General features: G+C 34.9%; 117 protein-coding genes and 1 other RNA gene (1 of these 118 running past the window's edge). 49 read left to right on the top strand and 69 right to left on the bottom strand.

The window, feature by feature from the left end:
• Window positions 1–262: 262 nt before the first annotated feature.
• The 6 genes from rplS to B2Z27_RS03895 form a co-directional block, all read right to left on the bottom strand.
• Window positions 263–613: a 50S ribosomal protein L19 gene (gene rplS / locus B2Z27_RS03920; protein WP_058102993.1), complete on the bottom strand. Its 351-nt coding sequence runs from the start codon at window positions 611–613 to the stop codon at window positions 263–265.
• A 138-nt stretch (window positions 614–751) separates the two neighbouring features.
• A complete protein-coding gene (gene trmD, locus B2Z27_RS03915; protein WP_071339573.1) occupies window positions 752–1,426 on the bottom strand; it encodes a tRNA (guanosine(37)-N1)-methyltransferase TrmD in 675 nt (224 codons plus the stop codon).
• Window positions 1,427–1,442: 16 nt separating this feature from the next.
• A complete protein-coding gene (locus B2Z27_RS03910) occupies window positions 1,443–1,904 on the bottom strand; it encodes a GNAT family N-acetyltransferase (protein ID WP_286812657.1) in 462 nt (153 codons plus the stop codon).
• 17 nt (window positions 1,905–1,921) lie between these two features.
• Window positions 1,922–2,545 carry a tRNA (guanine-N1)-methyltransferase gene (locus B2Z27_RS03905; protein WP_286812656.1) on the bottom strand — a complete coding sequence of 208 codons (624 nt, stop codon included), beginning with the start codon at window positions 2,543–2,545 and terminating at the stop codon, window positions 1,922–1,924.
• 144 nt (window positions 2,546–2,689) lie between these two features.
• Window positions 2,690–4,138, bottom strand: a complete 1,449-nt coding sequence (locus B2Z27_RS03900) for a glyceraldehyde-3-phosphate dehydrogenase (RefSeq protein ID WP_286812655.1) — start codon at window positions 4,136–4,138, stop codon at window positions 2,690–2,692.
• Window positions 4,139–4,253: 115 nt separating this feature from the next.
• Window positions 4,254–5,645 (bottom strand): S1C family serine protease, encoded by a 1,392-nt coding sequence (locus B2Z27_RS03895; protein WP_286812654.1) that lies wholly within the window; start codon window positions 5,643–5,645, stop codon window positions 4,254–4,256.
• 127 nt (window positions 5,646–5,772) lie between these two features.
• On the opposite strand from B2Z27_RS03895, the gene dapF reads away from it, so the two are divergent.
• From dapF to B2Z27_RS03875, 4 genes are all read left to right on the top strand, one after another.
• Window positions 5,773–6,549, top strand: coding sequence for a diaminopimelate epimerase (dapF, locus tag B2Z27_RS03890; RefSeq protein ID WP_286812653.1), 777 nt, complete (start codon window positions 5,773–5,775; stop codon window positions 6,547–6,549).
• Window positions 6,543–7,067: a GNAT family N-acetyltransferase gene (locus tag B2Z27_RS03885; RefSeq protein WP_286812652.1), complete on the top strand. Its 525-nt coding sequence runs from the start codon at window positions 6,543–6,545 to the stop codon at window positions 7,065–7,067. The genes dapF and B2Z27_RS03885 overlap by 7 nt, the downstream gene beginning before the upstream one ends.
• Window positions 7,067–8,110: an endolytic transglycosylase MltG gene (gene mltG, locus B2Z27_RS03880; RefSeq protein ID WP_286812651.1), complete on the top strand. Its 1,044-nt coding sequence runs from the start codon at window positions 7,067–7,069 to the stop codon at window positions 8,108–8,110. The genes B2Z27_RS03885 and mltG overlap by 1 nt, the downstream gene beginning before the upstream one ends.
• A 147-nt stretch (window positions 8,111–8,257) precedes the next feature.
• Window positions 8,258–8,887, top strand: a complete 630-nt coding sequence (locus B2Z27_RS03875; RefSeq protein ID WP_286812650.1) for a hypothetical protein — start codon at window positions 8,258–8,260, stop codon at window positions 8,885–8,887.
• Between the two features lie 56 nt (window positions 8,888–8,943).
• On the opposite strand, the gene B2Z27_RS03870 is transcribed toward B2Z27_RS03875, so the two are convergent.
• Genes B2Z27_RS03870 through dnaA form a run of 3 tightly spaced genes read right to left on the bottom strand, consistent with a single transcriptional unit; the run spans window position 8,944 to window position 11,556 of the window.
• Window positions 8,944–9,666 (bottom strand): SAM-dependent methyltransferase, encoded by a 723-nt coding sequence (locus tag B2Z27_RS03870; protein WP_058102984.1) that lies wholly within the window; start codon window positions 9,664–9,666, stop codon window positions 8,944–8,946.
• Window positions 9,667–9,669: 3 nt separating this feature from the next.
• Window positions 9,670–10,119, bottom strand: coding sequence for a low molecular weight protein-tyrosine-phosphatase (locus tag B2Z27_RS03865; RefSeq protein ID WP_286812649.1), 450 nt, complete (start codon window positions 10,117–10,119; stop codon window positions 9,670–9,672).
• Between the two features lie 12 nt (window positions 10,120–10,131).
• The gene (gene dnaA, locus B2Z27_RS03860; protein ID WP_058102982.1) at window positions 10,132–11,556 is read right to left on the bottom strand and encodes a chromosomal replication initiator protein DnaA; all 1,425 of its coding nucleotides are present in this window, start codon (window positions 11,554–11,556) and stop codon (window positions 10,132–10,134) included.
• Between the two features lie 202 nt (window positions 11,557–11,758).
• Between dnaA and B2Z27_RS03855 the strand changes: the two genes are divergently transcribed.
• The gene (locus tag B2Z27_RS03855) at window positions 11,759–12,157 is read left to right on the top strand and encodes an acyl-CoA thioesterase (protein ID WP_058102981.1); all 399 of its coding nucleotides are present in this window, start codon (window positions 11,759–11,761) and stop codon (window positions 12,155–12,157) included.
• Between the two features lie 3 nt (window positions 12,158–12,160).
• Here the strand turns inward: B2Z27_RS03855 and B2Z27_RS03850 are convergent, their stop codons facing one another.
• The 4 genes from B2Z27_RS03850 to ribD are packed head-to-tail and all read right to left on the bottom strand — an operon-like array spanning window position 12,161 to window position 15,371.
• Window positions 12,161–12,763 (bottom strand): IMPACT family protein, encoded by a 603-nt coding sequence (locus B2Z27_RS03850; RefSeq protein ID WP_286812648.1) that lies wholly within the window; start codon window positions 12,761–12,763, stop codon window positions 12,161–12,163.
• Window positions 12,764–12,784: 21 nt separating this feature from the next.
• Window positions 12,785–13,666, bottom strand: a complete 882-nt coding sequence (locus B2Z27_RS03845; protein WP_286812647.1) for an EamA family transporter — start codon at window positions 13,664–13,666, stop codon at window positions 12,785–12,787.
• Window positions 13,667–14,272 carry an HAD-IA family hydrolase gene (locus B2Z27_RS03840; RefSeq protein WP_286812646.1) on the bottom strand — a complete coding sequence of 202 codons (606 nt, stop codon included), beginning with the start codon at window positions 14,270–14,272 and terminating at the stop codon, window positions 13,667–13,669.
• Window positions 14,265–15,371 carry a bifunctional diaminohydroxyphosphoribosylaminopyrimidine deaminase/5-amino-6-(5-phosphoribosylamino)uracil reductase RibD gene (gene ribD / locus B2Z27_RS03835; RefSeq protein WP_286812645.1) on the bottom strand — a complete coding sequence of 369 codons (1,107 nt, stop codon included), beginning with the start codon at window positions 15,369–15,371 and terminating at the stop codon, window positions 14,265–14,267. The genes B2Z27_RS03840 and ribD overlap by 8 nt, the downstream gene beginning before the upstream one ends.
• Window positions 15,372–15,448: 77 nt before the next feature.
• On the opposite strand from ribD, the gene B2Z27_RS03830 reads away from it, so the two are divergent.
• The 6 genes from B2Z27_RS03830 to B2Z27_RS03805 are packed head-to-tail and all read left to right on the top strand — an operon-like array spanning window position 15,449 to window position 20,922.
• A complete protein-coding gene (locus B2Z27_RS03830; protein ID WP_286812644.1) occupies window positions 15,449–15,934 on the top strand; it encodes a GNAT family N-acetyltransferase in 486 nt (161 codons plus the stop codon).
• A gap of 2 nt (window positions 15,935–15,936) precedes the next feature.
• Window positions 15,937–16,806: a peptide chain release factor N(5)-glutamine methyltransferase gene (gene prmC / locus B2Z27_RS03825; RefSeq protein ID WP_286812643.1), complete on the top strand. Its 870-nt coding sequence runs from the start codon at window positions 15,937–15,939 to the stop codon at window positions 16,804–16,806.
• Window positions 16,803–17,384 carry a TIGR00730 family Rossman fold protein gene (locus tag B2Z27_RS03820; RefSeq protein WP_286812642.1) on the top strand — a complete coding sequence of 194 codons (582 nt, stop codon included), beginning with the start codon at window positions 16,803–16,805 and terminating at the stop codon, window positions 17,382–17,384. The genes prmC and B2Z27_RS03820 overlap by 4 nt, the downstream gene beginning before the upstream one ends.
• A gap of 5 nt (window positions 17,385–17,389) precedes the next feature.
• Window positions 17,390–19,381 carry an NAD-dependent DNA ligase LigA gene (ligA, locus tag B2Z27_RS03815; protein WP_286812641.1) on the top strand — a complete coding sequence of 664 codons (1,992 nt, stop codon included), beginning with the start codon at window positions 17,390–17,392 and terminating at the stop codon, window positions 19,379–19,381.
• A 6-nt stretch (window positions 19,382–19,387) separates the two neighbouring features.
• Window positions 19,388–20,626 carry a cation:proton antiporter gene (locus tag B2Z27_RS03810; protein ID WP_286812640.1) on the top strand — a complete coding sequence of 413 codons (1,239 nt, stop codon included), beginning with the start codon at window positions 19,388–19,390 and terminating at the stop codon, window positions 20,624–20,626.
• The gene (locus B2Z27_RS03805; protein WP_286812639.1) at window positions 20,623–20,922 is read left to right on the top strand and encodes a hypothetical protein; all 300 of its coding nucleotides are present in this window, start codon (window positions 20,623–20,625) and stop codon (window positions 20,920–20,922) included. The genes B2Z27_RS03810 and B2Z27_RS03805 overlap by 4 nt, the downstream gene beginning before the upstream one ends.
• A gap of 8 nt (window positions 20,923–20,930) precedes the next feature.
• Here the strand turns inward: B2Z27_RS03805 and B2Z27_RS03800 are convergent, their stop codons facing one another.
• Complete coding sequence (locus tag B2Z27_RS03800; protein WP_157681161.1) at window positions 20,931–21,356, bottom strand: hypothetical protein; 426 nt, start codon at window positions 21,354–21,356, stop codon at window positions 20,931–20,933.
• A gap of 204 nt (window positions 21,357–21,560) precedes the next feature.
• Here B2Z27_RS03800 and B2Z27_RS03795 point away from each other — a divergent pair, with 204 nt between their 5' ends.
• Together B2Z27_RS03795 and B2Z27_RS03790 are read left to right on the top strand one after the other, a co-directional pair.
• Window positions 21,561–22,703, top strand: a complete 1,143-nt coding sequence (locus tag B2Z27_RS03795; RefSeq protein ID WP_286812638.1) for an MFS transporter — start codon at window positions 21,561–21,563, stop codon at window positions 22,701–22,703.
• A gap of 59 nt (window positions 22,704–22,762) precedes the next feature.
• Window positions 22,763–23,515, top strand: a complete 753-nt coding sequence (locus B2Z27_RS03790; RefSeq protein WP_286812637.1) for a helix-turn-helix domain-containing protein — start codon at window positions 22,763–22,765, stop codon at window positions 23,513–23,515.
• A gap of 70 nt (window positions 23,516–23,585) precedes the next feature.
• Here the strand turns inward: B2Z27_RS03790 and B2Z27_RS03785 are convergent, their stop codons facing one another.
• The 4 genes from B2Z27_RS03785 to B2Z27_RS03770 all read right to left on the bottom strand — a co-directional run bounded on the left by B2Z27_RS03785 (window position 23,586) and on the right by B2Z27_RS03770 (window position 26,239).
• A complete protein-coding gene (locus B2Z27_RS03785) occupies window positions 23,586–24,200 on the bottom strand; it encodes a fumarylacetoacetate hydrolase family protein (protein ID WP_210706346.1) in 615 nt (204 codons plus the stop codon).
• A 121-nt stretch (window positions 24,201–24,321) separates the two neighbouring features.
• Window positions 24,322–25,164 carry a class D beta-lactamase gene (blaOXA, locus tag B2Z27_RS03780; protein WP_286812636.1) on the bottom strand — a complete coding sequence of 281 codons (843 nt, stop codon included), beginning with the start codon at window positions 25,162–25,164 and terminating at the stop codon, window positions 24,322–24,324.
• 164 nt (window positions 25,165–25,328) lie between these two features.
• A complete protein-coding gene (locus B2Z27_RS03775; protein ID WP_286812635.1) occupies window positions 25,329–25,517 on the bottom strand; it encodes a hypothetical protein in 189 nt (62 codons plus the stop codon).
• A gap of 371 nt (window positions 25,518–25,888) precedes the next feature.
• Window positions 25,889–26,239 (bottom strand): hypothetical protein, encoded by a 351-nt coding sequence (locus tag B2Z27_RS03770; protein WP_286812634.1) that lies wholly within the window; start codon window positions 26,237–26,239, stop codon window positions 25,889–25,891.
• 229 nt (window positions 26,240–26,468) lie between these two features.
• Between B2Z27_RS03770 and B2Z27_RS03765 the strand changes: the two genes are divergently transcribed.
• Window positions 26,469–27,113, top strand: coding sequence for a hypothetical protein (locus tag B2Z27_RS03765; protein WP_286812633.1), 645 nt, complete (start codon window positions 26,469–26,471; stop codon window positions 27,111–27,113).
• A 175-nt stretch (window positions 27,114–27,288) separates the two neighbouring features.
• Here B2Z27_RS03765 and B2Z27_RS03760 read toward each other — a convergent pair whose 3' ends face one another.
• From B2Z27_RS03760 to B2Z27_RS03750, 3 genes are read right to left on the bottom strand one after another with little or no spacing between them, the layout of a single operon-like run.
• A complete protein-coding gene (locus tag B2Z27_RS03760) occupies window positions 27,289–27,738 on the bottom strand; it encodes a GNAT family N-acetyltransferase (protein ID WP_286812632.1) in 450 nt (149 codons plus the stop codon).
• A gap of 14 nt (window positions 27,739–27,752) precedes the next feature.
• Entirely contained in the window at window positions 27,753–28,658 is a 906-nt protein-coding gene (locus B2Z27_RS03755) for a bifunctional metallophosphatase/5'-nucleotidase (protein WP_286812631.1), read from the bottom strand.
• A 1-nt stretch (window position 28,659) separates the two neighbouring features.
• Window positions 28,660–29,445: a 5'-nucleotidase C-terminal domain-containing protein gene (locus B2Z27_RS03750; RefSeq protein WP_286812630.1), complete on the bottom strand. Its 786-nt coding sequence runs from the start codon at window positions 29,443–29,445 to the stop codon at window positions 28,660–28,662.
• Window positions 29,446–29,490: 45 nt separating this feature from the next.
• Between B2Z27_RS03750 and B2Z27_RS03745 the strand changes: the two genes are divergently transcribed.
• From B2Z27_RS03745 to B2Z27_RS03685, 13 genes are all read left to right on the top strand, one after another.
• A complete protein-coding gene (locus B2Z27_RS03745) occupies window positions 29,491–30,024 on the top strand; it encodes a DUF6913 domain-containing protein (protein WP_058102964.1) in 534 nt (177 codons plus the stop codon).
• Between the two features lie 2 nt (window positions 30,025–30,026).
• The gene (gene dapA / locus B2Z27_RS03740; RefSeq protein WP_286812629.1) at window positions 30,027–30,917 is read left to right on the top strand and encodes a 4-hydroxy-tetrahydrodipicolinate synthase; all 891 of its coding nucleotides are present in this window, start codon (window positions 30,027–30,029) and stop codon (window positions 30,915–30,917) included.
• Between the two features lie 108 nt (window positions 30,918–31,025).
• Window positions 31,026–31,856 (top strand): outer membrane protein assembly factor BamD, encoded by an 831-nt coding sequence (locus B2Z27_RS03735; protein WP_232231245.1) that lies wholly within the window; start codon window positions 31,026–31,028, stop codon window positions 31,854–31,856.
• Between the two features lie 17 nt (window positions 31,857–31,873).
• Entirely contained in the window at window positions 31,874–32,200 is a 327-nt protein-coding gene (locus B2Z27_RS03730; protein ID WP_058104250.1) for a DNA-directed RNA polymerase subunit omega, read from the top strand.
• Between the two features lie 5 nt (window positions 32,201–32,205).
• Window positions 32,206–33,411 (top strand): bifunctional phosphopantothenoylcysteine decarboxylase/phosphopantothenate--cysteine ligase CoaBC, encoded by a 1,206-nt coding sequence (gene coaBC / locus B2Z27_RS03725; RefSeq protein WP_286812627.1) that lies wholly within the window; start codon window positions 32,206–32,208, stop codon window positions 33,409–33,411.
• Entirely contained in the window at window positions 33,404–34,297 is an 894-nt protein-coding gene (locus B2Z27_RS03720) for a DUF4835 family protein (RefSeq protein WP_286812807.1), read from the top strand. Before coaBC ends, B2Z27_RS03720 begins: the two co-directional genes overlap by 8 nt.
• 55 nt (window positions 34,298–34,352) lie before the next feature.
• Window positions 34,353–36,005, top strand: coding sequence for a DNA repair protein RecN (gene recN / locus B2Z27_RS03715; RefSeq protein WP_286812626.1), 1,653 nt, complete (start codon window positions 34,353–34,355; stop codon window positions 36,003–36,005).
• An 83-nt stretch (window positions 36,006–36,088) separates the two neighbouring features.
• Window positions 36,089–36,895 carry an enoyl-ACP reductase FabI gene (locus B2Z27_RS03710; protein ID WP_058102959.1) on the top strand — a complete coding sequence of 269 codons (807 nt, stop codon included), beginning with the start codon at window positions 36,089–36,091 and terminating at the stop codon, window positions 36,893–36,895.
• A 55-nt stretch (window positions 36,896–36,950) separates the two neighbouring features.
• Window positions 36,951–37,958, top strand: a complete 1,008-nt coding sequence (locus tag B2Z27_RS03705) for a glycosyltransferase (protein WP_286812625.1) — start codon at window positions 36,951–36,953, stop codon at window positions 37,956–37,958.
• The gene (locus B2Z27_RS03700) at window positions 37,958–38,923 is read left to right on the top strand and encodes a hypothetical protein (RefSeq protein WP_286812624.1); all 966 of its coding nucleotides are present in this window, start codon (window positions 37,958–37,960) and stop codon (window positions 38,921–38,923) included. The genes B2Z27_RS03705 and B2Z27_RS03700 overlap by 1 nt, the downstream gene beginning before the upstream one ends.
• The gene (gene coaE / locus B2Z27_RS03695; protein WP_286812623.1) at window positions 38,920–39,504 is read left to right on the top strand and encodes a dephospho-CoA kinase; all 585 of its coding nucleotides are present in this window, start codon (window positions 38,920–38,922) and stop codon (window positions 39,502–39,504) included. Before B2Z27_RS03700 ends, coaE begins: the two co-directional genes overlap by 4 nt.
• An 83-nt stretch (window positions 39,505–39,587) precedes the next feature.
• Window positions 39,588–41,171 (top strand): sensor histidine kinase, encoded by a 1,584-nt coding sequence (locus tag B2Z27_RS03690; RefSeq protein ID WP_286812622.1) that lies wholly within the window; start codon window positions 39,588–39,590, stop codon window positions 41,169–41,171.
• Window positions 41,172–41,177: 6 nt separating this feature from the next.
• Window positions 41,178–41,891 carry a response regulator transcription factor gene (locus B2Z27_RS03685; protein WP_027067244.1) on the top strand — a complete coding sequence of 238 codons (714 nt, stop codon included), beginning with the start codon at window positions 41,178–41,180 and terminating at the stop codon, window positions 41,889–41,891.
• A 53-nt stretch (window positions 41,892–41,944) separates the two neighbouring features.
• Here the strand turns inward: B2Z27_RS03685 and B2Z27_RS03680 are convergent, their stop codons facing one another.
• The 7 genes from B2Z27_RS03680 to B2Z27_RS03650 are packed head-to-tail and all read right to left on the bottom strand — an operon-like array spanning window position 41,945 to window position 48,140.
• Window positions 41,945–42,433, bottom strand: a complete 489-nt coding sequence (locus B2Z27_RS03680; protein ID WP_286812621.1) for a gluconokinase — start codon at window positions 42,431–42,433, stop codon at window positions 41,945–41,947.
• Entirely contained in the window at window positions 42,426–43,346 is a 921-nt protein-coding gene (gene miaA / locus B2Z27_RS03675) for a tRNA (adenosine(37)-N6)-dimethylallyltransferase MiaA (RefSeq protein ID WP_286812620.1), read from the bottom strand. The genes B2Z27_RS03680 and miaA overlap by 8 nt, the downstream gene beginning before the upstream one ends.
• Window positions 43,339–44,196, bottom strand: coding sequence for an ion transporter (locus tag B2Z27_RS03670; RefSeq protein WP_058102952.1), 858 nt, complete (start codon window positions 44,194–44,196; stop codon window positions 43,339–43,341). The genes miaA and B2Z27_RS03670 overlap by 8 nt, the downstream gene beginning before the upstream one ends.
• A 1-nt stretch (window position 44,197) precedes the next feature.
• Window positions 44,198–45,565: an exonuclease domain-containing protein gene (locus tag B2Z27_RS03665; RefSeq protein WP_286812619.1), complete on the bottom strand. Its 1,368-nt coding sequence runs from the start codon at window positions 45,563–45,565 to the stop codon at window positions 44,198–44,200.
• A 38-nt stretch (window positions 45,566–45,603) separates the two neighbouring features.
• A complete protein-coding gene (locus tag B2Z27_RS03660) occupies window positions 45,604–46,257 on the bottom strand; it encodes a YggS family pyridoxal phosphate-dependent enzyme (protein WP_286812618.1) in 654 nt (217 codons plus the stop codon).
• A 21-nt stretch (window positions 46,258–46,278) separates the two neighbouring features.
• Window positions 46,279–47,169 carry a 3-hydroxyacyl-CoA dehydrogenase family protein gene (locus B2Z27_RS03655; protein ID WP_286812617.1) on the bottom strand — a complete coding sequence of 297 codons (891 nt, stop codon included), beginning with the start codon at window positions 47,167–47,169 and terminating at the stop codon, window positions 46,279–46,281.
• Window positions 47,166–48,140: a Gfo/Idh/MocA family protein gene (locus tag B2Z27_RS03650; RefSeq protein WP_286812616.1), complete on the bottom strand. Its 975-nt coding sequence runs from the start codon at window positions 48,138–48,140 to the stop codon at window positions 47,166–47,168. Before B2Z27_RS03650 ends, B2Z27_RS03655 begins: the two co-directional genes overlap by 4 nt.
• 147 nt (window positions 48,141–48,287) lie before the next feature.
• On the opposite strand from B2Z27_RS03650, the gene B2Z27_RS03645 reads away from it, so the two are divergent.
• Window positions 48,288–48,929, top strand: a complete 642-nt coding sequence (locus tag B2Z27_RS03645; RefSeq protein ID WP_058102947.1) for a protein-L-isoaspartate(D-aspartate) O-methyltransferase — start codon at window positions 48,288–48,290, stop codon at window positions 48,927–48,929.
• On the opposite strand, the gene smpB is transcribed toward B2Z27_RS03645, so the two are convergent.
• Together smpB and B2Z27_RS03635 are read right to left on the bottom strand one after the other, a co-directional pair.
• On the bottom strand, window positions 48,926–49,387 hold the full coding sequence (gene smpB, locus B2Z27_RS03640; RefSeq protein ID WP_058102946.1) for an SsrA-binding protein SmpB: 462 nt from the start codon (window positions 49,385–49,387) through the stop codon (window positions 48,926–48,928). The genes B2Z27_RS03645 and smpB overlap by 4 nt on opposite strands.
• Window positions 49,388–49,467: 80 nt before the next feature.
• The gene (locus tag B2Z27_RS03635; RefSeq protein WP_286812615.1) at window positions 49,468–50,010 is read right to left on the bottom strand and encodes a SixA phosphatase family protein; all 543 of its coding nucleotides are present in this window, start codon (window positions 50,008–50,010) and stop codon (window positions 49,468–49,470) included.
• Between the two features lie 84 nt (window positions 50,011–50,094).
• On the opposite strand from B2Z27_RS03635, the gene B2Z27_RS03630 reads away from it, so the two are divergent.
• The gene (locus B2Z27_RS03630; RefSeq protein ID WP_286812614.1) at window positions 50,095–51,729 is read left to right on the top strand and encodes a PorP/SprF family type IX secretion system membrane protein; all 1,635 of its coding nucleotides are present in this window, start codon (window positions 50,095–50,097) and stop codon (window positions 51,727–51,729) included.
• Between the two features lie 55 nt (window positions 51,730–51,784).
• Here B2Z27_RS03630 and B2Z27_RS03625 read toward each other — a convergent pair whose 3' ends face one another.
• Window positions 51,785–52,378 carry a TetR/AcrR family transcriptional regulator gene (locus B2Z27_RS03625; RefSeq protein ID WP_286812613.1) on the bottom strand — a complete coding sequence of 198 codons (594 nt, stop codon included), beginning with the start codon at window positions 52,376–52,378 and terminating at the stop codon, window positions 51,785–51,787.
• Window positions 52,379–52,488: 110 nt separating this feature from the next.
• Window positions 52,489–55,089: an ATP-dependent chaperone ClpB gene (clpB, locus tag B2Z27_RS03620; RefSeq protein ID WP_286812612.1), complete on the bottom strand. Its 2,601-nt coding sequence runs from the start codon at window positions 55,087–55,089 to the stop codon at window positions 52,489–52,491.
• Window positions 55,090–55,246: 157 nt separating this feature from the next.
• On the opposite strand from clpB, the gene ytxJ reads away from it, so the two are divergent.
• A complete protein-coding gene (gene ytxJ, locus B2Z27_RS03615; protein ID WP_286812610.1) occupies window positions 55,247–55,642 on the top strand; it encodes a bacillithiol system redox-active protein YtxJ in 396 nt (131 codons plus the stop codon).
• 28 nt (window positions 55,643–55,670) lie between these two features.
• Here ytxJ and B2Z27_RS03610 read toward each other — a convergent pair whose 3' ends face one another.
• The gene (locus B2Z27_RS03610; RefSeq protein WP_286812609.1) at window positions 55,671–56,855 is read right to left on the bottom strand and encodes a hypothetical protein; all 1,185 of its coding nucleotides are present in this window, start codon (window positions 56,853–56,855) and stop codon (window positions 55,671–55,673) included.
• A 247-nt stretch (window positions 56,856–57,102) separates the two neighbouring features.
• On the opposite strand from B2Z27_RS03610, the gene glyA reads away from it, so the two are divergent.
• The gene (gene glyA, locus B2Z27_RS03605; protein ID WP_286812608.1) at window positions 57,103–58,377 is read left to right on the top strand and encodes a serine hydroxymethyltransferase; all 1,275 of its coding nucleotides are present in this window, start codon (window positions 57,103–57,105) and stop codon (window positions 58,375–58,377) included.
• 26 nt (window positions 58,378–58,403) lie between these two features.
• Here the strand turns inward: glyA and B2Z27_RS03600 are convergent, their stop codons facing one another.
• The 8 genes from B2Z27_RS03600 to B2Z27_RS03565 all read right to left on the bottom strand — a co-directional run bounded on the left by B2Z27_RS03600 (window position 58,404) and on the right by B2Z27_RS03565 (window position 66,260).
• Window positions 58,404–59,042, bottom strand: a complete 639-nt coding sequence (locus tag B2Z27_RS03600) for a hypothetical protein (RefSeq protein ID WP_286812607.1) — start codon at window positions 59,040–59,042, stop codon at window positions 58,404–58,406.
• Between the two features lie 155 nt (window positions 59,043–59,197).
• A complete protein-coding gene (locus tag B2Z27_RS03595) occupies window positions 59,198–59,866 on the bottom strand; it encodes a response regulator transcription factor (RefSeq protein ID WP_058102938.1) in 669 nt (222 codons plus the stop codon).
• Between the two features lie 76 nt (window positions 59,867–59,942).
• The gene (locus tag B2Z27_RS03590; protein WP_286812606.1) at window positions 59,943–61,979 is read right to left on the bottom strand and encodes a tetratricopeptide repeat-containing sensor histidine kinase; all 2,037 of its coding nucleotides are present in this window, start codon (window positions 61,977–61,979) and stop codon (window positions 59,943–59,945) included.
• Between the two features lie 92 nt (window positions 61,980–62,071).
• On the bottom strand, window positions 62,072–62,248 hold the full coding sequence (locus tag B2Z27_RS03585; RefSeq protein ID WP_215998131.1) for a hypothetical protein: 177 nt from the start codon (window positions 62,246–62,248) through the stop codon (window positions 62,072–62,074).
• A gap of 136 nt (window positions 62,249–62,384) precedes the next feature.
• The gene (locus B2Z27_RS03580) at window positions 62,385–63,116 is read right to left on the bottom strand and encodes a LytR/AlgR family response regulator transcription factor (RefSeq protein WP_286812605.1); all 732 of its coding nucleotides are present in this window, start codon (window positions 63,114–63,116) and stop codon (window positions 62,385–62,387) included.
• Between the two features lie 144 nt (window positions 63,117–63,260).
• Entirely contained in the window at window positions 63,261–64,787 is a 1,527-nt protein-coding gene (locus tag B2Z27_RS03575) for a hypothetical protein (RefSeq protein ID WP_286812604.1), read from the bottom strand.
• A 26-nt stretch (window positions 64,788–64,813) separates the two neighbouring features.
• Window positions 64,814–65,230, bottom strand: coding sequence for a thioesterase family protein (locus B2Z27_RS03570; protein ID WP_339632319.1), 417 nt, complete (start codon window positions 65,228–65,230; stop codon window positions 64,814–64,816).
• Window positions 65,205–66,260, bottom strand: coding sequence for a glutaminyl-peptide cyclotransferase (locus B2Z27_RS03565; RefSeq protein WP_286812603.1), 1,056 nt, complete (start codon window positions 66,258–66,260; stop codon window positions 65,205–65,207). The genes B2Z27_RS03570 and B2Z27_RS03565 overlap by 26 nt, the downstream gene beginning before the upstream one ends.
• A gap of 134 nt (window positions 66,261–66,394) precedes the next feature.
• Here B2Z27_RS03565 and ffs point away from each other — a divergent pair.
• Both ffs and B2Z27_RS03555 read left to right on the top strand, forming a co-directional pair.
• An RNA gene (gene ffs, locus B2Z27_RS03560) (signal recognition particle sRNA small type) lies at window positions 66,395–66,493 on the top strand.
• Window positions 66,494–66,582: 89 nt separating this feature from the next.
• A complete protein-coding gene (locus B2Z27_RS03555) occupies window positions 66,583–67,392 on the top strand; it encodes an SDR family oxidoreductase (protein WP_286812602.1) in 810 nt (269 codons plus the stop codon).
• Here B2Z27_RS03555 and B2Z27_RS03550 read toward each other — a convergent pair.
• On the bottom strand, window positions 67,389–68,771 hold the full coding sequence (locus tag B2Z27_RS03550) for a transaldolase (protein WP_286812600.1): 1,383 nt from the start codon (window positions 68,769–68,771) through the stop codon (window positions 67,389–67,391). The two genes, B2Z27_RS03555 and B2Z27_RS03550, sit on opposite strands and share 4 nt — an antisense overlap.
• A gap of 179 nt (window positions 68,772–68,950) precedes the next feature.
• Here B2Z27_RS03550 and B2Z27_RS03545 point away from each other — a divergent pair, with 179 nt between their 5' ends.
• Window positions 68,951–70,573, top strand: a complete 1,623-nt coding sequence (locus B2Z27_RS03545; protein ID WP_058102930.1) for an ABC-F family ATP-binding cassette domain-containing protein — start codon at window positions 68,951–68,953, stop codon at window positions 70,571–70,573.
• A gap of 35 nt (window positions 70,574–70,608) precedes the next feature.
• Complete coding sequence (locus tag B2Z27_RS03540; RefSeq protein ID WP_286812599.1) at window positions 70,609–71,730, top strand: hypothetical protein; 1,122 nt, start codon at window positions 70,609–70,611, stop codon at window positions 71,728–71,730.
• A 12-nt stretch (window positions 71,731–71,742) separates the two neighbouring features.
• On the opposite strand, the gene B2Z27_RS03535 is transcribed toward B2Z27_RS03540, so the two are convergent.
• The gene (locus B2Z27_RS03535) at window positions 71,743–72,465 is read right to left on the bottom strand and encodes a hypothetical protein (RefSeq protein WP_286812598.1); all 723 of its coding nucleotides are present in this window, start codon (window positions 72,463–72,465) and stop codon (window positions 71,743–71,745) included.
• A 207-nt stretch (window positions 72,466–72,672) separates the two neighbouring features.
• On the opposite strand from B2Z27_RS03535, the gene B2Z27_RS03530 reads away from it, so the two are divergent.
• Window positions 72,673–73,245 (top strand): fasciclin domain-containing protein, encoded by a 573-nt coding sequence (locus B2Z27_RS03530; protein ID WP_286812597.1) that lies wholly within the window; start codon window positions 72,673–72,675, stop codon window positions 73,243–73,245.
• Here the strand turns inward: B2Z27_RS03530 and pheT are convergent, their stop codons facing one another.
• On the bottom strand, window positions 73,246–75,675 hold the full coding sequence (gene pheT, locus B2Z27_RS03525; RefSeq protein WP_286812596.1) for a phenylalanine--tRNA ligase subunit beta: 2,430 nt from the start codon (window positions 75,673–75,675) through the stop codon (window positions 73,246–73,248).
• A 127-nt stretch (window positions 75,676–75,802) separates the two neighbouring features.
• On the opposite strand from pheT, the gene B2Z27_RS03520 reads away from it, so the two are divergent.
• Window positions 75,803–77,026, top strand: a complete 1,224-nt coding sequence (locus B2Z27_RS03520) for a TlpA family protein disulfide reductase (protein WP_286812595.1) — start codon at window positions 75,803–75,805, stop codon at window positions 77,024–77,026.
• A gap of 1 nt (window position 77,027) precedes the next feature.
• Here B2Z27_RS03520 and leuB read toward each other — a convergent pair whose 3' ends face one another.
• Window positions 77,028–78,146 (bottom strand): 3-isopropylmalate dehydrogenase, encoded by a 1,119-nt coding sequence (gene leuB, locus B2Z27_RS03515; RefSeq protein ID WP_286812594.1) that lies wholly within the window; start codon window positions 78,144–78,146, stop codon window positions 77,028–77,030.
• Between the two features lie 2 nt (window positions 78,147–78,148).
• Window positions 78,149–79,321, bottom strand: coding sequence for a 2-isopropylmalate synthase (locus B2Z27_RS03510; RefSeq protein WP_074674129.1), 1,173 nt, complete (start codon window positions 79,319–79,321; stop codon window positions 78,149–78,151).
• A gap of 145 nt (window positions 79,322–79,466) precedes the next feature.
• Here B2Z27_RS03510 and B2Z27_RS03505 point away from each other — a divergent pair, with 145 nt between their 5' ends.
• On the top strand, window positions 79,467–81,011 hold the full coding sequence (locus B2Z27_RS03505) for a hypothetical protein (protein WP_286812593.1): 1,545 nt from the start codon (window positions 79,467–79,469) through the stop codon (window positions 81,009–81,011).
• A gap of 15 nt (window positions 81,012–81,026) precedes the next feature.
• Window positions 81,027–81,887 (top strand): DMT family transporter, encoded by an 861-nt coding sequence (locus B2Z27_RS03500; RefSeq protein ID WP_286812592.1) that lies wholly within the window; start codon window positions 81,027–81,029, stop codon window positions 81,885–81,887.
• Between the two features lie 5 nt (window positions 81,888–81,892).
• Here the strand turns inward: B2Z27_RS03500 and B2Z27_RS03495 are convergent, their stop codons facing one another.
• Genes B2Z27_RS03495 through panB form a run of 3 tightly spaced genes read right to left on the bottom strand, consistent with a single transcriptional unit; the run spans window position 81,893 to window position 83,993 of the window.
• Window positions 81,893–82,426: a DUF4252 domain-containing protein gene (locus B2Z27_RS03495; RefSeq protein WP_286812591.1), complete on the bottom strand. Its 534-nt coding sequence runs from the start codon at window positions 82,424–82,426 to the stop codon at window positions 81,893–81,895.
• Between the two features lie 31 nt (window positions 82,427–82,457).
• Window positions 82,458–83,156, bottom strand: a complete 699-nt coding sequence (locus B2Z27_RS03490; protein WP_210707211.1) for an RluA family pseudouridine synthase — start codon at window positions 83,154–83,156, stop codon at window positions 82,458–82,460.
• Between the two features lie 18 nt (window positions 83,157–83,174).
• Window positions 83,175–83,993 carry a 3-methyl-2-oxobutanoate hydroxymethyltransferase gene (gene panB, locus B2Z27_RS03485; RefSeq protein ID WP_058102919.1) on the bottom strand — a complete coding sequence of 273 codons (819 nt, stop codon included), beginning with the start codon at window positions 83,991–83,993 and terminating at the stop codon, window positions 83,175–83,177.
• A gap of 136 nt (window positions 83,994–84,129) precedes the next feature.
• Between panB and B2Z27_RS03480 the strand changes: the two genes are divergently transcribed.
• Window positions 84,130–84,597 carry a nuclear transport factor 2 family protein gene (locus tag B2Z27_RS03480; RefSeq protein WP_210707210.1) on the top strand — a complete coding sequence of 156 codons (468 nt, stop codon included), beginning with the start codon at window positions 84,130–84,132 and terminating at the stop codon, window positions 84,595–84,597.
• A gap of 11 nt (window positions 84,598–84,608) precedes the next feature.
• Here B2Z27_RS03480 and B2Z27_RS03475 read toward each other — a convergent pair whose 3' ends face one another.
• Window positions 84,609–85,652 (bottom strand): ThuA domain-containing protein, encoded by a 1,044-nt coding sequence (locus B2Z27_RS03475; RefSeq protein ID WP_286812590.1) that lies wholly within the window; start codon window positions 85,650–85,652, stop codon window positions 84,609–84,611.
• Between the two features lie 161 nt (window positions 85,653–85,813).
• Between B2Z27_RS03475 and B2Z27_RS03470 the strand changes: the two genes are divergently transcribed.
• Window positions 85,814–86,344 (top strand): hypothetical protein, encoded by a 531-nt coding sequence (locus tag B2Z27_RS03470; RefSeq protein WP_286812589.1) that lies wholly within the window; start codon window positions 85,814–85,816, stop codon window positions 86,342–86,344.
• Between the two features lie 19 nt (window positions 86,345–86,363).
• On the opposite strand, the gene B2Z27_RS03465 is transcribed toward B2Z27_RS03470, so the two are convergent.
• The gene (locus tag B2Z27_RS03465; protein WP_286812588.1) at window positions 86,364–87,404 is read right to left on the bottom strand and encodes an alpha/beta hydrolase; all 1,041 of its coding nucleotides are present in this window, start codon (window positions 87,402–87,404) and stop codon (window positions 86,364–86,366) included.
• A gap of 119 nt (window positions 87,405–87,523) precedes the next feature.
• Window positions 87,524–88,165 (bottom strand): GyrI-like domain-containing protein, encoded by a 642-nt coding sequence (locus B2Z27_RS03460; RefSeq protein WP_286812587.1) that lies wholly within the window; start codon window positions 88,163–88,165, stop codon window positions 87,524–87,526.
• 182 nt (window positions 88,166–88,347) lie between these two features.
• On the opposite strand from B2Z27_RS03460, the gene B2Z27_RS03455 reads away from it, so the two are divergent.
• Window positions 88,348–89,352, top strand: a complete 1,005-nt coding sequence (locus tag B2Z27_RS03455; RefSeq protein WP_286812586.1) for a sugar kinase — start codon at window positions 88,348–88,350, stop codon at window positions 89,350–89,352.
• 61 nt (window positions 89,353–89,413) lie between these two features.
• On the opposite strand, the gene B2Z27_RS03450 is transcribed toward B2Z27_RS03455, so the two are convergent.
• The 4 genes from B2Z27_RS03450 to B2Z27_RS03435 all read right to left on the bottom strand — a co-directional run bounded on the left by B2Z27_RS03450 (window position 89,414) and on the right by B2Z27_RS03435 (window position 92,723).
• Window positions 89,414–89,821 carry an OsmC family protein gene (locus B2Z27_RS03450; RefSeq protein ID WP_286812585.1) on the bottom strand — a complete coding sequence of 136 codons (408 nt, stop codon included), beginning with the start codon at window positions 89,819–89,821 and terminating at the stop codon, window positions 89,414–89,416.
• 133 nt (window positions 89,822–89,954) lie between these two features.
• Window positions 89,955–90,416: a DUF3291 domain-containing protein gene (locus B2Z27_RS03445; RefSeq protein ID WP_286812584.1), complete on the bottom strand. Its 462-nt coding sequence runs from the start codon at window positions 90,414–90,416 to the stop codon at window positions 89,955–89,957.
• Between the two features lie 62 nt (window positions 90,417–90,478).
• Window positions 90,479–91,255: a TIGR03915 family putative DNA repair protein gene (locus tag B2Z27_RS03440; protein WP_286812583.1), complete on the bottom strand. Its 777-nt coding sequence runs from the start codon at window positions 91,253–91,255 to the stop codon at window positions 90,479–90,481.
• Window positions 91,256–91,463: 208 nt separating this feature from the next.
• Entirely contained in the window at window positions 91,464–92,723 is a 1,260-nt protein-coding gene (locus B2Z27_RS03435; protein WP_286812582.1) for a putative DNA modification/repair radical SAM protein, read from the bottom strand.
• A gap of 139 nt (window positions 92,724–92,862) precedes the next feature.
• On the opposite strand from B2Z27_RS03435, the gene B2Z27_RS03430 reads away from it, so the two are divergent.
• Entirely contained in the window at window positions 92,863–93,630 is a 768-nt protein-coding gene (locus B2Z27_RS03430; RefSeq protein ID WP_286812581.1) for an XRE family transcriptional regulator, read from the top strand.
• Here the strand turns inward: B2Z27_RS03430 and B2Z27_RS03425 are convergent.
• The 4 genes from B2Z27_RS03425 to B2Z27_RS03410 form a co-directional block, all read right to left on the bottom strand.
• Window positions 93,627–94,061 carry a GNAT family N-acetyltransferase gene (locus B2Z27_RS03425; RefSeq protein ID WP_286812580.1) on the bottom strand — a complete coding sequence of 145 codons (435 nt, stop codon included), beginning with the start codon at window positions 94,059–94,061 and terminating at the stop codon, window positions 93,627–93,629. The genes B2Z27_RS03430 and B2Z27_RS03425 overlap by 4 nt on opposite strands.
• A 14-nt stretch (window positions 94,062–94,075) precedes the next feature.
• Window positions 94,076–94,774, bottom strand: a complete 699-nt coding sequence (locus B2Z27_RS03420) for a hypothetical protein (protein WP_286812579.1) — start codon at window positions 94,772–94,774, stop codon at window positions 94,076–94,078.
• A 74-nt stretch (window positions 94,775–94,848) separates the two neighbouring features.
• On the bottom strand, window positions 94,849–96,540 hold the full coding sequence (gene ggt / locus B2Z27_RS03415; RefSeq protein ID WP_286812578.1) for a gamma-glutamyltransferase: 1,692 nt from the start codon (window positions 96,538–96,540) through the stop codon (window positions 94,849–94,851).
• A 64-nt stretch (window positions 96,541–96,604) separates the two neighbouring features.
• Window positions 96,605–97,198 (bottom strand): ACP phosphodiesterase, encoded by a 594-nt coding sequence (locus B2Z27_RS03410; RefSeq protein ID WP_286812577.1) that lies wholly within the window; start codon window positions 97,196–97,198, stop codon window positions 96,605–96,607.
• A gap of 94 nt (window positions 97,199–97,292) precedes the next feature.
• On the opposite strand from B2Z27_RS03410, the gene glmM reads away from it, so the two are divergent.
• On the top strand, window positions 97,293–98,681 hold the full coding sequence (gene glmM / locus B2Z27_RS03405; RefSeq protein WP_286812576.1) for a phosphoglucosamine mutase: 1,389 nt from the start codon (window positions 97,293–97,295) through the stop codon (window positions 98,679–98,681).
• Window positions 98,682–98,748: 67 nt separating this feature from the next.
• Here glmM and B2Z27_RS03400 read toward each other — a convergent pair whose 3' ends face one another.
• Window positions 98,749–99,645, bottom strand: a complete 897-nt coding sequence (locus tag B2Z27_RS03400) for a lysophospholipid acyltransferase family protein (protein WP_071342364.1) — start codon at window positions 99,643–99,645, stop codon at window positions 98,749–98,751.
• Window positions 99,646–99,701: 56 nt separating this feature from the next.
• On the opposite strand from B2Z27_RS03400, the gene B2Z27_RS03395 reads away from it, so the two are divergent.
• Window positions 99,702–100,352 (top strand): rhomboid family intramembrane serine protease, encoded by a 651-nt coding sequence (locus B2Z27_RS03395; protein WP_286812573.1) that lies wholly within the window; start codon window positions 99,702–99,704, stop codon window positions 100,350–100,352.
• Window positions 100,353–100,479: 127 nt separating this feature from the next.
• Entirely contained in the window at window positions 100,480–102,138 is a 1,659-nt protein-coding gene (locus tag B2Z27_RS03390) for a hypothetical protein (protein WP_286812572.1), read from the top strand.
• Window positions 102,139–102,209: 71 nt separating this feature from the next.
• On the opposite strand, the gene B2Z27_RS03385 is transcribed toward B2Z27_RS03390, so the two are convergent.
• Together B2Z27_RS03385 and B2Z27_RS03380 are read right to left on the bottom strand one after the other, a co-directional pair.
• Window positions 102,210–103,328 carry a TlpA disulfide reductase family protein gene (locus tag B2Z27_RS03385; protein WP_210707197.1) on the bottom strand — a complete coding sequence of 373 codons (1,119 nt, stop codon included), beginning with the start codon at window positions 103,326–103,328 and terminating at the stop codon, window positions 102,210–102,212.
• A gap of 102 nt (window positions 103,329–103,430) precedes the next feature.
• A complete protein-coding gene (locus B2Z27_RS03380) occupies window positions 103,431–103,925 on the bottom strand; it encodes a hypothetical protein (protein ID WP_286812570.1) in 495 nt (164 codons plus the stop codon).
• A gap of 90 nt (window positions 103,926–104,015) precedes the next feature.
• On the opposite strand from B2Z27_RS03380, the gene B2Z27_RS03375 reads away from it, so the two are divergent.
• Window positions 104,016–106,934 carry an FAD-binding and (Fe-S)-binding domain-containing protein gene (locus tag B2Z27_RS03375; protein WP_286812569.1) on the top strand — a complete coding sequence of 973 codons (2,919 nt, stop codon included), beginning with the start codon at window positions 104,016–104,018 and terminating at the stop codon, window positions 106,932–106,934.
• Here B2Z27_RS03375 and B2Z27_RS03370 read toward each other — a convergent pair.
• Window positions 106,931–107,797 (bottom strand): UDP-2,3-diacylglucosamine diphosphatase, encoded by an 867-nt coding sequence (locus tag B2Z27_RS03370; RefSeq protein WP_074674104.1) that lies wholly within the window; start codon window positions 107,795–107,797, stop codon window positions 106,931–106,933. The two genes, B2Z27_RS03375 and B2Z27_RS03370, sit on opposite strands and share 4 nt — an antisense overlap.
• Before the next feature lie 229 nt (window positions 107,798–108,026).
• Between B2Z27_RS03370 and aroC the strand changes: the two genes are divergently transcribed.
• Window positions 108,027–109,091 carry a chorismate synthase gene (aroC, locus tag B2Z27_RS03365; RefSeq protein WP_286812568.1) on the top strand — a complete coding sequence of 355 codons (1,065 nt, stop codon included), beginning with the start codon at window positions 108,027–108,029 and terminating at the stop codon, window positions 109,089–109,091.
• Window positions 109,092–109,151: 60 nt separating this feature from the next.
• Window positions 109,152–110,453: a dicarboxylate/amino acid:cation symporter gene (locus tag B2Z27_RS03360; RefSeq protein ID WP_286812567.1), complete on the top strand. Its 1,302-nt coding sequence runs from the start codon at window positions 109,152–109,154 to the stop codon at window positions 110,451–110,453.
• A gap of 5 nt (window positions 110,454–110,458) precedes the next feature.
• Here the strand turns inward: B2Z27_RS03360 and B2Z27_RS03355 are convergent, their stop codons facing one another.
• The 5 genes from B2Z27_RS03355 to B2Z27_RS03335 all read right to left on the bottom strand — a co-directional run.
• Window positions 110,459–111,250 (bottom strand): DUF1206 domain-containing protein, encoded by a 792-nt coding sequence (locus tag B2Z27_RS03355; protein WP_286812566.1) that lies wholly within the window; start codon window positions 111,248–111,250, stop codon window positions 110,459–110,461.
• A gap of 55 nt (window positions 111,251–111,305) precedes the next feature.
• Entirely contained in the window at window positions 111,306–112,415 is a 1,110-nt protein-coding gene (locus B2Z27_RS03350; RefSeq protein ID WP_286812565.1) for a DUF748 domain-containing protein, read from the bottom strand.
• Between the two features lie 131 nt (window positions 112,416–112,546).
• Complete coding sequence (locus B2Z27_RS03345) at window positions 112,547–112,966, bottom strand: thiol-disulfide oxidoreductase DCC family protein (protein ID WP_286812564.1); 420 nt, start codon at window positions 112,964–112,966, stop codon at window positions 112,547–112,549.
• 252 nt (window positions 112,967–113,218) lie between these two features.
• Window positions 113,219–114,136: a polysaccharide lyase family 7 protein gene (locus B2Z27_RS03340; RefSeq protein ID WP_286812563.1), complete on the bottom strand. Its 918-nt coding sequence runs from the start codon at window positions 114,134–114,136 to the stop codon at window positions 113,219–113,221.
• An 80-nt stretch (window positions 114,137–114,216) separates the two neighbouring features.
• A protein-coding gene (locus B2Z27_RS03335) for an endonuclease MutS2 (protein ID WP_286812562.1) crosses the window boundary here: on the bottom strand, window positions 114,217–115,343 show its 3' portion. Its footprint extends 1,045 nt past the window's final position; the window shows 1,127 of its 2,172 coding nt (coding positions 1,046–2,172); the start codon falls outside the window, past its right edge; it ends in the stop codon at window positions 114,217–114,219.

Below are 115,343 nucleotides of genomic sequence, written 5' to 3'. Positions count from 1 at the left end.
TTACCCCATTTAATAATCATTAAATGCTTTGGTCAAACAATAATACGATAGAACGCAAACTTCGTAATGATTTTAAAATAGACATTTTTCTAAATCTCTATTTCGTAACCATGTTCTAATTTACAAAAAATAATAATACAAAGCTTAAGAATGTAATCTTTTATTAATCAACATGTTATAAACAGGTGTTATTCACTTTTGTTCATAAAAAAAGCACTGTTCTAAAATAGAACAGTGCTTTATATTTATTTGGATATAAAATTTATCCTCTTACTTCTTTAATTCTAGCTTTCTTACCAGTTAATTCACGGAAGTAGTAAATTCTAGATCTACGTACTTTACCACGTTTATTAACTTCAATTTTTTGAAGTGCAGGTAAGTTAATTGGGAAGATACGCTCAACACCAACTGTTCCAGACATTTTACGAATAGTAAATGTTTCTGTAGAACCGGTACCTCTACGTTGTATTACAACACCTTTAAAGAACTGTGTTCTTGTTTTTTCACCTTCCTTAATTTCGTAGTAAACAGTGATTGTATCACCAGCAGAAAATTTTGGAAATTCTTTTTTCGTTACGAATTCGTCTTGTACAAATTTTATTAATGATTCCATTGTATAGTTAAAATTGGAATTAAATCAGAGCAACGTTCACGATTATCGTCAGAGGTTGTTCTAACAGGCTGCAAAATTAATATTTAAATTTAATCACGCAAGTATTTATTTGCTTTTTCTTTAATTCTCAAAATTATGTTACTCTAACAAATCTGGACGTAATTTTTCGGTACGTTCGTAAGCTTTGTTTTCTCTCCATTCTTCAATCTTGCCAAAGTTACCGCTTAATAGTACGTCTGGCACTGTCATTCCTTTATACTCCGCAGGTCTAGTGTATACGGGTGGGGCAAGCAGACCATCTTGAAAGGTGTCAGTTAGTGCTGATGTTTCATCATTAAGTACGCCTGGCAATAATCTAATGACTGCATCGCATAAAACTGCGGCACCCAATTCTCCACCTGAAAGTACATAGTCGCCAATGGATATTTCTTTGGTTATAAAAAGATCGCGTACACGTTGGTCAACGCCTTTATAATGACCGCAAAGAATTATTATATTTTTTGCCAATGAAAGTGTGTTGGCGGTTTTTTGATTTAGGGTTGCACCATCTGGAGTCATATAAATGATTTCATCGTATGCTCTTTCAGACTTTAAGCTGGAGATACATTTGTCAATGGGCTCTATCATAAGTACCATACCAGCTCCTCCTCCAAATTGATAATCATCTACATTTCTATATTTTGTATCGGTATAATCCCTGAGGTTATGAAAATGGACTTCAACCAAATCTTTTTCTATTGCTCTTTTTAAAATGGAAGCTTCAAATGGGCTAGTGAGTAGTTCGGGTAATACTGTAATTATGTCTATTCTCATTTTTTGATGTGCATCTTCATTTAACCTGCCAAAAGTAATGAAAACAGTGGGAATCTTTCTCCCAGTCAAGCTTTTCATATAATTTTTGAGCTGGGTTGTCAATAGCGGTCTCTAGGGCAAGGCCTTTATAACCATTTATTTTACAGAATTCTTGAGATTTTAGTAGTAATTGTTGTCCTACGGATTTACCTCTATGTTCGGCTGCAACATACAAATCGTTTAATATAATCGATTTCTCTAAGCTTACCGAGGAAAAGGTGAAATAGAGCTGAACAAAGCCAATGGCATTTTTTCTTTCATAAGCAGCGAATATTACGGATTCGTTATTTGTCACTCTATCTTGCAGAAATATTCTTGCGGCATCTAAATCAGATTTCATTTTATAAAAAACCCTATATCCATCAAAAAGAGGTATAATGTCGTTAATTTCTGATGTCGTTACTTGTTCTATTTTGACCATATCAAAAAAAAGCTCCAAAATGGAGCTTTAAAAATTTACTTAGTTTTTTTCTGTTTGTTAATCTCGTCTTGTAACTGTCTACTTATTTTTTGCTCACGCTCTAAAGCCCTTCTTCTGTGATCTTCGTATTCAACTTCTAATTCAGATAAGTTTTGTTTGGCTTCTTGAGTCAGTATATTACTATTTCTAAATTTATAAATAAATAAACCAAGGGTAAGAAACAATGCGCCTATAATAGTCCATAGTACAAAATTATATGTTCCCTTGGAAACCGGTAAGCCAAGAAAAGACATACTATCTTTTTCTTCGGTAACCAGACCCAAATTAGTGGTGGTCTCCTCCAATTTTTTATTTAAAGATGTAATTGTAGTTTCATGTTCTGCAATTGTAGCCTTTAACTCACCCGTTTTTTTATTCATGGCGGCAATAGAGTCAAGAACATTTTTTCTAATCTTAAATAAATTAGATTCTTTTACCACTTCATATCTAACACCATCTGCTCTATAGTTTCCTGATCGCTTGGCTATATAATCGAATTGATTACTGATCGGTCCTTTATCTAATGATAACTTATCTTCCTCTTCTTCGGCATTTTGTGCAAATTGTACATTACTAGCTAATAACAAGGCTAGTAATAATAGTATTCTATAGAAATTCATGTAATAGATTCTTAGGTTAATTTGAATAATTTAGAGTTGACTAAAGTACTTTATAAATATTGAATTATGAAAAAAATATAAAGCTTAAACATTCTTTATTTACCTACGTTCTTAATTAACAAATAGATCTTTTCTTTTTAAAAATTAATAATAGGTAAAACGTCTTACTTTGGCAATGTATTTGGCTAAACGAATTACTTGATGAGAATAACCATACTCATTGTCATACCATATATATAATATAACACTCTTTCCTGTACCGGAAACTATTGTAGCCATGCTATCGTAAATAGATGGGGCAGAGGTTCCTATAATATCGGAAGAAACCAATTCTTTATCAAGTGAGTATTTTATTTGTTCAACTAAATCTCCTTCTAATGCATATTTCTTGATCATGGAGTTTACACCTTCTAGTGATGTTTTTTGATTGATTTCCAAATTAAGAATAGCTAGTGATCCGTTGGGTACAGGAACTCTAATGGCATTAGAGGTAAGTTTGCCTTCCAAAGAAGGTAAGGCTTTTGTTACTGCTTTGCCTGCACCGGTTTCAGTAATAACCATGTTGAGTGCCGCAGCACGGCCTCTTCTGTATTTACCATGCATATTGTCTACCAAATTTTGATCATTGGTATAGGCATGTATGGTTTCTAAATGTCCCTTCTCAATACCAAAAGTTTCTTCTATTGCCTTTAAAATAGGAGTTATGGCGTTTGTGGTACATGATGCTGCAGAAAATATATCCGTGTCATCAGGTGAATATTCTAAATGGTTTACACCATGTACTATATTGGCAACTTCTTTGCCTGGAGCGGTTAATAAAACTTTGGCGGCTCCGTTGGCTTGTAAATGCCTTTCTAATTGTTCTTTAGTTCTAAAAGCTCCTGTATTGTCTATCACCAAAGCTTCGTTTATACCGTACTCCGTATAGTCGATTTCTTCTGGCATATTGGCATATATAACATGTACAGTTGTGCCATTGATGATCAATTTTAGGTTTGAGTAGTCTACTTTTACGGTGCCATTAAAAATACCGTGTACAGAATCTGTTCTAAGTAGGCTGGCTCTTTTTTCAAGATTTTCAATACTAGGCTTGCCTCTTACTACAATAGCTCTAAGTCTTAATTGATTGCCTTTTCCTGTTTTGGACATAAGCTCTCTTGCAACTAATCTACCTATTCTTCCAAAACCATATAGTACTACGTCTTTAGGTTCTATACTTTTGAAGTCTTGAGCAGATTGTAATTTATCTATTACAAAAGATTTTACAGTGTTAAGAATGTTGGTGTCAGAATGGTATTCATAGGTTAATTTACCAATATCTAACTTAGAAGGTGGCAACGCCATGTCTGAAATTGACCTTAGTATTTCTACAGAATCAAAAATAGAAATGGGTTTTTGTACAAATTCACCAGCATACTCATGCAAGTGCATTATATCGCTTACATTTTTGTCAATAACCTGATTTTTAAAAAGGACAATTTCAATGGATTTGTCATACCAAAGATCACTTACGATTTTGATAAATTCCGTTGTAGCTTTTCTACGATCCGCTTGAAATGCCAGCTCTTTTTCAAAAGTGGTTTGTGGAGCCATAATTAGTTGATTAATTTTATAATTCGCACAAAACTAGAAAAATTGAGCACTTTAAATAAATATTTTTCAAAAAAAAGCCTTCGTTTTTGCGAAGGCTGTATTTTATTGGGTTTTGTTATTGAAATATGAGGCGGTCTCTTTGGCCATTGGATCCTAACATGGTAATCACGGTTTTTCCATATTTTGAAATGCCGCCAAATGCTGTATATGCATCGTCAATATTTCCTATTTCTTGATCATCGATTTTGACGATTACTTTTTCTGATAGGCCGTAACCTCTATAACGTTCCGGTACTCCAATAATTTTTACGCCCGTTTTTGTTTTGTATACCTTTTTATCTTGTTCCGTTAGGTTTTTAACTTCTAAGCCCATCTCCGGAACCACTAAGGTTTGTCTCTCCTTAAGGGTTAATGGTAATATTAGCTGCTCGTCATTTCTGTCTATTACAATTTCTAAAGTGTCACCTGGTCTTTTTGTGGATAAGTATCCTGTTAGATCAGGGTATTTGTGCACATCGATTTCATCAACTTTTTTGATAATATCACCGACTACGATTCCGGCCTCCTGGGCTGCAGATTCTTCTTCAATAAATTCAATGTACACCCCATCAATATTGTTTATGCCTTTTTCTATAGCATCTCTTGTGTTTACAGGTGCAGGTCTAATGCCCATAAATCCCTTTTGAACATTGCCGTATTCTAAAATATCCTGAATTACTTTTTTTGCAATATTGCTGGGTACCGCAAATGAATAACCTACATAAGATCCGGTTTGCGAGGTTATTGCTGTGTTGATACCTACTAGGTCCCCATTAGTGTTTACCAATGCACCACCTGAGTTTCCGGGATTTACGGCGGCATCTGTCTGAATAAAAGATTGGTTTTTTCCAAGGTTTCTAGCTTTTGCACTGACAATACCCGCTGTAACGGTAGAAGTCAGGTTAAAAGGATTTCCTACAGCCAATACCCATTCGCCAATTTTGGTTTGATCGGAATCACCAAATGCCAAATACGGCAATTTTTCATTTGGGTCTATTTTTATAAGGGCAATATCAGAATTTGGATCCGTGCCTATCAACTCGGCATTGTATGTTCTATTATTGTTCAAAGTAACCTGTAGTTGATTTGCTCTACTGATTACATGATTATTGGTAACAATATATCCATCAGAAGAAATTATTACTCCAGATCCCGTACCTACTTGTGGTACTACTTTTCCGCTGGTGCCGTAAAAAAAGTCGAATATATTGGTAGGCGCCTTATTAATGGTAATGTTCTTTACGTGGACAACGGCATTCACGGTATTCTCGGCGGCATTAGTGAAATCAACCTCATTGATGCCCGCACCTCTAGCGGAAGTAGGTGTATAACTTGCGTTTACTATTCCGTTATTATTATCTTGGGTAATAATGGTAAAATTTTCCTTTTCGAAAAATAGTTTATAAGCACCCAATGTAATCGCACCTGCAAAAACGGATACAAATAGGAGACTAGCTATTCTTTTCATATTCATTAATATTTTAACTTATTCTACACAAAATTACTTGATTTTATGCTATTATATAAGCGTTTAACTACTTTTTAACTACACTTTAAAAAGTAATAATGTACTATCTTTGGAGCTTTGTTAAAGCATGGAAAATACATTTTATAAATATCAAGGTACAGGTAATGATTTTGTAATGGTAGATAATCGTAATGGACAGTTTCCAAAGGACGATTATCCATTGATTGCAAAAATCTGTAATAGACGATTTGGCGTAGGTGCAGACGGTTTAATTTTATTGGAAAATGATACCGAAACCGATTTTAGAATGGTCTATTACAATGCAGATGGCAAAGAAGGGAGTATGTGTGGTAATGGGGGTAGATGTATTGTTGCTTTTGCACATTTTTTAAAGGTTATTGAAAAGGAAACTGTATTTATAGCGGTTGATGGTTTACATGAAGCTACAATAACAGATGATGTAGTAAGTCTTAAAATGTTGGACGTTAAGGAAATAAAGGAAAAAACCAATGCTCTTTTTATGGATACGGGATCACCGCACCATGTACAATTGGTCAATGGGTTAAAATCGTTTAATGTTGTAAAAGAAGGTGCACGTCTGCGCTATGGCGTGTATGGTGAAAAGGGCAGTAATATTAATTTTGTTGAAAAGAATGACGAAGGTGGTTTTGATATTAGAACATATGAACGTGGGGTGGAAGATGAAACCTTGTCTTGTGGAACTGGGGTAACTGCGGTGGCTCTTGGAATGTATCACCTAGGGAATACAAAAGAGAATACGATCGGAATTAAAGCCCTTGGTGGTAATTTGGAAGTTTCATTCAAAGAACAGAACGGTTCTTATTCGGATATTTACTTAAAAGGTGAGGCTAAACAGGTTTTTAAAGGTGAATTAACGTGGTAACATTGAAAGGAAAACAGATTTATCTAAGGGCTTTGGAAAAAAAAGACCTTGATTTTCTGTATCTATTGGAGAATGATACCAGCGTATGGGAAGTTAGTGGAACGGTAACTCCATATTCAAAAGACGTGCTTAGATTTTATTTGGAGAATGCGCATAGGGATATCTTTGATGTTAAACAGTTACGTTTGGTCATTTGTACACATGAGCATAACACATTGGGGTTGATAGATGTCTTTGATTTTGAGCCAAATCACAAAAGAGCTGGTATTGGTATTGTGATTTTGAACCAGGCAGAAAGAAATAAGGGGATTGGGGCAGAAGCAATTACCTTACTTACGGAGTATTTGTTCGAAGCTTTAGGATTACGACAGGTATATGCCAATATATTAGAAGATAATTTGGCTAGCCTTCATTTGTTCCAAAAGTTAGGATTTCAACAAGTTGGTGTCAAGAAAGATTGGGTGCGCTTTAAAAATGCCTTCAAGAACGAAATATTATTACAAAAAATAAATAGTTAATGTATATCAAACGTATTTTATTGGGTGTGGTGCTTATAGGGTTGATAGGTGGTGGAATTTTTGCCTTTATGGTTTATGGTACGTTTTTTACCCCAAATACCAGCTTTAATAATGATGAGGCTATTGTATTTGTACCGACCGATGCTACTTTGATGGATTTGGAAGAACGTCTTTCTCCTGTTTTAGAAGACTTTAGTTCATTTGAATCTGCGGCCGATCGAAAAGGTTACTTGGGTAATATAAAGGCCGGTCGATATAAGATAAAGAAGGGTATGAATAATAATGAGATTGTAAACTCATTAAGAAGTGGCAATTTGCCTGTAAAGGTATCTTTCAATAATCAAGAAAATATTAATGATTTGGCAGGAAGAATTGCAGGGCAAATTGAGGCTGATAGCGTTTCTTTAGTTGCGGCATTTAACGATAAAGAGTTTTTAAAGGCGAACGGATTTGATGATGCCAATAAAATATCATTGTACATTCCTAATAGCTATGAATTTTTCTGGAATACATCGGCTGAAGGGTTTAGGAGTAGAATGTTAAAGGAGTATAATAGATTTTGGACGGATACACGTAAGGATAAAGCTAAAGCACTTGGCTTGAAACCAAATGAAGTTATTGCTTTGGCATCCATAGTACATAAGGAAACAGCAAAAGTTGATGAGCGTCCTACGGTTGCCGGGGTGTATTTGAATAGGTTGAGAAAAAGGATGTTGCTTCAGGCTGATCCTACCGTTATATATGCGATAAAGAAAGAAACGGGTAACTTTGATACCATTATTAAAAGGGTCTTGTATAAGGATTTGGAAATGGATTCACCTTATAATACCTATAAGTATGCAGGATTGCCGCCAGGGCCAATTGCAATGCCGGATATAACGGCGATTGATGCGGTTTTAAATCCTAAAAAACACAATTATTACTATTTTGTAGCCAACGTTGAAAAGTTCGGTTATCATATGTTTGCAGAGAATTTAACGCAACACAACCGAAATAAAGAGCAGTACATCCGATGGATTAATGCTCAGAAAATCAACAGGTAAGCTTTCATCCGACTTTTAGAACTTGTTAACTAATTCTGTATTCTTTTAACAGAACCTTCTAAAACTCTTAAAATTTCAGACCTACCTTTGCCTCAGAAATTTAAGCAGGCAAATAGTAGTCGCCATAAGTCTTAAGAAACTATATGTATGAGAAGATGGATATTAGCAAGTTGTCCTCTAATTGTTACGTTTATAATTTCTGGTTATGGGTTTAAACCCTTTAAGGTAGATGTGCCTAACCAGTTAAAAGTAAACAAGCCAGAGCTGGTTTCTTTTCCGGAAGATGAAGCTCTATTGTCAAATTATCAAATAGCTCCCCCTTTTCTTGGTCGCCAATTTATAGGTTTCAAAGAAGCTTTAGCTTTTAAGGAGTCTCAAGGAAACTATTTTGTAACCAATACTTTTGGTTACTTAGGTAAGTATCAATTTGGGTTGGGCACTTTAGAGTTGGTCGGTGTTTACAATGGAAATGAATTCTTGAATAATCCTGAATTACAGGAAAAAGTTTTTCATGTTAACACGTCACGTAACAAGTGGATTTTAAGAAGGGATATTAAACGCTATGTAGGTGTTCGCATGAACGGTATTGAAATTACCGAGTCGGGTATTTTGGCAGCAGCGCACCTTGCAGGACCGGGTAATGTGAAATTATATTTAAGGTCTCATGGCCGTATGGAAATCACCGACGGTTACGGTACAAGTATTTCTAATTATATGAAAAAGTTTGCGGGTTATGATGTCTCAATGATTGAAGCAAAACGTAACCCAAGAATCTAAGAATTTAAGTAGATATGAAAATGTGAAACCTTGGCACTAGTTTGTCAAGGTTTTTTTTATGCTTGGATTATAAATATAGCCGGTCTTTTGTGTAGATCTACATTTTCTTTTTTCCAGTTAATTGCTGTTTTGGTCTTAATGTATTCGGTAGGTAATGTAATATCGGCAGCAACACATATGCTTGTGCTTGGTGCAAGGGTTTTAATCAACTCTTCAAGCATTTTATTGTTTCTGTAAGGTGTCTCTATAAAAACTTGAGATTGGTTTTCTTCTTTTGATCTACGCTCTAAATTTTTAATATATTTTTTTCGGTCAGAACTATCAATAGGGAGGTACCCGTTGAATGCAAAATTTTGACCGTTCATGCCACTTGCCATTAAAGCTAATAAAATGGAAGAGGGGCCTACTAATGGAATAACTTGAATGTTTTTGCTGTGGGCTATTTTTACCACGGCGGCACCAGGATCGGCTATACCTGGGCAACCAGCTTCAGATAGTATGCCTACATCGTTACCTTCCAAGCAAGGGTTTAGAAAAGTGGGAATTTCTTCTGGTTCAGTGAACTTGTTAAGGACAAAAAGTTTTAAGCCAGGTTGGGATTTTCTGGGACTTATTTTTTTTATAAAATGTCGAGCGGTTTTTTCGTTCTCTACCACATAATGATCAAGTCTCTCTATGGTTTGTTTTATAGAAATGGGTAATACTTCTAACGGTGGCATATCGCCTAGCGTAGAAGGAATCAAATAAACTTTTCCAATTTTACCGTTTTGTGTACTCATTTTTTAATGGTCTAATCTGGCTGCAATTATATTACAAGCTTTATCTATCATTTGAAAAACGGTTTCAAATCCGTCGTCTGCATCATAATAGGGGTCTGGCACTTCTTGGTCCGTGGGGTCAATTTCATTTAACAAAAGCTTTACCTTTTCTGCATCCGCTCTATTTCTGGCCATACCAATTATATTGCCATAATTGCTTTTGTCCATGGCATATATCACATCAAAAGTGTCAAAATCAGATACCAAAAATTTTCTACAGACTTGTGAGCTAATGTCGATGTTATGGTTTTGTGCTACTTTTATAGATCTTGGGTCAGGTGCATTTCCAATGTGATATCCTGCTGTACCTGCTGAGTCTACGTATACTTTTGTTGTGTCAACTTTACTTTTAAGAATACCCTCTGCCAATGGAGACCTGCAAATATTACCTAGGCAAACCATCAACACCTTCATTTAGTATAGAATTTAAGAGAATTTCTTAGTTAGGTCATCAATATACTTGCGAAACTGCTTGTCCGTTTCGGCTAAGTTATCCACTGTTTTGCATGCATGAAGTACAGTAGCGTGATCACGCTTTCCAATTTGTGAACCAATACTTGCCAATGAGGCTTTAGTGAACTTCTTGGCAAAGAACATCGCTAATTGTCTAGCTTGTACAATATGTCTCTTTCTTGTTTTGGACTGTAATGTTGCAACATCCATCTCAAAGTAATCGGAAACAACTTTTTGTATGTAGTCAATAGAAACTTCACGTTTAGTGTTCTTTACGAATTTTTCAACTACTTGTTGTGCAAGCTCAATGGTAACCTCTCTTTTGTTTAGGGTTGACTGTGCAATAAGTGAAATTATGGCACCTTCAAGTTCTCTAATATTGGTTTTAATATGTTTGGCAACATATTCAATAATATCTTCTGGTATTTCTACACCATCTCTATATAACTTGTTTTTTAAGATAGAGATTCTTGTTTCGTAATCCGGACTTTGCAATTCTGCGGATAACCCCCATTTAAAACGAGATAACAATCGTTGCTCAATATCCTGCATGTCTACAGGAGCTTTGTCAGATGTAAGAATTACTTGTTTTCCGTTTTGATGTAAGTGGTTGAAAATATGGAAGAAAACATCTTGCGTACCAGATTTACCTGATAAGAATTGTACATCATCAATAATCAGAACATCTATTAACTGGTAGAAATGGATAAAATCATTTCTAGTGTTTTTCTTTACGGATTCAATATACTGTTGGGTAAATTTTTCTGCAGAAATATAAAGCACTGTGCGCTCAGGGTACTTGTCTTTTATTTCAACACCAATGGCGTGTGCCAAGTGTGTTTTTCCTAATCCGACACCACCAAAAACCAGTAATGGATTAAAAGATGTGCCTCCCGGTTTGTTGGCTACGGCCATACCGGCAGAACGTGCCAAACGGTTAGAATCTCCTTCAAGGAAATTATCAAAATTATAATTAGGGTTTAATTGAGATTCTATCTTTATGTTTCTAATCCCTGGAATAACAAACGGATTGCGTAGTTCAGGGTTTTTGGATTTAATGGGTACATCCATTTCCTGGGCGGCCATTGCACCTCTATTTGAACTAGGAATTTTTTCTGTAAAAGGTTCCTTGTTGCCATACGTATTTTCCATACGTATGATATATACTAATTTCGCAGTCTCTCCTAATTCTTTGGTTAAAGCAACCTTTAGCAGTTTAACGTAATGCTCTTCTAGCCACTCGTAAAAGAATTTACTTGGTACTTGAATGCTTAAGGCATTTTCTGTAAGCTTTATAGGTTTAATGGGTTCAAACCATGTTTTGAATGCCTGCGGTTGGATATTATCCTTAATAAACACCAAACAGTTTTTCCATACGGAATTAGCAGTAACATTCATAATAATCTATACTCTTTTAATGGTTAGCTTTTAGCTAAAAGAGATTGAATTTTTTCAATCTAAGTTCTCGTTCAACTTGGGCAAATATGTGAACAAATTATTTAAAAAAAAAATTGATTGTCATTGATTTTGACCTTTTTTTTTCTCATGTTCGTTTACCGCTTAGGGGAGCTTTTAAATATATACTTTTTACTTGAAATAAATGCGAACAAACGAAATTTCTTTTAGAATAAGATACAGTGAGACGGATCAAATGGGAGTTGTCTATCATGGAAACTATGCTCAGTATTTAGAATTAGCAAGAGTTGAATGGTTAAGGTCGTTAGGAATTTCTTACAAAAGTATGGAGGAGGGCGGAATTATGCTTCCGGTGATTAGTTTGTCCATTAAATATTTGAAATCTGCGAAGTATGATGATTTGGTAACCGTAAAGGTAATTTTGACGAAAAAACCTGCGGTTAGAATTGAATTTGATTATGAAATGACAAATGAAGCGGGAGAATTATTGGCGACCGCAAATACGGTTTTGGTATTTATGGATATGAAAAGAAACAGGCCCACTAAATGTCCGCAGATATTATTGGACAAATTGGAATATTAAAGATTAGACGTTTGCCTTGATTTCTAATTTGTGATGTGCTTTAAAAAGTTTCATTGTTTTTTTTAAATCACTTTTATTTACAGCTAAAATCATTTTGCATTTCAAATGCAAATCTTGTGATACTATGGTTAGTTGGTGTTTTTTGACCAAACGCATTACGATGTCCATTTCTGAATATTCAAAAGTAACGGTTAGTTCTTCTTGTAATACTTTGGTAATTATTGCCGCATTTTCCAATGCTAGCTTTGCAGTTTCCTTGTAAGCACTGATCAATCCACCAACACCTAGTTTGGTGCCGCCAAATATTCGTACTACGGCAACTAGAATGTTGGTTACATCAAAAGATTGTATTTGCCCATAAATTGGCATACCGGCAGAATTGTTGGGTTCTCCATCGTCATTGGCACGATAAGACTTGGATTCAACACCCAATTGCCATGCGTAGCACACATGGTTGGCGGTTGGGTATTCTTTTCTTAATGCCTCTATGTGTTCTTTTATACTGTCTTCGTCGGAAACCGGAAAGCAATACCCGTAAAATTTACTTTTTCGCTCTTTGAACAATAGGGGGTCAGAAGGTTTTGAAATGGTTTTATAGGTGTCCATATACGTAGTGCCAAGCAGAATTTAAAGGTACGTCATTATTTTAGGGCCAAAAGCCACTAGAATAATACTGAAAATTGCCAAACCTATACCAAACCAGTTTTTAATGCTTAATTTTTCTTTAAACAATAGTATGCCTAAAAGCGTGGAGAACATTACAATGGCCACATTGTTAATAGTAAACACAGATGCACTGTTCCAAGTTGGGTGCTGTAAAGCTTTTAATAAGAAATATATGGAGAAGTAATTGGGGACACCTAAACAAATTCCACCAATAATATTTTTGAAATTTATTTTTAATCGTTGTTGGGTGGATTTATATCCGATAAAAAATAAGCCGAATATTCCTGCCGATGCAAAAACCGTTGCGGAGAACAGTGCGTACTCTTCTTCGGGCATATGTGCATCTTGAAAGTATTTTATGCTTGTGTCTATTATGCCTGATCCTAGAAAAACTAAGACCGGTAGGGCAAATGCCCATTTTTCAGCTTTTATTTTGTTTTCCTTTAAAGAAGTGAAGTAAACGGCCAACAATGCGAGAATTATTCCTAAAATTTCTAATAAGCTTAAAACTTCCCTGTAGAAGAACACTCCAAACAATACCGGAATGGTGAGAGACATTTTAGTGGCAACGGAAGCTACGGATACACCTAGCTTTTGTGAAGTGGCTGCCATTAAATTAAATATTAGTATGAATAATAGACCAAGAAGTAGGCTTCCCCAAAACCAGCTCTTTTGGGGTATGTCATATACATTGATCGGTTCTTTATAATATAGTAAGCCGACAATGCAAGCAATGAAGTAGTTAGTGATAATGGCATAAATTGTTTGTACCTGATACTTGGCATATAATTTAAAAACCACAAAGATTAAGCTGGAGAAAAGAATACTGAACGCTAAATACATTTATACTATGCGGCTTAAAGTTTCTAAAACATCTTCTTTTCCTACTTGAAGATTCCAACACTGTATTCCTAGTTTAGACGCGCTATCTGTGTTTTCTTTGGTGTCATCAATGAAAAAAGTTTCTGATGCGTTCAAATTATTATCGCTTAGCACCTTTTCATAAATATTGGCATTGGGTTTTCGCATTTTCATTTCTTGTGATAGGTAGAACACCTCAAAACAATTTTTAAACCTTAAAAATCGCTCCATTCCCATAGACTCCTTAACCTTGTCAATGTGAAGATCGTTAGTATTGCTCAACAAGAACAGTCGGTATTGATTGTTGGCTTTCAACTTTTCAATAAACTTTAGGCGTTCTTCAGGAAAGTCCAGTATAATGGAATTCCAGGCATCTATAATCTGAGTTTTAGAAGCGTTGGTGAAAATGCCTTGCAGTTTTTCAACAAACACGTCAGACGTTATTAAGCCCATTTCATATGACTTGAAAATGGCATCTAAATCCGGAGTCAATTCGGTAAATCCAAATTTTGCCATTTCTATTAACGGCCCTTGTTTGTCAAGATTGATAAATATATCACCAAAATCGAAAATTATATTTTTAATCATTTCTAAGTATGGTTAGTTGGTCGGTCAAAATTTCCATTTGTTTTATTATTCGTCCTGTGGGTTTTGGAGCTTTTATTCCTTTTTGAAATTCGGATGCTCCTCTGAAGATTCGAGCTTCGTCCCATAAGTCAGCATCAATAAAACTTTGGAATGTTTGTGATCCGCCTTCAATAATGACACTTTGTAGCTGCTCTTCAAACATCAGATTACATAATTGCTGCGGTAATTGAGATTCAAAATTCAAAATTTTATAGGTAACTCCTTTAGTGTACTTTGTGGTATCTGCTATTTGTGTACATACTATCGTTTTTTGCTGTCCATCTAAAACATGAAAATCTGTAGAAATCCTTAAATTTCTATCAAGAACAATTCGTGTAGGTGCTTTTCCCGTCCACTGTCTAATATTCAATTGTGGGTTGTCAGCTAACACAGTGTTGGTGCCTACTAGTATACCTGGTTCTTCACTACGCCATTTATGTGCCAATTGACGAGATTTGGTGTTTGTAATCCAATAGGGCTTCTTTTCTTCTTCTCGTTTTATAGACTCTGGAGCAATAAATCCGTCAGATGTTTCCGCCCATTTTAAAATAATGTAGGGTCTCTTTTTTGTAAAAAAAGTTAAGAATCGTTTATGGTGTTCTGCGCAATCTTGTTCTAAAACACCAACATTTACTTCGCAACCCGCCGCTTTCAATTTTTTTATACCATTACCGGCTACTTTTTCATGAGGGTCCTTTAACCCAATGACAACCTTAGGTATTCCCATTCTTACGATTAAATCCGCACAAGGTGGAGTTTTGCCATAATGAGAGCAAGGTTCTAAGGTTACATAAATAGTAGCATTTTTGAGTAGCGTACTGTCTTTTACCGAGTTTATAGCATTCACCTCGGCATGCGAACCACCGTAAGCACTGGTAAACCCTTCACCAATAATTGTGTCATTATACACAATTACTGCACCTACCATGGGGTTGGGCGCTGTAGTACCCAATCCGTTTTTTGCAATTTCAATACACCGTTGCATATATTTCTCATCTGCAGAAAGTGCGTTTGATTGAGATGGTATTGAATTTGTAGAATCAAGATTATTAATGGACATCAAACTTTACCTTTATACGCATATCACGTATCTTCACACCTCAAAAATAGTACTTTAAAACCTATTGCATAGTTCATATGGAAAATGTCGTGATACGTGAAATTAAAAAGGAAGATAACCCGCAAGTTGCTAGGGTAATACGGCAGGTGTTGGAAGATTTGGGAGTGCCAAAAGTGGGCACGGCCTATGAAGACCCTTCATTGGATAACATGTATGAGCATTATAATAAACCCAAGGCCACTTATTTTGTGATCGAAGAAAATGGTTCAATTTTAGGCTGTGCCGGTGTTGCACAATTAGATAATTACAATGGTAATATTTGTGAGCTTCAGAAAATGTACTTTTTGCAAGAAGCCAGAGGCAAAGGGGCGGGTCATAAAATGATCAATGTATGTTTGGATAAAGCCAAGGAATACGGTTTTGATGCCTGTTATTTGGAGACAATGCCCTATATGGAAGCTGCCCAAAAATTGTATAAGAAAATGGGCTTTGAATATATAGATGCCCGTATGGGGGATACCGGTCATTATTCCTGTCCTGTATTTATGCTTAAAACATTGTAATTGTGCTGTTAAAAGAAGTAAAGAATATTTTTCATGCAGAATTAGACGCTATCTATGGTAAAGATGAAGTAAACAGCTTTTTCTATCTACTTATTGAGCACTATTTTGAATTAGAGCGTTTTGTTTTGGCGTTACAACCTAATCTTAATATAGAAAAAGAACAAGAGACTATCTTGTTTAAGGCGTTGTCCGAATTGAAGTTACATAAACCTATTCAACATATTACAGGTATAGCATATTTTATGGATTTGGACTTTGCCGTAAATGAACACGTATTAATACCTAGACCAGAAACCGAAGAATTGGTTCGTTGGGTGTTGGATGATGTCAAAGAAGTAAAACATTCCTTAAATATCTTAGATATGGGTACAGGTAGTGGTTGTATTCCTATTTCGTTAGATAAAAATCTGTTGGATGCTAAAGTGTACGCTTTAGATGTTTCGCCCCAAGCCTTAGTGGTTGCTGAAGAAAACAATAGAACGCTTGGTGCAAATGTTACGTTTGTTAAGGCGGATATGTTGTCCTTACATTCTAAAACGGCAGCAAAAGAATTAGATCAAAAATTTGATATTATTATTTCCAATCCGCCATATGTACGCGAATTGGAAAAAGCAGAAATGCAAAATAATGTAATAGACCATGAGCCAAGTTTGGCACTTTTTGTTCCAGATAAAGACCCGTTAAAGTTTTACAAGGCAGTAGTAAATTTTGCATCTGAACACTTGAATAAAAATGGTTGTCTGTATTTGGAAATCAATCAGTATTTAGGAGAAGAAACTAAGCAAATATTGCAACAATCTAATTTTAAGACTATTGATTTAAGACCAGATATGTTTGGTAATGACCGTATGATAAAAGGAATAAGAAAATGAAAAGTATTGTAGTGTTTTGCGGTAGTAGTGAAGGTATTGTTTCTGATTATGGCGTAAAGGCATATGAACTGGGAGAGACTTTTGCAAAGAAAGATATACAACTTGTATATGGTGGAGCCAAAATTGGCATTATGGGTAAAGTTGCAGAAGGTGTTTTAAATAATAAAGGAAAGGTAATAGGGGTAATTCCTGTATTTTTAAAGAAAAAAGAAGTAGTTCATAAGGGGTTGACAGAATTGATAGTCACCCAAAATATGCATGAACGCAAATTGAAAATGCATGAACTATCTGACGGAATAATAATGCTCCCTGGAGGATTTGGTACTTTAGAAGAGTTTTTTGAAATGTTGACTTGGTCGCAGCTTGGGTTGCATCAATACCCCATAGGAATTTTGAATACCAATGGTTTTTACGATTCCCTATTACAAATGATGCATGACATGGTCCAGAACGGATTTGTTAAAAAAGAACATTTAAATACTATATTGGTAGATGATACTATAGAAACCCTATTGGATAAAATGGAAAACTATATACCATTGCCTACACCAAAATGGATCAATAAAGAACAGCTTTAAAAATTATGAAGGCAAAGATTGAAGAACTAAGAAAAGAGTTGCGAGAGCATAATCACAATTATTATGTGTTAGATAACCCGACCATTTCAGATTATGAATTCGATATGAAATTGAAAGAATTACAGGATTTGGAAGCTAAACATCCTGAATTTTATGATGCCAGTTCGCCATCATTACGTGTAGGTGGTATGATCACCAAGAATTTTGCAACCGTAGTTCATGAACATAGAATGTACTCTTTAGATAATTCATACTCTAAAGAAGATCTAGAGGATTGGGAGAAACGTATTCAGCGTAATTTGGGAGACGTACCTGTTGAATTTACTTGCGAGTTAAAGTATGATGGCGCATCTATCAGTATAACTTATGAACAGGGTAAATTGGTAAGAGCGGTTACCCGTGGTGACGGAATTCAGGGAGATGATGTTACCAATAATATAAAAACCATTAAATCGGTTCCGCTCCAGTTAAAAGGAGATTATCCAGATAAGTTTGATATACGAGGAGAAATAGTATTACCGTTCGACGGATTTCAGAAAATGAACGAAGAACGCATTGCCAATGGAGAAGAGCCGTATATGAATCCGCGAAATACGGCATCGGGCAGTTTAAAACTTCAAGATAGCAGTGTGGTTGCACAGAGACCATTAGATTGTTTGCTGTACAGTATTGTAGGTAGAAACCTGAATATTGACTCTCAATTTCATATGTTGGAGAAAGCACGAGAATGGGGTTTTAAAGTACCAACTGTTGCCAAACTTTGTAAAACTACAGATGAGGTAATGGCATTTGTTGAGGAGTGGGATGTAAAACGCCATGAGTTGCCTTATGAAACCGATGGTGTGGTCATTAAAGTAAATAGCCTTCAAAACCAAGAAGAGCTCGGTTTTACCTCAAAAGCTCCGCGATGGGCAATGGCGTATAAATTTAAGGCAGAACAGGTTTTTACCACTTTAAATGAAATAACCTATCAGGTAGGGCGTACTGGCGCAATAACCCCGGTAGCCAATCTAGAACCGGTATTATTGGCAGGTACAACGGTAAAAAGAGCATCGTTACATAATGCCGACCAAATAGAAAAATTGGATATTAGGGTAGGCGATACCGTATTTGTAGAAAAAGGCGGAGAAATTATCCCTAAGATTATATCGGTAGATCTCACGAAAAGACCAGCAGATTCTCAACCAACGGAATATATTCATGAATGTCCAGAATGTGGTACCGAGCTTACCCGTACAGCGGGTGATGCCAAACATTATTGCCCAAATGAATACGGTTGTCCGCCACAAATAACCGGTAGAATTCAGCATTTCATTTCTAGAAAGGCAATGGATATTGAAGGTTTGGGTGGCGAGACGGTAGAATTACTGTTTAAAGAAGGGTTGATAGACGATTATGCCGATTTATATAAACTCACCAAAGAAGATGTTTTGCCCTTAGAACGAATGGCGGAGAAGTCTGCCGAGAATTTAGTAAACGGAGTAGCGGAATCTGTAAAAGTACCTTTTGAACGTGTGTTGTTTGCTTTAGGTATTCGTTTTGTAGGCGAGACCGTGGCTAAGAAGTTGGCAAAAGCATATAAAAACATAGATGCTTTAAAAGAAGCGACGCTAGAGCATTTAACTTCTGTAGATGAGATAGGGGAGCGCATAGCGCAAAGTGTCATCGACTTTTTTGCGAACGAGAAGAATATAGATGCCATAGAAAGATTGCGAAGCTTTGGCGTACAATTATCAATATCTGAAGAAAAGTTACAAAACCAGACCGATACCTTGGTGGGTAATACCTTTGTGGTTTCCGGGGTATTTGAGATTTTAAGTAGAGATGAGCTTAAAAAGAAAATAGAGGATAATGGTGGTAAAGTTGGGTCATCTATATCTTCTAAAACTAGTTATTTGGTTGCGGGAGATAAAATGGGACCTAGTAAGCTTGCAAAGGCGGAAAAACTGGGTATACCCATTATCAGTGAGCAAGATTTTATAAACATGTTAGCATAGATCATTATGGATATTTTTACAATAATTTCAGTACTTGTTTTTCTTTCGGCAATTTTTGGATATATAAATGCCCGCTTTTTAAAACTACCCAATAGTATTGGCTTAATGTTGATTACAATTGTGTTTACTTTGGCTGTGTTTGCTATTGGCTATATAGACGATACGTTAATAAACGCAGAGCGTTACATTATTACACAGATAGATTTCAAGTCTGTTCTGTTAGATATAATGTTGAGTTTCTTGTTATTTGCAGGGGCGCTGCATACCAATTTTGAACAGCTGAAAGTACAACGTTGGCCTATATTGGTGTTCTCTACACTAGGTGTTTTGGTGTCTACCTTTTTAGTGGGGACCAGTATGTATTATTTGTTGCAGTTGTTGGGTATGCAGATCAATTTCATTTACTGTTTGTTATTCGGATCTCTTATATCACCAACAGATCCTATTGCCGTTTTGGGAATTTTAAAAAAGGCTGGTGCACCAAAAAAGTTGGAAACCAAAATTGTGGGAGAATCATTGTTCAATGACGGAGTAGGAGTCGTTGTATTCTTAACGATATTTCAACTGGCATCTGCAACCGAGGTAGCTGTATCTCCATTAGATATTATAGAACTATTTGGAGTTGAGGTAATTGGCGGGTTGGCATTAGGTCTGGCCCTAGGTTGGGGAACGTATAAGTTAATGCGATCTATTGACGATTATGATATAGAGGTGATCATTACATTGGCAACGGTAATGGTGGGTACATTGATAGCACAGAAATTCCATTTATCGGCACCTTTGGCAATGGTAGCTGCAGGTTTGGTAGTTGGTAACGACACCGTTCGTAATTCTGCCATGTCAGAGACCACGGAGACCTATGTAGATAAATTTTGGGAGCTTTTGGATATTCTGTTGAATACCTTGTTATTTGTATTGATAGGGATGGAAATGCTGGTACTGACATTTAAAACAGAATATATTATTGCAGGTTTATTGGCAATTCCGCTAGTATTGATTTGTCGCTATCTTTCATTAATGCTTCCTATTAAATTCTTTGAAAAGAAGTTGGATTTTGTACCAAGGACCAATTTGGTCATGACATGGGGAGGATTGCGTGGTGGTATATCTATAGCATTGGCATTAGGTCTTTCAGATGACATGCATAGAGACGCTTTTTTAGTGATAACCTACATAGTTGTGGTGTTCTCGATAATAGGGCAAGGCTTAACCGTTGAAAAATTGATTAAAAGCGTAGTGAAATGATACCTAAGACCTATCTTGAATTTGAAAAGAGTTTGGAATTCACCAATGTGCCAAAAGACTGGTCAAACGGACTAAAAGCTGCTTGGTACGATGCCAAGGGCGATTGGGAAGCTTCTCATAATATTGCACAAGATATGCACAATGAACTTGGTAGTTGGTTGCATGGCTATTTACACAGAAAAGAAGGTGATCGGTTTAATGCGGGATACTGGTATAGATTAGCGAATAAAGAATATCCCACAATTACCTTAGACGAAGAGCTTAAGGTAATTGTGGAGTTTATTATTGAAAATTAAGTTTAGTACTAATTTGTTTCCTCCAGTTCTATTGCATGTGTTACCTCACCACTTCCTCTAGAGTCTTTGGCTTTTACTTTGAAAACGGCATTGCCATTAAAGTCTGAATTAAATCTTATAGTAGCAATAGATTTAGAAGTAGAACCGGTTGCACTTTCTTCGATATTAATAATTTCCATACTCCCAGACTCAATAGTCCATGTGAAAAGAGCAACTCGAGCGTTATATTCTGCGGCAAACGTTATGGTTTCGTTTGGCAAAGCATAGTCTGCACCATTCAAACAAACCTTAACTCCTGTAGGTGAAAAGTCTCCTAAATCGCATGTGGTAACACTTTTTGGGTTTAAACTTGAATCATCATTGTCATCATTTGAACATGAAAATTGAAATGTAGTTATGACGATTAGAAATAATAGTTTAATCGACTTTTTCATTGGTGCAGTTTTAAATTGGTTATAGTGGGAAATAATAACTCTAAAATAGGAAAAATAGTACATAGAATTATCTGTTCAACATTTTTTATATGTTATAATTCCTTTGTAGTTGTAGTTGTAGTTGTAGTTGAAAGTTTCCATTTTGGTCTATCATTTTAGAAAATCGGCAAAGTTCCTTGAACGAAGATGCAAGAACTTTGCAGTATGAAAAAAATATCAAATTTCGGAATATTTACACTGCTGTTCGTCAGTAGTTTAACGATAATGGTAGGTACGGTGATAGCACCTTCATTATCAGGAATAATGCAACATAAAGACCTAAGCTTTTCACCAAGTTGGTTAATTACCTTACCATCATTGGGTGTTGTGGTTTTTGCACCGATTATAGGACGCACCTTGAATAAACTGGGAGCATTAAAACTGTTGTTTTTTGGTTTAGTGCCTTATGCGTTTTTAGGAGTTATTGGCGCGTTTATAGATAACGATTATGTTTTAATTGTTGATCGGTTTTTATTGGGTGGGGCAACGGTTGCAGTTCAGGTTTCCGTAACAGCTTACATTGCAGAAAAATTTAGCGGTGAACATCGAATGAAAATGATAGCTTGGCAAGGAATGGCAATTGAGTTAGGTGGTGTCGTTTTCTTGGCAATTGGGGGTGTTCTGGGTGAACTAAATTGGCAGTATCCTTTCTATATTTATCTGGTTGCATTGATCTGTTTGATATTAGTTTTAAAGGCATTGCCCAAGGTAAATAAACATGTAGTTGATGAATCATTGAAAACGATAGTAACCAAAAAAGATAAGCAAGGAGTCAAAGTAATATTTATTGCGGCTCTTTTAGCAATGATGTTGTTTTTTATAGGATTTGTAACCCTACCATTATATTTACCATCTGCTTTTAATTTTAGTGAGTCGGAAACCGGCTATTTAATGTCCTTTATATCGCTGATTGCCATTATTACTGCGAGCCAAATGCCTAAAATGGTAAAATGGTTTGGAGACGGAAGAACGGTAGCGCTTGGTTTCTTATTCTTTATGCTTGGTTATTTGGTTCTGGCAACTACCATGAGTATACCGTTTTTAGGGTTAACAGCACTATTTATAGGAATTGGTTTTGGGTTTACGATCCCATTATTAAATCACATGATGATAGAGGTGAGCAATGCTCAAAATCAAGGTAAAAACTTAGGGTTGTTTTCAATGGGCGTTTTTGGAGGTCAATTTCTATCTACGTTTGTGGAATATATTTCTAACAACTACATGGCAATTTACGGGGTTTCAGCGGTATTTGCATTGTGTATAGGTGTTGTTATATTTTTTAGTTTTAGAAAATTGAGAAAAGATTAGGGTTACTGAATTCTTATTACTTTTATAGACTTCTATGAAAGTTTATGAATTTGAATACCTTGAAAACTAAAATTAAGATTGATTTAAATTTCGATACAAAGACGGTGTTGTTATCAGGTAATTCTATGGGTATTTACTTTGAGTTTTATTCGGTTAATAACATTATTGTACATTTTAAGCCTTTAAATGAATTGTTTAAAAATAGTGTTTACACCGGTAATAGCGGTGTGCTTTTAAATTTTGAGCGCGATTTAATAGATGAAGATGATGTAGAGTACGCATTAGATGTTATGTCGCTTTTTAATAAATACCCTCAATTAAATGTCAGATCTGAAAAAGAAGTAGCTCAGGTAAAGAAGTTGATTGAGATGTTGAAAGATGAGTATTTTGGAGAGAACGTATCTTACATAATGCTTAAAACATTATTGAAAGTACTCTTGTTACATTTAATTCGGTTTCAGAACAATGAATTGTTGCCACAAGACATTCATCAAAAAAGAGTGTTTCAGTTTTTAGAACTGATGGAAATTAATTTTTTGAATGAAACCAATGCAGAATATTATGCAAATCAATTAGGGATAAGTAAAAAGCGATTAAATCAGGTGCTTCAAGAAAAGTTGAACCTTACCGCAAAACAAGTGATACAGCAAAGACAAATAACAGAGGCAAAACGCAAACTTATAAGAAGCGAGATCACTACAAAGGAATTGGCTTTTGACCTAGGGTTTGAGTCTATAAGCAGTTTTTCCCGCTTTTTTAAAAAGAATGTGGGTGTTAGTCCAACCGCTTTCAAGGCTCAGCAAAAATCTTAAAATTTAAATTTGGAGCAAAAAAAATCGGAATTACTAAGTAATCCCGATTCTTATAATGCTATAAAAGCAACTAGATCATTTTAAAATCCAGAAGAATTTCTCCTTCTATGGAAGCTTGTAAATGGTCTCCTTTAAAAGTTTCACCTGCACCAACAGCTGGCGTTCCGGTAAAAATCATGTCGCCCGGATTTAAGGTCATAAAAGTAGAAACAAAACTGATGATTTCTGCAAAGTTATAAATGATGTAACCGGTGTTGCCAACTTGCTTCTTTTCACCATTGATGACCAAATCAAAGTTAATATTATCCAATTCGGGAAAATCGGAAATAGGTTTAAAACCAGAAATAGGTGAGGCACCGTCAAAACCTTTGGCCAAAGCCCATGGACCTTTCTTTTCTCTGCTGGCAGTAAGTACATCCTTTGCAGTATAGTCTATTCCAATACCTATTTCAGAAATGTATGAGTTTGCTTCCTCTACAGAAACGTTTTTAGCGGTTTTACCGATTTTCACGACCAATTCTACCTCATAGATCAATTGATTGGTAATCGCAGGGAATTCAACATCCTTGCTATCCGTTACCAATGATGAATCTGGTTTGGTGAATATTAGTTGTACATCATTTTTTAAATCATCAATTTCAGATTTATCTAAAACATAGTTTTTGCCAATGCCTATAATTTTCATTACTGTGGTGTTAGTGTATTATTAATTTTGAAGTGAAATTAAACAATCTGGCGAGTAATATTTATTGTTTTAATTGAAATCACATTAACATCATTTTTTGTTTAAAGATGAGGTATAAATGTTATGATATAGCATTGATTGTTTTAAGCGCCGATATGGTAGCTTCTTTTCTAATAGCATTAAATTCTTGTATATTGATCGTGTCACTCTTTGGTTCAAGATTAGTAGCAAAGAAATAAACATCGTTGCCTACTTCTATATACCCAACGAACCAGCCATTATATTGATTGTTGGCAATAGATAATCCGGTTTTTCCGCTAAGTGTAAAAGCGCTATTTTCATCAATGAGCAAAATGGTCTTTACAATCTTTGTTGTTCTTTTGGATATGGGAAGCTTATTGGTATAAAATCGTTTTAAGAAATCTATTTGTTGCATTTGGTTTATTCTAGATTCGCCTTCTAGCCAAAAATCGGTAATGTTGGAATCATCAATTTTTAAATTGCCATATTGCAATTTATTTACATACTGGTTCATTTGTTGAGGTCCAATTTTTGACGCCACAGACTGATAACAAGGAACGCAAGAAAACTGAAATGCATCACGTAAAACTAAATCTTGCTCCCAGAGATCTAACCATTTTTGTTCTCCATCCCATTTAAATATTGTTGAATCGCTTTCAATAACTCCCGTTTCCAATCCAATAATAGTATTTGTGATTTTAAAGGTTGATGCTGGCAGTTTACCTTGTAATGCCCAATCAAAATTATTGGAATAGTAGGTGTCTTTAGTGAGGTTGTAAATTACAATAGAACCGTTAGCATCTGCTTTATCAATTATAGTTTGAATTTCAGACTTTTTAATTTTATCTATTTTCCTCTCAACGGTTGCCTCTTCTTCAGCCTTCTTTTGTTGTTTACAAGAGGTAAAACAGATGAATAAAAATAAGAGTAAATGTAATTTCATGAGGTAAATGATTGGATAGAACAACGATGATTAAATATAATCAATCGGTGTTTAATCATTTACGGAAAATACTTTTGAATTAAATGTAAAGCAATAAAAAAGCGACAGTGAATGAACATTGTCGCCAAATGATTTAAAATCTATTGAAGTAAATAAAAATGTGGTTAGTAAAGACTACCCATTGCATCTATTCTCTTTTCAAGATATTCTTCTTTACTATTTTTCAATTGATTTTGCTTTGCTAAAGCTGTCAACTTAAGATTGTTTTTAATGGAGAATTTAAGCTTCATATATTTCTCTTGTAAAACACCAAGATGATCCTCAAGCCCTTCAGAATGGATGTTTAATTGCATAATTTTAAAATTTAGATATATTCTAAGGTAAAAATTAATTATCTGAATATCATTTAATTACAAGTAAATAAAGGGGGCAAGAACAAGAAATGCGAATATGATTATATTTGGCAGGTTTAATTATTGAACTTACTTTTTAAGGGTTCATTTTTTGATAATTTAGATTTACGGTATTCGTAGGTTTTGAATTAATACTTCAATTCAACATCTTTTCCAATTTCAACTACAGCTTCCGTACGTTTACTTTTTTCACCATTGGACATTACAAATACATCGATATAAATATTGTTCCCATACCAAGAAAAACCAGATTTGTTAGAGGCATCTTTTATTTCGATTATTTCATAAGGTGGACCAATATTTTTGTCAAATTATCCAATTGTCAACGAAGATTTATTTAAGGCTGTTTGATAAGAATTGTCTCCTGTAAAAGTTGATGAAATTACTATGGTTTTTAGTCTTTCTGTAGTGTCGTCGAAATAGAGAAGAATACGGTCATACTTTGTATCAAATACCTTGTATAAATTAATATCCTTAGGATGGTATTCAAAACTTAAAAATCCTTCCGGAGCATCATTTGTTTGTTTTAAATTATCAAATTTTTTCTTTTTAGTTCCAATTTTAATAGACTTAAAACCGTCAAGCTTTAATAAATTTGTTTGCTGTCCAGAAGAATATAGAGAAAGAAAAAAAGCTAAGATTAATATTGTTTTTCTAGTCATGAATAGGTTTGTGATTTAACATAATTAAAAACTGATATCTTGAAAGTTACAATTTTCAATAAGTAATATTATTCAACAAATTGAAATAGAAAATATAAAACTGCATTTAATAATTAATCAATTAAATATAAGATAGAGCAAGCATTTTGCAAAAAAAACATACCTGTGCATATTGCAAACGCATTAATTTTGGGAAATGAGGACTATCTAATAAATAAATTAAAACAATATGAAATCTAAGATTTGGATTTTTCTTACTTCAATTTTTATATTTATTTCATTGAATGCTCAAGATATCAATGGTAAATGGATTGAATTTGAAATTCCTAATAGTTTAAGAAGTAAACAAGTAAATATAATTGAAATTAAAAATGACAGTTTATTCTCATATGATTTCAATCAATTGCAAGAAAAAACAAAAATTAAAATTTCTGAAAATTCTATATCACTGTTAGACACATTAAAAGTTGATTATAAATTTTCAGGACATAATATTTTAGAGTTAAGGCCTTATTATAAGAATAAAAAAATCGATGAACCAGCAATATTCCATCGACTATTACCGACAAAACTCGGGTCTAATGTGAAAGGTGATTTTGAGGGTTTCTCCTATACAGTTCAATTAGAAAAAGAGAATTTATCATTTAAACTAGGGGAAAAAAGAAGTATTAAGGACCTGATACGAATTTATTATCCTCCACTTGTTTCAGATATGGTTTCCATTAATAGTTTCGCTGGTACTTCTTTTTTATGTTTTTATCAACTAGGTATTATACGATATGCATTTCCCATCATAGAATTAAAAAAATCCTCAATGATTATTTACGGTATTCCATATCACAAGGGAGAAATTATTTTGAGTAAAGTAGAATAGGTTGTTTTTTTGAATAAACAATTCATTTTTATCAATATAATATTATAAAACATCTCCAAAACTATACTTCATTATATTACCGTTTAATTGAACTTAAATTTTAAAATAGATTTTATACCTGATAACTTCGCTTCCCAGTGAATTAAGGTGTTGGTAGATAACCTAAACTGAAAATCTACAACGCCTTCCTAAAACAAACACTATTGTCCATATACTCATAAGGGGCGTAATTATCAATCACTGTATAATTATTCTTCTTATAAAGAGCAATGGCTTCCGGTTGGCGTAATCCGGTTTCCAAAACAGCGTAGGAGTAATTTAATTCTTTTGCCCAATCTTCTAGTACTTTTAGTGCTTTTGAGGCAATGCCTTTTCCTCGAAAATCTGGTTGAACAAACATTCGCTTAATCTCGACCGAGTCTTCATTAAATTCTTTGAATGCGCCACAGGCCACAAGTGTTTTGTCCAAATAAAAAACAACACAGTTTTTCAACGCATCAATACCGTTGAATTGTGCGTAGAAAGCATTTTCATCACCATCACGTAATGCCAAATCAGCATCGAGCAAAGCAACTAATTCTTTAAAGTTTTTATTATCACTAGAACAACGTTTATAGTAAAGCATAAGAGGTCTCTTTTTTAGACTTTAATGGAATATCCATCCGCATTAACCGTGCTATTGTCAAAATAAAAATCAATTCTACCTAGATTTACTCCAAAACACCCAACTTGATTTACAAGAATTTCACGCTCTACGGCATTGCTAATTACAGTAGGTTGATCTAGAAAGGTGTGAGTGTGCCCACCAATAATCAAATCTGTATATTTCGTTTTTTTAGCGAGCTTTAAATCATCTGGTTTTTGACTTTTATACTCATACCCTAAATGAGAAAGGCATATGACCAAATCGCACTTTTCTTCTTCCTTAAGTTTAGTTTCCATATCTAGCGCAAGTTCATAAGGGTCAAGAAATACGGTCTCTTTGTAAAGTTGTTTGGTTACCAATCCGTCCAATTTAATTCCTAATCCGTAAACACCTACCTTAATTCCGTCTTTTTCATAAATTTTATAAGGCTGTGTTAATCCGTCTAAAACGGTATTGGAAAAGTCGTAATTGGCACTGATAAAATTAAACTTGGCATATGGCATTTGAGCCAATAGACCGTCAATACCATTATCAAAATCATGGTTTCCAATGGTAGTTGCGTCATAATTGAGCATGCTCATTAGTTTAAATTCTAACTCACCACCATAAAAGTTGAAGTATGGAGTACCTTGAAAAATATCACCGGCATCAAAAAGAAAAGTATTCGGATTCTCTTTTCTGATACTATCTACCAAACCAGCTCTACGCGCCAAACCGCCTAAGCCTGGAAAATCTGCATGATCGTTAGGGAAAGCGTCTACGTGACTGTGTACGTCATTGGTGTGTAAAATGGTAATGTGTTTTTTTGTGGCAAGGTTGCAAGAATTTAAGCTAAGTCCGCCCAAAGTCAATAAACCAGAGGTTGCAGCCGTATTTTTTATAAATTTTCTTCTTTCCATTTTACTGTAATTGATAATATCTTAAATCTACTTTTGGGGCTAGGGTATCCACTTTGGAAAAGAAATCTATCATGGCATTTCTTATTTTGTAATCGGTTTCCATTTTTGAAATGGCATCTTTGAAAAATCCCATATTGTCGCCACCAGTTACCAAATAATCTGATGTAGCCACATAGTAGGATTTATTTTTGTCAATAGGTTTACCGTTCACAGTAAAGGCTTTGACCGTGTTATTTTTATTCAATATAAGCTGTGCGCCTGCAATGGGGTGCGCTCGTTTAGAATGTATAAGGTATTCTACCATTTTCATTAACGATTCACCTTTTAATTCTACGACGACAACGGAATTTTCAAAAGGCATTACCTCGTAAGCGGTTCTGGAAGTAACGTTGCCTTTGGAGATAATAGAGCGTATACCGCCATGGTTCAATAAAACCATATCTATATTGTGGCCAGTTCGTTTCTTGAATATAGGATTGGTTTCACTTAGAACAATATCCGCCATTAAATTGCCTGCTGTAGTGTTGAATTTTCCATCGGTTTTAGAAATAACGAACGGAGCATAGGCCAACGTACTATCTAAAATACTTTCTACACGATCATGAAAAGGTTGAATAAATTTTTGAATACTGTCAACAGTGGTAAAACTGCTATCAATTGCTATTTGCTTGCCAGTCAGTTCGGTAAGGTGTTCCGGGGCATTTTTGCAAGACGCTAAAACCATAAATGTTATAAATATAACATAATGTTTTATATTTAAAATATCAAAGTGTTTTAACTTCGCCATATAGTTGCAGGGATATTATTTACATTTGTCTAAATGTAAAAATACATGTTTTTAAAAGGAATTAAGGACAAGTTTAAACGGAAATCTGGCCGTAAAATATTAAAACAGTTGGTGGCAACACCAATTGCTGTAACGCGTGAGAGTAAAGGAATACGTTCTGTAGGTTGTATTGTGGATCTAGATAAGTTTGAGAAATCTGAAGTGTTTTTTCAGTTTCAAGAAGAGTTATCATTGCATCCAAATGCGGTGAAAATTATTGGTTATAAACGTTTTTATGATAAAAACTCGCCATATGCCACTCCAGTTTTTTCAGATAAAGATCTTGGGTGGAACGGCGATATAGAGAACAGTTATGCCCTTGAATTTTTAGGACGTGAATATGACTTATTGGTGAATTATTATAATGAGGACAGCTTACTGTTAAATTTAATGTCAGTAAAGACCAAGGCTCGTTTAAAGGTAGGTTTTAAAGAAGTTGGGCCTACTTATAATGATTTAATGTTAGATACGCCGTTAAAGGACTTTCAGATATTTAAAAAAGAATTGAAAAAGTACTTGGGCATTTTTAAGGAGATTTAGTTATGAAAGAATTAAGAGGAGCAGGGGTAGCGTTAATAACGCCATTTAAGGAAGATGGATCTGTAGATGTTGAGGCTCTTAGAAAAGTTGTAGCCTTTAATATTGAAGGTAACATAGATTATTTAGTAGTGTTGGGTACAACGGCCGAGTCAGTAACGTTATCAAAAGCGGAAAAACTATTGGTAATGCGTACGGTAGAAGAGGCAAATGCTGGTGCATTACCATTGGTGATAGGTATTGGTGGTAATAATACCGCTGCCTTGGTAGAAGAATTACAATCTGCAGATTTGTCCGCATATGATGCCATACTTTCTGTTTCTCCATATTATAATCGCCCAACCCAAGAGGGAATTTATCAACACTTTGCTGCACTTTCACAAGCATCTCCCTTACCTATAATTTTATACAACGTACCAAGTAGAACAGGAAGTAATATGTTGCCGGAAACCGTTGTTCGTTTAGCAAAGAAGTTTGATAACATTGTTGCGGTTAAAGAAGCTTGTGGAGATATGACCCAAGTACAAGAATTGATTTCAAAAAGACCAGAAGGCTTTTTAGTGCTTTCAGGTGATGATATTACTGCATTGCCTACAATTGTTGCTGGAGGCGATGGTGTGATTTCGGTTATTGGTCAGGGGCTGCCAGAAGAGTTTTCTAAAATGGTTCATGAGGGCTTAAATGGAAATACCGAAGTAGCTTATAGCTATCATTATAAAATGCAAGAAGGTATGAAGTTGATCTTTGAAGAAGGCAATCCGGCAGGTATTAAGGTGATTTTTGAATATTTAGGTTTGGCTAATCCCTTTGTGAGACTGCCGTTAATTGTTGCATCGGATGCTTTAAAGCATAGAATTGTTTCATTTATGGAATCTATGATACGTATACCTGCATAAATCTTCATTGAGTAGGGCATTCTTGTGGTTTAAAGCCTGTATTTTTATTGGATTATTTTGTTTTTTAAATCCATTGATAATCACTAATTTTGCAAAATGTTTTTTAAAATGAGGAGAGTTTTTCCAATAGTATTGATTGCCATTGCTTTACAATCTTGTAGCGAGTACCAAAAGGTGCTTAAGCATGATGATGTAAAAGCCAAGTATGATATGGCAGAAACATTCTACGAAGAAGGAGATTTTAGAAGAGCAAATAGATTGCTTGAACAAATTGCCCCTAAATACGTAGGTAAGCCACAAGGGGAACGTGTTATGTTCTTTTTGTCCAACAGCTATTTTCAGCGTGGAGATTATAATATGGCTGGCTACCAGTTTGAGCGTTTTGTAAAATCATATCCAAAAAGTGATAAGGCGGTAGAGGCTACTTTTTTAGGCGCTAAAAGTTACTACAAACTATCTCCAGAATATTCGTTGGATCAAACAGATACCGATAAAGCCTTGTTAAAATTACAAAACTTCATCAATACTTATGCTGAGTCGGAATATTTTGCAGAAGCAAATGCTATGGCGCAAGAATTGACTACGAAGAAAGAGCAAAAGGCTTTTGAAATTTTAAAGCAATATAATAAACTAGGCGAGTTCAATTACGATATGCTGAAATCTGCAGTTGCGGCAAGCGATAACTTTGTAGCGGACAATCCGGGTTCTCCTTTTAGGGAAGAGGCCATGTTCGTAAAGGTAGAGGCTTTAACGCATATGGCGGTCAATAGTTTTGAACAGTTGAAGGAAGAACGACTAAAGAATGCTAAAGCGGCACATGCAGCTTTGATGAAACAGTTTCCTGAATCAAAATTTGATAAAGAGGCTACAGATTTAATTGAAAAGATTGATAAAGAATTACAACGCATGCAACAAGCGCAGGTAGTTGGGTCAAAATAAATAATGTAATTATGAATATGAACGATTTAAAAAACTCTAAAGCATCAGTATCTACGGTAACTATTAATCGTAATGAGTTTGATCAGCCGACGGAAAATATCTATGAGGCTATTTCAATTACTGCAAAACGTGCTATTCAGATCAACTCTGAAATTAAAAAAGAGCTTTTAGAAAAGTTAGAGGAGTTTGCTACTTACAGCGATAGTTTAGAAGAGGTTTTTGAGAATAAAGAGCAAATAGAGGTTTCTAAATTTTACGAGAAATTACCTAAGCCACACGCTATGGCGGTAGAAGAGTGGTTAATGGATAAAATTTACCACAGAAATACAGAAAAAGACGCTTAAGAAATATGTTGAACGGCAAAAATGTTCTTTTAGGAATCACTGGAGGCATTGCTGCTTATAAGACAACATTCTTAGTTCGTTTATTTATAAAAGCTGGTGCTAACGTTAAGGTTATCCTTACTGATAGTGCCAGTTCTTTTGTTTCTCCACTTACCTTGGCCACTTTGGCTAAAAACCCAGTTGTTCTAGATTTTGTAAAGACCGATGAAAACACGGTAGACTGGAACAATCATGTAGCATTGGGTTTGTGGGCAGACTTAATGGTCATTGCACCTGCAACTGCCAATACCATGTCTAAAATGGCAAATGGAAATTGCGACAATGTGTTAATGGCTACATACTTGTCAGCTAAATGTCCGGTTTATATTGCACCTGCCATGGATCTGGATATGTACAAGCATCCAAGTACAAAAAAATCTTTACAGCAACTTGCATCCTTCGGCAATTTGGTAATACCGGCAACAAGTGGTGAATTGGCCAGTGGTTTGCATGGTGAAGGAAGAATGGCGGAACCAGAAGAAATCGTTGATTTTATAAAAAATCAATTGTCCAAAGGTTTGCCCTTAACAGGTAAGAAAGTTTTAATAACGGCAGGACCAACCTATGAGGCTATAGATCCCGTTCGTTTTATTGGAAATCACTCTTCCGGTCTAATGGGTTTTGAGCTTGCTAAAACAGCGGCTAATTTGGGTGCCGAAGTGTATTTGGTTACAGGGCCCACAAGGTTATCCGTTTCTCATGATAACATTCATGTTGTTGATGTAGTTTCTGCAGATGACATGTATCAAAGTGCTCAAATGTATTATGATGCTGCGGATATTGTTATAGGTGCAGCAGCTGTGGCAGATTATAGGCCTAAAACCGTTGCGGAACAAAAAATTAAAAAATCCGAAGAAAACCTTACTATTGAATTAGTAAAGAATAAGGATATCTTAAAAACTTTTGGTGATCATAAAACGCATCAATTTTTAGTAGGCTTTGCCTTGGAAACCGAGAATGAGGTAGAAAATGCCAAGGGTAAATTAAAACGTAAAAATCTAGATGCCATTGTGCTTAACTCAATGAGGGACAAAGGTGCAGGCTTTGGAGGTAATACCAATAAAATTTCATTTATAGATACCAATTCGAACATTACTACGTTTGAACTAAAGACCAAGGCAGAAGTTGCCGTGGATATCTTCAATGAAATTATTAAAAGACGGTATGCGTAAAGCGGTATTTTTATTTTTTTTCAACCTTTTTTGTTTTGTTTCCATTGCACAAGAATTAAACTGTGTTGTTACGGTTAATTCGGATCAATTGACTCAAGGGGATCTTCAGGTTTTTAAAACGTTGGAGCGTTCATTGAACGATTTTATCAATAAATCAAAATGGACCAACCGTATCTACAAAGAAAATGAGCGTGTAAATGCACAAATGTTCATTACCATTACTTCTTATGAGTCTAACGTATTTAGCGGTAATATTCAAATACAATCGTCAAGACCTGTTTATAATACTTCCTATTCAACACCGGTATTCAATTATAAGGATAACGCTTTTAATTTTCAATATATTGAATTTCAACCGTTGATATTCAACGAAAATCAGTTCGAGTCCAATTTGGTCAGCGTAATGGCATATTACGCATATGTGATTTTGGGCTTGGATGCCGATACTTTTTCTTTGGAAGGAGGTACTGATTTCTACAGAAGGGCGCAGAATATTGTAACTCAGGCTCAAGGTAGTAATTCTGCCGGATGGAGTCAGTCAGCCGATTCTAATCGAAGTAGATTTGAGTTGATAGATAATTTATTGTCCAATACCTACAGGGAGTATCGCATCGCCATGTATAATTATCATAGAAAAGGATTGGATATTTTGCCCGATAATAATAGTACGGGCAAGCAGGTCATTGCGGGGACCATGAATTTGTTCCAAACGATGATCAATAGACGACCAAATGCATTTCTGATTTCTACATTTTTTGATGCTAAATCTGAAGAGATAAAGAATATTTTTTCTGACGGACCAAAGGTAGATATTGTAAAGCTTAAGGAAACCTTGATTAAAATAGCGCCATTGTACGCTACTACTTGGAACGATATTAAATATTGAACCGTTTTACAAAACCGAATTATAGATTACCTTTGTGTATCTAAAATTCTAACGCGTGCTTTCAACCCTTACCATTTCCAATTACGCATTAATAGACAGTCTAGAAGTGGACTTTAATAAAGGTTTTACCGTTATAACAGGTGAAACAGGTGCCGGTAAATCAATTTTATTGGGTGGTTTGTCCTTGGTATTGGGCAAACGTGCAGATTTAAGTTCTTTAAGGGTCAAAGATCAAAAATGTATCATTGAAGGGACTTTTAAAATTGATACCTACGGTCTTCAAAGTTTCTTTGAGGAAAATGATTTGGATTATGAGGATAGTACCGTCATTAGACGTGAGATTTTACCAAGTGGAAAGTCTAGGGCGTTTGTGAACGATACTCCGGTCACTTTGGGGGTGTTGTCTACATTGGGAGAAAATTTAATAGATATTCATTCTCAACATCAGACCATGCAACTTACTGAAAATGATTTTCAGTTAAAATTGGTGGATGCTCTGGCTAATAATCAAAAACGGTTAACCGATTACAGAAAAGATTTAAAGATCTATCGTAAGGCTCAAAAGGAACTTCAAAATCTTATTGAAGTTCAAAGTACGGCTATTAAGGAGCAAGACTATAATACCTTTATGTTAGAGGAGCTTGAAAAAGCACCATTAAAAGAAGGTATTATTGAGTTGTTAGAAGAGGAGTATGAGCAATTGAACAATGTTGAGTTGATCATGGAACAGCTTTCTAAAGGAGATCAATTGTTCAATGATGAGCAAATAGGGGTATTACCTTTGGTTACGGAAATGCGTCAATCACTTTCTAAATTGGTGGATTTTGGAGCCAATTATAAAGATTTGTACGAGCGTGTTCAATCGGTTTTGATAGAATTGGATGATGTAAATTCTGAATTGCAACGCTTGCAAGACGGTGTAGAGGCGAACCCAGATCAATTGGAACAGGTTAACGGCAAGCTACAGCTACTATATGATCTTCTTAAAAAACATAACGCAAGTGATGTATTAGAATTGATCGAGATTAAAAATGTACTTGCGGATAAGGTATTTGAAACAGCCAATTTAGACGAGAAAATTACATTGAAGACCAAAGAGATTCAAGAAATGGAATCTGTTTTGGGTAAACAAGCTTTGGTTATTCGTGAAAAACGAAAATCTGTTATTCCACAATTAAAGAAAAAGCTGGAATCAGATTTAAATTTACTGGGTATGCCAAGCGCATCATTTCAAATAGGTCTTACCGATACCAGCACTTTCTTAGCAACTGGTATGGACGAACTATCGTTTCAATTTACCGCAAATAGAGGTGGTAATTATGGCGAATTAAAAAAAGTAGCATCAGGCGGTGAGCTATCAAGAATTATGCTGGTTATAAAAGCATTGCTTGCCAAATATGAAAAGTTGCCTACCATTATGTTCGATGAAATAGATACTGGGGTGTCTGGCGAAATATCTAATAGAATGGCAGATATTATGAAAGATATGAGTGCGGACCTTCAGGTATTTTCCATTACCCATTTACCTCAAGTGGCATCTAAAGGAAATCATCACTTTAAGGTTTTTAAAACTGAAGGCGCTGAACGTACCATGACAAATTTAAAAGAGCTTACCACTGAGGAAAGAGTTGTGGAACTAGCACATATGCTAGGTGGTAAAGATTTGTCAGATTCGGCATTGGCACATGCAAAGCAACTTTTAAATTAAGGGTTTTTACAGGTCACTTCAATTTTGTTTTAACATATTTTAGATATCTTTGAATATTAAATCAAACTATACAATTTACCATCATGGGATATAACTTATTAAAAGGAAAAAGGGGAATTATTTTTGGAGCATTGGATGAAAATTCTATTGCGTGGAAAACAGCACAAACTGTACATGATGAAGGTGGTACCTTTGTTTTGACAAATGCCCCAATTGCCATGAGAATGGGTCAAATAGACGAGTTGGCAAAGAAAACCGGTTCAGAAATTATTCCTGCAGATGCTACTAGTGTTGAAGATTTAGATAATTTAGTTGCTAAATCTGTTGAGATTCTAGGAGGAAAAATTGACTTTGTATTACACTCTATTGGTATGTCTGTAAATGTACGTAAAGGTAGAGCGTATACAGATGAGAAATATGATTTTACCCAAAAAGGTTGGGATGTTTCGGCATTATCGTTTCATAAGGTAATGCAATCGTTATATAAAGCAGATGCAATGAATGAGTGGGGTAGTATTGTGGCCTTGACTTATATGGCAGCTCAAAGAACTTTTCCGGATTACAATGACATGGCAGATAATAAGGCGTATTTAGAATCTGTTGCTCGTAGTTTTGGATACTTCTTTGGTAAAGAGAAAAAAGTTCGTGTAAATACCATTTCACAATCACCTACGGCCACTACTGCTGGACAAGGGGTAAAAGGTTTTGACGGATTCATTAGTTATGCGGAAAAAATGTCTCCTTTAGGTAATGCATCGGCTCAAGATTGTGCTGATTATACCATAACCTTATTTTCAGATCTTACAAGAAAAGTGACCATGCAGAACTTGTTTCATGATGGTGGTTTCTCTAACACAGGAGTTAGTCAAGAGGTTATAGAGAAATTTTAATCAATATTTTAGTTTTCCAATTTCATTGGAGCCTATTCATTAAAGGAGAGTTATAATGAACTTATCGTTTTCTTTTATCATTCCTGTATACAATAGACCCAATGAAATTAAAGAGTTATTGGATAGTCTACGTTTACAGACCTATGATCAACCTTTTGAAGTAGTAATCGTTGAAGATGGTTCAACTATTTCATCAGAAGAAGTTATAGGTGAGTACGTAGACTATTTGTCCATTTCATATTATAAAAAAGCAAATTCTGGTCCAGGTGATTCCCGTAATTACGGTATGGCTAAGGCAAAGGGTAGTTATTTTATTGTGTTGGACTCTGATTGTATATTACCTCCACAATATTTAAAAGAAGCGGAAAAAAGTCTAAAGGATGATTTTGTGCATTGTTATGGAGGTCCAGATGCCGCTCATGAATCATTTTCTACGGTGCAAAAGGCAATTAATTATGCCATGACTTCATTTTTAACTACTGGTGGCATTCGTGGAGGTAAGAGGGCGGTAGACCAATTTCAGCCCAGAAGTTTTAATATGGGTATATCTAAAGAAGCCTTTGAAAATGTTGGTGGTTATGGTAATATACACCCAGGTGAAGATCCGGATCTTACTATTCGTATTTGGAACAAAGGCTATAGAACAAAATTGATTTCAGAAGCTTTTGTGTATCATAAAAGAAGAATAGACTGGAACAAGTTTTATATTCAAGTCAACAAATTTGGAATGGTTAGGCCCATTTTAAATAAATGGCACCCAGAAACAAAAAAGGTTACATATTGGTTTCCAACCGTTTTTTATTTAGGATTTATAATAGCATTGATTTTGTTGTTTTTAGGTTTTAAGGTGTTATGGTTTATGTATTGCACATACTTTTTGGTTTTGTTTATTGATGCGCTTTTGAAAACACGAAATATAAAAGTTTCGTTTTTAGCATTATTGGCAACTGCGATACAATTTTTTGGATATGGATACGGATTTTTAAAATCAACCCTGTATATTAATTTTTCTAATAAAGAACCAGAGGAGATTTTTCCTAAATTATTTTTTAGAGTGAAGTAATGGAGAGTTTGCTAGAATGGATCAAAACAGGATTAAAAAAAAGAAAGGTGAAAATCTTTCTAATATTCTTGTTATGTGCTTCACTTGCTTGGTTGATCAATAAACTGTCTTTAACATATACAAGTAACACCAGTTTTAAAGTTGAATATATTAATATACCAGATGATTTTTTACTGGCAACTAGCCCTAAAGATGAAATAGCTGTAAGATTAAAAGCTGTCGGGTTTCAATTTTTAGGTTATGAATTAAAGCCTAAACACATTCAATTAGATGTAAGTAAGGTAATGTATGACAATGATAGATATTACCTCACCTCTGATCAAATAAGAATACAATTAGAAGCTCAATTGAGTAATTCAAGTGCTTTGGTAGATTTTGAAAGTGATGCCATTTATTTTGATTTTACCTCTTTGGAGACTAAGAAAATACCGGTTGAAGCTGTATTGCAACTAGATTTTTCTGCAAACCATATACTTGAAGGAGACATTAAGGTAGATCCAGATTCCATACAAGTTTCTGGTCCAAAAAGCCAGATTGATTCCATAAGAGTTGTAAGGTCAATGAAAGTTATAAAAGACAATTTAAATAGTTCCTTTGTTGAAGAGGTGGATCTAAACTTGCCAAAAAACTTGAATGGTACTTCGTTTTCTGACCACAAAGTACAAATCTCAGGTAAAGTGGTGAAGTTTTCTGAAAAGGTATTATCGGTTCCTGTACAAGTAATTAATCTACCTAATAATGTTCAAGTGCGTACGTTTCCAGAGGTAGTGGAAGTGCGCTGTCAAGGTACTCTAGATCATTTAAAAGAATTGGAAGAAGAGGATTTTGTTGTTGAGGCAGATTACGCTAAAACAAATAAAGAAACAGGTAATAGATTGTCAATTCAACTAGTGCAATATCCTAGAACATTGCATAATGTTGTTCTAAGTTTTAATGAGGTAGAATTTATTTTGCGAAGAGAATGAAAGTGGTAGGTCTAACCGGTGGCATAGGCAGTGGTAAATCTACTGTGTCCAAAATGTTTTTAGAGTTGGGTGTTCCCGTTTACAATTCAGACGAGCGAGCAAAAAGATTAATGAATACATCTGCGGAGATAAAAAATCAAATTATTGCTTTTTTGGGTAAAGAATCTTACCATGAAGAAAAGTTAAACAGAGCATATATCGCAAAAAAGGTGTTCAATGATACCACTTTGTTAGCGCAGCTTAATGCTATTGTGCATCCGGTAGTTAGAGAAGATTTTCTTAAATGGACAGGTGAGCAAGAGTATTGTTATGTAATTCAAGAAACGGCCTTGTTGTTCGAAAATAATGCGCGGCATTTATACGATAGTATTATTTTGGTAACCGCGCCAAAAGAAGAACGAATCTCACGGGTAGTAAGTAGGGATAATGGCACAAGGGAACAAGTAATTGCCAGAATGAACAATCAAATGGACGATGAAGAGAAATTGAACTTAAGTGATTTTGTTATAGAAAATATTGACATAGAAAGAACTAGGTCAATTGTCCTTCAAGTACACGCTGCAATCATAACTGATTGCTAGTAATTTAGCAATTTTAACATTTTTGTTAAGGTTAGGTTAAACGTACTATCGTCTAACTGTTAAATCTTTAATTTTATCCCCCAATGAACAAAAAGTTATTTGTGCTCTTAGTAGTTTTAATGAGCCTTTCACTTATTGGTCTGATTTTCGTTCAAAGTTTTTGGATAAGCAAATCCATTGATAGTAGTGAAGAACAGTTTTCAAGCAGTGTTTCAGAAGCGTTGAACAGTGTTACCAATAAGATTACGGAAAGAGAATCAAAAAATTACTTCGATAGATATTTACATGCGAAGGATAGTGCAGGTGGTGAACTAAAAGGGGCACAGCTTACAAATTTTTTCTTTATTGATCGAGATATCAATTCTAACGAAATCTTACTGTATGAGCACGGTATTTTAGAAGAGGATTACGGAATCTCGTCTACGTTCTTTGATAGTAGTGATGGTGCGGATACTACCATCATTAAAAATTATACCAGTAAACGAACTACTTCTATTTTTAAAAAAGATTTTGATTTAGAAGGAAATACACCACGTTTAAATCCTATTCAACGAATTGAGAAAATTGGAGGTCTTAATAAAATGGAAAAGGCCGCAATGGAAGAAATGTTTATGGTTCATGCCAAACGCGTTCCAATTCATAAACGTGTATCAAAACAAGAGATAGAGTTGTTATTACAACGTGAACTTGAGAATAGAGGTGTAGATATCGCTTTTGAATATGGTGTGTACAGCAATGGCTTACCTACCAAAGTTAGGTCATCTAAGTTTAAATATGCCGAAGCAAATATCTATAAATCTCCTATGTTCGTAGATTTTGAAGGGGTTTCAAATTTCGATTTGTTAGTTTCGTTTCCTAAGAAAAAACGTTTCTTGGTTCAGTCTATTTTAGGTCTGGCAATGCTTTCATTATTGTTTACCATTATTATTGTGGTAGCTTATGCAGGGGCAATTTACCAGTTGATCCGTCAGAAACAGATATCTGAAATTAAAACTGACTTTATTAATAATATGACGCATGAGTTCAAAACTCCCATTGCGACCATTAATTTAGCTGTTGAGGCAATCAGGAATCCTAAGATAATTGTTGATCAAGAAAAGGTTTTAAGGTACTTGCAGATGATACGTGATGAGAACAAACGTATGCATGCCCAAGTAGAAAACGTTCTAAGAATATCTAAGTTGGAAAAAAATCAGCTGGATATTAGTAAGGATAGGGTTAATGTGCACGACATTATAGAAGATGCAATTACCCACGTAGAATTGATCGTAGATGATCGGGGCGGTTATATTCACACTCATTTAGATGCGGAACGTTCAGAAGTATTGGCGAATGAAATGCATTTTACGAATGTAATTGTGAATATGTTGGATAATGCGATTAAATACTCTGAAGATGCACCAAAAATAGATGTGTTCACAGAACGAGCTAAGAACTATATCATAATTAAAGTTCAAGATCAAGGAGCTGGTATGAGTAAAGGTGTAGTCAAGAAAGTATTTGAAAAATTCTATCGAGAACACACTGGAGATATACATAACGTTAAAGGTCACGGATTAGGACTGGCTTACGTAAAGAAAATAGTAGAAGACCACCAAGGCGAAGTTTATGCCGAAAGTGAAAAAGGAAAAGGAAGTACATTTTACATCAAATTGCCGTTAATATAAAAAAATATGGAAACAATAAACAAGAAGATACTTTTAGTTGAGGACGATCCAAATTTTGGAATTGTGTTGAAAGATTATTTGTCAATGAACGATTTCGATGTCACCTTGGCTAAGAATGGAATGGAAGGTTTTGAGAAGTTTAAAAAAGATAATTATGACATCTGTATATTGGATGTTATGATGCCTTATAAAGATGGTTTTACCTTGGCGAAAGAGATTCGTGAAAAGAATGAGAACGTGCCAATTGTTTTCTTGACGGCGAAAACAATGAAAGAAGATGTTCTTAAAGGGTATAAGGCAGGTGCAGATGATTATTTGAACAAGCCATTTGATTCTGAGGTTTTGTTAATGAAACTAAAAGCTATTCTTCAAAGAAAGGCTTCTAACGGATTGGCGGACAGTAAGAAATTTGAATTTACTATTGGTGGTTTCCATTTGAATTCTAAATTAAGATTCTTGAAGTACAAAGATGAAGAATCAATAAAATTATCTCCAAAAGAGAATGAATTGTTACGTTTATTGGCCTTACATGAAAACGATCTTATGCCAAGAGAATTGGCGTTAACAAAGATTTGGAGAGATGATAACTACTTTACTTCTCGTAGTATGGATGTTTACATAGCTAAATTACGTAAGTATTTAAAAGTAGATGATACTGTTGAGATTTTGAATATTCACGGTGAAGGATTCCGTTTGGTCGTAAAGACAGAAGGTGAATAATTCACTATTCCAGATACTAAAAAAGCATCCAATTTATTGGATGCTTTTTTGTTTTAGAGCTTTCTCATAATGTCGTTGACAATATCATTGGGTTCTTGGTCAATTGATACGGTTATTGCCTCTAAAGGTGCTTCAAGAATATCAAATTGAGATTGTAGCAGTCCCGCGGGCATGTAATGATTTTTTCTTGCACTCAACCTTTTGTCTATAAGGTCAAAACTTCCTTCTAAATAAACGAACTTATGCTTGTCCTCTAAATTCTTACTAAGAATAGTTCTATATTTTTTTTTAAGGGAAGAACATACAATTACGGCACCAGTAGCTAAATTTTCTATTGCTACCTCATTTAATTTTTCTAACCAGCCTTGGCGGTCATCATCATTTAAGGGGTGACCTGCTTTCATTTTCTTTACGTTCGCTTCTGGATGAAAATCATCACCATCAAAAAACGGAAACTGTAGTTTATTGGCCAATAATTTCCCAATAGTAGACTTTCCGCTGCCCGAAACACCCATTATATATAGAATCTGTTTTTTAACCATGCTTTAGTTTTTTAATTTCATCGTCAATTTCATTTAAAAGCTTTTTAGGCTCATAATCATAATTTACCCAAATGGTATTTTTATTGCGTAAGAACCAAGTAAGTTGCCTCTTTGCAAATCTTCTGGTATTTTTTTTAATTTCTGAAACGGCAAAGTCTACAGTCCAATCTCCTTCAAAATACTTGAATAATTCTTTATATCCAACAGTTTGTAGAGCATTCAAGTTTTTAAAAGCTAGCATATTCTTTGCCTCTTCCAATAACCCGTTATCGATCATTAAATCAACTCGTTTATTGATACGGTCGTAAATCATTGGTCTTTCCGCCTTTAGCCCAATAGTTAAAACATTGAAATTTCTTTTTTCCTTAGGTTGATTTACAAAAGAAGAGTAGGGTGTACCGCTGCCAATAGTAACTTCAAGCGCCCTAATGACACGTTGCGGATTGTTGATGTCTACTTTGCCGTAATAGGTTGGGTCCAATTTCTTGAGTTTTGTCTGTAAAGCGGCTATCCCGGAATTTTCTAATTCGGCATTCAATTGTTTACGAATGATTGGGTCTACTGTGGGGAAATTATTTAATCCTTCTGTTATTGCATTTACATAAAGACCACTGCCGCCAACCATAATTACTACTTTGTGTTTTTCAAAGAGGTGAGATAATTTTTGTAAAGCCTCTCGCTCAAAATCGCCTACCGTATATGTTTCTAAAACACTTTTATGTTGTATAAAATGGTGTTCGGCTTGTGCCAGTTCTTCTTTGTCAGGAACAGCGGTGCCAATATTCATTTCTTTAAAGAACTGTCTAGAATCCGCAGATATAATTTCGGTCTTGAAATGATTTGCTAATAGAATACCTAATTTGGTTTTGCCAATGGCAGTTGGCCCCACAACAGAAATTAAAATATTATTCATTCAATAAAGATCCACAATTATAACAATGGGTAGCATCATCTCTATGACCCTCTTTGGTGCATGTTGGGCAACACTGTGTGTTAACATGTACATAGCTGCCAGAATTCTTTAAAGTAGAGGTGTCTTTACCTTGTTTTGCAAACTCAGCGGTTACCATACCTGTAGGTACGGCAATAATGCCATAACCCAATAACATAATAATGGTAGCAATAGCTTGGCCTTGTGGTGTTATAGGGGCAATGTCTCCATAACCAACGGTAGTAAGTGTAACAATAGTCCAATATATGCTAGTAGGTATGCTTGTAAACCCAGCTTCGTCACCTTCAACCAAGTACATTAAAGTACCCATCATAACAGATGCGATAAGAACGGCAAATAGAAATACCGTGATTTTTGCCCTACTTGCTTTTAATGCTCTTTTCAGTTGCGATGCTTCACCAAGAAAACGTGCTAATTTTAATATTCTGAAAACACGTAGTAACCTAAATGCTCTAACCGCTAAAAGCACCTGAGAACCCGCAAAAATATAGGAGATATATAATGGAATAGTGGATAAAAAATCAATAATACCATAAAAACTGAATATATAATTACTTGGTTTTTTAATGCATATAATTCTTGCGATATATTCAATAGTAAAGAAAATAGTTACCAGCCATTCTAATATAAATAGTATTTCATGATATTCTGCATCTATAGCTTTTACGCTTTCCAGCATTATAAGTATAACACTGAAAATGATGATGATGAACAAAATAATATCGAACAATTTACCCATAGGGGTATCTGCTTCATAAATGATTTCATGAAGTTTTTGTTTCCATGGAGATAATTTTTGGTCTTCTTTCAAACTAATCGTTTAATTCCAATATTTTAAGTACTCGTTTTTTTCTTAAGTAAGATTCAATTAGATAATTGGCATCTCGTGTACCGTTAATAGGGGTAATTATACTTTCTAAGATATGAATATTATTTATTTGATGGTTCAAATCATAGAAACCTAAACCTACCAAAGATCCGTTTTTAAGTAAAATAGCACTTTGTTCGCCTATTTCCCTGCCTTTGTCTATTACCAAAACCTTGTTGCCCTTAATACTGTTTTTGGTTATTGCCGCGGTTACCCTTTTGTTATACTCGGCTACATCTTCTTTGTTGATACATGCTCCTTGGCACGTGCCTTCATCATAACCTGAGCAATTATTTCTAGCTTCGCTAATGCCATTTAGTTTCTCGCACAGACCAAACTCCTTAGTAATCTTATAACGATAGTTTTTTGCACTAAATACACCGTTAAAAAGACCTAGAGGTTCTTTACATTCTCTATAAGGCTCTATTTTTAACTTATAATACCCATATTCATTAATAGTTGTGCAAATTGCATGACTGTACATTCGTTTTTTAGGAATAGTACTGTATTTAGGCCTTATTTTAAGCAGTTCTTGATGTTCTTTTAAAATTGCTACCAAGTCATTCCCAGTGAGTTCATAAGTTACTTTCTTGGTTTCTTTGGCGAGCTTTTTAAATTTTTGGTTGGACTTGGTAAAGATTTGATTCACCTTTTTCTTTAGATCACTGGTTTTACTTAGGTGAATAATGTCCCCGTCCTTATTGTGCATATAGAATACTCCGGTTTCATTAGGTAGGTCTCTTACGATATCCAATTGCTTTTCAGACAGTTCCCCTTGGGTTTCTTTTCTAATAGCGTCTTTGATGATAATCTTTTCAGAATCTTTGGCCAATAAGAGCTTAAAAAGTTTGACCGTAGCCAAAGCATCGCCATTTGCCCGGTGCCTGTCGCTTACAGGTATGCCCAAGGATCTTACCAATTTTCCTAAACTATAGGACTCTGCATCTGGCAGTAATAATTTTGAAAGATCTACGGTACAAAGCGTTTTGCGTTCAAAATTGTACCCTAGGCGCCTAAACTCTGTCCTTAAGATTCTGTAGTCGAACTGTGCATTATGGGCTACAATAACGGTATCTTCCGTAATTTCTATAATTCGTTTGGCTACTTCGTAAAACTTAGGTGCAGTTCTCAACATTTTACTGTTAATCCCAGTAAGTTTTACTACAAAAGGCTGAATCTCTTTCTCGGGGTTTACTAGGCTTATGAACTTGTCTACTACTTTTTGACCATCAAATTTGTGAATAGCAATTTCAGTAATTCCTTCCTCATTAAATTTTCCTCCCGTGGTTTCAATATCTAAAATTGCGTACATGTATAATTATCTGTTTTGGACGGCGGTAGTTTTTAGCGTTAATTTCTGGAGCCAAAGATACTACTTCCTATACGTACCATAGTGCTACCTTCTTCAATTGCAATTTGGTAGTCACCGCTCATGCCCATTGAAAGCGTTGTAAAATCTGCATATTCACTTTTAAGTTTTAAGTATAGCGATTGTAAGCTTTTGAACTCACGCCTTACTTGATCCATATTTTCGGTAAAAGTAGCCATACCCATTAATCCCACTATTTTTGCATTTTTATGCGATTTGAAATTTTCGTTACGTACTAAGTCTAGCAATTCTTCTTCGTTAAATCCGAATTTGGTGTCTTCCTCAGCAATGTGAACTTGTAAAAGACAGGGTATGGTTCTATTATGTTTTTCAGCTTGTTTGTTGATTTCGGCTAAAAGTCTTGGACTATCTACACCATGAACCAAGCTAACATATTCAGCCATGTACTTTACCTTATTTCGTTGAAGGTGACCAATCATATGCCATTCAATATCTTTTGGCATTTTCTCCCATTTTTCGGTCATTTCTTGCACCCTGTTCTCTCCAAAAATACGCTGGCCTTGGTCATACGCTTCTTGAATATCAGAAATAGGTTTTGTTTTAGATACGGCAACCAATGTTACGGAATTGGGTATGGTTTGTTTAACAGCTAAAAGATTTTCTTTTATGGACATACACTTGATTTCAACTACTACTTAGTTTTTAAATTGACTTGATACCACCTCGGCTTTTTTGCTTACGGCATAATCATAAAATCCTTCACCGGATTTTATACCTTTCTTTCCGGCCATAACCATATTTATCAATAATGGAGAAGGAGCATATTTTGGGTTTTTGAATCCATCGTACATAACGTTCAAAATAGAAAGGCATACATCTAAACCAATAAAATCTGCTAATTGAAGAGGTCCCATGGGGTGCGCCATTCCAAGTTTCATTACTGTATCAATTTCTTCTACGCCTGCAACACCATGATGTAATGTTTCTATGGCCTCATTGATCATTGGCATTAAAATTCTGTTTGCTACAAAACCAGGATAGTCATACACCTCGGTAGGTATTTTTCCTAATTTTTTAGAAAGTTCCATAATAATGTTAGTCGTTTCGTTAGAAGTACTATAACCACGAATGATTTCAACTAGCTTCATTATTGGAACAGGATTCATGAAGTGCATTCCTATTACCTTGTCAGCTCTATTGGTTACAGCTGCTATTTGCGTAATGGAAATTGATGATGTATTTGAGGCTAAAATTGTATTGTTGTTACAAACAGCGTCTAGCTCCTTAAAAATGTTCAGTTTAATAGTTACATTTTCTGTGGCTGCCTCTATGGCAAGGTCTACATTTTTCACCCCTGTTTTTAATTCAGTAAACAGTGTAATGTTGGCCAATGTATTTGTCTTGTCGTCATTGGTTATTTTTTCTTTTGCCACCATACGATCTAAATTGTTGGCAATAGTACTTAAACCTTTGTCAAGTGCTTCTTGCGAAACATCTATTAGGTGAACTTGAAATCCGCTTTGCGCAAATACATGAGCTATTCCGTTACCCATAGTACCAGCACCTATAACTGCTATTTTATTCATATTTTTTTTGGATTAAATGCTGAGATAATTTGTAAAGCTACTTTTAATGCTTGTGTGCCCTGTTTTAAACTAACAACTGGTGTTGAATTGTTTTCAATGGCTTCGGCAAAAGATTCTAATTCGTCTAAAATGGCGTTGTTGGTTTCAATTGATGGATTTTCAAAATATATCTGCTTCTTTATTCCTTCAGCATTTTGAAGGATCATATCAAAATCACCAGGTTCTTTTGGAGCGTCTTTCATTTTGACCACTTCAACTTTCTTTTCCAAAAAATCTACCGAGATATAGGCATCCTTTTGAAAGAAACGCGACTTGCGCATATTTTTTAATGAAATTCTACTTGCCGTTAAATTGGCTACACAACCATTTTCGAATTCCAATCTAGCGTTTGCAATATCTGGGGACTGGCTTATTACAGATACCCCGCTCGCATTAACCTGCACAACTTCAGAATTAACGACACTTAAAATAGCATCTATATCGTGTATCATTAAATCTAAAACAACTGGTACATCTGTACCTCTTGGGTTAAATTCTGCCAATCTATGGGACTCAATGAACATTGGGTCTTTTATAGCGTGTTTTACAGCTGTAAATGCAGGGTTAAAACGCTCAACATGGCCAACTTGACCTTTAACGTTATATTCTTGTTCTAAGGACAATAGAGAGTTTGCTTCTTCTATTGTATGGGTAATGGGTTTTTCTATAAAAATATGCTTGCCCTTTTCTATGGCCTGTTTGGCACATTCATAATGAGAAAGGGTAGGGGTAACAATGTCAACCACGTCTACGGCATTCATTAAATCTTCAAGCTTTTCAAAATAGGTATATCCGAATTCCTTGCTAACTTTTTCGCCATTTGTACTATCGGCATCGTAGAAACCGATAAGTTCATATTTTTTAGAATCATTTAGGAGTCTCAGGTGAATCTTACCTAGATGCCCCGCTCCTAAAACACCAACTTTTAACATTTGTATCGTTTTCCCCAAAAATACGCATAGTTGGGTACTTTTAGGTTATCGCTTATTTCAATTTTATCAAAAAATGGATATTAGTTTTAATAGGTTCTTCCATCGTTAAAAGAACTTTGTTAACTTTGAAGAACAAACCGACTACCATTGAAAGATACCTTAAAACACAGGGGAATGCGCAACCACCTAGCGCAAGTATTGATTGACAAAGGAATAGCAGATAAAAAGGTCTTGGACGCCGTTAGACAAATACCAAGACATTTGTTTATGGATAGTAGTTTTGAAGGTCATGCCTATCAAAACAAGGCATTTCCCATTGCTGCAAACCAAACTATTTCACACCCTTATACCGTAGCTTTCCAAACAGAGTTATTACAAGTAGAGCCTGGTCAAAAAATATTGGAGATCGGTACAGGTAGTGGTTACCAAACAGCGGTTCTATTAAAACTTAAAGTGAAGGTGTATACCATTGAACGACAATTGGAACTTTTTAAAAAAACGAATATTTTTTTCAAGAAAATGGGATATAGACCAAAGCAGGTGATTTTTGGTGATGGTTATAAAGGCTTGCCCAAAGAAGCTCCGTTTGATCGTATCATTGTTACTGCAGGTGCCCCAGAGGTACCTAAGGCATTGTTGTCACAATTAAAAGTGGGGGGTAGGTTAGTAATCCCTATTGGTTTTGAAGAACAAATAATGACCCTTTTCGTCAGAACTACGGAAAAAGAATTTTCAAAGACAGAGTACGGGTCTTTTAGATTTGTACCCTTATTGGAAAATAAGAACTAATTATTAAAGTTCTTTTTAATACGGTCAAGATCTCTTTTGTTATCTCGATCTTTAATGGTTTCTCTTTTGTCGTAGAGTTTTTTACCCTTTGCTAGTGCTATCTGCATTTTTGCTAGTCCGCGGTCATTTATAAATACTCTAAGTGGAACTATGGTAAGACCAGATGTTTTTACTTCTTTGCTAAGTTTTTTAAGTTCTCTTTTTTGAAGAAGTAATTTACGTTCCGCTTTAGGTTTATGATTAAAATGCGATGCATGGGAATACTCGTCTATTTGCATATTGATTACAAATAGTTCTTCATTGTCGTTAAATTCACAAAAGCTTTCAGAAATTGATGCACGACCTTCTCTAATGGCTTTGATCTCGGTACCGGCCAAAACGATCCCTGCCGTGAACTTGTCTTGTAGCTCATATTCAAAACGAGCTCTTTTGTTCTTAATGTTTATTGTATTCTGCATTACCTACAAAAGTAAGAACTATTCATTTAATGATTTGATCTTTTGTAACTAATTACACGTATTAATCGGATAAAATAGTATTATTTTGGACAGTTACAGTTAAATATGAGTTTATCCACAGAAGGTGTGCCATTAGTGATTTTAACTATAAATAAAGTGCCGTTTTCACTGTCGTCAATGCTATAGAATTTTTGTTCGTCAATCAACTTGTTTACAAATTCAGGTGTTGTATTACTATGTCCTACAATTAAAACGTTCTTATTTAAATTTTCCCTTTTAAATTGGGCGATATCAATTAAGGTTGGGTCGTAATATTGAACATCTATATTCTGTTTTACCGAAGTTGGAGCAGCGGTCATAGACGTTCTATTATAATCAGTGGAATATATGGCATCTAATTCTACGTCTGCCAATATTTCTGCCCAGTGCATGGCTCTTCCCAAACCTTGCTGCGTTAATTCTGGGTCTGCATCATCAGGATTGCTTCTATCTTTTTCCGCATGCCTTATCAAGTAAAAAGTAGAAATGGAAGTTTCTTCTTGAGATTTATCAATGGTGGGTTCATCTTTGCAAGAAAGATTGATAGCCAGCAAAATAAAAAGGATATATTTGAATGCTTTCATGAAAATATATTTGGTGTATTAATTTAATAACTAAAATTACTTCAAAATAGTACTATAAATAGTCTAATTTTTGTTTTTTTGCATATGAAAAAATTTTGTGGGACACTTCTTATTGGTTTTGTAGTTCTTGGTCTTAAGGCTCAGGAAGTAGTACTTCCTACCGATTTTAGGCAACAAAACTTAACTGAATACAACGGGAGTATAGTAAACCCTGCATATAGTTTAGACCGTAATAATCCATCTTCTATAGCATTTTGGTCTAGATGGCAGTGGCAAACTTATGACGGTGATCCAACTTCTCTCTTTTTAAATTATACAGCTAGGTTAAATGATGTTTCGGCTGCTGGTATTGGCTTTTTTCAACACAATACGGGTATTTTTTTAAATACAGGGGCAAACTTAAATTATGCGTATAATATTGCACTTGGTGAAGATATCTTCTTAGGGGTAGGGTTAAATGTTTTTGCCTTTCAACAAAAATTAGCTGATGATCGTTTTTTTGTTCCTAATCCTATACAGACCTCCGCTGAAAATGACTTTATACTACAAATGGCTCCCGGTATAAATTTAAGTATCGATAGATTTAATATTGGGTTGACTTCTGAAAATTTGTTCGATTATAATTTTACCACTAACGAACGTAACACTAGTCCTGATGATAGGATGTTTCAGGCATTGGTAAGTTACGATTTTCCTGTAAGTGTGTTAAGTAGTGATGATAGTTCAGTATTTAGACCAATGCTGTATTATAAAACAATTCCAGGATTGGATAATCAAATCGGGTTAATCACCTTATTGACAACTAATAAATATTGGGCGCAAGCTGGGTATAATAGTTTTTATGGATTTTCAGGTGGTATTGGTGGTCGTTTCTTTAAGAGATTATCTTTTGGTGCATTGGTTGAAGTGGGTACAAGTTCAGATTTAAAAGGTCAAGATCCTACATTTGAGCTGGTCACTTCTTATAAATTAGGAAAACAACAGACACTCGCAGAAGAGCTTGAAGAGCAACTAATTGCTGAGGAGAAAAATAAGGAAGAATCACTTGGTCAGCAAGAGGAAGTTGAAGTGGCTTCTACTGAATTGACCAAAGCAGAAAAATTGGCTCTAAAACGTGAGTCTAAAAAACAAGAACGTTTAGCGCTTATAGAAAGTAAAAGGTTAAAAGATTCTATTCAAAATGCATCTAGACAATCAGATTTGGCAGTTAAACAATCTAAAAGGGATATTAAAAGAAAGCGTGACTCGCTAGAGAATGCCAAAGCAGAGCAAGCTTTGGCAGAAGCAAAGGCTTTGCAGCAACAAAGGCAAAAAGACTCCATAGCGGCCGTAATGAAGAGAGAGGCAGAAGCGGTTGCACTGGCACAACAAAGAAGACAAGATTCTATAGCTGAAAGTAAGGCTTTGGCAATGAGAAATGAGGTTGTGGAAGTAAAAGCTGGTGAAAAATATGAAGAAGTTACCAAAGAAGGGTCTTTGGAGCCGGGGTATTATTTGATCGCCAACGTTTTTGGAACTAAAAAATACTTGGATGCTTTCTTGGCAGACATGAAAAAAAGAGGAATAAATGCCAAATCTTTCTTTAGGGAAAAGAATAAATATAATTATGTATACTTAGCTAAGTTTGATTTTATCAAAGATGCTAGACAAGCAAGAGATTCTAAATTGAATGGTAAGTACACGGATAAAATCTGGATATTCAGGGTAACTGGTGAGTAAAGAACTTTATCTCTTACAAAATAGACCCTTGGTTAGAACTGAAATAAGTAAAAGCTTATTTCAGTTCTCTTTTTATAAGCACTTCTAAATAGCTAACCGTATTTAATAGATATTTACGGTCTTTGGTTAAAGTAGCCATTGCAATGGATCCTTGTATTATAGTGAACAATTGCTTTGAAAACTGTAATGGTGTAACCGGTAATTTGAATTCACCACCATTTATTCCATTTTCAAAAACCAAGGCAATTTTACCTTCAATTTCCTTAATGGTTTCTTTAGCGGCAGCGGCAAGTAATCTGTTGTTATGTTGAGCGTCAATTCCAACATTTAAAATAGGACAACCTCCCATATTTAAAGTGAATACATCATATTTTTTATAGAATTCTATTAAATTCTTAATCTTTCCCATAGCATTTCCATCAATTGACAGATGTTCATCTATAGCAGTGAGAAGTAGATTTCTATTAAATTCAAATGCAGCTAAGGCCAAAGCCTCTTTATTTTCAAAATTCCCATACAAAGCACCTTTAGTAAGATTGGTGGCCTCTGTTAAGTCGCTCATACTGGTACCTACGTAACCATGTTTGTTGAAAACAGGTGAGACAGTCTCAATAATATAAGCGGTAGTTCTTTCGGCTTTTGTGGACATATAAGACTGTTTTATGCGAATATAAAAAAATCTATACTGTATGGTATATAATGTTCATAAAAAAAGCGTCCATATAAAAATATGAACGCCATTTATCCTAATTGTTTAAATTAAACGGTAATATCCTCTTGATTTCTAAATACTAAACTGTTATCAAAAGCATCTAACAACACAACACTGTCAGATTTGATTTCTCCACTTAAAAGGGATTTGGACATATTGTTCAGTACCTCTTTCTGAATGGTTCTTTTAACCGGTCTTGCACCAAATTGTGGGTCAAAACCTTTTTCTGCCAAGTAATCGATAGCTTCTTCTGTAGCGTCAAGAGTTATCTGCTGCTTATCAAGCATTTTCTTTAAATGCTCTAATTGAAGTCCAACAATTTCTTTAATGTTATCCTTGGTTAAAGGCGTGAACATTACAATGTCATCAATTCTGTTAATGAACTCGGGCCTAACCGTTTTCTTTAAAAGTCCAAGAACTTCAATTCTTGCGGTTTCAGATGCGCTATAAACATCATCAGTATTTTCAAAGGTTTCCTGTATAATATCGCTCCCCATGTTACTGGTCATGATAATAATAGTATTCTTGAAATCTGCAACACGACCTTTATTATCCGTTAACCTGCCTTCATCCAATACTTGCAATAGAATATTGAAAGTATCTGGGTGTGCTTTTTCAATTTCATCCAATAATACAACGGAGTAAGGTCTTCTTCGCACGGCTTCCGTCAATTGTCCGCCTTCGTCATACCCCACATATCCTGGAGGTGCACCAACTAATCTACTAACCGAGTGTCTTTCTTGATATTCGCTCATATCAATTCTAGTCATGGCATTTTCATCATCAAATAAATATGAGGCAAGCGTTTTGGCAAGCTCGGTTTTACCGACGCCAGTAGTACCTAAGAAAAGGAATGATCCAATTGGTTTCTTTGCATCTTGTAAACCAGCTCTACTTCTTCTAATTGCATCGGATACGGCTTCAATGGCCTCTTCTTGTCCTACAACCCTTTTATGAAGTACACTTTCTAGCTTCAATAGTTTTTCACGCTCACTTTGCAGCATTTTGGTCACAGGTATACCTGTCCATTTAGCTACAACTTCGGCAATATCATCACTGGTAACTTCCTCTTTAATTAATGTTCCCGAGTGTTGTTGATTGCTAAGGTCGTCTTGTAATTGTGTAAGTTTCTCTTGCGCTTCCTTTATTTTACCGTATCTGATTTCCGCAACTTGACCATAATCTCCATTACGTTCCGCACGTTCTGCTTCAGCTTTGAAATTCTCAATATCCTGTTTTGTCTGTTGTATATTGTCAACTACAGATTTTTCACTTTCCCATTGTGCAAAAATTTCATTTCGTTCTTCCTTAATGTTTGCAAGCTCTAGGTTTAAAACCTGTAGCTTTTGCTTATCATTTTCTCTTTTTATGGCTTCGATCTCAATTTCAATCTGCATGATCTTGCGATCAAGCACATCTAATTCCTCTGGTTTAGAATTGATTTCCATTCTTAATTTAGAGGCAGCTTCATCCATAAGGTCAATTGCTTTATCCGGCAAAAACCTATTGGTAATATAACGTTGAGAAAGCTCAACGGCAGAAAGTACGGCCTCATCCTTAATACGTACTTTATGATGTGCTTCATATTTTTCTTTAATACCTCTAAGAATTGATATGGCACTCTCTGTATCTGGTTGATCTACCATGACTTTTTGAAATCTTCGTTCTAGGGCTTTATCCTTTTCAAAATACTTTTGGTATTCATCTAAAGTTGTTGCACCAATTGAGCGAAGCTCTCCTCTGGCAAGAGCAGGTTTAAGAATATTTGCGGCATCCATAGCTCCTTGGCCACCACCAGCTCCAATTAGTGTATGGATTTCGTCAATGAAAAGGATGATATTGCCATCTGCACTAACAACTTCTTTAATAACGGCCTTAAGGCGCTCTTCAAACTCACCTTTATATTTTGCACCTGCAATTAAGGCACCCATGTCTAGAGAATAAATTACCTTATCTTTTAAGTTTTCTGGAATATCTCCTTGAATAATTCTATGGGCCAAACCTTCTACAATTGCTGTTTTACCTACACCTGGTTCACCCACCAAAATAGGGTTGTTTTTGGTGCGTCTAGATAGGATTTGTAGGATTCTGCGAATTTCTTCATCACGCCCGATCACCGGATCTAATTTACCGCTATCAGCTAACTCATTTAAGTTTTTGGCATATTTCTTTAAAGAGTTATAACTGTCTTCAGCGCTTTGGGAAGTAACCTTTTCGCCATTTCGCAATTCATTAATTGCAGAAGCCAAATGCTTTTCGGTGGCACCTTGATCTTTTAAAATCTGTGCTATTTTACTTTTTGATTTTAAAATAGCTAAAAAGAGATGTTCAATGGATACGTATTCATCATCCATATTTTTGGCAATAATACTGGCTTCATTTAAAGTTTTACCACCTTCTCTAGAAAATTGCAACTCACCACCTTGTACTTTAGGAAAACTGGATAACTCCTTATCAAGAATTTGTTGAACCAAAGAAAAGTTGATACCTAATTTTTTAATTAAAAAAGGCATTACATTTTCCTCTACGCCTAAAAGAGCTTTGAATAGATGTTCGTTTTCAATTTGCTGATGTCCGTAATTTTGGGCAATCAGCTGGGCTTGTTGAATAGCCTCTTGTGATTTTATTGTGAAATTATTTATGTTCATTATCTTTAATTTTAGTTTATTGTAATACTTTTGAACATGGTATTTCAACAATCTTACCATTTAAGATTGCAAGACAAAATGGCGTATTTTTTGCTTAAATAAACGACATTTAGTCAGTTCTACTGTAATTGGAAAACAATATTAAATTAAGGATTTTATGGGATTATTTGGTGGATTATTTGGAGGTTCAAAGAGTGGGGAAGGTGATAATTCATCTAATATACCTTGGATATCCTTAACATCTATAGATCAATTAAAGGATGTTAAGGAAGCTTCAAATAGTAAGCCCCAACTCATATTTAAGCATTCTACCACGTGCGGAATAAGCAGAATGGTTTTAAATATGTTTAAAAGCAGTTATAGTTTGGAAGAAGGACAAATGGATTTGTATTTTCTGGATCTACTAGCTCACAGGGATGTCTCTAATGGTGTTGCGTCAGAATTTGGGGTGACCCATCAATCTCCACAACTTTTGATCATAAAAAATGGGGAAGTAGTGGTACATGATTCGCATGGGTCAATTTCAGAAATAAACATACATCAATATGTTTAAAAAGAGCCCCGTAATTACGGGGCTCTTTTTAATTAAAGCGTTGATTATTCAGTATATTTTTAAGATTGTTCTTTAAATCTTCACCGGCATCATAAACCATTTGTTCATTACTTGGAAATGGTACTCTGGCCAATTGTAATAAAGAAACCAAGTCATTATCCAAAGCCCTTTTATCCCCATCGTAATTGGCATAAACATGCTCAAATACAAATTGACTAGATAAAGGATATTGATTAATTTTTTGTTGTTTTTTTAAGTCGATAAAGCTTACGACACCTGTAACTTGTGCGCTTTTAAATTGCGTAAATTGGTAAAAATCACATCTAACAGTTTTAAATTTATCCACTTTAATACTATTGCCAAGACTGTCAGCAACAACATTGCCATTTTGATCTTCAACAAAAGTATAACCATCCTTAATTTGTTTTTCTTTACTTATTTGTTTCTCCCTGATCTGTTCAGGAGAAATATTTATGTCTTGAAAAGACACCTCCATTTGGTAATCATACAACTGGTTTTGAATTCTGTTGGTATGATATTCTGTCCAGTTTGTATTTAATCCGTACGTATTTAAATTTAAAAGTTCATCTTCCAATCTTTTCGGAATTATCTGGTCTGTATTATTGGTCATGTTCACAATAACATAATCTAGCCCTTTTAGGTATGCTTCATCAATTTTAGAGACCACATCTTTATAGTTAGGGTTTGTTTCATTTAAATAATTAAGGTCGCTATAAGCATTTCTATAATCGGATTTATAATTAGCATTTGACAATAGGGTAGTTGCTTTGTTATATAGAAATTCAGATAAAGCTGTTTTTGAGGCTATGATATCGTCATCATAATTTTTAAAATTGAACTGAGCTTTTCTACCTTCATCTTGAATATGCAATGGTAGTAAAGGACGAATTCTCTCTTGTATAGACTTTAATCTATTGTATGTATTGAATATCACCTCATAGTTCGCGGCATTACCATCCTTTTTTAAGAACTTAATGTGCTGTAGTTCCCTTTCGGTATTCTTTTTAAACCCTTCCTCTAAAAGAACAATATATTGTTGATTGCTTTTTTTGGTCTTGTTTTCGGCAATATTGATTACTGCTTTGTTAATGGCAGTCTCATAATTTCCCGAATTTAGAGCCTCCTGCGTTTTCTTTACTCCACTACAAGCTAGTAGTAGTCCAATAAAACTAAATAGTAGAAATTTTTTCATATCTATTATTTTTAAAATTTATAGATGTTATTCAACAGCCGTGCCATAATTCATTTTTATAGTTAACGTTTTAAGGCGCTTAATAGTATATTTTCGATAAACGACATATAGTTGTCATTATATAAGCCTTTGATAGAGGTGTAGTTATTAACTTATTTTAATAAATAAGTTATGCGATTGTGTCATTTTTTATATTTCTTTAAGTGTGCTATTTGTATTTTTGCCACTTATTTAAAAGATATAGCACATGCAACGCGATACCACAATTTTTAATCTTATTGAAGAAGAGAAACAACGCCAAATCAACGGCATTGAGTTAATTGCCTCTGAAAATTTTACAAGTCCTCAAGTAATGGAGGCTCAAGGTTCTGTACTTACCAATAAATATGCCGAAGGATACCCTGGTAAAAGGTATTATGGTGGTTGTGAAGTAGTAGATAAAGTAGAGCAATTGGCCATAGATAGGGCAAAAGAGTTATTTGGTGCAGCATATGCGAATGTACAACCACACTCTGGGTCGCAAGCAAATGCAGCTGTATATCATGCATGTTTAAAGCCAGGAGATAAAATTTTAGGTTTTGATTTATCACATGGAGGTCATTTAACGCATGGTTCTCCCGTAAATTTTTCTGGAAGATTGTATACCCCTGTGTTTTATGGAGTAGATAAGGAAACCGGAAGGTTGGATTATGATAAAATTCAGGAAATAGCAACAAAAGAACAACCAAAATTGATAATTGCAGGTGCATCTGCATATTCAAGGGATATGGACTTTGAACGTTTTCGTAAAATTGCCGATAGTGTAAATGCTATTTTACTTGCAGATATTTCTCACCCTGCAGGTTTAATTGCTAAAGGACTTTTAAGTGATCCAATTCCGCATTGTCACATTGTTACAACAACAACTCACAAAACGTTAAGAGGACCAAGGGGAGGTTTAATATTGATGGGCAAGGATTTTGAAAATCCGTTTGGTATTAAACTTAAGAATGGAAACTTAAGAAAAATGTCGGCATTATTGGATTTAGCGGTTTTTCCAGGAAATCAAGGAGGACCTTTAGAGCATGTTATTGCCGGTAAAGCAATTGCCTTTGGTGAGGCTTTGACAGATTCATATGCTGCTTATATTTCTCAAGTAAAGAAAAATGCCGATGCCATGGCTAAGGCCTTTGTAAAACTAGATTACAATATTATTTCTGATGGTACCGATAATCATATGATGCTTATTGATTTAAGAAACAAAGATATTTCTGGTAAAGATGCGGAGAAAGCCCTAGTGTTGGCTGATATCACAGCAAATAAGAATATGGTGCCATTTGATGACAAATCTCCGTTTGTAACATCTGGTATTAGATTTGGGACAGCAGCAATTACTACTAGAGGTCTAGTGGAATCTGATATGGAAAAGGTTGTTGAATTTATTGATCAGGTAATTATGAATCCTGAGAATGAATCAATAATAAAAGAGGTTAGAGGTAAGGTCAACGAAATGATGAAAACAAGGCCAATATTTAATGCCTAAGTAAGTTTAGTAATGATTTGGGGTTTTTATTCAGATAAAAACTCCAAATCACCACTTACATATGTATTTTTATTTACATCATAGATAGAGGCCTCATCATCTTTATCTAGATATATGCCCCAAAATTCAGAGTACGATTTAGGAGCAATATTCAATTCCTCTTCGTTATTGTCCGGGTTTTCAAGCGTGTCTTCAAAAATGGGGACAAAAATTTCATATGGTTTTTGCGTTAATCCTCTTGTTAGAAACACATAATTAAACGCAATCTGTTTTAATATGTCATTCAGCTGGGTGGGTATGCTTTTGTCATAAATACGTTTTATAACAACACTTGTATCATTTAAAAAGAATGTTAGTTCTTCAATATCAATATGGTACTTGTTTTTTAAGTCAAGAATTTCTAATTCTTGTTGTAGTGGAGATTTTTCTTTGCCGTTATGCCCCCATCTATCCGTATTAAAATGGGCTAGTAGTTCTAATAAATCCAAATTGCAGGAAATTTCCAAAACTAAGCTAATTGAGTTAAATGTAATATGCTTGTTATTTAGCTTAACACTAGAGAAATAATGGAAGTCTAACGATTTTAAAAACTCATCTATACCAATGATTTCCTTGGTATATTCGGATTTAGAATTATTAATAAAATTTTCGTAATTAAATGGCATACGAGTAGAAATTTATAGCATTCTTTATCATAAAGATACTTTTCTAACTTCAAAATCTGATATAGAAAAACCTTAGAATTTCAGAGGATATTATTATAAAATGAATTAAATTTTTATAAAATCCTGTAAATCAATAGTTTGAAAATATGCTAATTCTATAGAAATCCTCTTGTTTTAGCCTCGTTAATTAAGGCAAGGTCATTTCCGTTCTTAACGTCAAAAAGTGCTTTTAGCTGCCTTTTTCTAGCTTCAACAGTTGTATTTGCAGATCCAATTAATGGGGCTATGTCTCTAGTGTGAATTCCTTGAGATAAATGATATAATATTTTCTGATCTTGCTCATCAATAACAATGTCTGTCGACATTCTTCGTCTAATTGCAGATAATGCACTAGCGGTATAGTAAGGTGAATCGTTTGCTATTGTTTCAACCATGGTTTTAAGAGACATTTCATCGATCTCGGATTTTACCATGTAACCATCAGGATTAACCGTTTTAAAAATGTTATTAATTCTGTAGTTATCACTGTAAGATGACATGAAAACAACTTTTGATTTAGGAACTTCATTTCTAGCAACTATACCTAAATCTATACCAGTTCTTGGGTCTTTGGATTCTGGAGAGAACAACTGAATGTCCAATAAAATAATGTCATAAGGTACTGCTCTTTTTGACATTTCAATTTTGCTCTTTCCTTTTTCGAAGTTCGTTGCTATTTCAACTTTAACATTAAAGTTGTCAAATTCAGAATCTTCTAAGATATATTTATATCCAAGAGCAGTCATTTCATGATCATCTACCGCTAAAATTCGTACAGTGTTCATAAGTTGTGATTCTAATCTAATTTACTAAACGTATTAATATAAACTATTATTATTTGTAAAATTATTACTTTCTATTTTAAATGGGGATATTTAAAGATATGGTAGTGCCCTGGCCTTCGGTTGAGTCTATATGAAATGAACCATTTAATTTTTCAATTCTAGAAGTAATATTTCTAATTCCAATTCCTTTTTTACCCTTAATTACATTGTAGCCAATACCATTATCGCTCATAATGACATTAAACTGTTCATCATCTCTGTAAAACGTAACTTCAAAGAATGAGCATTTTGAATGCTTAATTGCATTTTGAAAAGTTTCTTGTATAATTCGGTATACGTTAATTTTAATTTCACCAGCTAGGCTATCCCAGTTTTCATCTTCATTGAAGTGGAAAATAGTTTTGATTTTGGTGTTGCGATTATTGGCAAGCAGTGTTTCTACTGAATCTGTAAAGTTGCTAATTTTTTGATAAGCGCTATGGCTCAATTCGTGTGAAATTGCTCTAATCTCATTCTCAATTTCTTGTAATGATCCCAGGGCTTTTGATTTTTCTTGAATAGCTTCATCCGTGGCACGTTTATTTAAACCTGTTAGTATCATTCTCGCACCCAACATTTTACCTAAAACCCCATCATGTAGCTCTTCTGAAATTCGTTTTTGCTCTAGCCTTTTTACTTCATCAACTTTTTGCTTTTGCATTAACATCAAATTAAAAATCTCTTGATTGTTGGCTTGCTGTTGCTGATCAAACCTTAATTTTTGATTTTTTGCACGTTGGTTGATAATGATGTAGACAGATAGCCCCAGTAAAAAGAAACCGGTAGCAATACCTATCCAAATTTGCTTTTGCTTGGAAAGAACCTGTTTTTCACTTTCCAACTCAATATTTTCTGCAATAAATTCGTCAGTTTCAAAACGTATACGGGCAAATTTATTCTGTTGTTTACGTTCTTCAGATAGTAGACTATCATTTAGTTTAGTAAATTTTTTGAAATAATCTGAAGCATTATTCTTGTCTAAAATGGCTAAGTATTGCCAAGTTTTTAATAACTGTTCGTTTGAACTAGATTCCCGTGCTAAATTTTCTGATTTCTTTAATTTTTCAATAGCATTTATAGTGTCTTTTGCATATGCTTTATATTCAGCATAGTTGAAATAACTTGAAGATAAACTGGCAAGTTCATTTTCTTCTTTTTTTATTTCAATTGATTTTTTGAACAGATTCTCTACATTCAAAGTGTCCTGTGCATATAATTTAGAAGTGGCTAAATTACTAATCGCTTTGGCAAATAAACTGGGGTGTTTTATGTGTAAATTATTTATTTTCAGTACATTTTCAAAGTTGTGAATTGCTTTATCATAAAGTTTAAGATGCCTATAATTTACACCTATGTTATTAGAAACACTTGCCTTTTCAATAGTACTATTTGGTGTCTTTTCTAAATAAAATAATGCTTCGTTGTAATACGCTAAAGATTTGTCAAATTCTTTCAAATCCCCCAGTACAATTCCTAATAGATTATAACATCGATATAGTTGTTCATAGTCATTTAAGATTTTAAAACCTTCTATTGCCTTTATGGTATTTGCTTCGCTACCTACATAATCTTTAATCTTCATTTGAATGACTGCCATATTTAAATACATGCGGCCCATAAGTTCCATGTCTCCAGTACCTGAAAATATGTTGAGTGCTTCTGAATAATAGTAAAATGCACTATCTTTTACAATATTATTGTCTAAAAAATACGCTAAGTCATAATAAGCGTATCCTATAGCGGTAGAATCTTTAATTTGCTTATTTATTAAGATGGCTTCTTTATTTATTTTTCGAAATAATAAGCTATCTGAAAGAAACTGCTGGTTAAATGAAAGATTAGAAAAATACTTTGATTTTAAGGTGTCATTAGATGTATTCTTTGCTAGTTGAAAGGCTTTATTTTGTAATTCTAATTTTCTTTCTGTATTTGCGTTGTAACTTTCATCTATCCATATAGATATGCTGTCATTTTCTTGCTTTTCTACTATAGGTGGTTTTGCGGATTCTGTTTTAGAACAGCTAAAGCTAAGCAGTAAGCAAGATAATATTAATGATAAATAGTACTTATTCAAAAATGGGTTTTAATATGATAATAAAACCAAGGTATAAAAAAAGCCTTTAACGTTCGCGTTAAAGGCTTTTTTTGTATTAATATTTTTTAAATCTATGCAATCTTTTTTGGTGGTTTTCTATCATCTGGTGGCAATGAGCAATCGTTGCAGGTTAAAGCTTTTGATATATCATTCACATTTTCAATTTCATTTGATATATTTTGAGATGACATAGAAGCCATACCAACTGCCATTACTGCTACTGCTAAAATACTTGTTACTTTTTTCATACTGTGTGTTTTAAGGGGTTTTTGGTTTATTATACTACCAAAGTAATATGATAAAGCCGGTTACAATTGATAAAATCACAGCTATGAGTGGATGATTAGGTTCTGTGAGTATATGACCTAATTTTGAGAGAATTCATTAATTTAAGGCGGAAAGTGTGTTTTTGTTCAGTATGCTTTTTAAATTGTCCATATTCCCACGGTAAGATTTAGAGAATGGGATATTTTCGTTTACCTTTTTTATGGCGCATATAGATTTACCAAAGTTTATACGAGAGACATAATTGGTGTTTACAATATAGCTTTGGTGAATACGCATAAAGTTCTTGGGCAAGGTATTCTCAAAAGTCTTTAACGTCTTATATGCATTAATAATTGTGCCGTCTTTCATGAAAAACTCCGTTGTATTATTATCTGCCTTTAGATATAAAATATCATTGGTGTCCAAATATTGAAAATCGTTATATGATTTTAAGCATAGGGTAGCCGGTGCATTTTCCTTTGGCATGCGCTTTTGAAGCTTCATCAATGATTTACGAATATCAAATTCATTGAATGGTTGCAACCAATAATCAAAAAAACCGTTTTTGATTGCATCATATGCGTAATTCTTGGTTGTAGCAATACCGATCAAAATAGGAAGCTGATTCATATATTGATGAATCTCGGTAATCATTAAAAAAACAGAGGCATAGTCATTATTTAGGTTTATGAAAACAATATCTGGGGAATATTTAAGAATATCGTTTAAACCATCAGAAGGGTTGTTCGTGGTATTTATACACTCAAAATCGCCATACTCATCTAAGAAAGCATGTAACTGTAAATTTGAAACAGCATCAGAGTCTATTATGGTGTAAGTATAATTCAAATGATATAGCGTATACCACGAAATTAAACATAGGTTATAAAAGGTTGACCTAGAATGTCCTTATAAAAACAGAGGATATATTTATAAAATCAATGTTTATGGGGTTTGTGAGCGAAAAATCTTGCAGATAAATAAGAATTATAACTAAAATTCCATTTCAATTGCTTGATAAGCACCTAAATCTGGAGAAGATATTCTTGAAATTCCTAAAATATCATAAGGTACGGCGTTTGCTGTATCTACATCCCCTTTGTTAAAGGCTTCACTTTCAAATCCTATTCTAAAATCGTTATCAATGGGTGAAAAATAATCTAGTTCTCCGGACATAATGATATTGCTAAAAAATGCCGTGTTATCGGGGTAATTTGAAGCATTACTTTGATTGATTTTGATAAAACAATTTTCAAAGGAATAATTAAATGTATGTTGCCCGTTAGGGTTCAATGAAATTTCAATTTGACTATTGCCATCAATAATTGAATTTTTGAATTCTGCTTTTTGCAAGTCGTATGCTACTTCAGGATTGGTTTTAGTATCGTTTCTAATTTCCAAAGCAGCATTGAACCTAAAACCTTTGTTCCAATAATTGGATATAGTTGAATGTGTAAAGCTATAATATCCACCATTTTCTATAAGTAAAGACGAATTACCTGCACTGCCTATTACTAAATTTTCCCCTGTAATATTTGCATTTCTTGCCCAAAGATTAGTGGTAGAACTGTTGAAAATTTTGGTATTTGTTATGGTTAGGGTAGATTCAGAATTGTTTTCCCTTCCCTCAACAAACAAACCAATTTGTGCATTCTTAATGGTTAAATAATTTATGGTATTGTTCTGACTTCCAGAGCTTATCCAGATAGCTCCCCATTGTCCTGTAACGTTATCAAAATCCGGTTCAAGTCTGTCACCTTCAAATAGTACTTCCCCTTCTAGGAGTTCTTGGTTGTCGCTGAGCTCTCCATTTATTGAAATGGAACCTCCATTTTTTACCAAAATACCAGAATTCTGATGGAAGTGTATTCTAGATCCAGCCTCAATATTTAATTTTTTGTTCTCCTCAACTATAGCGTAGCCATAAACTACGTAGGGTTTATTGCTTTTAAAGGTTAAAAAGTCGTCTGTTAGCACAAATCCTTCTAATTCTATAGGTTCTGTTGATTCGTCAATTTGAACATCTATTATTTCAGATTGACTCTTTAATTCGGTGTTTGGGTAAAGGAATATGGCATCTTTTGCTAAGGTTACTAATTGCACAGATTGTTGATACGGCCCACTATCGAACTGAATAGCGTCTGTATAAAGTAATTCATTAGCTGTGGGTTCTACAATATCAATGGTTGTTTCAATTAGAATAAAAAGGCTGTCCTTTGCATAAATAGGTATATTATTAAATTCATTACCGGCGACACCATCAACATTAAGTCTGTAGAAACTCGCAGTGCCATTTTCAAGAGCTATATTAGGTATTACCACATCGTCCTTCGTGTCATTAAAAACCTTTAGCGTGTACGTGCTACTACCAATATTTGAAAATACGGTATCTAGATAGACAGTATCCTTGGAAAAAGAAAGATGACCATTACTGGGTGCATATTCAAAATCTTTTCTACATGATGCGGACCATAGAATGGCAAATAGCAGCGGTAAGATGATAAATATTTTGGTACGCACGTAATTCTAATTTTACAACACCTAAGTTATATGAAAATTTCCTTTATATCGTCTGGAATTCTCATGGGTTTGTAAGATTTGCTTTCTAGAAGACACCACTCTGTGCTTGATTTTACAAGTAGCTTGTTGGTAACAGCGTGTTTCATCTCAACCACTCTAATTGACTTTGCACCTGAACTGGAGTCTATATAGGTAGTTATTTTAATTCGGTCGTTCAAAACCGCCGCACGTTTATATTCAATATGATGACTTAATACTACCCAGATAACTTCATTTTGCATTATGGGGGATGCTTTTGTTTGCCAATGTTCTTTAGATATGTCTTGAATCCATTGAACGTATCTTACGTTATTAACATGGTTTAAATCATCTAAGTCATCTACAGTAACTGTAATTTCTTTATGAAATAAATTCATTCTATTTTTTCTGTATTTGAACTTCAAACATTTTATCCCAAAATTTGCCGGTAACAAAAAATGTCTTTCGTTCTGGATGGTAGGCAATACCGTTGAGAACATAATTTACTTTGTCCCAATTATCTGTTTTGGTTATTTTATCGCTTAAGCCGCTAAAATTAATAACCCCTTCAATTGCACCGGTTTTGCTGTCAATAATCATAACACTGGGTTTTTGGTATACGTTGGCATATATCTTGCCATCTACATATTCCAGTTCATTGGCAGAATTAAAAATAGAGGAATTGGTCACTGTTTCTATATGACCTTCTTCTGTCATAGTGTTGGGGTTTATGAACCAAATTTTTTCCGTACCATCACTTTTAAAAATTTTTGTGCCATCATTGGTTAATCCCCAACCTTCTCGACTTTTTTCATATTGAAAATTATCAAGTTTTTTAAAAGTATTTAGGTCGTAAATAAAGCCTAAACCACTTTGCCAAGTAAGTTGGTAGATTTTGTCATTGAGAATTGTAATGCCTTCACCAAAATACGCGGCGTCTAAATCTATTTGCTTGTATACTTCCCCTGTTTTAAAGTTCAATTTTCTTAAAAAAGATTGACCTTTTTTACCTGTTGATTCGTAAAGAGTGTCGTTGTAAAATTCTAAACCTTGGGTGTAGGCTTTGGTATCGTGGGGAAATTCATTTATGATATTATATGTATATATCTCCGGAGCCTTTTCTGATAGTAATTTGAGATTCTTGTTTATTTCAACAGTTTCACCATCAAAAGTAATTTTAGCAGTTAAAACTTTATGCCCTAGTGTAGGCAGATTGACTTTAATTTTACCATTATTTACAGGTAAAGTAGTGTTGTCAATACTATATTCCACACTTTCTATCTGTTTTTCTTTCTTGTTGTTGATGGAAACACCTATTTCTTGATTTTGATTTATTTGTTTTAAATTATTCTCTAATTTAATTTCAAATAATGAAGAGGCTTTTTGGTTGCCACTGCCGCAAGAAGTGAAAATGCTGGTAATAAGAATAATACAGATTATTTTGAAGATATTCATTAAGTAAATCGGTGTTTTAGAATTAGTGGTAATCCACTAAAAGCATGAGTGATTGTTAATAAAAGGCAATTTAATTCATAAAAATTAGAAACTAAAAGGATTGTCAAAGTTTTAAAAGATTGTATATTTGCACCCGGCAAGTCCTACACGACCAGCTCCTGTAGAATCCCCCAGGGTGGGAACGCAGCAAGGGTATACGGTCGTAGCGGTGCGATGTAGGTAGCTTGCCTTTTTTTGTACCCAAAAGTGAAAGAACTTAAACTTGGGTAATATATTCAAAATCAACTCTATATAAAATTTAGCATCACTTATTTTCTTTAAAATGAAAACAAAAGTAGTACTAATAACAGGTGGGTCTTCAGGAATTGGAAAAGCAATAGGCATACATTTAAAGAGTAAAGGGTACATCGTATACGGTACAACTCGTGATGTAAGTAGATATCCTTCATTTACGGATTTTCCTCTTTTGGAAATGAATGTCAGAAATGTAGAAACCATTAAACAATGTATCAATACACTTTTAGGGAAAGAAAATAAGATTGATGTATTGATCAATAATGCAGGTATAGGTATTACCGGTCCTATGGAAGAAACACCGCATGAAGAAGTACTTAATGCTTTTGCAACAAATTTTAATGGTCCATTGAACGTAATGAACAACATTTTGCCGATCATGCGCAGTCAAAAAAAAGGACTTATTATTAATATTACTTCAATTGCCGGTTATATGGGGCTGCCCTATAGAGGTATTTACTCGGCATCTAAAGGTGCTTTGGAAATTGTTACCGAAAGCTATAGAATGGAAACCAAACAATTTGGGGTTAAGCTTACCACATTGGCTCCGGGAGATTTTGCAACAAATATTGCGTCTGGTAGGTACCATACTCCTGTGTATGATAATTCTCCGTATAAAAGTGCTTACAAGAATACTCTTGAGACTATTGATGCTGATGTTGATAGTGGGGGGGACCCGGCAGATGTAGGTAGAAAAATTGCAAAAATTATTGAAACAAAAAATCCAAAACCTCACTATAAAGTTGGTTCCTTCATTCAAAAATTTTCATTGACACTTAAAAATATATTACCAGGACTTTGGTTTGAGAAATTGTTGGAAAGCCATAGCTCTCATTAATTTTTGTAAATATTTGAAAAACCGTCAACAATTACAGAGTTGTCCGTTATGATAGCTTTATTGATGGGATATAACACCAATTTTTCGGTAAGTTCCTTAAAATCGTTACTATGATATTGTAATGTTGGGTCTACACCAAGTGTGGTTAGTATGTTCTTCCACTGGTCATAGTCGGTTTTAATATTAATACCTATAAGTTCGTGATCAGGCTTGTTTTCTTTCAGTACAGCAATTCTCTTGAAGATATCTAAATACTGTTTTCTATTGGTGCCAGACCAAAAATAGAATAATACCTTTTTGTTTGCGGCAATCTCCGTTAGCGTTTTTGATTCGTTTTCAAAAGTAAGAACAGAAAGATTGGGAATCATTTTGGTGGGTTGAAGATTTGCAATTCCCTGATAAAGATTCTCAATTTCCGCTAAGTGCATATTGTTCTTTGAGACCTTCTTAAATTCTTTGATGAAAATTTCTGTGTTTTCCGGAGCATCTTTTTTCTTTAATAGGTAGTCAAATGCAACATTTCTAAATAAGTTGTCCCTTAATTCCTTCTCAACTACAAGGCTATCTATTAAATGGAGCTTGTGTTTTTTGTAATGTAATTGTTTGCTTACGTTTTCATGAATATCGCCACAGTTATCCATACAGGTCATGTAAGATAAATTTCCTAAATGAGCTTTCATGAAGTCATAATAGGGTCTTAGGTAAGTTAGCGTATGGTCATCGTAATTTATGTCGCTTCTATAGGCATAGAAGTCTTTTGGTAAATCATGAAAATTTTCCTCTGCTGTTTTTCTTTTATGTCTAAAAGGATATATTTCTTTATATCTGTTGTAGGTATAGTCAATGCTTCCCGTTAGTAATTTAATAGCTTGATTGGAAATTAAATTTTCAGCATTCAGTTCATTTAGTTTATTGACTTTTTGTTGCTTTAGGGATTTGATTTTCTCTAAAAATTCCAAGGGTTCCAATTCGTAGTATTCAGAATACATGTCAGAATCTTCTACTTCTGTTGCCAAGAAAAGATCTAAGAGAAAATTATTTGTTTCTTCATTACTGCCAGAAAAAACTAAAGATTCATCAAAATATATTGTATTGAGCCTAACCATAAGGCTATCACCTTTTTCTAAATACACATATTGGTGTTCTGGAGCTATATTAAAATGGTAAAGACCATTTTCAATTGAAGATAATTTAAACTTGAACCTGTTATTTTCATCAAGTTTTGCTGAATCTATTTTAGATACACCTTTAAGTAAAATTACTTGATCACTTGTTGGGTTTACAATTTCACCAGCAAAAAGTACGGTGTCAGAATCTTTTTTTGTGGAGGAACAACCCACTAATAAGGCTACGCAAGTAGAGAGTAAAATTCTTATCATATAGTATATGGGACTGGTGATAGTCAAAAATAATAAACAAGATCACCAGATGTTGTTAATAGCTAGTTAAATGTTATGAAGTGCTAACTTAAGCATCTTTTAGAGAATTAGATCAAAATCTAAGCCGTGTAAGCCTATAAATTCTGTATTTTTGCACGGATTTTTAAAATTTAGTTTCTATGTTATCTGTTTCTAATCTTTCTGTACAATTTGGGAAAAGAGTTTTATTTGATGAAGTAAACGTTGCCTTTACGCAAGGTAATTGTTATGGTATTATTGGTGCTAACGGAGCTGGTAAGTCTACTTTTTTAAAGATATTGGCAGGACAGATCGATCCAACTTCTGGTCATGTGCATTTGGAGCCTGGTAAAAGAATGTCCATATTGGAGCAAAATCACAACTCTGCAGATGAATATACGGTTTTGGAAGCTGTAGTTATGGGTAATAAACCACTGTATGAAATCAAAAAAGAAATAGACGCTCTTTATGCTGATTATGATGATAAGAATGCAGATAGAATAGGGGAGTTACAAGTGAAATTTGAGGAAATGAACGGTTGGAATGCAGATAGTAATGCGGCCGCCCTACTTTCTAACCTTGGTATTAATGCCGATATGCATTATACCCTAATGTCAGAGTTAGATTCTAAACTAAAAGTACGAGTGTTGCTGGCGCAGGCGTTATTTGGTAATCCAGATGTGCTGATTATGGATGAGCCTACCAACGACTTGGATTATGAAACAATTAGTTGGTTAGAGAATTTCTTGGCAGATTATGAGAATACGGTAATAGTAGTGAGTCATGACCGTCACTTTTTAGATACGGTATGTACAGACATAGGAGATATAGATTTTGGTAAACTAAACCTATACTCAGGTAATTATACTTTTTGGTATGAAAGTAGTCAGTTAGCTGCTCGCCAACGTGCACAACAAAATAAGAAGGCTGAAGAAAAAGCAAAAGAATTACAGGAGTTTATTTCTCGATTTAGTGCAAACGTTGCAAAAAGTAAACAAGCAACTTCACGTAAAAAAATGCTTTCCAAGTTAAAGGTTGATGATATTAAACCGTCTAGCCGTAGATATCCGGCAATTATATTTGATAGGGAAAGAGAAGCAGGGGATCAAATTTTGAACGTTGAAGGTCTTTCCGCTTCTACGGAAGAAGGAGAGGTGTTGTTCAATAATATTAATATAAACCTGGCTAAGGGAGATAAAGTTGCTATTATATCTAGGGATTCTAGAGCAACATCTGCATTCTATGAAATTATAAACGGTAATAAAAAGGCTGATAAAGGATCTTACCAGTGGGGTGTTACTACCACTCAGTCTTACTTGCCAGCAGATAATTCTGATTTCTTTACAGATAACATTAACCTAGTAGACTGGTTGCGCCAGTATGCCAAAACCGAGGAGGAAAGAGAAGAAGTTTATATTAGAGGTTTTTTGGGTAAAATGTTGTTTAGTGGAGAAGAGGCACTAAAAAAATGTACCGTACTTTCAGGAGGTGAAAAAGTTCGTTGTATGTTAAGTAGAATGATGTTAATGCGTGCTAATGTATTAATGTTGGATGAGCCAACAAACCACTTGGATCTTGAAAGTATTACAGCTTTTAACAACTCTTTGAAGAACTTTAAAGGAACGGTGCTTTTTACAACACATGATCACGAATTTGCTCAAACTGTGGCAAATAGAATTATAGAATTGACTCCAAAAGGCAACATTGATAGATATTCTACGTTTGATGAATATATGTCTGACAAGGCATTAAAAGACCAGCGTAATAAAATGTACGCTGTTTAAGCATAGAATAATAGATTAACCCAAATCAATGTTTTATGAAAACCTACAATTTTGTGGCCTGCTTTGTGCTGGCCTTAAGTTTCGTTGCCTGCGATAAATCTACCAATGAGCAACAAGAAGAAACATCAACTAATATAGCTGTAGACTATACGGTCTTTTTAAAAACGAACGATAACGTGAATGCCGTTATTGTGCGCGATAATGAGGGTAATTTGGCTACGGAAAGTGAAGTAGTCTCTTTAGGCAATATACCTACAAGTGCTATAAAAATAAAATCTGTAAATGGCTTAGGGTATTTTTATACAGCCAATTGCGAAGCTGCTTTGCAATGGTATAATTCAGAAAATCAGACTTCTGGTTCAGTTCAGCTGTTCAATGATTTAAATGCCTGTGATGTTAGCGTAGCTTCTGTAACTTATAATGAAGATAATGTGTTTGCTGCGTATGAAGTAGATTTGGCGGGTAAGGACAAACATTATGTAGTAAGGGTAAGTTCTTTGGACAATCCTTCAGCTTTCTCAGAGGTTACCATTGATAATAAACCTGTAGATATTGTGGAATCCTCAGGCAAACTTTTTGTTTTAACTTTAAATGAATTTGTGTCCAATGAATATCATTTATCGGTAATAGACTTAAGTACCTTAGATGAAATGGTCAATGTAGATTTAGGTTATGACGCGTTAAGGTTGTTTAAGAATGATTCTGGTGAAATAATAGTGAGTTATCCTGAATTGCATACGATAATTGATCCAATGACCTTAGATAAGGTCTATACTACCTATGGGGAAGATACAGCACCGGGATTTATTTCTACTCAGGATTATCATATTGGTAATGATGGTAAATTTTATTTTCAAAAATACATGCCAAATGCAGCTATTAAAGAAGTGCCAGCTACCTATGATTTTAATAGGAACGGAACTGTAGTTTATTTGTTTGAGAACTTTTTATCGGATTCTGAATTAAATGTAAAATATAATATAGCTGGTACAACGGCTATTGCATATGATGATAAGAACAATTACATGCTAATTGGTTATCAAAAAACGGGAGCGAACAATGAAGGAGGTATACTAAGAATAACACCTTCGCCCGATTTTAAATTGATAGATAATATAGACGTCTCCGGTATACCCCAAACCATATTTATCAATTAAAATTTAACTGGTTTAACTGTTATAATATTTGCTGTTCCATATAGCAGGGCTAAAGTTTTTTCCTAATGCAAAGCCATAAAAAATAACTACAGAGGCTATACATTTAAACATGAAGAAATAAAGAATCCAAAATTGGGCATTTGTGCTTGATTTGGAAAATAGACCGTTTGGGATCATTAAAGTAACTAGGAAACTAATTAGTAATACTAGTATGATAAGGTTCGCCATGTTTTTAAAAGGCCACATTAATAATTTTCTAAAAGGATGAAGGTCATTGCCCCATTGGTGTATTAAATAGTAATAGCCATTTCCAATAGGGGCAAACAATAGTGGATCATCTTTATCCTCTAACTTAAATAGCTTAGAAGGAGCAATAATTTTAAAACCCTTGATTTCCGTATCGTGTTCTTTTTCAAGGGCTTTAATTTTTGAAAGCCCTTCAGCTGGTATAGTGCCTTTAAAATACTTGGTATCAAGAAAACGTAATCGATAATCTATACATATCTGTTTAATTTCTTTGGTGTGATAAATCTTGTCACTTTTCAATAAATCAATATTGAATTTATTGTTCGCAACGCCATTACCAATAATTACATTGTTCTCTATTCTATCTAATTCATTATCAAGATTGGATAATATGGAATACACTTGTTTAAGGTCTATGTCTTCAGCTAAAATTCGTTTCTTTTTAATAGAAGATAGCTTCTGTTCAATATTTGTTTTAGGCAGTAACATATGTTCTTTTTTAAGCAATACACTCAAAGTTAAGTAATTAGTGTTTTCATGTAAATTCTGTTCAACTTAATTAAAAGTTAATAAAATGTTAAAATTTGTTTTTTCGATAATTTGAACTAGGTGCAAATGGGTTCAAATTGTATATTGACGATGAAATTGACCCGTTCGTCGATTTTTAGAACATTTGCCCCTTAAGAACCAACTATTATGAAAAAATGGACATCCCTCGTGTCCCTGTGTGCCCTATTTTTTGGGTTTAGTATGCATGCGCAGGACAATGCAATTGAATTTAAGTTTGATAATTTAATTTCACAATTACCTTCGGAAAAGTCTATTTTGGAACGAACGGAAAGCTTTGAAAACCATTCTAGTTTGTTAAATGCATTAAGAGCGGTTAATTTGGATAAAGTCTTAAATTACAATGGGGAGTTTACTGTCTTTGCGCCCTCTAATCTCGCATTTGAAAAACTTTCAAAATCAACATTGGATAAATTGTTTGATCCGGAAAATAAAAGGACCTTAAAGGCAATGCTTTCTTATCATATCATTGCAGATAAATTATCGGCATCTAGTATACTTAAAGCAATGTGTAGAGGAAATGGCATAGCTAAATTTACGACCATACAAGGCGATGAAATTACGGCTTCAATGCAAGGTATTGATATTGTCTTAACCGATAAATTTGGTAATCATGCTATGATTACTACGGCAGACTCAAATCAATCTAACGGCATCATTCATGAGATTGATACCGTTTTTGTTCCTGAAAAAATGTTGTAGTTACCTTAGGCTGGCTCCTAAATTACGTTCGTAGCTATTTTGTAGCTTTGACATAATTTTTTCTATTTGCTTTTCGGTCAAAGTACTCTTGTCATCTTGCAAGGTAAAGCTTACGGCATAGGATTTTTTCCCTTCCGGTAAATTTTTTCCTTCGTACACATCAAACAAGGTCATATCCTTTAAATATTTTCTTTCTGCACTGAAAGCAAGTTCATGCAGTTCACGATATGTAGCTTTTTGATCAAGTAGAAGGGCAAAATCCCTTTTTACTTCAGGATGTTTAGGGATTTCCTTGTACTTTACGGGCGTGGTATTAATTTGCTTTAAAATAGAGCCCCAGTCAAAGTCCGCAAATAATACATCTTGTTTAATGTCAAAATGTTTTAATATGGACTTTTTAACCAATCCAAATGATACCAACGAGTTCTTCTTATAGGTAAATGTTAGCCCCTCTGAAAAGATAGGGGAAGATGTAGGTTCACTTTTTAAATTGTCTAACCCCAATCTTAATAGTACTGATTGGACAATTGATTTTAATTCGAAAAAATTAGTTGCCATTGCTTTACTTGTCCAGCTATCCGGTGCAGTGTTGCCGGTTAATAAGATGCTAAGGTATTTAGGCTCAATTCTTTTATCGCCTTTTGCATAATATGTTTTTCCGAACTCGAATAATTTAAGACTGGATCGCCTACGGTTTATGTTGTAGCTAGCAGCTTCCAATGCTGAAAATAAAGATGTTCTTCTTAAAATTGATAGGTCACCGCTTAAAGGGTTAATGATTTCAATTGACCTATGTTTATCTTCATCAGATTCAATTAATGTAGTATATTCAGGGTTGGTCAAGCTATTGGTTAAAATTTCATTATAACCTTTAGATGCCAGTGAATTACCAATAGTGCTTTGTATTTTATGGTCTGCAGCAGCGGTAGTGGTTGCAATAGAGGCGTTTAGTTTTTGGCTAAATGCAACGTTGTTGTAACCATATACCCTTAAAATTTCTTCTATAACATCAACTTGTCTTTGTACGTCTACTCTATAAGAAGGTACTTCAAGACCCATGCCGGCTTCAGTAACGTTCTTTACCTTAATGTCCAAAGAAGCCAATATAGATTTAATGGTATCTTGAGGAATTTCTTGTCCAATTAACTTATTGATTTTTTCAAAAGCAAGAAACACTTCAAAATTAGGGTGTTTCTTAGGGTAGAGGTCATAAATGTCAGAGGTAATTTCTCCTCCTGCAATTTCTTTGATTAAAAGTGCGGCACGTTTTAAGCTGTACTCCACATTTTCAATGTCAATACCACGCTCAAACCTAAACGAAGCATCAGTGTTAAGGCCGTGTCTTTTCGCTGATTTTCTAATAGATACGGGGTTAAAATAGGCGCTCTCTAAGAAAATAGATGTTGTTTCTTCAGTTACACCAGAACCCAAACCGCCAAAAACGCCTGCCAAGCACAATGGCTTTTCGGTGTCACAAATCATTAAATCGTCTTCATGTAGTGTTCTTTCAACTCCGTCCAAAGTGGTAAACTTAGTGCCTTTAGCTAAGGTTTGAACAATGATCTTATTGCCTTTTATTTTAGCTGCATCAAAAGCGTGTAAAGGTTGCCCAAGCTCATGTAGTACGTAATTGGTAGCATCTACTACATTGTTTTTAGGAGTTAATCCTATGGATTTTAATCTATTCTGTAACCAAGTAGGAGAGGGCTGTATGATTAGATTGCTAATCGTAATTCCGCAATAACGAGGTGCTAATTCGGTTTTAACTACATCTACATCAATCTTTAATGATCGGTCATTAATATTAAAGTGACTAGTAGAAGGGGTAATCAGTTCTTTGGTAATTTCTTTTTGTTTTAAGCCTGCTTTAAGGTCTCTTGCAACACCAAAATGGCTCATGGCGTCTGCACGATTAGGTGTTAAGCCAATTTCGAATACTTCGTCTTCTTCAATAGCAAAGATATCGGCACAAGGTGTACCAGGTTTTAGGTCCTTTTCTAAAACCATAATTCCATCATGGCTATCACCAAGACCTAGTTCGTCTTCGGCGCATATCATACCAAAACTTTCTTCGCCCCTTATTTTACCTTTTTTAATGGTCCATGCTTCACCCTCCGAAGTATAAAGTGTAGTGCCTATAGTAGCTACAAGTACTTTTTGCCCGGCAGCTACGTTTTTAGCTCCGCAAACAATTTGTACAGGGGCATCTAGACCTATGTCAACCTTGGTCACCTTAAGTTTATCGGCGTTTGTATGCTTTTCACAACTTAAAACGTGTCCTACAACAATACCTTTTAATCCGCCTTTTACAGATTCAAATTTTTCAATTCCTTCGACCTCTAAACCCAAATCCGTTAAAAGTTCACCGGTTTTTTGTGATTCCCAATCTATTTGTATGAACTGTTTAAGCCAGTTATATGATATTTTCATTCAAAACATTTATAGGCCGCAAAGATAAAACAATGCCCTAATACATTCAATAAGCTATGAAGTCTTTATTTTAATTTTTAATTCTGCCTTTTTAATTGTTTATTAGAAGTTCTTTAAATAATAAAATATGAGAATAAGTATTGCAGTACTTTTTATGTTCATGGTATTAGTAGGTTGTAAAGAAGAAAAGGTGGTTAAAAACTTAGCTAAGGGCAATTGGTTAGTTGAGCTAGAATTAATGGATAACCAAGTGTTACCTTTTAACTTAAAAGTTGAAAAGAACATAAATTGTGATTATGAAATGAATATTATAAATGCCGATGAAGTAATACGAATAGATGAAGTGGAAGTTAAGGGAGATTCTATTTTTATGTATACACCGGTTTTTGAAGGATTTTTGGCGGGCACTTTTACAGATAGTATCATTGAGGGACAATTTATTAAGGAAAGTCTAGATAGGATAGTTCCTTTTAAGGCAATTCATGGTGTTAATGAAAGGTTTATGGTTGCAAATAAGAAAGACAAGGAGAACGTTACCGGCATATGGGAAACTTATTTTAGTCCTAATTTGGAAGAAGAATACGTAGGTAAAGGTATTTTTTTACAGGAAGGAAATAAGGTAACCGGAACGTTTAGAACCACTACGGGAGACTATAGGTTTTTAGATGGTGTAATGGATGGCGATTCTCTTAAATTATCTGCATTTGATGGTGCCCATGCTTTTCTGTTTACCGCAAAAGTTACGGACTCTAGTATGAATGGTGTTTTCTATTCTGGAAATCATTTTAAAGAGCCATTTGTGGCTACTAGAAATGATGATTTTGAACTTCCGGATCCAGATTCACTTACATTTTTGAACGAAGGTTATGATAAATTGGCATTTACCTTTCCGGATAGTAATGGCGATAAGGTTTCATTGTCAGATGATAGATTTCATAACAAGGTCGTTATTGTGCAATTAATGGGAACCTGGTGCCCAAATTGTCTAGATGAAACAAAGTTTCTAGTGGAATATATGGCTGAAAATAAAGATATAGAAGTCATAGGGCTAGCTTTTGAGTCGGCAAAAACAGAAGATAAAGCCTTTAAAGGTATTCAACGTCTAAAAGATAGAATAGGGGTGGGTTACCCAATTTTACTTGCGCAATACGGTACTTATGATAAATTAAAAGCGCAAGAAAAACTACCTATGCTTAATCATGTGCTCTCGTATCCCACAACCATTTTTATCGATAAAAAAGGTAATGTTAGGAAAATTCATACCGGTTTCAACGGACCGGCAACAGGGGAGAAGTATATTGAATTTAAAAAGGAGTTCAATGAATTGGTGACCCAATTAAATAATGAGTAGCTTAGATAATGGTAGATTTACCTAAGCCTATGTTTTCATCGTTAATATTAAAACTACCATCTAATTCCATAATATTATCGGCAATAAAGTCACCAACATAATTGGTCCCATATTTAGAGCTTCCTAATATATCTGGTGTTACTATTTTTTTAGAAAAAGATTTTAAGACCGCTGCTACGACTGCATCAGATTCCTCGTTCATCTTAAAATGTTGCAATAGCATTGCGACGCTTAAAATAGAGGCTACTGGATTTGCTATGTTTTTACCGGCTGCATCAGGGTAAGATCCATGAATAGGTTCAAACATGGCATGCTCTACCCCAACTGAAGCAGAAGGCAGTAACCCAATAGATCCGGCAATAACGCTTCCTTGGTCAGATAGAATATCGCCAAACATATTGTCGGTCAATATAACATCGAACTGTGATGGGTTTAAAATCATCTGAACCGCAGCATTATCAATAAACAGGCAATTCAATTCCACATCTGGATAACTTTCAGAAATAGCACGAACTACGCGTCTCCATAAACGGGATGTTTCAAGAACATTGGCCTTGTCTACCAATGTTACCTTCTTCTTTCTAGACCTGGCAGATTTGAAGGCTAGGTGGGCTATCCTACTGATTTCAGACTCAGTGTAAGTACAAGTGTCCGTTGCTGAATTTTTATCTTCATCATTGGATTTGTTACCATAATAGATTCCGCCTGATAATTCCCTAAAAATAATTAGATCGGTATTTTGAACTTGTGTCTTTGAAAGTGGTGATTGCCTAACCAATGACGGGAACACCTTTACGGGTCTAATATTGGCAAACAGCCCTAATTTTTTCCGTAATTTCAAAAGACCTTGTTCTGGCCATACTTTGGCTTTAGGATTGTCATCAAATTCAGGAAGGCCCAAAGCGCCAAAAAGAGTAGCATCTGTACTTTTGCAAAGTTTTAAAGTTTCTTTAGGTAAAGGGCTGCCCGTCTGCTTAATGGCAGACGCACCAATTAGACCGTTCTTAAATGTAAAACTATGCCCAAAAGTTTCTTCAACAGAACGCAGGCACTTTATAGATTGTGCAACAACCTCTGGTCCTATACCATCTCCCTCTAAAACAGCAATGTCTAAATGCATAATTAGCTTATACTTTGTAAATCTATTTTTGAGGTCTCAATTATTTGATGAATGTCATCGTCTTTCACCTCTTTTTTAACGTCGGCATATTTCAAGAACTCTTGGTATACTTGGTCTAGTTGTGTTTTGGTTAACTCGTAACCCACAATTTTTGCTCTATAGGCCAAGGCTGCTCTACCACTTCTGGCGGTCAACACAATTGAAGATTCTGTGACACCTACATCTGCAGGGTCTATAATTTCATAGGTCTCCCTATTTTTAATTACTCCATCTTGGTGAATTCCAGAACTGTGGGCAAAGGCATTGGCTCCAACAATCGCTTTGTTCGGTTGAACCATCATTCCCATTTTATTGGAAACCATTAAGCTAGTGTCGTATAACAATTTGCTGTTTATACTGGTGTCTAAATTTAAATCCGGGTGCTGACGCATAATCATGACCACTTCTTCTAAAGAAGTATTACCGGCTCTTTCTCCAATTCCGTTTATAGTGCATTCTATTTGTCTGGCACCATTGATGACACCTGCAATTGAATTGGCGGTCGCTAAACCTAAATCGTTGTGGCAATGGCAAGAAAGTGTTGCTTTCTCAATTCCTTTTACGTTTTCACGAAGGTATTTCATTTTTGCTCCGTATTCATCGGGCAAACAATAACCAGTGGTATCAGGTATATTCAATACAGTGGCTCCTGCCTTTATTACGGCTTCACATACACGTGCTAAAAACTCATTGTCCGTTCTACCGGCATCTTCAGCATAGAATTCAACATCTTCTACAAAAGTTTTGGCATAACTGACCGCAGCCACTGCACGTTCTATTATAGCGTCCCTATTTGAGTTGAACTTGAATTTTATATGAGAATCAGATGTGCCTATACCTGTATGTATTCTGGGCATTTTGGCATACTTAAGTGCTTCCGCAGCTACTTCAATGTCATTTTTAACCGCTCTTGTTAAGCCACAAACAGTTGCATTTTTTACAAGTTTGGATATAGCTTCCACAGATTGGAAATCTCCTGGACTAGATACGGGAAAACCGGCCTCAATCACATTTACACCCAAAATGTCTAGGCGTTCAGCGATGACCAATTTTTGTTCCCTGTCTAGTTTGCAGCCAGGTACTTGTTCTCCATCTCTTAAAGTAGTGTCAAATATTTGTACGATATCTTTACTCATATAATTTACGTAGTTTTACTCGTCAAACGAATATATAACCTAAAACACAAAACATACTAATTTTGTGAACATGTTTACAACGTTAAGTCAGTTTTTTAGGTATATAAAACATTGAATTACAATTCTTTAAACTATTATTTTTACGATGACAAATGCGCATAAAGATGCTTTGTTCGTTCTGGTTAAATCACTTTCTAAATCTGAGAAGCGTCAATTTAAGCTTTACGTGGGTAGATTAGGAGTGAATACAGATGCCAAATTTTTAGCTCTGTTCAATTTATTGGATAAAATTAAACAATATGATGAGAAAACAATACTAGAAAGTGGGATTGTTAAAAAAGCTCAGCTTTCTAACCTAAAAGCTCATCTATATAAACAGATTTTGGTGAGCCTTAGATTAAATCCGGTTAACCAAAATATAAGGGTTCAAATAAGGGAACAATTGGATTTTGCTACAATTCTATATCAGAAAGGCCTTTATAAACAAAGCCTAAAAATATTGGATAAGGTAAAAGCAATAGCTATTGAAAATGAAGAGAAGAATATTGCTTATGAGATAGTTGAGTTGGAAAAAATCATTGAAACGCAATATATAACCCGTAGTATTCCTGATCGTGCAGATGAACTTGCAATACAGGCAAAAGAATTGTCTGGGCATAATGTTATGACCAGTAAACTATCTAACCTTTCATTACAACTTTATGGGATGATGTTAAAGGTTGGCTACGTTAGAAGTAATGAAGATTTTCAAAAGGTAAAAACCTATTTTAATGACCATTTACCGCTATACAACATAGAAGACTTAGGTTTTAGGGAAAAATTATGGTTGTACAAGGCCCATTTATGGTACAGTTTTTTAACGCAAGACTTTTTATCTTGTTTTAAATATGCGAGCAAATGGGTAGATCTTTTTTATGATCATAAAGATATGATCTATTTAAACCCGGTATTCTTTTTAAAAGGCAATCATTATTTACTGGAATCTCTTTTTTACGTACAATATAGTTCTCAATTCAAAGAAGTGCTTGAGCGTTTAGAAACTACCATCAAGGAAAAGAACTTTCCAGATAACGACAATATCAATTCATTAGCGTTTATGTATTTAAATGCCAACAAATTGAATTTACATTTTTTGGAAGGCAATTTTGAAAAAGGGTTGTATTTGGTAAAAATAATTGAATACGGAATTAACAAGCACAGAGATAGAATAGATGTTCATCATGTAATGGTACTGTATTATAAAATAGCATGTCTGTATTTTGGAATTGGTGACAATAAAACGTGTATTCAATACTTGAAAAAAATCATTGATAACAAGAATTTAAAAATGCGCGAAGATTTAATGTGCTTTGCTAGGGTTTTAAGTTTAGTTGCTCATTATGAGGCAGGTATGGACTATCATTTGGAAATTCAATTAAAGAGTACATATAAGTTTCTTTTAAAAATGAACGATATGCATGCCGTACAAAAGGAGATGATAAAGTTCTTAAGAAGTCTTGGTGGTATTTATCCAAACCAATTGAAGGCAGAGTTTCAGAAATTGTATACGGAGCTTAAAAAATATGAACATCATCCATATGAGAAAAGAGCATTTTTATATTTAGATATCCTGTCTTGGTTAGAAAGTCACTTACAGAATAAGTCAGTTTCAGAAATTATACGTAAAAAAGCCTTGGCAAGAACACGGTAGGAAAGTGATGAGTAAATGAAAAATAACCATTTTCAGCATTTATTGGAAATCAATTTGGCTATGCTATTTATTTCCACTTCGGGGGCATTGGGTAGATATGTACAGTTGCCGGTGCCAGTGGCAATAGGTGCGCGGGCTATTTTGGCATTTATTGCATTGTTTTTGTATTGTAAATGGAAGGGGTTTGGTTTAAAAATAGATAAAAAAGATACAGGGGTTATCTTATTAAGTGGGTTATTAATGGGCACTCATTGGATCGCCTATTTCTATGCTTTAAAATTATCCAACGTAGCCATTGGCATGCTGTCTATCTTCACATATCCTGTAATTACGGCTTTGCTAGAACCAGTTCTCTTAAAAACCAAATTTCAGCTGGTACATATTTTACTGGCTGTTCTGGTGTTAACCGGAATGTATTTTCTTAGTCCAACTTTAAATTTTGCAGATTCATATACAATAGCTATAGGCTTTGGTGTGTTTTCTGCTTTGGCCTATGCGTTAAGAAACATTCTTTTAAAAAAGAAAGTTTCAAAGTATAATGGGTCAATGTTAATGACCTACCAAACCGCAATAGTTGGGGTGCTATTATTTCCATTTTTATTTACGGTCACTTCAGAGGCCATTGTGGCTCAGTGGCACGTGCTTGTGGCCTTAGCTATATTGACTACAGCTATTGGGCATACCTTATTTTTAATGACATTTAAACATTTTAATATTACTACGGTAAGTATTTTGAGTAGTATTCAACCTGTTTACGGGATTATAATAGGGGCAATTTTTCTTTCTGAAATACCAAGGGGCACAACTATTATTGGCGGTATACTAATATTAAGTTCTGTGGTTATAGAAAGTATACGTTCAAAAAAAGCTGCCTAAGTAACTTATTTGTTCTGGGAGTTGATGCCAGGTGTACTTGCTCCAAATTGATTAATGATATTATCCCCGAATTTAGTGAATTGCTCGTTTTTTGCCATTTCCCTAACCTTTGCAGGATCAAAATCTCCATTGAAATATAAAAAGGACCCGGTTTGGTTGTTGTTATTGTAAATCAGGATTTCCTTGACTAAATTTTTTCTTTCACGAACAGATACTACATTTCGTTTAAGTTCATCGTTCTTACGAAATATCTCTATGAATGAATTTCCGGTAATACCATTCATCTGCTGATTTAAAAATTGAGTGCGACTAGTAGTTGTACTAGGGAATTGCATATATCTTAAATCTTTGGTGTTACCTACCATAGCTTTCATTTCTGGTGAAATTTCACTGATCATGGTAAGCATAAATTGTGGTACTCTAATCGCTGTAACCTGATCATCGTTTTTGTGTGCGTTGTAGAATGAATCAATTGAATTATAGCTGCTGCAAGACGCAATTAGTAAGAAAACGCTTAAAATCGAAAATTTCTTTATCATGGTCATAGTGTTTTCCCTAAAAATAGTGAAATTAAAGACATGCATTCCAAATAGGGTCATTTGGCGGTGGGGCAATGATCTCTAAAGGTTCTTTTTTTACAGGATGTGTTAAACGTAATTTTCTGGCGTGTAAATGTATACTGCCATCATCATTACTTCTATTGAAACCATATTTTAAATCGCCCTTAATTGGCGAGCCAATAGCGCTTAATTGTGATCTAATTTGGTGGTGTCTACCTGTTTCCAAATCAATCTGCAAAAGAAAGTAATGGTTAAGCTTTTTTATGGTTTTGTAGGTAAGCATCGCTTTTTTACTATCGGGAACCTCTTTAATGTTTGCGTAAGATTTATTTTGCTTTGTATTTCTTTTCATCCAGTGAACCAGTCTTTTTTCCGGTTCTTTAGGGTTATTTTTAACAATTGCCCAATATGTTTTCTTTGCATCTTTTTCAGCAAACATCTTATTCAATCTTGGTAGGGCTTTTGATGTCTTAGCGAACACCACAATACCAGATGTAGGTCTATCTAAACGATGAACTACACCTAAATATACATTACCAGGTTTATTGTATTTAATTTTTAAATATGTCTTAACGGTATCGCTAAGAGGTTGGTCTCCGGTTTTGTCGCCCTGTACAATATCACCAGGTCGCTTATTAATGATGATAAGGTGATTGTCTTCAAAAAGTACTTGAAGATTGTCTACGGTAGAATGTGTTTTTTTTGACAAAGAATATGATGATAATAATTAGTATTGCTCGTCATCATTAGGGAAATCTTGGCTTTTTACATCGCTGACGTAATTGGAGATGGCATTTCCCATTTCTTCATAAAGATTCATATATCTACGTAAAAAACGTGGGTTGAATTCATGTGTCATGCCTAAAAGATCATGAACAACCAATACTTGACCATCTGCATATTTGCCACCACCGATACCTATGGTAGGTATGGTCAAATTTTCAGAGACTTGCTTTGTGAGCATTGCAGGTATTTTTTCAAGAACTATACCAAAGCAACCCAGTTTTTGAAGCAGTTTGGCATCTTCCATTAATTTCTCTGCTTCTTCCTCTTCTTTGGCACGTACGGTATATGTTCCAAACTTATAGATGGATTGTGGAGTAAGGCCCAAATGGCCCATTACCGGAATACCGGCTGCAAGTATTCTTTTAACGGATTCCTTAATTTCTGCACCACCCTCTAGCTTTACAGCATGGGCACCACTTTCTTTCATAATTCTAATTGCCGATCGCAAAGCTTCCTTAGGGTCGCTTTGGTAGCTTCCAAAAGGTAAATCTACAACCACCAATGCACGGTCAATAGCCCTAATAACAGAAGATGCATGATAAATCATTTGATCTAAAGTGATAGGTAAAGTAGTTTCATGACCCGCCATGACATTACTAGCAGAATCACCAACCAAAATAACATCGACTTTGGCAGCATCTACAATTTTGGCCATTGAATAGTCATATGCTGTAAGCATGGAGATTTTTTCTCCGTTCTTCTTCATATCCACTAAAGATTTGACCGTAACTCTTTTGTATTCTTTTTTAGCTGTTGACATAACTTGATTTTGGTTTTGCGCCATAAAAGTAAGGAGTTTTAATGAGACTAAGCACTCCCTAATTAGAATCCATTTGAAAAGTCTTCATTCATATTTTACCTATTTTTACCGTAAATAACTTTTCAAAAGAATCCCAATGAAATATTTCTCTTTGCTATTGATGCTTTTTATGATAAATGCAGTAAATGCGCAAATAGACGAAGAGGTAAAGGTTAAGTATGCCGTTGAGACTTTTTTTTATGCTTTTAATGGCAAAAATGAATTTGCCATGAAAGGCGTTGTTGACCCCGATGTTAAAATGCAAACTGTAAATTTAAATGTGCTGGGTAAAATGAGTATTCGGGATAATAACTTTAATGACATAATTAATTTTATGATTACCACGCCTGATTCCATTACCTTTCACGAAAAAGTACTAGACTACAAAATTCAAATAGATGGCGGCATGGCCCATGTTTGGGTACCGTACGAATTTTGGTACAAAGGTGAATTCAGTCATTGTGGTGTTAATTCATTTCAATTGTTTAAAGAGAAAGATGCCTGGAAAATAATCTACCTAATAGATTCCAGAAGAAGAGAAGACTGTAATCCGGTTTCAGAGTAAATGAACATATGCTATTTCCAAGGTCGAGAATTTGAAGCATCGGCTGAAGGGAAATCTTTAGGGATTTCCTGTGTTACTTTTCCCGTTGCCGCCCATTCAGATCCTCGTTGAAGGGTAGTTATAAAGCCGGTACATTCCATAGAATAATCAAAGTGTCCTAGTGTGGAGTGAAAAACACGACCCTTACCATAATTAATGGCCATTAATTGTGGTACGTGTTGTCCTAAGCCGGTAACATTGGGGTCCCATGGTGGAGCATTCTTTTCAACATCGGCATATGCCGTGGCTAGTATAGTCGCATTTTCAAATGGTCCTCTCATACGTTCGTACATTTCATCTGGCGTGTGCAACCATTTTTCAGGTAAACCTTTCATGATAGGATGTTCCGCTGCCCTTGTAGTAATTTGAAATTCGTATTCTGGTCCATGAGAACCGCAAACACCAACTACGGTATCTTTTATAATTTCTCCTTGTTCATTATAGTATACGTAAGGTCCTGATTTTTCATCACGGCCACCCCATGCACCTAATCCGATCATTTTATTGTATTCTTCCCATTCTCCCCATGCATTATCTGCAGCATGTATAACCACAAGTCCTCCGCCATTTTTCATATAACTTTCAAAAGCTTCCCTAGTTTTAACGGGCCATAAAGGAGAATCGGCACCAAGGTTGGAAATGATAACGTCATAATTATCAAAATTGAATGAAAAGTCCGATGTTTTAATAGGGCTGTGAGAAGTTTGATATGTTTTATCTTTCAAAGGGTAGGTCTCAATAAAAGATTCATAAGCTTCGGGGCGTGTTTTATTATATTTTATTCCTAACCATATAGAGTCCATTCTTTCAATATCTACTGTAAATAAATTGGTCTGTTCTAAATAGTCCTTTATCATCATCGTTGTTTTTGGCCACACGTAATGGTTGTTCTGTCCGTCAATAACAAGGGCTTTTATTTTTTTAGGTGACTGTATATGTTCGGCTATTTCTTTCTTTTTTTCTCCGCAAGAAATAAATAGAAAACTAAAAAAGGCAATTGCCATTATATTTTTCATGTTGATGGATTAAGGTTGTGTACAAATATTGTCACTAAATGTACATGAAGTAGACTAGATAACAAAAATCAATATTGATTTCATTGGTTGTAAAAAGTAAGTTCTTATTTGCTGATCATCAAAACTGATCTTAAATTAGCGATGCATAAAAGTTGAAAACAATGAAAATATTAGGAATAGGCTCTAGAATATCACATACGGAATTTGGTAATGGTGTAATTACAAATGTATCCAGTAATATGTATTGGGTGACATTTATGGATAGTGGTTTAGAAACTATTGATATAGATTCTGACTACGAGGTAATCGAGGCAATTGAAAATGAAGTGGATACGGTTAGTTTTTTTGACGTGGAAAGTTCATTGGTCTCCATTTTACAAAAATGGAGCGACGCTACCCAGCGTGTTGCCATAGCCGATAAATGGAAAGGTGGAAATTTAATATTAGAACCAGGTGAGGCTGGTTTAAGTAATAAAGAGATACCTATAAATACTTTTTTTCATAAAATAGTGATGGTTCGTGATCGTATACGGGTTATGGAGCAAAAAATAAATTCCAGTAAAAATTTAGATGATCAAGAGAAGATAGATCTTCAACAATACATTACCCGTATCTATGGCAGTTTAACAACCTTTAATGTGTTGTTTAAAGCTAAAAGCGGTCATTTTGTGGGTGATAAGGGGAGCAAATAAGCTGCTCAATGAAAATATGTTATTTCTGTATATAAAGTGATTTTAAGATTTCATATTGTTTTTTAACAATAGCTTCGTTTAAACCATGGGCTGCATTGGAGACTAAAACATATTCTTTTTTTGGAGCCCTGATTTTTTCAAAATAAGATTGATTTAATTTTTTTGAACAAAGAATATCACCTTCACCTTGTATTAAGATGATAGGTAGGTGAAAAGATTGTGCCGTTTTGTTAAAATTAATGTCCTGAACCATTGATTTTATACCAAGATCCACATCGCCTACAAGGTTTAAAAATGAATAATCATCTCCGTTGTAGCGGTCTTTACTGTCTTGGTTGTTTTCATATGCAGGGTCTATTTTGAACCATGAAGTTGGAGCAGGGGCAGCGTTTTCTTTTTCATACTGTTTGGTTATAAGTAATAGTTGACCATAGGTTTTGGCTTTTGAATAAGGAGGTGGTCCTAAATCTTTAAGTTTTAAAATTATGGATTCATCTTTTTTTGCTTGTGCTATTTGGTGCACTTCTGAATAGGCATTTTTAATGTTTTCTGAAAAGTGGACAAATTGTGCATGGCCAATATATGCATGAAATAAATTTGGATTCTTTTGAGCCATTAAGGTACCAAGAATTGATCCCCAAGAGGTACCTATTAGTATGATTTTGTTTTTGTTAAAGCGTTCAAGTAAGTATGTTGAGACCGCAATACCATCATCGGTCATTTCTGCAATGGAAAGCGGGTTATTCTGATAAAATGTTTCATTGACTTCTTCAGGAGCATTTTTTCCAAATGTTTTGCCGGCTCCGCGTTGGTCCCAATGTACAAGGGTGAACTCTTTTTCCCAATTGGTAAATGGCTCGTCTTTGTAATGGCTCATTGTGCTACCCGGTCCACCGTGTACAAATAAAATAATTGGATTGGTGATATCGTTGCCGTTAATTGTTATCCATTGTTCAATACCACCAATGGTTATAAATTGTTCTTCTGATATTTTGGTTTGACCAGCAACCAAATTAAATAATAAAAGTATAACACTAATTTGTAATGGTTTTATAGGCATTTTAAGGATGGATTGATGATGAATACTTTAAGATACAAAGATGTGAGCAATTTTTTAATTATGTTGTGTGCATTTTTAAGTTTAATAAAAATTCGATATTTACTATTTTCTGTTAAGATTTAAGGTTCGGTTGTAAACCGTAATACTGTTTTTAACTTACTTTCAGGCGTTTTCCTGAAATCGGACAAGTAGATTTCCTTGTGGACTTTAGACTTTCTCTTAAGCCCTTTATTCTTGGCAAATGTTTCCATTATTTTAAATGTTTCGTCTTCCTTGTCAAAACTGCCCATGTGCAACATTTGAATACAATCACCTTCATCAATTGTCTTGAATTTTACCTTGTCAAGCACTTTTTGAGGCTTTTTATTCTTTACAAGTTCAAGCATTTCATTAAAGAAATCACTTGTAATGAAAGCGGGTTGCCGTATCATTAACTCAAAAACCAATTCATCTTTATTGATTTCTCCAGTGAAATTTAATTTTGCTTTTTCAGAGATGTCCCAAAAACCTTCTAAAGGATAAACTGTCCAATCCATATAATTGTTTGGTAATAGTTCCATTTGTTTTAGGTTCATTTTAATTGTGTAAGCCGTACTGTATAAAGCTTGTATGTGTTCTTGAAAAAGTTTGCTGTTAGGGTTACCAGAACCCTTAATCGTGATATATTGAAATTGCGGAATGGTAAGAAGTACAGGTTCCTTTTTAGGAAGGTAAATATTCTTTTCTTTTTTTCGCCATTCGTGTTTAAGGGAGTGCGCCATATAAACAAAGTAAATAAATATGTACAAAGGTTGCGTTTAAAAATATCTAAATGAATTATAAAAGTAACCGCAGTGTTTATGCAAACAGAAAGTTATGTCTCATTTCAGCCTAGTTTTGATATATTTTTTTGGAACTATAGTTTTTTGATAATCATTGGTTATTTTAGGATTAAAATTATTTTATGGGACAGATAATAACATTTGGCGAAGTTTTAATGCGAATATCACCACGCGGCAATAAGAAATTTGTGCAATCTAATATTGTGGAATTTTATTTTGGAGGAACAGAACTGAACGTTGGTATATCCATTTCTAATTTTGGAGGAAAAGTAAAGCATATTAGTGCCGTTTCAGATGATTTTATTGGTGATACAGCAATGACCTATATTCAAAAATTTGGTGTAGATACTTCCGCTATCGTAAAATCAAAAAGACCTCTTGGCGTCTACTTTTTAGAGGTAGGTGCGGTAATTAGACCTAGTATGATATCGTATAACCGTTCACATTCGGCATTCTCAGAAATTGAACCATCTAAGGTAAATTGGGAAACGGCTTTAAAGAATGGTGAATGGATGCATTGGACCGGTATAACACCTGCGCTGTCAAAAGGTGCTTATGACTTGCTAAAAGACGGTTTAAAACTGGCAAGAGAAAAAGGGATGGCGGTTTCTGCAGATCCAACTTACCGTAGTGGACTTTGGAAATATGGACAAGATCCTAAAGAAGCTTTGATAGAACTTTTAAATTATTCAACAATTTTTATAGGCGGAGTAAATGAAATTAATGAAGTTTTAGGAACAAACTTTGGTTATGATAATGAAGATTTCATTAAAGCAAGTAAACAGTTGATTCTTGAATTTCCGAGTATTGAAAAAGTTTTTGATAAAATTAGAACTTCTTTAAATTCATCATGGCACAAAATAAGAGCTAGAATGTGGAACGGTCAAGAATTTAGGGAAACTGAAGATATTGATATTACACATGTTGTAGATCGTATTGGGACTGGAGATGCATTTGCTGCAGGCTTAATTTACGGACTTCAGCAATATGATGATTATAAGGCTATGGAATTTGCAAGCGCAGCATGTGCTTTAAAACATACGTATGAAGGGGATGTTAATTTTGCGACGGTAAGCGAGGTGAATAATATTATTGCCGGAAATGTAACGGGTAGGTTGGTTCGGTAAATGCTGTTTTGCCAATATTGATTAAATTGATTTTATCAAATAAAATACTATCGTTTGCACGTTAGCTAGTAGCGGTTATTTTAATGCTGCCGGTTATAGTACATGATTGTTTTATGGTATTATAAATGGTACCATACTTCTCAATATTCTTTTTCAAAAGCGATATGTTTATTGTTTCATCTTCACTATAAATGGTTAAAGAGTACTCAATATCATTCATTCTTGAGGGGTTTTCTAGTCTTACCGCAGATACTTCTAAAGATGTTTTCTGGTAATCAAATTTCATCATCAAAGAAAAACGTTCCACATTTTTGAGCATACAGGCAGCAAACGAACTCAAAAATAGTTCCGCTGGGTTAGGGAGTGTATTTGTTGTTTTAGAGGTTGTCCTAAAATCAATAGCGGATTCTTTTATATGGATGGTGGCATCGTTCTTTGATTGGGAAGTGGCAAGTATGCTGTAATTCATCTTGAAATAATAAAATGTACTTTATGTGACATTCAGTTAGCTACTTCAAAATTATATTGAATTATAAAATTAACAGCTGATTTATATCATATTAATTATGTTCATCTTTAGAAAATGTATTTTTTAAACATAATTATAGAATAGGTGGTGCGTATTTGTTTCTAAAATCAAAAATCTTTTGAGAAGGTCCGTTTTTCTGCAAATAATCTAATTGTTCAACTGCATTTTCCACGCTTGGAAAATCTCCTTCAGAAATCCACCACATGGCTGTAGTAACTTTTCCAAATTTTTGAAACCATTCTTTTCTTCTTTTTAGAAAATCTGTATGTACAGTTTTGTAAACAAAGGTTTCTAAAGATGCTATAGATTGCCATACCGAGATATTAATGATCACCTGCTCGTCATTATAAGGATTAAAACTTGTTGCGTCGTTATTTTCATCTTTTAGTCGCCATACAAACCCTTCACTTTGTTCTGCTAAATTATTAACCTTGTCTAAGTTATCAACAAACTCTTTCATAATAGGATCATTAATATTCACTCCTATCATACGTGAAATATTGATTTGTGCTAACTGGTATTTTTTATCTAACATAATATTTGTTTAGTATACATTTAAAGACTATAACTTACAATATATGAATTAGATAAATAAAACTAAACAGCTTCTTTCTTCTCCGATAAGTATTTCCAATAACGCTTAGGTACATGTTGCACATGTAGTTTTGTATTAATACGAGATTTAATGGTGGTACTTTTAAAGTAGTTATTCCACAAATCTTGATATTCATATTCTTCATTGATAAATGCATCGCTTTTTTCGATACTGTTAGTGTGTATATCATTAAGGTCAAGCGAAATGATTTCAACAGTATGTAAATCATAGAAGATTCCGTATTTACGTTTTACATCATAAATGATCCACTGTTGGTCTGCGTATCTATTTCTAAAATGTTTGGAGATTAAAGGTATAACATCAAAATCTGGTTCTATGTTTGCAAAATAGACATCGTCTTTTGTTAGTTGAAAACGTACAAAAGCTTCCATACGGTGTTTTTCTCTCCCTACTTTATGTGCAAGTTGATTGATTTTTAAAACTCCGTCATCGCTAAAATCTGTAGAACCGTAATATTTACTGCCCATAAGTTTTTGAATATAATGATAGAGTAGGGCTTCAATATTATTGTGCTCGCTTAGAAAGGAAAAATAGATGTTCTTTATTGCTGTATTACTCTTTTTTTGAACACCGTTCCATACTCGTTGTGCTTTTTTAACATTGGTGAAAATGGTTTCATTTTCTGCAAAAAGTCCGCTTTGTAGCTGATTGTTCTTCTGAATATCTGCGTGCGTTAATTTCTGCTCAAATCCGGTGAATACAGCAGTTAAAAATCCGTTGAAACTGCCATCGTAAATTAAGGTTTTAGAAGCGTTCATAACTATAGTTTTAAAAGTTGAAGAAAAAGATTCTAGAAATAATTTTAAGTCTTTTTTTAATTTTACTTTTTATAAATACCAAATGGTATCCAATGGATAATATTTTACTTTGAACACGAGCAATTATGGTGTTCAGAATTGAAATTTGAGAAGTGGTTAAGGTGTTGTCAAGGGTTTCCATAATGTGTTAATTTATTAAATGGTTACTTTAATTAAATAGAGATAGTTGATTGTTATGTATATTTTTATACTTACTATGTTGTGATTGTAAAATCATACCTTTTATTTTATTGGCATCAAGATCTCTACGTTCCCAATCATTAGAATTGCATATGATAAAATACTGAGCACGATTTAGGGCTACTCCCATTTTTTTAAGATGTTCCCAGTTGAGATTTCTATATTTCCTGCCACTTATTATTTTATGTACAGAACCCATTCCTATGCCTGGTATACGTGCTAACATTCGGGCATCTGCTTTATTGATATCAATAGGAAAATGATTAAGATTACGTAGCGCCCACATTAATTTAGGATCAATATCCATATCAAGATTGGGGTTGTTGACATCTAAAATTTCATTTACGCTGAATCCATAAAATCGAAGTAACCAATCTGTTTGGTACAATCTATTTTCTCTTAACATTGGTACTTCAGAACCCAAAGAGGGCAATCTACTATCACTGGATATAGGTACGTAACCAGAATAATACACACGCTTCATTTTAAAATTTTTGTAAAAGTGGGTGGCAGAATACATGATATCCTTATCGCTTTCGCCTGTAGCACCAATAATCATTTGAGTACTTTGACCGGCGGGTGCATATTTAGAGGTGCTTTTAATAATCTTCTTCTCCTCTTTGTAGCGTATAATTTCATCCTTTACCTTTTGCATAGGTTTAATGAAATCTTCATGTTTTTTGTCTGGAGCCAAAAGTTTAAGGCCGGAAATAGTGGGGATTTCAATGTTGACCGATAAACGATCAGCATATAAACCGGCCTCGTACATTAATTCATCGCTTGCACCTGGTATGGATTTTAAATGAATGTATCCATTAAAATTTTCTTCTTCACGTAGTTTTTTAGCTACTGCAATTAAACGCTCCATGGTATGGTCTGCGCTTTTGAAAATACCGGAGCTTAAAAATAAGCCTTCAATGTAGTTTCTTCTATAGAAGTTGATGGTAAGGTCTACTACCTCTTGAATTTTAAAAGCAGCTCTTTTAATATCATTACTTTTTCGCGTAACGCAATACGCGCAGTCAAAAATGCAATGATTGGTCAATAAGATTTTTAACAATGAAACGCATCGCCCATCTTCAGTATAAGTATGGCAAATACCATTACCGGTATCGCCTAGACCATTATTCTTGTTTTTTCGGTTACTTCCACTGCTAGAACAAGAAACGTCGTATTTAGCGGCATCTGCTAATATATTCAGTTTTTCTTTTATTCGGTTAAAATCCATATTTCGATTTGTAATTAATCCAAAATTATGGAAATAATCCTAATTATGGAAATAATCCAAATAATTAATTGGATATAATCCATAATTAGTATATTTGAGGTGTCAGGAAAGTTAATGTCTTGATAGAAAATGACTTACTATGGAAAATGAATTGACGTTAAAACGATTTACAGATTTACGTAGGGAATTGGGTTATACCCAAGCGGAGTTTGCCTCACTAATCGGCGTATCGAACACCACAGCAGATATAGAACGTGGAAGAACAAAACTTTCAGGTAAAGTAGTATCAGAATTATTAAAACAATTTAAAATCAATCCTCTTTGGTTGTTTGGGGAAAGTGAAGAGCAATATTTGGAAACATCAAAAACCAGTGTCATACCAAAAGTAGTTACGGTTGATTCTGCCAACCGGGACAATATGGTTTTGGTAAACGCCAAGGCAGCCGCAGGGTATCCGCAAAATATTTCAGATACCAGTTGGTATAAACAATTGCCAGCATTTGATTTGCCTATTCCAGAATTTAGAAATGCAACCTATAGAGGGTTTCAGGTAGAAGGAGATAGTATGTTGCCTAATTTACATCCGGGGGAATGGGTGTTGGCTAGAGCTATTGAGCATATTGACTATGTAAGTGCAAATAAAATGTATGTCGTTGTTTTGCAAGATTCCATTATGGTAAAGAAGATAGAGAAACGACCTAACTCAAATAACATCACGCTGGTTTCTTTAAATGAAACTTATCCTCCTTATGATATTAAGCCTTTTCAAATACAAGAAATTTGGGAAGTTAGTAGTAAGATAACTTTTAATGTTGATGCAACTACCGATAGTGGATTGTTACGACAATTACAAGAGTCTATGAAAGAGTTAAAAGATCAATTACAGCATGTTAAGAAAGTTAATTAAAGAATTGGTTTAATGTATAATCCGCTTTCTTTTAGTTTAAATCCTAAGCTTTTGTAGAGTGAAATGGCGGCTGTTCTATGGTGTCCGCTAAACAATAGTACCGTACTAAGCTTTTCTTGTTTTGCGTGTTCAAGCAATTTTTCCATTAGTTTTCTCCCTATACCCTGTCCTCTATATTGCGAAGAAACTACAACATCTTCAATCATGCCTTTATGGCCAGAGACTACTTTGTATTTTGCCATCATGGCTATGCCAACCAGTTTTTCCTTGTCCAAACAAACGACAACATCTGTGGTGTTGTAATCCGATAGAGCGGATGCTAGGTCCAGTTGAGTTATTTCGGCATTGAGCTCTTTATATAATTCCGTAAGTTGAGATTGTAAATCTGCTGTTACTTCGTTAAATGTGATTAGTTTAATGATTAGATCCATAGTTTAAAATATAATTATTTACCTACAACCTCTCCCATAGATATAGATAAAGGACCAAGTTTATGGAGGGTAGGTAAAAATACTCCGCTTTCTGTTTTTGTCCAATCTTGCCATGTAGCTTCAACTCCGCCTATGGGAATGATCTTGGTCCAAAGTTTAAAGCTTTTTGGTTTTCCGCTAGGTTCTATGATCCACATATAAGAATCACCAGGTGTATCTCCGCCTTGTGTATAGGTTACCAATAATGCTTCAGAACCATCTTCTAGGTCTACTAAATAACGTTCTGTTCCATGGTCAAAAACTTTAAAAGGGGCTACTAACCAAAAAGAATCATTGTTAAAGTAGCTTTGGGCTTTTTCTATTAAATCCATAGTTTTATCATAAGAGGCACTTGAATTGTTGATTGTAGCCTTACTGGAAGAAGGGGTGATCAGGTCTAAATGTACCGTGATATCATCCCATGAAACGGAGACAATTTCTTTTCTTCGATCCCATTTATAATGATGGTCACCACGAAAAGACCATTCCAAGACATTGGTGTTATTATAATTTTTGTAATTAAGGGCATCTAACATTCTATAGGCTAAAGCATCTGCTTCCGGACCAGATTCTCCTGTAGGTAGGGGTTCATTATATAAATAATATAATACACCATAGCCAATGGCAAGCACTAGTGCAAGAAGTCCAATAAACTTAAATAGTTTCTTTATCATATGTATTGTAAGATATTGATTTAAAATTTATTATAATAATATTTAATTCCTAAAATTATAATTTTTAGATACATCTAAAACCCAACTGCAGCGTCATCACCGCGTTTATCTGCACCACCTTCAAGCTTGCCGTTGTCCAAAACACGAATGGCATCTACTTTACCTATAATAGGTGTTCTTTCCTCGTTGATAATATACCCTTTTGTTTTAAGCTCATCTGTAAGAGTGGTAGAAAAACCGTCTGGTTCAAAAATTACCATATCAGGAAGCCATTGATGGTGAAATCTTGGTGCATTGACAGCATCTTGCATGCTCATTTTAAATTCATAACTATTTAAAATAGTCTGGGCTACGGCGGTTATAATGGTTGAACCTCCAGGTGTGCCAACAACCATCCAAAGCTTACCATTACGTTCAACAATGGTTGGGGTCATACTGCTCAACATCCTCTTTTCAGCAGCAATACTGTTTGCTTCCGCACCTACCAGTCCAAACATATTTGGTACGCCTGCTTTTGCGCTAAAATCATCCATTTCATTATTTAAAAAGAAGCCTAGCTCATCTGAATAAAGTTTAGAGCCGTAAGCACCATTGAGAGTCGTTGTAACGGATACCGCATTACCTTCTTGGTCTATGATGGAGTAGTGCGTGGTTTCCATGCTCTCAACAATTTCAATATTGCCATGTTGTACCTCAGAAGATTTTGTGGCTTGATCAAAAGAAAAATTAGCCATTCTTTCGTTTAGGTAATCCTCGCTTAATAATCGGTCAAAAGGTATATCTACAAAATCTGGATCACCCAAAAAGTAATTTCTATCCGCATACGCTCTTCTAGATGCTTCGGTAAATAGTTGTACCATTTTAGGACTGTTGTGTCCAAATTCCGCAACATCATATTTCTCCATCATCTTAAAAATTTGATTTATGGTAACCCCACCGCTACTAGGCGGACTCATGGAAATAATGTGTAAATCCTTATAGTCGAACGTAATTGGATCTCTCCATACTGCTTGGTATTTTTCTAGGTCTTGTTCTGTAATATATCCGCCTTTTTCTTGAATGTACGCTGCTAATTTTTGAGCGACTTCACCTTTGTAAAAGCCATCTCTGCCGTTTTTGGCGATACTTCTAAACGTTTTTGCCAATGCAGGATATTTAATGGTATCGTTTTCTTTGAATTTAGTAGCAAATTTGGTGCTGTCACTATTTACTTCTATAAACTTATCTCGTTGACTGGCAAGTCTTTTTTCTTGATTAGCAGTAACCACTACACCACGTTCGGCCAGGGCAATTACCGGGGCCATAATCTCTTCAAGAGGTAATGAACCAAATTTTTTGTGTACTTCTATAATACCGGCAACTGTGCCAGGTACCCCAACCGCGGTTGCTCCTAAAGTACTTTTGTTTGGTATTACGTTGCCCAGGGAATCCAAATACATGTCTCTATGGGCAGATAGTGGAGCTTTTTCACGGTAATCTAGAGCACCTGTTTCTCCGTTTGCTTTTCTATAGACCATAAAGCCACCGCCACCTAGATTTCCGGCAAAAGGATAAGCAACTACCAAAGCCATTTCCGTAGCAACCATGGCATCAAAAGCATTACCTCCTTTTTGCATAATGTCACTTCCTATTTTTGAAGCTTCTTCACGTGCGGAAACAACCATTGCCTTACTGGTAACTGTTCCGGTTGGTGCGGGTGGATTCTCTTTGCAGCTGCCAAAAATCACGAAAGCTATCAGTGTAATGGCTAATTTTAGATGGTTCATAGTTGGTTAAATATTTAGGTTAATAAAATGTATTTAATGTTTTGATAAATAGACTTATAGAATATTATTTACTAAATAACGATATGTACTTATGTTTTGAAAATGTAATTAACTCTTCAAAAAATTCGGTGAATTCTTTTTCAAAAGAATCATAATGTTCTTCGAGGTCTATAATGGCAAAATTCATTTTAGATTTGTTTTTCGTTCTTCGGTTCATACCATTCAGTACATTGCCAATGCCTTCCATTTTAGAATAGTTGTAAAGCCAATTGTCAGAAATCATATACGGCATCATGCGTTTTACACCTTCAGGTAAAATTTCATAATTATCTTCCAAGAGGTCGTAAAAATCTTCTACAAATATGTCTAAAGGTGTGTCAGAGTATTTGGACCAATTTTTAGCTAAAAAATGGTCGTAATAGATGTCTACGATAACCCTACTATAATGACTATAATTGGCATGCAATCTTCTACTGCTAATCTTTGGGATACTATGCGCATCTGTATAGGTGTCAATATGTCTGTGAAGTTTTATGCCCTTTTGAACTTTTGTAGGTAAGTGTTGAAATTTATTAGCGCGAATACTATCGGCAATAAAGTTGCCAATGGTGATTTCTTTGTCTCCGAATGATAGAAAGATATGTGCTAAAAAATTCACGCTATTATTTTTATGCTTATAAAGTCGAATTTACAAAGAAGCGCAATTGTGGTAAAAACTAACCGTTTATATTTGCAAAAACTTATTAAGAAATATGACACTTATAAAATCCATATCAGGAATACGAGGAACAATAGGAGGTAAGCCGGGAGACAACCTTACACCGATCGATGCAGTAAAATTTGCTGCTTCTTATGGGGTTTGGTTAAAAGAATACTCTAAAAAAGAAAAGTTAAAAGTGGTAATTGGTCGTGATGCTCGTTTGTCTGGTGAAATGATCCAAAATCTTGTTGTATTTACTTTGGTAGGTTTGGGTATAGATGTGGTTGATCTTGATTTGTCAACAACGCCAACAGTAGAAATAGCAGTACCTATGGAAAAGGCGGACGGCGGAATTATTCTAACCGCTAGTCATAACCCTAAGCAATGGAATGCTTTGAAATTACTCAATGAACGAGGGGAATTTTTAGATGCCGCCCAAGGTGCTAAAATTTTAGAAATTGCGGAAAAAGAAGATTTTGAATTCTGTGATGTTGATGATTTAGGGCAGATAAACAAGAATGATAGTTATATAGATATCCATATCGATGAAGTGTTGAATCTTTCTTTGGTTGATGCAGAAGTCGTTAAAAAGGCAAAGTTTAAAGTTGTTGTTGATGGTGTAAACTCTACAGGAGGTATTGCCATTCCAAAATTATTAAAGGAATTTGGAGTAGAAGTAGTTGAGCTATATTGCAAGCCAACGGGTCATTTTCCACACAACCCAGAACCGTTAAAGGAGCATTTAAAAGATATTTGTGACCTAGTCGTGAAGGAAAATGCCGATTTTGGTATTGTTGTAGATCCAGATGTTGATCGTTTGGCCTTTATTAGCAATGATGGTGAAATGTTTGGCGAAGAATATACTTTGGTTGCTTGTGCAGATTACGTGCTCGGTAAGACCAAGGGGAATACGGTTTCTAATTTATCATCTTCAAGAGCATTACGTGATATCACTCAAAAACACGGAGGTACCTATGAGGCTGCGGCAGTTGGTGAAGTGAACGTGGTAACAAAAATGAAGAGCAATAATGCTATAATTGGTGGAGAGGGTAACGGAGGTATTATCTACCCAGAGAGTCACTATGGTCGAGATTCTTTGGTGGGTACCGCATTGTTTTTAATGTTATTGGCTGAGAAAGGCGGTACAGTTGCGGAATTAAGGGCAAGCTATCCTAGCTATTTTATGAGCAAAAAGAAGATTGAGCTTACACCAGGTTTGGATGTAGACGGAATTTTAAAGTCAATGGCGGAAAAATATGCCGATGAAGAATTATCTACCATTGACGGTGTTAAAATTGATTTTGCAGAGAACTGGGTGCACCTTAGAAAATCTAATACAGAACCTATTATAAGAATTTATACGGAAGCTAAAAGCCAAACCGAAGCCAATGATTTGGCAGATAGAATAATTGGTGAAATAAAATCTATTGCAGGTTTATAGCTTTAGTTATACCTATTTAAAAACCCGAAAGTAAGCAATCTACTTTCGGGTTTATTTTTGTTGCATGTTAATTTACTTCTGCAAAAGCTGCAGCTTTTTTATCTCTATGTTTCCAACGTTTATGGGTCCATAGATAATATTCCGGTTTTTCTCTTATCTGTTCTTCTGTTAGTCTAAGAAAAGTGTTGGTTATTTCGTGTTCCTTGGTTTCTTTACTGTTTAGGGCAATAGGTATGAATTCGGCTTTGTAATGACCTCGTTTCACCTTGCTTACTTTCAAGAAAACTGTGGCCAATCCTGTTTTGCGCGCTAAAATTTCACCTCCGTTGAATATGGGTACGGTAATTCCCATAAAATCGGTCCAATAATGAGCTCTATGAGCTTGTGGAGATTGGTCGCTTACCATACCGTAAGTTGCCCTTACGTTATTTCTGAAATTTTTAATTACCGTTTTAGCGGTTTGCGCTTGGGTTATTAATGTGGTGTTCCATCTGGCCCTTACTTTTCTAATAAAATTGTCAAAATAAGAATTGTTTACTTTTTGGTAAACGGCATAGCCTTTGGAGTGTACATAATTATTTATGCTAACGTTCCACTCCCAATTGGCGTAATGTGCGCATAATATAATGATGCTACGCTCTTTTTCAATTTCAAGCAAAACTTCCGGATTAACTATTTGGTATTTTTTAGCAACGGACTCTTTACTGAGGTTCATAGTTTTGACCATTTCAAGAAAGGTGTCGCACAAATGTTTGTAGAAGTCTTTCTCAATACGATTTATTTCATTTTTGGATTTCTCGGGAAAGACCAAATTTAAATTCTCTTGAACAACCTTTCTTCTGTAACCAAAAACGCGGTAAATGAAAAAGCAGGCAAAATCAGATAACCCGTAAAATAAACGATGTGGCAAAATAGAAACAACCCATAAAAAAGGATAGATCAAAACAAAGGCCAATAGTTGCATGCTGAAAAAATTATGGGCAAATATAACTATATTTGAAGCCAAATAAACAGTAGATAATGTACAACCTAGATTTAGCGACAATAGCAATAATTGCGGCAAATGTATTGGTTTCAATGAAAGGGTTTAATGATACCACCTTTTTTGAAAGATATAAATTTAGTATAGGAGCTATTAAAGCGGGACAGAAAGATCGTATGGCAACTTCTGGCTTTTTACATGTGGATGTTTCGCATCTGTTGTTTAATATGTTGACGTTGTACTTTTTTGCTGGTGTTGTGATCAATTGGTTTGGTCAAACCCAGTTTTTAATAATTTATGCTGTTAGTCTTTTGGCTGGTAGTCTTTTGGCATTAAATTTTCATAAAGATGAGCCGTATTATTCAGCGGTCGGTGCTAGTGGTGCGGTAACCGGTATTTTATATGCTGCAATATTATTACAACCAAATATGCAATTGGGTATTATGTTCATACCAATTCCTGTTCCGGCATATGTTGTTGGTATTGGTTATTTATTATATTCTATATATGGTATGAAAAAACGATTGGGAAATATAGGTCATACGGCCCATTTTGGTGGCGCTATTGGTGGTTATGCCTGTACATTGTTGTTTATGCCTAGCTTATTACAGACCGATACTTTAATGGTGGGGTTAATGGCATTGCCAATTATTTTGCTTTTTGTTTTAGGCAAAATGGGAAAAATTTAAGTTTTTCTTAAGTTTTGTAATATTATTCTGTAAGATGGTCTAATATATAGTGCATTTCATCGGATTTCTCTGTGAATAGACAACAATACGGCAATTCGGGTCGTTAATGCAAAAACCCGAATTTAAAATGAAATCAAACCTATCTATCAGAAAATCATGGCTACTAGCTATTTCCGCAGTATTTTTTATTATAAGTTGTAGTGATGAAACCACGGTTTTTGAAAACCCCGAAGATAATTTAGTAAATGAAACAGATCAGTCAAAGCTTTTAAATAGTGTAAGTTTTGATGAAGCAGGTGTCCTTGATATTTATGAAGACCCTTCTGCTAGCGCTAAAAGGTACAATACTACCGGCAAGGCAGAACCTGCTGGTGACTATCCGTTGACCCTGGTAGCTCAAATTGATCCTCCAACATTTACCAATGGAGAAAATTTAGCAGCAACACATGTCGCTTTAGACGGTGATTATGGTTATGTCTCTTATAACACTGTAGGGCAAGACTATGTTGGTGCAATTGATGTTGTAAACATTAGTGACCCTAACAATCCTAGAGTTACATCTAGGGTGTATTACACCAATGCGGATTTGAATTCCATTGCTTATGATAATGGATATATATATGTAGCCGGTGGTGTAGACTCAGAACAATCTGTAACCGCCACGGCAAACTCATTGGTTGCTAAAATAGCTGTTAGTGGTGGTAGAATAAATACATCTAACATAAGCTATGGCTTCCAAGAAGGTTTTAATGCAACAGATGTTCGTATTGTAAATAATGATGTTGTGGTAACCAGTGGACAAGACGGCTTTGTAGTTGTTTATGATAAAAACGATTTAAGCGTAAAAAATGAAGCTGCTTTTTCAGATTTGCGCTCTGTAGCGTATAACGGTAACGAGTTGGCGGTATTGGATGCTGCGGAAGGCGTTAGTTTTTTAGATGCCAATTTAAATACCGTTAGAAGCATAGGTATACAATCAGATTTTGGAATTGATGCTAAGCGAACATTGGATTTTTTAGGCAATAATATTATTGTTTCTGAAGGAACAAAAGGAGCTGGAGTGTACAATAGTGCATCTGGAAGCTTTGTTGAGTATTTACCTATTTTAACTAATCCTGATAATGCAGAGCCTGGAGAAATTGTAACCAATGGTGTTGCAGTAAATGATGATGTTCTTTTAATGGCAAATGGAGCTGGCGGATTAAGTCTTTCAGAAACTAAAGCTGATAATACTGTTGGTGTAGGCGTTATAGAGCTTACGGGCTCCATAAATTATGTGGCATCAAAAGATGATTATATATTTGCTGCTTCTGGTAAATCGGGCTTTCAGATTATTAAACTGAATAGACCAAGTGAGAGTTTAGAAGAAAGATGTTCAGAGCTTTCAAATTATTCTGGTAGCGCTAATCTGAACGTGAATAGCGGAGAAGAGCTGGCTTACAGTGGGTCAAAGAGGTTTAATAACGTAAATGTTAATGGTTCCTTATTACTTTGTGGATCATGGACAGTCAAAGAAGGTGTGGCTATTAATGCTAATGGCTTGTTCGAAATGAACGGTACCTTAGTTGTGGGTAGAAATAATCGACAAAGAAATATAACCATCAATTCTGGTGCAACCTTAATTGTAGAAGGTGATTTGGTCATCTATGGTAATTTGGTACTAAATGATGGTGCTTCCATAGCATTTTTAGGTGATGATTCTGTAATTGCCGTAACTGGTGAGGTAATTAAAAATGGTGATGTTACCGTTACGGGTAATTTTAATGACTACTACAACAAGTTTTAAGACTAAAATCAAGTTATAAAAAAATCCCCTAGGCAACACCTAGGGGATTTTTTTATAAATGAACTCAAAAACTAGTTCAGTAATTCTGCAACCTTAGCCTCTAAGGCAGGTCCTCTTAAATTTTTAGCAACGATAACACCGTTTTCATCTAAAAGAAAAGCAGCTGGTATGGCATCAACATTATATAATTTTGCAATCTTATCATCAAAATAAGCGATGTTGGAGATATGATTCCATTCCAAACCATCTTCGGCTATCGCTTTTTTCCAGGCTTCTTCGGTACGGTCTAAAGAGACGCCCAAGATATTTAGCCCTTTATCGTGGTACTTGTTGTAAACAGCAACAATATTGGGGTTTTCAGCTCTACATGGTCTGCACCATCCTGCCCAAAAATCTATTAATGTAACTTTTCCCATTACATCTTTTAATGCAAGAACGCTACCATCTAAACTAGGTCCTGAAAATTCTGGAGCCTTAGCGCCAATACTTGAATTTTTTCCGGCCTCTTCAGAAGCTTTTAATTTTTCTATGCCTTCTTGAATTTGTTTTCCTGTCTTGCTGTTTTTGATCTCTTCGGACAACGTTTTGTAAATTTCCTCGACTTCTTCTAATCCTACGGCTTTTGTTGCAATGGCTCTATCTAACACTAATGCGGAGATTAGTGCCTTTGGGTGGCTTTTAACGTAGTCCAATTCAAAGGTTTTGTACTCTTCTTGAAGTTCTTTCATTTCATCTTGCAGGGCAATAGCGGCCTCACCAGAAGCTGATTTCATATCTTGCTGTATAGATTGGGCTTGAAGGGAGATTTCTCTTGATTGCTTCATGTAATCGGCAAAAGCATCATTTTGAAATGTTCCGCTTATTTCAGCAAACCCCATACTGTCTCTTTGGGCGCTAAAATCAATTTCTCCATTTTCTAGTATTACCGCGGTATATCCAGGTAGTTGTTCTACAAAAATATAGTGCAGTTCTGGTATATCGGCTTTACCGGTAAATGTAAACTCACCATTGGTAGTGGTTGCGGTATCTATATCCATTGGTTGGTTGTTCTCGCCAATGGTTTTGAGAAAAACACGGGTGCCATCCGTCAATTCCCCTCTTAGTTTACCGTTAAGGGTAAAGCTTTCCGGTTTAGAATTACAACTGAACAATAAAATTCCGGCAAGCAGTATTACAATACTATTTTTCATATATCTCACTTAGGTTAAGCTACAAATGTACTTATATATGAGATATAAAAAAAGACCCTTAACGCAAGGTTAAAGGTCTTTTTTCTAATACTATTATTGTAGTTAGAACTGGTATCTAATTCCTAGTCCTATATCAAAATCAAAATTGTCAGAGAACCCATCGTATCCTATGACGCCAAGTTCTGGTCTAAAGTCTAGAGATAGAATTAGGGGTATGTCAAAATTGTATTCAATACCTATATCTCCGGCCGCAAATATAAAAAGACCGCCATCATTGTCGTTATTGGGGTTGTTTGGGAAGTCTACGCTTCCTAAACCGCCACCAACACCATAATACCAATTGAAATCTCCTTCAATAGGTCTTACCCATTGGTAAAGACCGGCTAACTTAAAAGCGTCAAAGTTTCTACTATCTCTCCATCCTAGGTCAAATTCTGCTCTAGTGTATCTAGTTAGTGATTTTTGATAACTAATTTCTGCGCCAAAGCCATCGCTATCTCCTAATCTTAATCCAAGTGCGTGATCGGCAATATCTTGAGCGGAAATTGTAAATGTTGCCAGTAAGGACAACGCTATAATACTTTTTAAAATCTTCATATACTTATAGGTTTTTGTGATGAAAAATGAGCTAATTTATAATGTGGCTCACACAATAAAACTTAATTTAGCAATCAAAATTGTGTTACGTTGGATAATAATTTGCTTTCAAAGTTACGAGAAGATTTAGAGGGAGATGTACAATTTGATAATCTTACCAAAACACTTTATGCTACCGATGCATCGGTGTATCGTAAAATACCATTAGGTGCGGCTTTTCCAAAATCTGTTGAGGATATAAAGAAAATAGTGCGTTTTGCCAATGATGAAAACATTAGTCTTATACCTAGAACTGCAGGTACTTCATTAGCGGGCCAATGTGTTGGCGATGGTTTGGTTGTAGATGTGTCAAAACATTTTACCGGCATTATTCGTGTGGATGAGGCTAAAAAACAGGTTACTGTTCAACCGGGAGTCATTAGGGATGAATTGAATGAATATCTAAAGCCATACGGATTGTTTTTTGGTCCTAATACATCAACATCTAATAGATGTATGATCGGTGGTATGGTAGGTAATAATTCCTCTGGTACCACATCTATTCAGTATGGAGTTACCAGAGATAAAGTTATCTCGATGAAAACTGTATTGTCCGATGGTAGCGAAGCTGAGTTCGGAAGGATTTCTATAGAAGAATTTAACCAAAAAATACAGGAAAACACATTTGAAGCTTCACTTTATAAAAAGGTATATAATGAGCTATCAAATAAGGAAATAGCTTCGGAAATTAAGGAGAATTTTCCAAAACCAGAAATTCATAGGAGAAGTACTGGGTACGCTGTTGATGAGCTATTGAAAACAGATATTTTTGGGGGTGATTTGTCTTATTTTAATATGGCGGAACTACTATGTGGAAGCGAAGGCACATTAGCTTTTACAACAGAAATAACCGTGCAATTAGATCCTTTGCCGCCTGCACTTTCTGCCATGGTAATTACCCATTATACCACCTTGGAAGATTGTTTGATGGATGTTGTTCCGGTAATGGAGCATCCATTACAATTATGTGAAATGATGGATAAGGTTATTCTGGATTGTACTAAGAATAACCGCGCTCAATTGGCGAATAGGTTTTTTGTTGAAGGTGATCCAGCGGCCTTGTTGATGCTGCAAGTATCTGCGCATACAAAAAAGGAATTGGAAGATGCGATTGCGGCATTGCAAAAAACAATTGCAAATTCAGGTTTAAGTTATGCCAATCCTGTATTGTACGGTGATCAAATTGCCAAGGCTATTGAGCTGCGCAAAGCAGGTTTAGGGCTCTTAGGTAATATTGTAGGAGATATGAAGGCGGTAGCATGTATAGAAGATACGGCGGTAGCATTGCCAGATTTAAAAGATTTTATTGCTGAGTTTTCCTTGATTATGAAGGGTTATGGTCAAAGTGCGGTTTATTATGCCCATGCAGGGGCGGGTGAGCTTCATTTAAGACCAATTCTCAACCTGAAAAAATCTGCCGATGTGGGCTTGTTCAGGGCAATAACAACCGATGTTGCCAAGTTGACCAAAAAATATAAAGGTTCTTTTAGTGGGGAGCACGGAGACGGTATTGTGCGTGCCGAGTTCATACCCTTAATGATTGGGCAAAAGAACTATGAATTGTTAAGAAGGATAAAATCATATTTTGATCCTAAAGGAATTTTCAATCCCGGTAAAATTGTTGATGCCTACCCAATGGACCAGTCTTTTAGGTACGAAGTTGACCGTAAAGAGCCAGAGGTTGATACGTTGATGGATTTCTCTGATAGTCAAGGTATTTTGAAAGCTGCTGAAAAATGTAATGGAAGCGGCGATTGTAGAAAAACAGACAAAGCAAAAGGGGGAATGTGCCCGAGCTACCATGCTACAAAAAATGAAAAAGATACCACAAGGGGAAGAGCCAATACCTTACGGGAATTTTTGACCAACCCAAATAGTTCTGCCAAAAATAGATTTGACAGCCCTGAAATTAAAGAAGCTTTTGATCTCTGTTTAAGTTGTAAGGCGTGTGCAAGTGAGTGTCCCAGCAATGTAGATGTGTCTACTTTAAAAGCGGAGTTTTTGTATCAATATCAAGAAGCGAACGGTTATTCTTTACGCGGTAAATTGTTTGCCTATAATACTAAATTGAATAGTTTGGGCAGTAAGGTTTCTGGGCTGACCAATGCGGTATACGATTCCAAATTTCTTGGAGGATTATTGAAGAAAACCAGCGGTGTGGCAAAAGAAAGAAGCTTGCCAAAGGTTTATAGCTTTAATTTTGATAAACATCTTCAAAAATTTGATAATAAGAAAGTTATAAAAAGTAGGAAAGTTGTACTGTTTATAGATGAATTTACTCGCTATTTAGATATTGAAGTAGGTAAAGATGCTATTGAATTGATGACAAAACTTGGTTATGATGTTTCATTGTACTATGCTGAAAGCGGAAGAACATTCCTTTCAAAAGGGTTTTTGAAACAAGCTCAAAAATTAGCTATCAAGAATTCTGAACAATTACAGAAATTCGCAGATGCCGGGTTGCCGGTTTTAGGTTTGGAGCCTTCGGCAATTTTGTCATTTAGGGATGAGTATAAGCGAATGACCGGTGATAGAGAAGTTGCACAGAAAATTGCTGATAATTCATTTTTAATTGAGGAGTTTTTAGCTAAGGAGGTAAGCGATGGCAATTTAGATGCGACCAGTTTTACAACTAATGCCAAAGACATTAAGATTCATAATCATTGTCATCAAAAAGCGCTGAGTAACCAGAAAGTTACCTTTGATATTTTGAATCTTCCCAGCAATTATAAAGTGACCATTATACCTTCTGGATGTTGTGGTATGGCAGGTTCTTTTGGTTATGAGGAAGAACATTACGAGACCAGTATGAAAATTGGTGGTTTAAAACTTTTTCCTGCAGTAAATAAATCTTCGGTAGAAACCATTATAGCTGCAAATGGAACAAGTTGTAGGCACCAAATTTTTGACGGGACCAAGAGAATCGCGAAACATCCGGTAAGTGTTTTAAAAGAAGCTTTAATTGCTTAATTATCGGTAAAACCGTCTTTTGCTTTTTTAGACTCCCGTTCTTTTCTTTGGGTAATGGTAGCAATTAGTTCGTTCATGTTCATGGATTTGAGTTCTTCATCCATATAGAACGATGCTAGTTTGTCATTTTCATATCGGTACAGTTTCCAGCGTTTAAAAGAATATTCCAGGGCAGTCATATGTTTTACCCAATCGCCAGAATTTAAGTATAGACATTCGCCCTTTTTGGTTTCAAAAAGCTGTTTGTTGGGAGAATGGCTATGACCACAGACCACATGGTCATAATGATGGTTTACCGCCATTTTTACAACGTTATTTTCAAATAGGGAGATTTGGCTTGGGTCTCTTTCGCCATAATCTAATTCAGGGTTGGAGAACGGCTTGTTTTTCTTACCGAACAGTCCTAAAACCTTGGTCTTTAATTTTGCTAGTTTTAACAAGGTATCAAAACCCGCTTCACCAAAATTCAATAACCAATGGGAATGTCTAAATGAAAAGTCAAAAATATCGCCATGAAAAAAAAGTGTGTTTTTGCCATTTAGCTTTAGAGAAAGTCTATTTGACACCTGAATGGTACCCATATAGATGTCATCTATTTTTCTAAAAGGTTCGTCCTTGTTGCCTGTTATGTAGTGTACCACAGTTCCCTTTGCTGCTAAGGAGAATATTTTCTTGATCACCTTTAAATGTGCTGGAGGAAAGTAATTATTGCGCATTCTTTTTGCGTCAATAATGTCACCGTTAAGAATTAGTATTTTAGGATCAATACTAGATAGGTATGTTAATAATTCTTCCGCGTGACAAGCGTATGAGCCTAAGTGAATATCAGATAGAACCGCTATTTCAAGACGACGTTTTTTCAATGAGGGTAATTTTTAGGACAAAATTAAACTTAATGGTATACATGCCAGTCATTTGGAGGGTCAACAATCTATAATGATTAGGTTAATTAATCATTATCACAAAACAGTTAGGTTAAGGTAATATTAAGCACTTTATAAATTTTTCTTTCATGCATTTAACATTTACCTTTGAAGCTTGTGAAATGGTAAGTAGTGATAACTTACGTACATAAAAAGAACGTACTTAATTATGGCAGGTAATAGCTTTGGAAATATATTTAGGGTAAGCACATTTGGAGAATCTCATGGTAGGGCAATTGGTGGAGTGATAGATGGTTGTCCTTCTGAAATTGAATTGGATTTTGAAGCCATACAAAGAGATTTAGATCGTCGTAAACCCGGGCAGTCTGCTATAGTTACCCAGCGTAAAGAGCCGGATGAAGTAGAATTCTATTCCGGTATTTTTGAAGGTAGGACCACAGGTACTCCAATTGGTTTTGCTATACATAATACCAACCAGAAGTCTAAGGATTATGGTCATATTAAAGATTCTTACAGACCGTCTCATGCAGATTATGTATATGATCAAAAGTATGGTTTTAGAGATTATCGTGGTGGAGGAAGAAGTTCAGCAAGGGAAACGGCTAGCAGGGTAGTGGCAGGTGCCATTGCAAAACAGTTTTTAAAAGGAATTGAGATACAAGCCTTTGTTTCACAAGTGGGTGATTTGGGCTTAGGTAAGCACTATACGGAATTAGATCTTTCTCTAACGGAATCCAATGTGGTGAGATGTCCTGATTCGGAAATGGCCGCTAGGATGGAAGAGTATATAAAATCTATTAAAAAGGAAGGTGATACCATAGGTGGAATAATTACCTGCGTCGCCAAAAATGTACCGATTGGTTTGGGTGAACCTGTATTTGATAAGTTACACGCTGAATTAGGCAAGGCAATGCTATCGATCAATGCTGTTAAAGGCTTTGAATATGGTAGTGGTTTTGAAGGTGTAAAGATGAAAGGTAGTGCACATAACGATCAATTTAATAGTGACGGATCTACAAAGACTAATTTCAGTGGTGGTATTCAAGGGGGAATAAGTAACGGAATGGATATTTACTTCAATGTTGCATTTAAACCAGTGGCTACAGTAATACAAGGCTATGAAACTATTGATAAAGAGGGTAATATGGTGAAAACACAGGGTAAGGGAAGACACGATCCATGTGTAGTGCCAAGAGCGGTACCCATTGTAGAAGCTATGACGGCATTGGTGTTAGCGGACTATACGCTTATGAATAGAACTATTAAATTATAGGTTCGTTTTTAGCACTTTTCCTTGCAAAATACTATCTTACTTCCCTAAACTAAATTATTTATGAGGAAGCTTGAGTTGCATTGGCAAATTCTATTGGGAATGTTGGCAGGGGTTTTATTTGCTTTAGCAATGGTTCAATTGGAATGGGGTCCAAAATTTATTTCAGATTGGATCAAACCATTTGGTAACATTTTTATCAACTCATTAAAATTAATAGCGGTACCACTTATTTTGGGCTCGTTAATAAAAGGAGTATCGGATTTAAAGGATATTTCTAAGCTTTCACAGATGGGAGGGCGCACCATAGCTATATACATTGCCACTACCGTTATTGCCGTTACCATAGGTTTAGGGGTAGTAAATATTGTGAAACCTGGGGGCTCAATTACCGAACAGACAAGAACTGAACTGGTTGAAAACTACAAGGGTGATGCCGATGCCATAAAGTCTAAAGCGGAAAAGCAAAAAGAAGCGGGTCCGTTACAAGCGCTGGAAGATTTGGTGCCTAGTAATATATTTAATGCAGCTTCTGATAATGGAAACATGCTGCAAGTGATATTTTTTGCCATTTTCTTTGGAATAGGATTGATACTCATACCTGAGGAACAAGCAACACCTGTAAAAAAGTTCTTTGATGGTTTTAATGAGGTAATTCTAAAGCTTATAGATTTAATTATGCTGGCGGCACCTTATGGTGTATTTGCATTATTGGCAGCCTTAATCGTGGAATCTCCAAGTATGGACCTCTTTAAAGCCTTGGCGTGGTATGCTTTCTGTGTTATTCTAGGATTAGCGCTAATGTTAGGTGTTTATCTACTTTTGGTTTGGATTTTTACTAAAACTTCTCCAAGTAAGTTCATGAAAGGCATGTCACCCGCACAACTTCTAGCTTTTTCAACAAGTTCCAGTGCTGCTACGCTGCCGGTCACCATGGAAAGGGTAGAGGAGCATTTGGGGGTAGATGAAGAAGTAACAAGTTTTGTATTGCCAATTGGTGCAACTATAAATATGGATGGTACTAGTTTATACCAAGCTATTGCAGCGGTTTTTATTGCTCAAGCTTTTGGTATGGAGCTTAGTCTTTCCGCGCAATTGGGTATTATTGTAACGGCTACCCTTGCATCAATAGGAAGCGCTGCGGTACCCGGAGCAGGTATGGTAATGCTGGTTATTGTTCTTGCGCAAGCAGGAATACCTGAAGCTGGATTAGCGCTTATATTTGCTGTTGATAGACCATTGGATATGTGTAGAACGGTAATTAACGTGTCTGGTGACGCTTCCGTTTCTATGATGGTAGCAAAGTCAGTTGATAAATTGCACGAACCAAAGGTTAAGAATTGGGACGATAATTATAAAAAATAAATTTTTCAATCATTGTACTTGCGGTAGGCTGCGGTACTGAACATGAACAACCCATAGCAAACCAAACCGGCAGCAACAAAACCTAATAAATATTTGCCATAAGCTTGATCTTGTATAAATGAAAAAGCTTCGGCAGTACCTTTGACTTGTTTAGAAGAGGCATTTAAATCAATTCCTGTTGACAGAAAAAAATAGGAAATAATACTGGTGACAATGCCTCTGGATAGTAAACCGGCATAACCCATTCTTTTAATATATTTTCGTGTGTTCAGTGATGTGACGGATTGTATGTCAAAGTTGTTAATGAAATTACCTTTATAGATTTTAACAAATTGGTATACCGCTTTTATGCCAAGGGCACCTCCAATGATAATAAAAATCAAGGAGCGGGTGGATGTATTTAATAGAGGTTCTTTGCTATTGTTGCCAGTACTATAAATGGAAAATAAACCGAACGCTTCGACAATGGCAATTAAGCCTAGTGAGAAGTAAATGATTCCGCTTATGGAAAAACTAATTCGTTTTACTAAACCTTTAAAATCGGTTCCAATGCCTTCAGGGTCGTTTACCCCTTGTATCAATCTCCAAATGCCATAGCAAATAAGTCCTACACCTAGTAAAACTACAATTACAGAGCCTAGGGTTTGTTGTTCCAAATAATTAATAATTGAAATTTTTCCAGCTTTTCTTCCTCCCATATTAAATGCCGATAAGAAAGCTAGAATTCCTGTAATGGAAAATACGATGCCTTTGGAAATGTAACCGCTAAGGGCAATTTTTTTTATAGTATCGTTCATTATTGTTTGGATGAATAATTTTTCCTGGGTTTGGGTAGCAATTGGATATTTTGATTTAATTCTTTTTTGATTTCTCATTTAACTTATCGGCTCCATCGGCGGCATCCTTAAAGTTTAAATCATCATCTGTAATGTCCTTATAAGCCTGTATCCATGCATTTCTGAAAATTCGCGTAACTGTGGGCCAGATTTTTGTTTTAACGCTGTTAAGGTCTCCTTCAACCGGAATTTTAGTGGCGAGCGTATCTTGCTTATGATTTTTAAGAATGAATTTAAAAAAGCCAACAAAGCCTTCCCATAAGGTTTTCAAGAAGCCGTCATCTTTGCCAATTAGTTTGGCATTTTTTAAAATAGGTTTAAACGAACCCTTTAAATATCCATCGGCAATGGCAAGTTCTCCGAACAAATCAAATGAACCTTCGTCAAAATCAATTCCGGCGTAGTGGTTAGTAAAGTCGTTAAGAGCCGTTGCATTGGCATTTTCCAAACTAAAAGTAATATCCATATCCGGTATTTCTTTTACCAAATTCATATCACCTTCTAATATTACATCACCATTACCGATAGAGGTGGCAGTAGCCTTAATGTTAGATGGTAACGTTCTTGTTTTTTCAATTACATTTCTTAAGTTGGTTGCGGAGAGTTCTACATGAGACAAGTGCAGATCTATGTTGGGGTCAGCTTGCAGCTGTAAAAATGTAAGTTTTCCATTTTTAACTGTAAATCGGTTAATATCAATTGGAACTAGGTCGGTTAACGCTTTGGTCCAATCTTCAGCATCAGCTTGTGTAGTGGAGTCTTGTTGGTCTTCAAAAATATAAATGACAGTAGGTTCTCTCATTTCGATTTCACTAACGATCCTTCCGTGAAATAGAGCATTCCATTCTATGGATATATCGGTTTCTTTAAAATCTAAAAATGGTACTTCCGTATTGCCGTTAACTGTATTGAGGTACATGCCGTGTATGGTGTAGGCACCCCGAATAATAGATAGGTCAATGTCTTCAACTTGACCATAATATCCAGGAATGTCCGCAAGAACATTATTTACGTAATTTTTTACGATGTAGGGTAGGGAGAGCCGTATGGCAATTAGTAAAACTATTAGTGTGATAGGTATTACATATCTTTTTTTCTTATATCGTTTCCTTTTTAAATCGCTCATTAAATTCAATGTTTATATCAATGTTGATAATATAAGTCATTGATAATAAATGTATGAGCTTAAATGTTAAATGGAGTAAAACTATACTTATTAGAATTAAAATTTAAAACCTAGGAGGGGAATTCAAGAGATTAGATGAATTTGCTTTTTAATTCCTCACTCGGAATCATACAATTATCTTTTTTACCATACCATTTATATCTATTTCTAGCAATAAAATCGTATACGATATTTCTTAAAGCCTCGGGTAGCCACAGTAAAATGGAAGATATTGCCTTAAGTCCTTTTAAATGTTTTCCAATTTCAAGAGCGGCTGTGGATTTTGTGTAATAGGCAATATTGGGTTCTATAAGAATTATAGAGTCAATTTCTTGGGTGTCAATATTTCGTTCTGTTAATAGCCTTTTTCCTGTTTCACTTTGTAAGGCAGCGAATTGGAATACATCGTTAATATCACGCTTAATTACAAATTGCACACTATTGTTGCATAAGTTGCAAACGCCATCAAAGAGAATTATTTTTTTAGACTGTTCCACATTGTAAAGATACATTAGAGAAAGTGTACCTTATTAAATTTTATGATCTATTTAAGGAAATGAAAGTAAGTTTAAATAAGTCCGCTAAGGGGATAAAGCGAAATTTTTAAGTTCGATTTTAATGAAATCCAGGTTTGAGCGAGAATAGGGGTATGGATTTAATAAAAAAACACCTACAAAAATCGTATATGATTTTTTGTAAGTGTTTAATTTTCAGTTATATTTCTTCTAACTAAACCATTTTGGTCTAATTTGAATACCTCATTTTTAATAATGATCAGTTACAACTTTTCTTAGGGTTACTTGTGCGGTTTGCTCGTAATCATCATGCCAGCCAAAGTAGTTTCCGGTTTTAAAATAATTTTGATAAGCATATCCATTACCAACATAATCATACATTAGGGTGTAGTCAATAGAAATATCTTTTGCTTCACATTCTAATGCGTAGTAACACTTACCATCTTCTATTTTTAATTTAAAAGTAAATATTTCGTTATCAACATCGGCCACATCTATCTTGTTGTCATAAGTACTGGTCCATGACTCGTTATCATTAGGTACGGTGTAGTAATCCAATTGAATGGTACCACTGTTCCATCTTATCTTAACGGTTGCTGGTGACCCCTCTAAACCTTCGGTTTCTTTTCCGTGAATCTGTGCAATTATAGTTCTACCGTTACCTTCAACAAAATCAACGTTTAAGGTAGTTTCCAATATATGCGTTCCTTCATCCATATACCAGTTATCATCCGTGCTTTGATTGCCTTGCCAAAATTCTCTTAATTCCGTTCTGCAATATTTATCACCCAATTCAGAAGTTCCAGAAGTGGTGAATCCTGTAAATCTCGTGAACATGGTATACGTGCCATCATCATTTTTATAAAAATACTCGGACTCTTCATCAGTTAATTGCTCATTTACAATATCCTCATAAAAAATAGAGGTAGCCTTGCCATCGCCATTGTCAATAGGAACAGATAAGTACCAATTTTCCCAAACAATGAGACTTTCTTCATTTTCAATTTCTGGTTCTTCTTCTGGTTCTTCCTCTTCATTAATCTCGGTCTCTTCTACTAAAACTTCGGTCGTTTCTTCTTGTTCAATAACCGTATTGTCAGATGAAGAACATGATAATACATTAAGAACAATGCCTAATGATAATAGACTACAAAAATGTTTTTTCATATCGTTTACTTAACTTTTGGGGGATTATATTGTTTTAATAGAACGTATATATCTTTGAATTCTTATGAGTACCGAATAAGCTATTTTTTCTTTTCAACCATTTCTAACTGGTCAACACTGACATTGGTGGTGAAAATGCCATAATTAACAATTGCTTTCCCTTTTTCTAGAGAATCTATGCTCCCAACAGCTTTACCATCTTGCATACGTACCCGATCACCAACCTTAAAAATTGGTCTTGGTTTATTCCTTTCCTTAATAATCGCCTTTTTCTTTTCTACCTTCTTTTTCTCGCGAATTACCTTTACTTCTTTTTGTACTTCCTGTGCAACTTGAGCTTTTTTGGCTCTTTCCAATTTGGCTTGGTGCGCCGTTTTCTTTTTTCTTTTACTGTTTTCTGTTTCTACAATTCGCAAAAGTTCAGAAACCAAAGGTCGTTTCTTATTATCTTGAAAATATTTGTCTGCAGCAACGTTTACCTTGTTCCCCAATTGGATCATTCGCTGATCATGATCGTAGAGCTCTTGATAGTTTTCAAGTTTAGATTTTATTTTTGCATTTAGTTTTTCCAAACGCTGACTTTCTTCTCTGGCCTTGTCTTCTTCCTCTTTTAATCTAGACCCTGTTTGCGCCATTTTATTGCGTTCTTTCTGCAATTTTGCAATGGTGGCATCAAACCTTACTTTACCTCGTTCAATTTTCTTTTTCGCCTTATTGATCAATGAATAGGGAATACCATTTTTTTGGGCTACTTCAAATGTAAATGAACTACCGGCTTGTCCTAAAATTAATTGAAAGGTAGGTTCCAATGTTTTGCCGTCAAAAAGCATATTGGCATTGGTTACGTGCGGTAATTCATTGGCAAGAGCCTTTAAATTGGCATAGTGAGTAGTTATGACTCCGTAAGACCCGCGTTCATAAAACACTTCTAAAAACGCTTCGGCAAGCGCACCGCCCAATTCAGGGTCACTACCTGTTCCAAATTCATCTATTAAAAACAGGGTGCTATCATCGCATCGCTTTAAAAACTGGTTCATGTTCTTTAAACGATAACTATATGTACTTAAGTGATTTTCAATACTTTGGTTGTCTCCTATATCGGTTAAAATCTTTTTAAAGAAGCAAACTTCACTTCTCTCGTGAACAGGTATCAACATTCCGCTTTGAAGCATTACTTGAAGCAAGCCAATGGTTTTTAAGGTAATAC

Source organism: Maribacter sp. UBA3344, assembly GCF_002362375.1.
Lineage (GTDB): Bacteria > Bacteroidota > Bacteroidia > Flavobacteriales > Flavobacteriaceae > Maribacter > Maribacter dokdonensis.
Note: the sequence above shows the minus strand (reverse complement) of the source record. Positions and strands in the feature narration are given on the sequence as shown.

Excerpts from the sequence above, each read along its gene's own strand:
- B2Z27_RS03380 (WP_286812570.1), bottom strand. The coding sequence starts at position 103,925 with ATGAAGATTTTAAAAAGTATTATAGCGTTGTCCTTACTGGCAACATTT.
- B2Z27_RS03900 (WP_286812655.1), bottom strand. The coding sequence starts at position 4,138 with ATGGCTCCACAAACCACTTTTGAAAAAGAGCTGGCATTTCAAGCGGAT.
- panB (WP_058102919.1), bottom strand. The coding sequence starts at position 83,993 with ATGTCAACAGCTAAAAAAGAATACAAAAGAGTTACGGTCAAATCTTTA.
- B2Z27_RS03765 (WP_286812633.1), top strand. The coding sequence starts at position 26,469 with ATGAAATCTAAGATTTGGATTTTTCTTACTTCAATTTTTATATTTATT.
- B2Z27_RS03420 (WP_286812579.1), bottom strand. The coding sequence starts at position 94,774 with ATGATAAAGAAACTATTTAAGTTTATTGGACTTCTTGCACTAGTGCTT.
- B2Z27_RS03720 (WP_286812807.1), top strand. The coding sequence starts at position 33,404 with ATGCGTAAAGCGGTATTTTTATTTTTTTTCAACCTTTTTTGTTTTGTT.
- B2Z27_RS03685 (WP_027067244.1), top strand. The coding sequence starts at position 41,178 with ATGGAAACAATAAACAAGAAGATACTTTTAGTTGAGGACGATCCAAAT.
- B2Z27_RS03660 (WP_286812618.1), bottom strand. The coding sequence starts at position 46,257 with ATGTCCATAAAAGAAAATCTTTTAGCTGTTAAACAAACCATACCCAAT.
- B2Z27_RS03665 (WP_286812619.1), bottom strand. The coding sequence starts at position 45,565 with ATGTACGCAATTTTAGATATTGAAACCACGGGAGGAAAATTTAATGAG.
- B2Z27_RS03785 (WP_210706346.1), bottom strand. The coding sequence starts at position 24,200 with ATGAAAATTATAGGCATTGGCAAAAACTATGTTTTAGATAAATCTGAA.
- B2Z27_RS03800 (WP_157681161.1), bottom strand. The coding sequence starts at position 21,356 with ATGAAAAAGTCGATTAAACTATTATTTCTAATCGTCATAACTACATTT.
- coaBC (WP_286812627.1), top strand. The coding sequence starts at position 32,206 with ATGTTGAACGGCAAAAATGTTCTTTTAGGAATCACTGGAGGCATTGCT.
- smpB (WP_058102946.1), bottom strand. The coding sequence starts at position 49,387 with ATGCAGAATACAATAAACATTAAGAACAAAAGAGCTCGTTTTGAATAT.
- ligA (WP_286812641.1), top strand. The coding sequence starts at position 17,390 with ATGAAGGCAAAGATTGAAGAACTAAGAAAAGAGTTGCGAGAGCATAAT.
- B2Z27_RS03680 (WP_286812621.1), bottom strand. The coding sequence starts at position 42,433 with ATGGTTAAAAAACAGATTCTATATATAATGGGTGTTTCGGGCAGCGGA.
- B2Z27_RS03535 (WP_286812598.1), bottom strand. The coding sequence starts at position 72,465 with ATGTTACTGCCTAAAACAAATATTGAACAGAAGCTATCTTCTATTAAA.
- B2Z27_RS03500 (WP_286812592.1), top strand. The coding sequence starts at position 81,027 with ATGAAAAATAACCATTTTCAGCATTTATTGGAAATCAATTTGGCTATG.
- B2Z27_RS03470 (WP_286812589.1), top strand. The coding sequence starts at position 85,814 with ATGAAAATATTAGGAATAGGCTCTAGAATATCACATACGGAATTTGGT.
- B2Z27_RS03360 (WP_286812567.1), top strand. The coding sequence starts at position 109,152 with ATGAGGAAGCTTGAGTTGCATTGGCAAATTCTATTGGGAATGTTGGCA.
- blaOXA (WP_286812636.1), bottom strand. The coding sequence starts at position 25,164 with ATGAAATTACATTTACTCTTATTTTTATTCATCTGTTTTACCTCTTGT.
- glyA (WP_286812608.1), top strand. The coding sequence starts at position 57,103 with ATGCAACGCGATACCACAATTTTTAATCTTATTGAAGAAGAGAAACAA.
- B2Z27_RS03705 (WP_286812625.1), top strand. The coding sequence starts at position 36,951 with ATGAACTTATCGTTTTCTTTTATCATTCCTGTATACAATAGACCCAAT.
- B2Z27_RS03600 (WP_286812607.1), bottom strand. The coding sequence starts at position 59,042 with ATGCCATTTAATTACGAAAATTTTATTAATAATTCTAAATCCGAATAT.
- trmD (WP_071339573.1), bottom strand. The coding sequence starts at position 1,426 with ATGAGAATAGACATAATTACAGTATTACCCGAACTACTCACTAGCCCA.
- B2Z27_RS03430 (WP_286812581.1), top strand. The coding sequence starts at position 92,863 with ATGGAAAATGAATTGACGTTAAAACGATTTACAGATTTACGTAGGGAA.
- B2Z27_RS03555 (WP_286812602.1), top strand. The coding sequence starts at position 66,583 with ATGAAAACAAAAGTAGTACTAATAACAGGTGGGTCTTCAGGAATTGGA.
- miaA (WP_286812620.1), bottom strand. The coding sequence starts at position 43,346 with ATGAATAATATTTTAATTTCTGTTGTGGGGCCAACTGCCATTGGCAAA.
- B2Z27_RS03875 (WP_286812650.1), top strand. The coding sequence starts at position 8,258 with ATGAGAAGATGGATATTAGCAAGTTGTCCTCTAATTGTTACGTTTATA.
- B2Z27_RS03635 (WP_286812615.1), bottom strand. The coding sequence starts at position 50,010 with ATGAAAGCATTCAAATATATCCTTTTTATTTTGCTGGCTATCAATCTT.
- B2Z27_RS03460 (WP_286812587.1), bottom strand. The coding sequence starts at position 88,165 with ATGGCGCACTCCCTTAAACACGAATGGCGAAAAAAAGAAAAGAATATT.
- B2Z27_RS03345 (WP_286812564.1), bottom strand. The coding sequence starts at position 112,966 with ATGTATCTTTACAATGTGGAACAGTCTAAAAAAATAATTCTCTTTGAT.
- B2Z27_RS03735 (WP_232231245.1), top strand. The coding sequence starts at position 31,026 with ATGAGGAGAGTTTTTCCAATAGTATTGATTGCCATTGCTTTACAATCT.
- B2Z27_RS03390 (WP_286812572.1), top strand. The coding sequence starts at position 100,480 with ATGAAATCAAACCTATCTATCAGAAAATCATGGCTACTAGCTATTTCC.
- B2Z27_RS03830 (WP_286812644.1), top strand. The coding sequence starts at position 15,449 with ATGGAAAATGTCGTGATACGTGAAATTAAAAAGGAAGATAACCCGCAA.
- B2Z27_RS03775 (WP_286812635.1), bottom strand. The coding sequence starts at position 25,517 with ATGCAATTAAACATCCATTCTGAAGGGCTTGAGGATCATCTTGGTGTT.
- B2Z27_RS03760 (WP_286812632.1), bottom strand. The coding sequence starts at position 27,738 with ATGCTTTACTATAAACGTTGTTCTAGTGATAATAAAAACTTTAAAGAA.
- B2Z27_RS03545 (WP_058102930.1), top strand. The coding sequence starts at position 68,951 with ATGTTATCTGTTTCTAATCTTTCTGTACAATTTGGGAAAAGAGTTTTA.
- B2Z27_RS03795 (WP_286812638.1), top strand. The coding sequence starts at position 21,561 with ATGAAAAAAATATCAAATTTCGGAATATTTACACTGCTGTTCGTCAGT.
- coaE (WP_286812623.1), top strand. The coding sequence starts at position 38,920 with ATGAAAGTGGTAGGTCTAACCGGTGGCATAGGCAGTGGTAAATCTACT.
- B2Z27_RS03630 (WP_286812614.1), top strand. The coding sequence starts at position 50,095 with ATGAAAAAATTTTGTGGGACACTTCTTATTGGTTTTGTAGTTCTTGGT.
- B2Z27_RS03425 (WP_286812580.1), bottom strand. The coding sequence starts at position 94,061 with ATGGATCTAATCATTAAACTAATCACATTTAACGAAGTAACAGCAGAT.
- B2Z27_RS03805 (WP_286812639.1), top strand. The coding sequence starts at position 20,623 with ATGATACCTAAGACCTATCTTGAATTTGAAAAGAGTTTGGAATTCACC.
- B2Z27_RS03810 (WP_286812640.1), top strand. The coding sequence starts at position 19,388 with ATGGATATTTTTACAATAATTTCAGTACTTGTTTTTCTTTCGGCAATT.
- B2Z27_RS03625 (WP_286812613.1), bottom strand. The coding sequence starts at position 52,378 with ATGTCCACAAAAGCCGAAAGAACTACCGCTTATATTATTGAGACTGTC.
- B2Z27_RS03510 (WP_074674129.1), bottom strand. The coding sequence starts at position 79,321 with ATGAGTAAAGATATCGTACAAATATTTGACACTACTTTAAGAGATGGA.
- dapA (WP_286812629.1), top strand. The coding sequence starts at position 30,027 with ATGAAAGAATTAAGAGGAGCAGGGGTAGCGTTAATAACGCCATTTAAG.
- B2Z27_RS03465 (WP_286812588.1), bottom strand. The coding sequence starts at position 87,404 with ATGCCTATAAAACCATTACAAATTAGTGTTATACTTTTATTATTTAAT.
- B2Z27_RS03895 (WP_286812654.1), bottom strand. The coding sequence starts at position 5,645 with ATGAAAAGAATAGCTAGTCTCCTATTTGTATCCGTTTTTGCAGGTGCG.
- B2Z27_RS03355 (WP_286812566.1), bottom strand. The coding sequence starts at position 111,250 with ATGAACGATACTATAAAAAAAATTGCCCTTAGCGGTTACATTTCCAAA.
- B2Z27_RS03845 (WP_286812647.1), bottom strand. The coding sequence starts at position 13,666 with ATGTATTTAGCGTTCAGTATTCTTTTCTCCAGCTTAATCTTTGTGGTT.
- aroC (WP_286812568.1), top strand. The coding sequence starts at position 108,027 with ATGGCAGGTAATAGCTTTGGAAATATATTTAGGGTAAGCACATTTGGA.
- B2Z27_RS03505 (WP_286812593.1), top strand. The coding sequence starts at position 79,467 with ATGACAAATGCGCATAAAGATGCTTTGTTCGTTCTGGTTAAATCACTT.
- B2Z27_RS03650 (WP_286812616.1), bottom strand. The coding sequence starts at position 48,140 with ATGTTAAAAGTTGGTGTTTTAGGAGCGGGGCATCTAGGTAAGATTCAC.
- dnaA (WP_058102982.1), bottom strand. The coding sequence starts at position 11,556 with ATGAATGTTACTGCTAATTCCGTATGGAAAAACTGTTTGGTGTTTATT.
- B2Z27_RS03455 (WP_286812586.1), top strand. The coding sequence starts at position 88,348 with ATGGGACAGATAATAACATTTGGCGAAGTTTTAATGCGAATATCACCA.
- B2Z27_RS03520 (WP_286812595.1), top strand. The coding sequence starts at position 75,803 with ATGAGAATAAGTATTGCAGTACTTTTTATGTTCATGGTATTAGTAGGT.
- B2Z27_RS03385 (WP_210707197.1), bottom strand. The coding sequence starts at position 103,328 with ATGAAAAATAGTATTGTAATACTGCTTGCCGGAATTTTATTGTTCAGT.
- B2Z27_RS03530 (WP_286812597.1), top strand. The coding sequence starts at position 72,673 with ATGAAAAAATGGACATCCCTCGTGTCCCTGTGTGCCCTATTTTTTGGG.
- B2Z27_RS03850 (WP_286812648.1), bottom strand. The coding sequence starts at position 12,763 with ATGGACACCTATAAAACCATTTCAAAACCTTCTGACCCCCTATTGTTC.
- B2Z27_RS03610 (WP_286812609.1), bottom strand. The coding sequence starts at position 56,855 with ATGAAAAAATTTCTACTATTTAGTTTTATTGGACTACTACTAGCTTGT.
- glmM (WP_286812576.1), top strand. The coding sequence starts at position 97,293 with ATGACACTTATAAAATCCATATCAGGAATACGAGGAACAATAGGAGGT.
- B2Z27_RS03440 (WP_286812583.1), bottom strand. The coding sequence starts at position 91,255 with ATGAACGCTTCTAAAACCTTAATTTACGATGGCAGTTTCAACGGATTT.
- B2Z27_RS03865 (WP_286812649.1), bottom strand. The coding sequence starts at position 10,119 with ATGAAGGTGTTGATGGTTTGCCTAGGTAATATTTGCAGGTCTCCATTG.
- mltG (WP_286812651.1), top strand. The coding sequence starts at position 7,067 with ATGTATATCAAACGTATTTTATTGGGTGTGGTGCTTATAGGGTTGATA.
- B2Z27_RS03550 (WP_286812600.1), bottom strand. The coding sequence starts at position 68,771 with ATGATAAGAATTTTACTCTCTACTTGCGTAGCCTTATTAGTGGGTTGT.
- dapF (WP_286812653.1), top strand. The coding sequence starts at position 5,773 with ATGGAAAATACATTTTATAAATATCAAGGTACAGGTAATGATTTTGTA.
- B2Z27_RS03870 (WP_058102984.1), bottom strand. The coding sequence starts at position 9,666 with ATGAGTACACAAAACGGTAAAATTGGAAAAGTTTATTTGATTCCTTCT.
- B2Z27_RS03540 (WP_286812599.1), top strand. The coding sequence starts at position 70,609 with ATGAAAACCTACAATTTTGTGGCCTGCTTTGTGCTGGCCTTAAGTTTC.
- B2Z27_RS03730 (WP_058104250.1), top strand. The coding sequence starts at position 31,874 with ATGAACGATTTAAAAAACTCTAAAGCATCAGTATCTACGGTAACTATT.
- B2Z27_RS03350 (WP_286812565.1), bottom strand. The coding sequence starts at position 112,415 with ATGAGCGATTTAAAAAGGAAACGATATAAGAAAAAAAGATATGTAATA.
- B2Z27_RS03395 (WP_286812573.1), top strand. The coding sequence starts at position 99,702 with ATGTACAACCTAGATTTAGCGACAATAGCAATAATTGCGGCAAATGTA.
- B2Z27_RS03855 (WP_058102981.1), top strand. The coding sequence starts at position 11,759 with ATGCGAACAAACGAAATTTCTTTTAGAATAAGATACAGTGAGACGGAT.
- B2Z27_RS03655 (WP_286812617.1), bottom strand. The coding sequence starts at position 47,169 with ATGAATAAAATAGCAGTTATAGGTGCTGGTACTATGGGTAACGGAATA.
- clpB (WP_286812612.1), bottom strand. The coding sequence starts at position 55,089 with ATGAACATAAATAATTTCACAATAAAATCACAAGAGGCTATTCAACAA.
- ytxJ (WP_286812610.1), top strand. The coding sequence starts at position 55,247 with ATGGGATTATTTGGTGGATTATTTGGAGGTTCAAAGAGTGGGGAAGGT.
- B2Z27_RS03750 (WP_286812630.1), bottom strand. The coding sequence starts at position 29,445 with ATGGCGAAGTTAAAACACTTTGATATTTTAAATATAAAACATTATGTT.
- B2Z27_RS03435 (WP_286812582.1), bottom strand. The coding sequence starts at position 92,723 with ATGGATTTTAACCGAATAAAAGAAAAACTGAATATATTAGCAGATGCC.
- B2Z27_RS03475 (WP_286812590.1), bottom strand. The coding sequence starts at position 85,652 with ATGAAAAATATAATGGCAATTGCCTTTTTTAGTTTTCTATTTATTTCT.
- B2Z27_RS03450 (WP_286812585.1), bottom strand. The coding sequence starts at position 89,821 with ATGAATTACAGCATACTTGCCACTTCCCAATCAAAGAACGATGCCACC.
- pheT (WP_286812596.1), bottom strand. The coding sequence starts at position 75,675 with ATGAAAATATCATATAACTGGCTTAAACAGTTCATACAAATAGATTGG.
- B2Z27_RS03565 (WP_286812603.1), bottom strand. The coding sequence starts at position 66,260 with ATGAATATCTTCAAAATAATCTGTATTATTCTTATTACCAGCATTTTC.
- B2Z27_RS03595 (WP_058102938.1), bottom strand. The coding sequence starts at position 59,866 with ATGAACACTGTACGAATTTTAGCGGTAGATGATCATGAAATGACTGCT.
- B2Z27_RS03690 (WP_286812622.1), top strand. The coding sequence starts at position 39,588 with ATGAACAAAAAGTTATTTGTGCTCTTAGTAGTTTTAATGAGCCTTTCA.
- ggt (WP_286812578.1), bottom strand. The coding sequence starts at position 96,540 with ATGAACCATCTAAAATTAGCCATTACACTGATAGCTTTCGTGATTTTT.
- B2Z27_RS03480 (WP_210707210.1), top strand. The coding sequence starts at position 84,130 with ATGAAATATTTCTCTTTGCTATTGATGCTTTTTATGATAAATGCAGTA.
- B2Z27_RS03700 (WP_286812624.1), top strand. The coding sequence starts at position 37,958 with ATGGAGAGTTTGCTAGAATGGATCAAAACAGGATTAAAAAAAAGAAAG.
- B2Z27_RS03820 (WP_286812642.1), top strand. The coding sequence starts at position 16,803 with ATGAAAAGTATTGTAGTGTTTTGCGGTAGTAGTGAAGGTATTGTTTCT.
- B2Z27_RS03710 (WP_058102959.1), top strand. The coding sequence starts at position 36,089 with ATGGGATATAACTTATTAAAAGGAAAAAGGGGAATTATTTTTGGAGCA.
- B2Z27_RS03445 (WP_286812584.1), bottom strand. The coding sequence starts at position 90,416 with ATGTTAGATAAAAAATACCAGTTAGCACAAATCAATATTTCACGTATG.
- B2Z27_RS03495 (WP_286812591.1), bottom strand. The coding sequence starts at position 82,426 with ATGATAAAGAAATTTTCGATTTTAAGCGTTTTCTTACTAATTGCGTCT.
- B2Z27_RS03755 (WP_286812631.1), bottom strand. The coding sequence starts at position 28,658 with ATGGAAAGAAGAAAATTTATAAAAAATACGGCTGCAACCTCTGGTTTA.
- ribD (WP_286812645.1), bottom strand. The coding sequence starts at position 15,371 with ATGTCCATTAATAATCTTGATTCTACAAATTCAATACCATCTCAATCA.
- B2Z27_RS03745 (WP_058102964.1), top strand. The coding sequence starts at position 29,491 with ATGTTTTTAAAAGGAATTAAGGACAAGTTTAAACGGAAATCTGGCCGT.
- B2Z27_RS03770 (WP_286812634.1), bottom strand. The coding sequence starts at position 26,239 with ATGACTAGAAAAACAATATTAATCTTAGCTTTTTTTCTTTCTCTATAT.
- B2Z27_RS03840 (WP_286812646.1), bottom strand. The coding sequence starts at position 14,272 with ATGATTAAAAATATAATTTTCGATTTTGGTGATATATTTATCAATCTT.
- B2Z27_RS03400 (WP_071342364.1), bottom strand. The coding sequence starts at position 99,645 with ATGCAACTATTGGCCTTTGTTTTGATCTATCCTTTTTTATGGGTTGTT.
- rplS (WP_058102993.1), bottom strand. The coding sequence starts at position 613 with ATGGAATCATTAATAAAATTTGTACAAGACGAATTCGTAACGAAAAAA.
- B2Z27_RS03905 (WP_286812656.1), bottom strand. The coding sequence starts at position 2,545 with ATGAATTTCTATAGAATACTATTATTACTAGCCTTGTTATTAGCTAGT.
- B2Z27_RS03340 (WP_286812563.1), bottom strand. The coding sequence starts at position 114,136 with ATGAAAAAACATTTTTGTAGTCTATTATCATTAGGCATTGTTCTTAAT.
- leuB (WP_286812594.1), bottom strand. The coding sequence starts at position 78,146 with ATGCATTTAGACATTGCTGTTTTAGAGGGAGATGGTATAGGACCAGAG.
- B2Z27_RS03585 (WP_215998131.1), bottom strand. The coding sequence starts at position 62,248 with ATGAAAAAAGTAACAAGTATTTTAGCAGTAGCAGTAATGGCAGTTGGT.